The organism is Brevundimonas sp. UYEF29 (genome assembly GCF_040546195.1).
In the GTDB taxonomy this organism is placed as follows: Bacteria; Pseudomonadota; Alphaproteobacteria; order Caulobacterales; family Caulobacteraceae; genus Brevundimonas; species Brevundimonas huaxiensis.
On sequence record NZ_JBEPNH010000005.1, the window covers coordinates 57,672 to 170,094 of the forward strand.

105 protein-coding genes and 1 tRNA gene (1 of these 106 running past the window's edge) are annotated in these 112,423 nt (G+C 67.1%); 67 read left to right on the forward strand and 39 right to left on the reverse strand.

Translation table 11 applies throughout. The annotated features are described in order from the left end of the window. Positions 1-28: 28 nt before the first annotated feature. From ABIB58_RS09670 to ABIB58_RS09680, 3 genes are all read right to left on the reverse strand, one after another. On the reverse strand, positions 29-2,503 hold the full coding sequence (locus ABIB58_RS09670) for a TonB-dependent receptor (RefSeq protein WP_052689486.1): 2,475 nt from the start codon (positions 2,501-2,503) through the stop codon (positions 29-31). Continuing rightward, positions 2,490-3,446 (reverse strand): FecR family protein, encoded by a 957-nt coding sequence (locus ABIB58_RS09675; RefSeq protein WP_354040600.1) that lies wholly within the window; start codon positions 3,444-3,446, stop codon positions 2,490-2,492. Before ABIB58_RS09675 ends, ABIB58_RS09670 begins: the two co-directional genes overlap by 14 nt. 109 nt (positions 3,447-3,555) lie before the next feature. Then, positions 3,556-4,083: an RNA polymerase sigma factor gene (locus tag ABIB58_RS09680; RefSeq protein WP_231576575.1), complete on the reverse strand. Its 528-nt coding sequence runs from the start codon at positions 4,081-4,083 to the stop codon at positions 3,556-3,558. Positions 4,084-4,280: 197 nt separating this feature from the next. Here ABIB58_RS09680 and ABIB58_RS09685 point away from each other — a divergent pair, with 197 nt between their 5' ends. Together ABIB58_RS09685 and ABIB58_RS09690 are read left to right on the forward strand one after the other, a co-directional pair. Then, on the forward strand, positions 4,281-5,246 hold the full coding sequence (locus tag ABIB58_RS09685; protein WP_052689484.1) for a glucosamine inositolphosphorylceramide transferase family protein: 966 nt from the start codon (positions 4,281-4,283) through the stop codon (positions 5,244-5,246). 3 nt (positions 5,247-5,249) lie between these two features. After that, positions 5,250-6,401, forward strand: a complete 1,152-nt coding sequence (locus ABIB58_RS09690) for a glycosyltransferase family 4 protein (protein WP_354040603.1) — start codon at positions 5,250-5,252, stop codon at positions 6,399-6,401. A gap of 3 nt (positions 6,402-6,404) precedes the next feature. Here ABIB58_RS09690 and ABIB58_RS09695 read toward each other — a convergent pair whose 3' ends face one another. Beyond that, the gene (locus ABIB58_RS09695; protein WP_354040605.1) at positions 6,405-6,995 is read right to left on the reverse strand and encodes a class I SAM-dependent methyltransferase; all 591 of its coding nucleotides are present in this window, start codon (positions 6,993-6,995) and stop codon (positions 6,405-6,407) included. A gap of 124 nt (positions 6,996-7,119) precedes the next feature. Between ABIB58_RS09695 and ABIB58_RS09700 the strand changes: the two genes are divergently transcribed. From ABIB58_RS09700 to pyk, 5 genes are all read left to right on the forward strand, one after another. Next, entirely contained in the window at positions 7,120-9,153 is a 2,034-nt protein-coding gene (locus tag ABIB58_RS09700; RefSeq protein WP_354040607.1) for a TonB-dependent receptor, read from the forward strand. A 163-nt stretch (positions 9,154-9,316) separates the two neighbouring features. Continuing rightward, a complete protein-coding gene (locus ABIB58_RS09705; RefSeq protein ID WP_306003354.1) occupies positions 9,317-10,525 on the forward strand; it encodes an LL-diaminopimelate aminotransferase in 1,209 nt (402 codons plus the stop codon). Between the two features lie 2 nt (positions 10,526-10,527). Then, entirely contained in the window at positions 10,528-11,472 is a 945-nt protein-coding gene (locus ABIB58_RS09710; RefSeq protein ID WP_354040610.1) for a DUF808 domain-containing protein, read from the forward strand. A 72-nt stretch (positions 11,473-11,544) separates the two neighbouring features. After that, positions 11,545-13,248, forward strand: coding sequence for an alkaline phosphatase family protein (locus ABIB58_RS09715; RefSeq protein WP_354040612.1), 1,704 nt, complete (start codon positions 11,545-11,547; stop codon positions 13,246-13,248). 136 nt (positions 13,249-13,384) lie between these two features. Next, a complete protein-coding gene (gene pyk / locus ABIB58_RS09720) occupies positions 13,385-14,830 on the forward strand; it encodes a pyruvate kinase (RefSeq protein ID WP_354040614.1) in 1,446 nt (481 codons plus the stop codon). On the opposite strand, the gene ABIB58_RS09725 is transcribed toward pyk, so the two are convergent. Genes ABIB58_RS09725 through ABIB58_RS09735 form a run of 3 tightly spaced genes read right to left on the reverse strand, consistent with a single transcriptional unit; the run spans position 14,827 to position 17,426 of the window. Then, a complete protein-coding gene (locus tag ABIB58_RS09725) occupies positions 14,827-15,864 on the reverse strand; it encodes an oxidoreductase (RefSeq protein ID WP_354040616.1) in 1,038 nt (345 codons plus the stop codon). The genes pyk and ABIB58_RS09725 overlap by 4 nt on opposite strands. A gap of 7 nt (positions 15,865-15,871) precedes the next feature. Beyond that, on the reverse strand, positions 15,872-17,296 hold the full coding sequence (locus tag ABIB58_RS09730; protein WP_354040618.1) for a helix-turn-helix domain-containing protein: 1,425 nt from the start codon (positions 17,294-17,296) through the stop codon (positions 15,872-15,874). Then, a complete protein-coding gene (locus tag ABIB58_RS09735; protein ID WP_153923009.1) occupies positions 17,289-17,426 on the reverse strand; it encodes a hypothetical protein in 138 nt (45 codons plus the stop codon). Before ABIB58_RS09735 ends, ABIB58_RS09730 begins: the two co-directional genes overlap by 8 nt. Here ABIB58_RS09735 and ABIB58_RS09740 point away from each other — a divergent pair. The 8 genes from ABIB58_RS09740 (at position 17,425) to tdh (ending at position 28,263) form a co-directional block, all read left to right on the forward strand. Next, positions 17,425-18,960, forward strand: coding sequence for an acyl-CoA carboxylase subunit beta (locus ABIB58_RS09740; RefSeq protein ID WP_354040621.1), 1,536 nt, complete (start codon positions 17,425-17,427; stop codon positions 18,958-18,960). The genes ABIB58_RS09735 and ABIB58_RS09740 overlap by 2 nt on opposite strands. A gap of 8 nt (positions 18,961-18,968) precedes the next feature. Next, positions 18,969-20,948 (forward strand): acetyl-CoA carboxylase biotin carboxylase subunit, encoded by a 1,980-nt coding sequence (locus tag ABIB58_RS09745; protein ID WP_354040623.1) that lies wholly within the window; start codon positions 18,969-18,971, stop codon positions 20,946-20,948. Continuing rightward, on the forward strand, positions 20,948-22,330 hold the full coding sequence (locus ABIB58_RS09750) for a methylmalonyl-CoA mutase family protein (RefSeq protein WP_354040624.1): 1,383 nt from the start codon (positions 20,948-20,950) through the stop codon (positions 22,328-22,330). The genes ABIB58_RS09745 and ABIB58_RS09750 overlap by 1 nt, the downstream gene beginning before the upstream one ends. After that, positions 22,327-24,486: a methylmalonyl-CoA mutase gene (scpA, locus tag ABIB58_RS09755; protein ID WP_045810127.1), complete on the forward strand. Its 2,160-nt coding sequence runs from the start codon at positions 22,327-22,329 to the stop codon at positions 24,484-24,486. The genes ABIB58_RS09750 and scpA overlap by 4 nt, the downstream gene beginning before the upstream one ends. Further along, complete coding sequence (gene mce, locus ABIB58_RS09760; protein ID WP_045810126.1) at positions 24,483-24,905, forward strand: methylmalonyl-CoA epimerase; 423 nt, start codon at positions 24,483-24,485, stop codon at positions 24,903-24,905. Before scpA ends, mce begins: the two co-directional genes overlap by 4 nt. A 52-nt stretch (positions 24,906-24,957) precedes the next feature. Continuing rightward, on the forward strand, positions 24,958-25,872 hold the full coding sequence (locus tag ABIB58_RS09765) for a DUF4232 domain-containing protein (protein WP_045810125.1): 915 nt from the start codon (positions 24,958-24,960) through the stop codon (positions 25,870-25,872). A 42-nt stretch (positions 25,873-25,914) separates the two neighbouring features. Beyond that, a complete protein-coding gene (locus tag ABIB58_RS09770; RefSeq protein ID WP_045810124.1) occupies positions 25,915-27,105 on the forward strand; it encodes a glycine C-acetyltransferase in 1,191 nt (396 codons plus the stop codon). Between the two features lie 105 nt (positions 27,106-27,210). Then, complete coding sequence (gene tdh, locus ABIB58_RS09775; protein WP_045810123.1) at positions 27,211-28,263, forward strand: L-threonine 3-dehydrogenase; 1,053 nt, start codon at positions 27,211-27,213, stop codon at positions 28,261-28,263. Between the two features lie 17 nt (positions 28,264-28,280). Here tdh and ABIB58_RS09780 read toward each other — a convergent pair whose 3' ends face one another. Both ABIB58_RS09780 and ABIB58_RS09785 read right to left on the reverse strand, forming a co-directional pair. Next, a complete protein-coding gene (locus ABIB58_RS09780; protein ID WP_354040627.1) occupies positions 28,281-29,303 on the reverse strand; it encodes a DNA topoisomerase IB in 1,023 nt (340 codons plus the stop codon). Then, a complete protein-coding gene (locus ABIB58_RS09785; protein WP_354040629.1) occupies positions 29,303-29,647 on the reverse strand; it encodes a hypothetical protein in 345 nt (114 codons plus the stop codon). Before ABIB58_RS09785 ends, ABIB58_RS09780 begins: the two co-directional genes overlap by 1 nt. Before the next feature lie 91 nt (positions 29,648-29,738). On the opposite strand from ABIB58_RS09785, the gene rlmJ reads away from it, so the two are divergent. After that, the gene (gene rlmJ / locus ABIB58_RS09790) at positions 29,739-30,554 is read left to right on the forward strand and encodes a 23S rRNA (adenine(2030)-N(6))-methyltransferase RlmJ (RefSeq protein ID WP_354040631.1); all 816 of its coding nucleotides are present in this window, start codon (positions 29,739-29,741) and stop codon (positions 30,552-30,554) included. Between the two features lie 22 nt (positions 30,555-30,576). Then, complete coding sequence (locus tag ABIB58_RS09795; protein ID WP_354040634.1) at positions 30,577-31,308, forward strand: glutamine amidotransferase-related protein; 732 nt, start codon at positions 30,577-30,579, stop codon at positions 31,306-31,308. Here ABIB58_RS09795 and ABIB58_RS09800 read toward each other — a convergent pair. Then, positions 31,305-32,363, reverse strand: coding sequence for a YeiH family protein (locus ABIB58_RS09800; protein ID WP_354040793.1), 1,059 nt, complete (start codon positions 32,361-32,363; stop codon positions 31,305-31,307). The two genes, ABIB58_RS09795 and ABIB58_RS09800, sit on opposite strands and share 4 nt — an antisense overlap. 79 nt (positions 32,364-32,442) lie before the next feature. Here ABIB58_RS09800 and ABIB58_RS09805 point away from each other — a divergent pair, with 79 nt between their 5' ends. Beyond that, positions 32,443-33,318 carry a LysR family transcriptional regulator gene (locus ABIB58_RS09805; RefSeq protein ID WP_354040636.1) on the forward strand — a complete coding sequence of 292 codons (876 nt, stop codon included), beginning with the start codon at positions 32,443-32,445 and terminating at the stop codon, positions 33,316-33,318. Here the strand turns inward: ABIB58_RS09805 and hemF are convergent. Continuing rightward, complete coding sequence (gene hemF / locus ABIB58_RS09810; RefSeq protein WP_354040795.1) at positions 33,315-34,196, reverse strand: oxygen-dependent coproporphyrinogen oxidase; 882 nt, start codon at positions 34,194-34,196, stop codon at positions 33,315-33,317. The genes ABIB58_RS09805 and hemF overlap by 4 nt on opposite strands. A gap of 103 nt (positions 34,197-34,299) precedes the next feature. Here hemF and ABIB58_RS09815 point away from each other — a divergent pair, with 103 nt between their 5' ends. Further along, positions 34,300-35,559: a dipeptidase gene (locus ABIB58_RS09815; RefSeq protein ID WP_354040638.1), complete on the forward strand. Its 1,260-nt coding sequence runs from the start codon at positions 34,300-34,302 to the stop codon at positions 35,557-35,559. Here ABIB58_RS09815 and ABIB58_RS09820 read toward each other — a convergent pair. Next, positions 35,550-36,005: a tRNA (cytidine(34)-2'-O)-methyltransferase gene (locus tag ABIB58_RS09820; protein ID WP_185224604.1), complete on the reverse strand. Its 456-nt coding sequence runs from the start codon at positions 36,003-36,005 to the stop codon at positions 35,550-35,552. The two genes, ABIB58_RS09815 and ABIB58_RS09820, sit on opposite strands and share 10 nt — an antisense overlap. Before the next feature lie 193 nt (positions 36,006-36,198). On the opposite strand from ABIB58_RS09820, the gene petA reads away from it, so the two are divergent. From petA to ABIB58_RS09845, 5 genes are all read left to right on the forward strand, one after another. Further along, positions 36,199-36,756: a ubiquinol-cytochrome c reductase iron-sulfur subunit gene (petA, locus tag ABIB58_RS09825; RefSeq protein WP_045810115.1), complete on the forward strand. Its 558-nt coding sequence runs from the start codon at positions 36,199-36,201 to the stop codon at positions 36,754-36,756. Between the two features lie 16 nt (positions 36,757-36,772). Continuing rightward, complete coding sequence (locus ABIB58_RS09830; protein ID WP_045810114.1) at positions 36,773-38,077, forward strand: cytochrome b; 1,305 nt, start codon at positions 36,773-36,775, stop codon at positions 38,075-38,077. 17 nt (positions 38,078-38,094) lie between these two features. Further along, entirely contained in the window at positions 38,095-38,958 is an 864-nt protein-coding gene (locus ABIB58_RS09835; protein WP_045810113.1) for a cytochrome c1, read from the forward strand. A 152-nt stretch (positions 38,959-39,110) separates the two neighbouring features. Then, positions 39,111-40,778 (forward strand): M28 family metallopeptidase, encoded by a 1,668-nt coding sequence (locus ABIB58_RS09840; protein ID WP_045810112.1) that lies wholly within the window; start codon positions 39,111-39,113, stop codon positions 40,776-40,778. Positions 40,779-40,851: 73 nt separating this feature from the next. Further along, on the forward strand, positions 40,852-42,492 hold the full coding sequence (locus tag ABIB58_RS09845; RefSeq protein ID WP_052689483.1) for a M28 family peptidase: 1,641 nt from the start codon (positions 40,852-40,854) through the stop codon (positions 42,490-42,492). 3 nt (positions 42,493-42,495) lie between these two features. Here the strand turns inward: ABIB58_RS09845 and ABIB58_RS09850 are convergent, their stop codons facing one another. Beyond that, positions 42,496-43,926, reverse strand: coding sequence for a helix-turn-helix domain-containing protein (locus ABIB58_RS09850; RefSeq protein WP_354040642.1), 1,431 nt, complete (start codon positions 43,924-43,926; stop codon positions 42,496-42,498). Between the two features lie 156 nt (positions 43,927-44,082). Here ABIB58_RS09850 and aceA point away from each other — a divergent pair, with 156 nt between their 5' ends. Beyond that, a complete protein-coding gene (gene aceA, locus ABIB58_RS09855; protein WP_045810110.1) occupies positions 44,083-45,363 on the forward strand; it encodes an isocitrate lyase in 1,281 nt (426 codons plus the stop codon). Between the two features lie 19 nt (positions 45,364-45,382). After that, on the forward strand, positions 45,383-45,592 hold the full coding sequence (locus ABIB58_RS09860; protein ID WP_045810109.1) for a hypothetical protein: 210 nt from the start codon (positions 45,383-45,385) through the stop codon (positions 45,590-45,592). Between the two features lie 71 nt (positions 45,593-45,663). On the opposite strand, the gene ABIB58_RS09865 is transcribed toward ABIB58_RS09860, so the two are convergent. Both ABIB58_RS09865 and ABIB58_RS09870 read right to left on the reverse strand, forming a co-directional pair. After that, complete coding sequence (locus tag ABIB58_RS09865) at positions 45,664-46,797, reverse strand: hypothetical protein (RefSeq protein WP_045810108.1); 1,134 nt, start codon at positions 46,795-46,797, stop codon at positions 45,664-45,666. Positions 46,798-46,880: 83 nt separating this feature from the next. Further along, positions 46,881-47,816, reverse strand: a complete 936-nt coding sequence (locus tag ABIB58_RS09870) for a ribose-phosphate pyrophosphokinase (RefSeq protein ID WP_017504159.1) — start codon at positions 47,814-47,816, stop codon at positions 46,881-46,883. 190 nt (positions 47,817-48,006) lie between these two features. Between ABIB58_RS09870 and ABIB58_RS09875 the strand changes: the two genes are divergently transcribed. Beyond that, positions 48,007-48,861, forward strand: coding sequence for an outer membrane protein assembly factor BamD (locus tag ABIB58_RS09875; RefSeq protein ID WP_039245588.1), 855 nt, complete (start codon positions 48,007-48,009; stop codon positions 48,859-48,861). A 76-nt stretch (positions 48,862-48,937) separates the two neighbouring features. Further along, entirely contained in the window at positions 48,938-50,635 is a 1,698-nt protein-coding gene (recN, locus tag ABIB58_RS09880) for a DNA repair protein RecN (protein ID WP_045810107.1), read from the forward strand. A gap of 9 nt (positions 50,636-50,644) precedes the next feature. On the opposite strand, the gene ABIB58_RS09885 is transcribed toward recN, so the two are convergent. The 4 genes from ABIB58_RS09885 to ABIB58_RS09900 form a co-directional block, all read right to left on the reverse strand. After that, on the reverse strand, positions 50,645-51,550 hold the full coding sequence (locus ABIB58_RS09885; RefSeq protein WP_045810106.1) for a hypothetical protein: 906 nt from the start codon (positions 51,548-51,550) through the stop codon (positions 50,645-50,647). Positions 51,551-51,638: 88 nt separating this feature from the next. Next, positions 51,639-52,154: a hypothetical protein gene (locus ABIB58_RS09890; RefSeq protein WP_055753176.1), complete on the reverse strand. Its 516-nt coding sequence runs from the start codon at positions 52,152-52,154 to the stop codon at positions 51,639-51,641. 5 nt (positions 52,155-52,159) lie between these two features. Continuing rightward, positions 52,160-52,945: an exodeoxyribonuclease III gene (gene xth, locus ABIB58_RS09895; RefSeq protein WP_354040647.1), complete on the reverse strand. Its 786-nt coding sequence runs from the start codon at positions 52,943-52,945 to the stop codon at positions 52,160-52,162. Positions 52,946-53,049: 104 nt separating this feature from the next. Then, the gene (locus ABIB58_RS09900) at positions 53,050-54,054 is read right to left on the reverse strand and encodes a hypothetical protein (protein WP_354040649.1); all 1,005 of its coding nucleotides are present in this window, start codon (positions 54,052-54,054) and stop codon (positions 53,050-53,052) included. A gap of 151 nt (positions 54,055-54,205) precedes the next feature. Here ABIB58_RS09900 and ABIB58_RS09905 point away from each other — a divergent pair, with 151 nt between their 5' ends. Genes ABIB58_RS09905 through ABIB58_RS09930 form a run of 6 tightly spaced genes read left to right on the forward strand, consistent with a single transcriptional unit; the run spans position 54,206 to position 59,040 of the window. Further along, complete coding sequence (locus tag ABIB58_RS09905) at positions 54,206-55,261, forward strand: MBL fold metallo-hydrolase (RefSeq protein WP_354040651.1); 1,056 nt, start codon at positions 54,206-54,208, stop codon at positions 55,259-55,261. After that, a complete protein-coding gene (locus ABIB58_RS09910) occupies positions 55,258-56,031 on the forward strand; it encodes an enoyl-CoA hydratase (RefSeq protein WP_055753180.1) in 774 nt (257 codons plus the stop codon). The genes ABIB58_RS09905 and ABIB58_RS09910 overlap by 4 nt, the downstream gene beginning before the upstream one ends. 60 nt (positions 56,032-56,091) lie before the next feature. Further along, entirely contained in the window at positions 56,092-56,586 is a 495-nt protein-coding gene (locus ABIB58_RS09915; protein WP_354040653.1) for a GNAT family N-acetyltransferase, read from the forward strand. Positions 56,587-56,624: 38 nt separating this feature from the next. Continuing rightward, positions 56,625-57,170: a DUF1285 domain-containing protein gene (locus ABIB58_RS09920; RefSeq protein ID WP_055753181.1), complete on the forward strand. Its 546-nt coding sequence runs from the start codon at positions 56,625-56,627 to the stop codon at positions 57,168-57,170. Then, entirely contained in the window at positions 57,167-57,829 is a 663-nt protein-coding gene (locus ABIB58_RS09925; protein ID WP_354040656.1) for a CoA pyrophosphatase, read from the forward strand. The genes ABIB58_RS09920 and ABIB58_RS09925 overlap by 4 nt, the downstream gene beginning before the upstream one ends. Continuing rightward, the gene (locus ABIB58_RS09930; RefSeq protein ID WP_045810100.1) at positions 57,826-59,040 is read left to right on the forward strand and encodes a CCA tRNA nucleotidyltransferase; all 1,215 of its coding nucleotides are present in this window, start codon (positions 57,826-57,828) and stop codon (positions 59,038-59,040) included. The genes ABIB58_RS09925 and ABIB58_RS09930 overlap by 4 nt, the downstream gene beginning before the upstream one ends. On the opposite strand, the gene ABIB58_RS09935 is transcribed toward ABIB58_RS09930, so the two are convergent. Continuing rightward, complete coding sequence (locus ABIB58_RS09935) at positions 59,015-59,971, reverse strand: endonuclease/exonuclease/phosphatase family protein (protein ID WP_185224622.1); 957 nt, start codon at positions 59,969-59,971, stop codon at positions 59,015-59,017. The two genes, ABIB58_RS09930 and ABIB58_RS09935, sit on opposite strands and share 26 nt — an antisense overlap. Before the next feature lie 68 nt (positions 59,972-60,039). Here ABIB58_RS09935 and ABIB58_RS09940 point away from each other — a divergent pair, with 68 nt between their 5' ends. From ABIB58_RS09940 to ABIB58_RS10015, 16 genes are all read left to right on the forward strand, one after another. Next, complete coding sequence (locus tag ABIB58_RS09940; protein WP_045810151.1) at positions 60,040-60,501, forward strand: DUF4112 domain-containing protein; 462 nt, start codon at positions 60,040-60,042, stop codon at positions 60,499-60,501. Positions 60,502-60,644: 143 nt separating this feature from the next. Next, positions 60,645-62,081: a DUF2793 domain-containing protein gene (locus ABIB58_RS09945; RefSeq protein WP_354040659.1), complete on the forward strand. Its 1,437-nt coding sequence runs from the start codon at positions 60,645-60,647 to the stop codon at positions 62,079-62,081. Next, the gene (locus ABIB58_RS09950; RefSeq protein WP_017504138.1) at positions 62,078-62,233 is read left to right on the forward strand and encodes a hypothetical protein; all 156 of its coding nucleotides are present in this window, start codon (positions 62,078-62,080) and stop codon (positions 62,231-62,233) included. Before ABIB58_RS09945 ends, ABIB58_RS09950 begins: the two co-directional genes overlap by 4 nt. Next, on the forward strand, positions 62,230-62,499 hold the full coding sequence (locus ABIB58_RS09955) for a hypothetical protein (RefSeq protein ID WP_045810215.1): 270 nt from the start codon (positions 62,230-62,232) through the stop codon (positions 62,497-62,499). Before ABIB58_RS09950 ends, ABIB58_RS09955 begins: the two co-directional genes overlap by 4 nt. Continuing rightward, a complete protein-coding gene (locus ABIB58_RS09960) occupies positions 62,496-62,879 on the forward strand; it encodes a M15 family metallopeptidase (protein WP_045810214.1) in 384 nt (127 codons plus the stop codon). The genes ABIB58_RS09955 and ABIB58_RS09960 overlap by 4 nt, the downstream gene beginning before the upstream one ends. Next, the gene (locus ABIB58_RS09965; protein WP_045810213.1) at positions 62,876-63,355 is read left to right on the forward strand and encodes a hypothetical protein; all 480 of its coding nucleotides are present in this window, start codon (positions 62,876-62,878) and stop codon (positions 63,353-63,355) included. Before ABIB58_RS09960 ends, ABIB58_RS09965 begins: the two co-directional genes overlap by 4 nt. Before the next feature lie 360 nt (positions 63,356-63,715). Further along, positions 63,716-64,537, forward strand: coding sequence for a flagellin (locus ABIB58_RS09970; RefSeq protein WP_045810211.1), 822 nt, complete (start codon positions 63,716-63,718; stop codon positions 64,535-64,537). 286 nt (positions 64,538-64,823) lie between these two features. Further along, positions 64,824-65,642, forward strand: coding sequence for a flagellin (locus tag ABIB58_RS09975; RefSeq protein WP_045810210.1), 819 nt, complete (start codon positions 64,824-64,826; stop codon positions 65,640-65,642). A gap of 111 nt (positions 65,643-65,753) precedes the next feature. Then, complete coding sequence (locus tag ABIB58_RS09980) at positions 65,754-66,485, forward strand: flagellin (RefSeq protein WP_045810209.1); 732 nt, start codon at positions 65,754-65,756, stop codon at positions 66,483-66,485. A gap of 84 nt (positions 66,486-66,569) precedes the next feature. Further along, positions 66,570-66,851, forward strand: a complete 282-nt coding sequence (locus ABIB58_RS09985) for a FlaG family protein (protein ID WP_045810208.1) — start codon at positions 66,570-66,572, stop codon at positions 66,849-66,851. A gap of 135 nt (positions 66,852-66,986) precedes the next feature. Further along, positions 66,987-67,865, forward strand: a complete 879-nt coding sequence (locus tag ABIB58_RS09990) for a flagellin (protein WP_354040664.1) — start codon at positions 66,987-66,989, stop codon at positions 67,863-67,865. 60 nt (positions 67,866-67,925) lie between these two features. After that, positions 67,926-70,634, forward strand: a complete 2,709-nt coding sequence (locus ABIB58_RS09995; protein WP_045810206.1) for a glycoside hydrolase family protein — start codon at positions 67,926-67,928, stop codon at positions 70,632-70,634. Positions 70,635-70,715: 81 nt separating this feature from the next. Further along, positions 70,716-71,387, forward strand: coding sequence for a hypothetical protein (locus tag ABIB58_RS10000; RefSeq protein ID WP_045810205.1), 672 nt, complete (start codon positions 70,716-70,718; stop codon positions 71,385-71,387). Then, positions 71,387-71,809 carry a PDC sensor domain-containing protein gene (locus ABIB58_RS10005; protein WP_045810204.1) on the forward strand — a complete coding sequence of 141 codons (423 nt, stop codon included), beginning with the start codon at positions 71,387-71,389 and terminating at the stop codon, positions 71,807-71,809. Before ABIB58_RS10000 ends, ABIB58_RS10005 begins: the two co-directional genes overlap by 1 nt. A gap of 168 nt (positions 71,810-71,977) precedes the next feature. Next, a complete protein-coding gene (ssb, locus tag ABIB58_RS10010) occupies positions 71,978-72,490 on the forward strand; it encodes a single-stranded DNA-binding protein (RefSeq protein ID WP_045810203.1) in 513 nt (170 codons plus the stop codon). Positions 72,491-72,604: 114 nt separating this feature from the next. Continuing rightward, entirely contained in the window at positions 72,605-73,543 is a 939-nt protein-coding gene (locus ABIB58_RS10015) for a DMT family transporter (protein ID WP_045810202.1), read from the forward strand. An 85-nt stretch (positions 73,544-73,628) separates the two neighbouring features. Here the strand turns inward: ABIB58_RS10015 and ABIB58_RS10020 are convergent, their stop codons facing one another. After that, on the reverse strand, positions 73,629-74,204 hold the full coding sequence (locus ABIB58_RS10020) for a superoxide dismutase family protein (protein WP_354040668.1): 576 nt from the start codon (positions 74,202-74,204) through the stop codon (positions 73,629-73,631). 122 nt (positions 74,205-74,326) lie between these two features. Between ABIB58_RS10020 and gyrA the strand changes: the two genes are divergently transcribed. From gyrA to ABIB58_RS10045, 5 genes are read left to right on the forward strand one after another with little or no spacing between them, the layout of a single operon-like run. Then, positions 74,327-77,104 carry a DNA gyrase subunit A gene (gene gyrA, locus ABIB58_RS10025; RefSeq protein ID WP_354040670.1) on the forward strand — a complete coding sequence of 926 codons (2,778 nt, stop codon included), beginning with the start codon at positions 74,327-74,329 and terminating at the stop codon, positions 77,102-77,104. Positions 77,105-77,138: 34 nt separating this feature from the next. Next, positions 77,139-77,978: an aminotransferase class IV gene (locus tag ABIB58_RS10030; protein WP_354040672.1), complete on the forward strand. Its 840-nt coding sequence runs from the start codon at positions 77,139-77,141 to the stop codon at positions 77,976-77,978. Positions 77,979-78,031: 53 nt separating this feature from the next. Then, the gene (gene coaD / locus ABIB58_RS10035) at positions 78,032-78,517 is read left to right on the forward strand and encodes a pantetheine-phosphate adenylyltransferase (protein ID WP_017504115.1); all 486 of its coding nucleotides are present in this window, start codon (positions 78,032-78,034) and stop codon (positions 78,515-78,517) included. Positions 78,518-78,530: 13 nt separating this feature from the next. Then, positions 78,531-79,394 (forward strand): peptidylprolyl isomerase, encoded by an 864-nt coding sequence (locus ABIB58_RS10040; RefSeq protein ID WP_045810199.1) that lies wholly within the window; start codon positions 78,531-78,533, stop codon positions 79,392-79,394. Positions 79,395-79,418: 24 nt separating this feature from the next. Continuing rightward, positions 79,419-80,294, forward strand: coding sequence for a peptidylprolyl isomerase (locus tag ABIB58_RS10045; protein WP_045810198.1), 876 nt, complete (start codon positions 79,419-79,421; stop codon positions 80,292-80,294). On the opposite strand, the gene ABIB58_RS10050 is transcribed toward ABIB58_RS10045, so the two are convergent. Continuing rightward, on the reverse strand, positions 80,295-81,395 hold the full coding sequence (locus ABIB58_RS10050) for a Ppx/GppA phosphatase family protein (RefSeq protein WP_045810197.1): 1,101 nt from the start codon (positions 81,393-81,395) through the stop codon (positions 80,295-80,297). It abuts the gene before it with no gap. 145 nt (positions 81,396-81,540) lie between these two features. Here ABIB58_RS10050 and hspQ point away from each other — a divergent pair, with 145 nt between their 5' ends. Together hspQ and phhA are read left to right on the forward strand one after the other, a co-directional pair. Further along, on the forward strand, positions 81,541-81,849 hold the full coding sequence (hspQ, locus tag ABIB58_RS10055) for a heat shock protein HspQ (RefSeq protein ID WP_017504111.1): 309 nt from the start codon (positions 81,541-81,543) through the stop codon (positions 81,847-81,849). 55 nt (positions 81,850-81,904) lie between these two features. Then, a complete protein-coding gene (phhA, locus tag ABIB58_RS10060; RefSeq protein ID WP_045810488.1) occupies positions 81,905-82,780 on the forward strand; it encodes a phenylalanine 4-monooxygenase in 876 nt (291 codons plus the stop codon). Positions 82,781-82,786: 6 nt separating this feature from the next. Here the strand turns inward: phhA and ABIB58_RS10065 are convergent, their stop codons facing one another. From ABIB58_RS10065 to ABIB58_RS10085, 5 genes are read right to left on the reverse strand one after another with little or no spacing between them, the layout of a single operon-like run. Beyond that, on the reverse strand, positions 82,787-84,073 hold the full coding sequence (locus tag ABIB58_RS10065; protein ID WP_185224643.1) for an MFS transporter: 1,287 nt from the start codon (positions 84,071-84,073) through the stop codon (positions 82,787-82,789). 7 nt (positions 84,074-84,080) lie between these two features. Further along, positions 84,081-85,418 (reverse strand): N-succinylarginine dihydrolase, encoded by a 1,338-nt coding sequence (gene astB, locus ABIB58_RS10070; RefSeq protein WP_045810195.1) that lies wholly within the window; start codon positions 85,416-85,418, stop codon positions 84,081-84,083. Continuing rightward, the gene (astD, locus tag ABIB58_RS10075; RefSeq protein WP_045810194.1) at positions 85,415-86,830 is read right to left on the reverse strand and encodes a succinylglutamate-semialdehyde dehydrogenase; all 1,416 of its coding nucleotides are present in this window, start codon (positions 86,828-86,830) and stop codon (positions 85,415-85,417) included. Before astD ends, astB begins: the two co-directional genes overlap by 4 nt. Further along, the gene (locus tag ABIB58_RS10080) at positions 86,827-87,834 is read right to left on the reverse strand and encodes an arginine N-succinyltransferase (protein WP_045810193.1); all 1,008 of its coding nucleotides are present in this window, start codon (positions 87,832-87,834) and stop codon (positions 86,827-86,829) included. The genes astD and ABIB58_RS10080 overlap by 4 nt, the downstream gene beginning before the upstream one ends. A 1-nt stretch (position 87,835) precedes the next feature. Further along, a complete protein-coding gene (locus ABIB58_RS10085; RefSeq protein WP_045810487.1) occupies positions 87,836-89,086 on the reverse strand; it encodes a hydrolase in 1,251 nt (416 codons plus the stop codon). Between the two features lie 97 nt (positions 89,087-89,183). Here ABIB58_RS10085 and ABIB58_RS10090 point away from each other — a divergent pair, with 97 nt between their 5' ends. Beyond that, positions 89,184-89,624 carry a hypothetical protein gene (locus ABIB58_RS10090; protein WP_354040679.1) on the forward strand — a complete coding sequence of 147 codons (441 nt, stop codon included), beginning with the start codon at positions 89,184-89,186 and terminating at the stop codon, positions 89,622-89,624. Positions 89,625-89,724: 100 nt separating this feature from the next. Continuing rightward, positions 89,725-90,066: an arsenate reductase (glutaredoxin) gene (gene arsC, locus ABIB58_RS10095; RefSeq protein ID WP_045810191.1), complete on the forward strand. Its 342-nt coding sequence runs from the start codon at positions 89,725-89,727 to the stop codon at positions 90,064-90,066. 346 nt (positions 90,067-90,412) lie between these two features. Here arsC and ABIB58_RS10100 read toward each other — a convergent pair whose 3' ends face one another. The 4 genes from ABIB58_RS10100 to ABIB58_RS10115 all read right to left on the reverse strand — a co-directional run bounded on the left by ABIB58_RS10100 (position 90,413) and on the right by ABIB58_RS10115 (position 97,908). Further along, positions 90,413-94,651, reverse strand: a complete 4,239-nt coding sequence (locus ABIB58_RS10100) for a translocation/assembly module TamB domain-containing protein (protein ID WP_354040681.1) — start codon at positions 94,649-94,651, stop codon at positions 90,413-90,415. Continuing rightward, the gene (locus ABIB58_RS10105) at positions 94,648-96,438 is read right to left on the reverse strand and encodes an autotransporter assembly complex protein TamA (RefSeq protein ID WP_354040683.1); all 1,791 of its coding nucleotides are present in this window, start codon (positions 96,436-96,438) and stop codon (positions 94,648-94,650) included. The genes ABIB58_RS10100 and ABIB58_RS10105 overlap by 4 nt, the downstream gene beginning before the upstream one ends. A 44-nt stretch (positions 96,439-96,482) precedes the next feature. Next, positions 96,483-96,746 (reverse strand): hypothetical protein, encoded by a 264-nt coding sequence (locus ABIB58_RS10110; RefSeq protein ID WP_039245520.1) that lies wholly within the window; start codon positions 96,744-96,746, stop codon positions 96,483-96,485. Positions 96,747-96,819: 73 nt separating this feature from the next. Then, positions 96,820-97,908 carry a CaiB/BaiF CoA transferase family protein gene (locus ABIB58_RS10115; protein WP_502909746.1) on the reverse strand — a complete coding sequence of 363 codons (1,089 nt, stop codon included), beginning with the start codon at positions 97,906-97,908 and terminating at the stop codon, positions 96,820-96,822. Positions 97,909-97,996: 88 nt separating this feature from the next. Between ABIB58_RS10115 and ABIB58_RS10120 the strand changes: the two genes are divergently transcribed. Further along, positions 97,997-98,073 (forward strand) — tRNA-Lys (locus tag ABIB58_RS10120). A 45-nt stretch (positions 98,074-98,118) separates the two neighbouring features. Here the strand turns inward: ABIB58_RS10120 and ABIB58_RS10125 are convergent. After that, the gene (locus ABIB58_RS10125) at positions 98,119-100,545 is read right to left on the reverse strand and encodes a PAS domain-containing protein (protein WP_354040688.1); all 2,427 of its coding nucleotides are present in this window, start codon (positions 100,543-100,545) and stop codon (positions 98,119-98,121) included. 112 nt (positions 100,546-100,657) lie between these two features. On the opposite strand from ABIB58_RS10125, the gene ABIB58_RS10130 reads away from it, so the two are divergent. Next, positions 100,658-101,197, forward strand: a complete 540-nt coding sequence (locus ABIB58_RS10130) for a hypothetical protein (protein WP_354040690.1) — start codon at positions 100,658-100,660, stop codon at positions 101,195-101,197. 3 nt (positions 101,198-101,200) lie between these two features. Here ABIB58_RS10130 and tgt read toward each other — a convergent pair whose 3' ends face one another. The 3 genes from tgt to ABIB58_RS10145 all read right to left on the reverse strand — a co-directional run bounded on the left by tgt (position 101,201) and on the right by ABIB58_RS10145 (position 103,591). After that, on the reverse strand, positions 101,201-102,313 hold the full coding sequence (tgt, locus tag ABIB58_RS10135) for a tRNA guanosine(34) transglycosylase Tgt (RefSeq protein ID WP_354040692.1): 1,113 nt from the start codon (positions 102,311-102,313) through the stop codon (positions 101,201-101,203). Further along, a complete protein-coding gene (locus ABIB58_RS10140; RefSeq protein WP_055808117.1) occupies positions 102,314-102,787 on the reverse strand; it encodes a hypothetical protein in 474 nt (157 codons plus the stop codon). A 63-nt stretch (positions 102,788-102,850) separates the two neighbouring features. Beyond that, positions 102,851-103,591, reverse strand: a complete 741-nt coding sequence (locus tag ABIB58_RS10145) for a tRNA1(Val) (adenine(37)-N6)-methyltransferase (protein ID WP_354040695.1) — start codon at positions 103,589-103,591, stop codon at positions 102,851-102,853. Positions 103,592-103,807: 216 nt separating this feature from the next. On the opposite strand from ABIB58_RS10145, the gene ABIB58_RS10150 reads away from it, so the two are divergent. Further along, positions 103,808-104,749: a polyprenyl synthetase family protein gene (locus tag ABIB58_RS10150; RefSeq protein WP_295169006.1), complete on the forward strand. Its 942-nt coding sequence runs from the start codon at positions 103,808-103,810 to the stop codon at positions 104,747-104,749. Beyond that, positions 104,746-105,381, forward strand: a complete 636-nt coding sequence (locus ABIB58_RS10155) for a squalene/phytoene synthase family protein (protein WP_354040697.1) — start codon at positions 104,746-104,748, stop codon at positions 105,379-105,381. Before ABIB58_RS10150 ends, ABIB58_RS10155 begins: the two co-directional genes overlap by 4 nt. 1 nt (position 105,382) lies before the next feature. Here the strand turns inward: ABIB58_RS10155 and ABIB58_RS10160 are convergent, their stop codons facing one another. Next, the gene (locus ABIB58_RS10160; protein WP_039245510.1) at positions 105,383-105,874 is read right to left on the reverse strand and encodes a MarR family winged helix-turn-helix transcriptional regulator; all 492 of its coding nucleotides are present in this window, start codon (positions 105,872-105,874) and stop codon (positions 105,383-105,385) included. A 66-nt stretch (positions 105,875-105,940) separates the two neighbouring features. On the opposite strand from ABIB58_RS10160, the gene ABIB58_RS10165 reads away from it, so the two are divergent. Then, complete coding sequence (locus ABIB58_RS10165; protein ID WP_354040699.1) at positions 105,941-107,146, forward strand: MFS transporter; 1,206 nt, start codon at positions 105,941-105,943, stop codon at positions 107,144-107,146. Between the two features lie 18 nt (positions 107,147-107,164). Here ABIB58_RS10165 and trmFO read toward each other — a convergent pair whose 3' ends face one another. Next, positions 107,165-108,559, reverse strand: a complete 1,395-nt coding sequence (gene trmFO, locus ABIB58_RS10170; RefSeq protein ID WP_354040701.1) for a methylenetetrahydrofolate--tRNA-(uracil(54)-C(5))-methyltransferase (FADH(2)-oxidizing) TrmFO — start codon at positions 108,557-108,559, stop codon at positions 107,165-107,167. A 76-nt stretch (positions 108,560-108,635) separates the two neighbouring features. Here trmFO and ABIB58_RS10175 point away from each other — a divergent pair, with 76 nt between their 5' ends. Then, positions 108,636-109,415: a hypothetical protein gene (locus tag ABIB58_RS10175; protein ID WP_354040703.1), complete on the forward strand. Its 780-nt coding sequence runs from the start codon at positions 108,636-108,638 to the stop codon at positions 109,413-109,415. Between the two features lie 20 nt (positions 109,416-109,435). Here ABIB58_RS10175 and ABIB58_RS10180 read toward each other — a convergent pair whose 3' ends face one another. Further along, positions 109,436-110,092 (reverse strand): 3-oxoacid CoA-transferase subunit B, encoded by a 657-nt coding sequence (locus tag ABIB58_RS10180; protein WP_045810180.1) that lies wholly within the window; start codon positions 110,090-110,092, stop codon positions 109,436-109,438. Positions 110,093-110,094: 2 nt separating this feature from the next. After that, positions 110,095-110,820 carry a CoA transferase subunit A gene (locus ABIB58_RS10185; RefSeq protein WP_354040705.1) on the reverse strand — a complete coding sequence of 242 codons (726 nt, stop codon included), beginning with the start codon at positions 110,818-110,820 and terminating at the stop codon, positions 110,095-110,097. A gap of 334 nt (positions 110,821-111,154) precedes the next feature. Between ABIB58_RS10185 and ABIB58_RS10190 the strand changes: the two genes are divergently transcribed. Both ABIB58_RS10190 and ABIB58_RS10195 read left to right on the forward strand, forming a co-directional pair. Further along, positions 111,155-112,180: an SAM-dependent methyltransferase gene (locus ABIB58_RS10190; RefSeq protein ID WP_045810178.1), complete on the forward strand. Its 1,026-nt coding sequence runs from the start codon at positions 111,155-111,157 to the stop codon at positions 112,178-112,180. Positions 112,181-112,191: 11 nt separating this feature from the next. Further along, on the forward strand, positions 112,192-112,423 hold the 5' portion of the coding sequence (locus ABIB58_RS10195; protein ID WP_039245498.1) for a DUF2177 family protein. 182 nt of this gene lie beyond the right edge of the window; only the first 232 of its 414 coding nucleotides appear in the window; the start codon lies at positions 112,192-112,194; the stop codon falls past the right edge of the window.

A 112,423-nucleotide genomic window follows, 5' to 3' on the forward strand; every position in this document is an offset into this window, starting at 1 on the left:
ACCAATTGAAGCGCAGGGGTGGGTTTGGCTATCGCGCCGCCCACCTCAGTGTCACGCCGATCGTGCGAGGACGCAAAGGCGTGATGGCCTGGGCGTCGGGGAGGCGGAAAGGGTCGCTGTAGGCGAAGGTGTTTGCTTCGGTGTCGAACAGATTGTCTACGAAGAGCGTCGCGGTCCACGCCGACGCCTCGACGCCCAAGGCCACTCTTCCCGTGCCATAGTCGCCCATTCGATATTGCTGGCGTCCGTCGAACGTCAGGCGCGACGCACCGACGTAGGACAGGCCGCCGTCGGCCAGCAGTTGAAGACGCTCGCCCAGCGGACGCCGCCAGCTGAAGCCGACATTCGCAGAAGCCCGAGGCACCCCGGGCAAGCTCGCGTCGCGCCGGGAATCAAACCGCGCGCTGGGCGAGGTGATACGCGGGTCGGCGACAAGGCCGTTGGCGAACAGCTCAAGCGTCTCGGTGGGACGCCAGTTGGCCTCGACCTCGAAGCCCTTGTCCGCGCCGTCGCCGACGTTGACGACATAGGCCAGGCCGCTGGGCAGAAACTGGTCGCTCTGCACATTGCGCCAGCGCGCGGCGTAGATGGCGGCGCGAAGACGCGCGCGACCATCCGCCGACCGGTACTTGGCCCCCAACTCGGCGTTCCACAGGCTGTCCGGCTTATACTGGCGCGCGGGTGAATCGGACAGGCCGCTGAAGTCCTGACCGATGACGCCGGCGGTGTTGAAGCCGCCGGCCCGGTGGCCACGACTGACGAGGGCGGACAGGTTCAGGCGATCGCTGGGCTGCCAGGCGAGGGCGATCTTGGGCGTGAAGCCGGCGGATTCACCGCGCCCGTCAAAGGATCGCGATCGGGTGAACTGTCGAACCAGGGAGGTGGTGTCATATTCCAGGGCGTAGTAGCGGGCCCCGGCGGTCAAGGTCAGGTCGTAGGGCAGGTCCAGCGACGCCTCGCCATACACGGCGGCCTCGTTCAGCCGGTCGCGCCGCGCCTCGGAATAGATGGCGCGAGGCTCGGGCGTCAGGGCGGACAGGACGGGATTGGTGCGTGTGGTGTTGGACGACACCAGACCGCCGGCCAACCAGCGCCAGCGATCGATATCGGGAGAGGCGAAGTTGGCCTCGCCGACGATCAGATGGATGTCCTTGCCTTCGTCCAGCGCGCCGATGCGCCAGCCCGATCCAAAGCGACGAAGGGCGCTGGAGGCATCGTAGCGGCTCTTGAAGCCGTGCTCCACGACTGAAATCGACGCGTTCAGCCGGCCCCAGGTTCCGCGTCCCTCAATCGAGGCCGAGCCCTGGTCGAAGCGGTTCTGGTGCGGTTCTCGCACCAGATTGGCGCGCCTCAGTGGGCCGAGGCCGCGATAAACGTAGTGGGTGTCCTCTGTGACGATGGATTGGTGGACGACGCCGGCGCGCGCGGTCCAGCCGGGTGAAATCTCCAGCGCGGCGGACAGCCGGCCGCCGCGTCGCGTGCCGTCGTTGACTCGCCGCAGGTTCAGTTCGACGTCGTTGATATAGCCGCTGTAGGTCTCGCCATAGAGGGCCGCGCGGATCGCGGCGCGGTCGCCGGCGATCGGCAGGTTGGCGACCAGGCCATAGTCGGAGTTCCAGCCGCCGCCGTCGGTTCGCGACCGGGTCGCCGAGAGCGACAGGGATTCTTCGCCCATCGCCGGGGCTCGCGTGACGATGCGTACGACCCCGCCGATCGGGCCGGTGCCGTACAACGTGCCTTGCGGTCCGCGCAGCACCTCGACCCGGTCGATGTCGATCAGCTTCAGATCCGGGTCCGGGGCGGCGTATGTCACCGGCGTCAGGTCGAGGTACAGGCCGACAGTCGATTGGGTCAGGCCGGTGAAGACGCCGTCCGATATGCCGCGTAGCAGGATCTTGTTCCGGCCGGGGCCGAGATTGGTCACCGTCATGCCGGAGACGAGGCTGTCCAGCCCCTGCATGCCTGTGACCCCAGCGCGGGCGATGCGTTCGGCGCCGACCGCCGTCATTGCCGATGACGAGGACTGGATCAGTTCGGGTCGGCGGGGGGCGGTCACGACGACTTCGCTGACCTGCGCCACGTCTTGCGGCGGCGCCACAGGAGCGGCCGGGCGTGGGGCGATCGGACGAGCGGAAACGGGCGCCGTGCTCGATTGCCTGCTGATGATCACAGCGCCGTCCTGACGAATGGCGTGGCGACATCCGCTGCCCGCCAGCAATCGCGTAAGGGCCGCGTCCAGCGACATCCGGCCGCTGATCGCGGGGCTGACGCCGGCGCACGACGTCAAACTGCCGCCCAGCGAAACGCGGGCCTGAAGCGCCAGGTCGAGCAGGGCGTCGTCCACGGATTGGCGCGGGATGTAGATGTCGATCAGGCGCGCATCCGCCTGCGCCGGCGTGCTTAGGGCCGTCGTGGCGAGCAGAAAGAGACTGGGAAGAAGGGCGGCGGCGTGTGGCTTGGACAGGGCGAGGCGTTGGGGCCGCCCGGTCTTAACCGGCCTCACGGGCGTTGACGCGGACTTCGCGCGTCGAGGCGTCCACGCGGACGGGGGCGAAATCCTGCAACTGCTTCAACATCACGGCCTCGTCGCCAATGCGAAGGGCGCCGGTGAACCGCAGCGCCCGAGCCGATGTCGATAGCACGACCGGCTTGTCGAGATAACGTGAAAGATCGTCCGCGACATCAGTCATCGGGCGGTTGCGATAAACGAGAACGCCTTGTCGCCAGGGCGAAGTCTGGTCCGGTGACACTTGCGACAGGGCCGGGGTCTGCTCGCCGCTCTGCGCCAGCGCCTGACCAGCGACCAGTCGGACCTTGGGGGCATTGACGGGGGTTACGGCGACGACGCCCCGTTCGACGGCGACGGCGAAACGGTCGCCGTGGTTCAGGACGTTGAAGGCGGTGCCCAGCACCTCGACCTGATGATCTCCGGCGGCGACGACGAACGGGTGGGCCGGGTCGTGGGCGATGTCGAAGGCGGCCTCGCCCTCGGTCAACGAGACCGAGCGTTTGTCGCCGTCGAACCGGACGTCCAAGGTGGAATGGCGGTTCAGATAGACGTGTGATCCATCCTCGAGCGCGACTGTCAGCGGGGTATCGGTGGTGGCGTAGATCTGCGAGCCCGGCGTCAGCCACAGGAACAGACCGACCGCCAGCGTCACGCTGGCGGCGATGCCGATCACCGCGCCTAACCAGGGCGAACGTGTCTTGGCGCGACGTGCACTCGCGGCGGCGAGGTGGATGACTGGGGTCTCTATTGATGCGGGCGAGGCAGGGGTGTCCAGATCGACCCACAGACGCTCGACGGCGTCATAGGCGGCGGCGTGTGCCGGCGACGCCTCCAGCCAGTCCTGGAATTCCAGCCAGGCGGATTCGGGCGCATCGTCGTCACGCAGGACGACGAACCAGTGCAGCGCCTTTTCCTCGATGTCGGTTTGTGCGGTCATCCAATCCCAGCCTGGAGGAACGCCGTGCAACGCGCCTCCTGATAGCAAGACGGCGCCGCCAAGCTTTCACCTTCAGACAAATTCCCCCAGGGCGTGAAAAGAACCGGCATCACGGTTGAACCTTGCGGGAAAGAACGCGCAGCGCGTCCATCATGTGCTTCTCGACGGAACTGCGCGAAATACCCATTTGAACGGCGACTTCGCCATAGCTGACCCCATCGAACTTGTGCAGGCGAAAGACCGTCTGGGTCTTGGGCGGCAGGGTCTCGAGAGCGGCGAGAAGGCGCGCCAGTTTCTCGCGCCCGGCCACGACCGCCTCTGCCGAAGGGGCCGCGTCCAGGTCTTCGGCGGCGCCGGTTTCATGGTTCAGTTGTCGCCATTGGGCGTCGCGGTTCGCCGACCGTTGCCCGGACCGCCAGCGATCCATCAGAAGGTTGGAGGTCAGGCGAAATAGAAAGGCACGAGGATTGTCCGGCGGCGGGTCGGGATCGAGCGTCGAAACCTTCAGATAGATGTCCTGCAGCACATCATCGACATCGCCCGACCCGCCGCCCAGCCGCGCGCGGCAGAACCGGGCCAGATCCTCGCGCTGCTCAAGATAGGCGGCGATCAGGGGATGCGCGGCAGGCGCGGTCAAACGGGCGAAGTCCTCTCGTGCAGCCAAACGGGCCAAGACCTTCAATGCCGTGACGATTTTCATGAGGCAAGGGTCGGTCGGCGGCGTCCTTGTCATGAAGGCGCCGTGTCGCGGCGACGAGCAGGACCCAGATGCGCGCGTTTGCAGGACATGACGGCACGACGACCCCGGTTCTTTCGGTCGGCTAGGGCGTCATCATGTTCGATATCTGGCGCTCGGGCTTCATTCGCCGTCCCTTAAGCAGCTTCATTGACCATGAGCCGCGCGCGGACGAGATCGTCTGGCTGCCGGAATGCGGCCCGCATGCCTATGTCGCGGACCCGTTCGGCATCACGCGCGACGGCGTGCTGACCGTCTTCGTCGAGGCGTTCGACTATCATGTGCGCCGCGGCGAGATTCACTATCGCCAGTATGACGCCGACGACCGGCTGGTGGGGCAGGGCGTGGCCCTCTCCGAGCCCTGGCACCTCTCCTATCCCAGCCTGATCGAGGACGGCGGCGAACTCTACATGCTGCCGGAAGGCTACAAGAGCGGCGGGCTGATCCTGTATCGCTGTGTCCGTTTCCCGGATCAGTGGGAGGCGGTGGCCCGCATCGGCGAGGCGGCTGCGATCGACGCGACGGTGGTCAAGCACGACGGCCGGTGGTGGATGTTTCATGCGCTTCCCGGACCGGACGACCGGGCGATGCGCGAACTGCATGTCGCCTGGGCCGACAGCCTGACGGGGGCTTGGACGGCGCATTCGGCCAATCCGGTGCTGAGCGGTTTTCAGACCTCGCGGCCGGGCGGGTCGGCGTTCGTTTACGACGGCGCGCTTCATCTGCCGGTTCAGGACTGCGCCGCGACCTATGGGGCGGCCATCAATCTATTGCGGATCGATGCGCTTTCGCCGGAGACGTTTTCTGCCGTGGTCGTCAAGCGGTTCGAGCCGGGCCGTCTGCTGGACGGATACGGCGACGGCTTGCACACCCTGGCCGGTCACGGCGACGTCACCTTCATCGACGTGAAGAGCATCCGCCAGTCATCGGCGGAGCCTTGGCTGAAGGCCGGGTTCAAGGCGCGTCGGCTGCTGGGCCTGAACGGGCCGCGCGGTCGCCGCGCCACCGGCGCCGCCGTCCACCCCAAGATTTTCGAGACCGCTTCCGTTCGGAAGGAAGGCTAGACCATGCGTATCGCCGTCGTTCTGCCGCGAGGCTGCACCTTCTGTCCGGACAAGACCAACTCGATGGAGACGGTGGTGCGCACCCTGTCGGCGCACAGCCGTTTGAACCGACTGGTGACGCTGATCGCCGACGCCGGCGGCCCGACGCCGGCGGGCGTTCAGATGGTGACGGTGCCGGCCGGACTAGGCCGCAAGGCGCGAAATGCGGCGGTGGTTGACGTTCTGAAGAAACTGTCGCCGGACATTGTGGAATACCATCAACAGCTGAAGGCGGCGTCGGAGTTGGCACGGCAGTTGCCGGACGCGATCCACGTTCTTTATCGCCACACGCGGATCAAGCCGTCGCGCAACCTGATCGAGCGCTTCCGCTATGGCCGTCGCCTCTCGCGGTTCGACCGGCTGGTGTTCGTCAGCCGGGCGGCGGGTGAAGAGTTCGCGATGGACTATCCGCGTTTGGCGGGACGCATCTCGTCGGTTTGCAATCCGATCGAAAGCGACGCCTGGCGCGCATCGCCCGAGCAGCGCGAGAACCTGATCCTGTTTTCAGGACGGGCGATGAAGGACAAGGGGCTGGACCTGTTCTGCACCGCTCTGGCCGACACGCTCGATCGCCATCCCGACTGGCGCGGCGCGTTGATGCTGGGCGACTGGGAAAAGCATCAGGACTGGGCCGCGCCGCAGGTGCAGATGCTCGAGCGGTTCGGCGACCGGGTCGAAATTCACAAATCAGCATCGCTGGACGCGGTGCGGGCGATGACGCAGCGCGCCGCCATCGCGGTCACGCCGTCGCGGGTGCGCGAGGCCCTGGGACTGGCCGCGCTGGAGGCCCATGCGGCGGGCGCGGCGCTGATCTCGTCGGGACGCGGCGGCTTGCGCGAAGCCAGCGGCGAATATGCGCTGTATGTCGACGTCGAGGAGGCCGGGTCGCTGACAAGCGCCATGATGCGTCTTGTCGAAAACCCGGGTGAACGTCTAGCCCTGGCGCATGGCGGGCAGGCCTATGTCGAGCGGGTGCATTCGCCGGCCGCACGCGCGGCCGAGCTGGACGCCTTGCGCGAGGCCCTGGTCGACAAGGCGTTCGTCACACCAAAGCCGACGCTGCGCCGGCGTCCTCTGTTCGGGCCGGCGGCGTCGCTGACCCGGCTTCAGGGCTAGGCTTCAGCCTCTCCGGATGAGGCTGTCGTAGACGTGGGTGACCGCGTCGAACCGCACGCGCGTCGGCTGGTCGCCCAGGGGTGTGGCCTGGAAGTCGGCGTCGGTCAGGCCGGCGGCGACGGGATCGGCGATCTTGTCGGTGTTCCAGCCCAGCAGCAGGCGCCCGCCCGGGCGTAGGATGGCCGCCAGAGCCTTCAAGGCGCGCTGCTGCTGGTCGGGACTGTCGACGCCATAACCCAGCACCCCGTTGCAGACGACGGCGGCGAAGGTCAGGTCCGGGAACAGCCGATCCGCCTCGCAAACGTCGCCTGTGCGGTGGCGACCCTCGCGGCCCCAGCGTGCGGCGGCCGGATCGATGTCGGTGGTCCAGACCTCGCCGCCCTGGGCCTCCAGCAGGGCGTAGTCGTCCAGCGTGTATTCGCGGCATCCGACCCACAGGATGCGCCCGCCCTCGGCCGCCAGCGCGGGAACATAGCTGTCGGCCATCACCCGTCGGTCGGGCAGGGCGCGGATTCGCGCCGCCTTGGCGGAGCGTCGCCTGCGCTCGGCGTCCTTGCCGAAGATCAGACCCCTGACGAGCGTTCCCAGACCCACGTGCTTCCCCCTCGGACCGTTCGATACGGTTGTTATCGAGGGGGCGGCGATCTGTCTCGCGCTTTTCAGTGCGTTTCCGGCCGCCGGGCTTTGATGTGGTCGAACGACCGCCTACTGACGGCGCATGATCCAGGACGTTCCTCCCCCCGTCACGCCCACCGCCTTGCCCGAGATCGTCGTCACAGCCGCGCGTCTGCCGCCAGCGGCGGCCGATGCTGCGTTTTCGGTGGTGCGGATCGATGAGTCGGTGCTGTCGCGGTCGTCGCGTCTGGACGAGGCGTTGCGATCCGTGCCCGCGGTGTCGCTGTTTCGGCGCACCAGCAGCGCGGCGGCCAATCCGACGACGCAAGGGATTTCGCTGAGGGCCATCGCGCCGTCCGGGGCAGGACGGACGCTGGTGCTGCTGGACGGCGTGCCGCTGAACGATCCGTTCGGGGGCTGGGTCATCTGGTCCCAGGCGACGCCGGAATCCCTGGAAAGCCTGGACGTGATCCGGGGGGCGGGCTCGGGCCCCTATGGCGCGGGCGCGCTGACGGGCACGATCACCTTGCGTGAGCGCGCGAAAGGCGGTGCGCTGGATGTGTCCGCGTCCGAGCGTGGCGGGTTGCGGACGGCGGCGGCCGCCTCCACGCGACTGGGACCTTTGGCGGTGACGTTGAGCGGTCTTCGCGAAGTCAGCGACGGCTGTGTGCCGGTGCGTGGGCCGTCGGCAGGCGCGGCGGACACGCCGCTGGATCTCGACAGCCGAAGCGCGGCGCTGCGGGTCGATACGGCCTTGGGACAGGCGAACCTGTCGGTCCGGGCGGCGACCTGGGAAGAGGATCGCGGATCGGGTCTGGCCGGAACGCGCGCGAACGCCAGCGGGCAAAGCCTGAGCGCCACGGCGGCGCAGGCGCTGACGGCCGACGGCTATGGCTGGCGGCTGCAGGCGTGGCGGATCGACAGCAATCTGGCTAACAGTTCGGCCTCGGTGTCGGCCGACCGATCGACCACGACGCCGGCCAACGATCAGTTCAAGACGCCCGCGACGGGATGGGGGCTGAATGCGGCGCTGCGCCGTCGCATGGCGGAGTTTGCGGGCGGACGATTGGAATGGGAGTTGGGCGCCGATGCGCGCTTCAACGACGGCGAAACCGACGAACTGTTCAGCAATCCAACGGGCGCGGGTTTCGCCCGTATTCGGCGTGCGGGCGGGGAGACGGCTGTGGCTGGCGCCTATGTCGATGCGTCCTGGAGCGCGGCCGACTGGCTGGTGGCCGGCGGACTGCGGGTGGATCGGTGGGAGAATACGGGAGGATTCCGTCAGGAGAACACCCTGGCGACCGGCGCCGTCCTGCTGAACGAAAGCGATCCGGATCGGTCGGGCGAGGTGGTCAGCGCGCGTCTGGCCGTGCGACGTGATCTGGGCGGCGGCTATGCGGCGCGGGCGGCGGCCTATTCCGGGTTCAGGCCCGCGACGTTGAACGAACTGCATCGGCCGTTCCGTGTCGGCAACGACATCACCGAGGCCAACGCCGCCCTGACGCCGGAAACGCTGAAGGGCGTGGAGACGGGTGTGGCCTTCGACCGCGAGGGCGTGCGTTGGGGCGCATCGGTGTTCTGGATTCAGATCGAGGACGCCATCGTCAATGTGACCCTCGGGTCCGGGCCGGCGACCTTCCCCCGCGCCGGGTTCGTGCCGGCGGGCGGGGTGCTGCGCCAGCGCCAGAACGCCGGGACCATCGACGCCTGGGGCGTGGAGCTGACGGGGGTGCTGAACCTGTCGTCAGCCGTGTCGCTGAACGCCGCTGCGTCCTGGACCGACGCCGAGATCGACGGCGGATCGTCCGCCGCGCAGCTGACCGGTTTGCGTCCTGCCCAGGCGCCGGAGTGGAGCGCCACGGCCGGGCTGGATTGGCGCGCGACCGATCGACTGACCCTGGCGCTGGCGGCGCGTTATGAATCGAGCCGGTTCGACGACGACCTGAACAGCCGGGTGCTGGACGCCGCCGTGACCTTGGACGGGCGAGCGGAGTGGGCCTTCACGCCGAACGCGACCCTCTGGATGGCGGCGGACAATCTGTTCGACGAGGATGTCGAGGTGTCGGAAACGGGCACGGGCGTCGCCGGATACGGCCCGCCGAGAACGCTCAGCGTCGGTTTGCGCCTGAGCTATTGAGGGGGATGACCGGCGGTCTTATCGACCAGGTTTTTGCGCGACGCACAGATTTCGTCCGCCTGACGGGTGAAAATAACCTTCAATGCTGTTGCGCGAGGCCGCTGGCGCGCTAAGCGCTAGGGGCGGTCGATCCACGGCCGCTGATCCCAACGACGAGCCTGTCATGTCCGAAGAATTCTACCGCATGAAGCGGTTGCCGCCCTATGTCATCGCCGAAACCAATGCGATGCGCGCGGCGGCCCGTGCGGCAGGCGAGGACGTGATCGACCTGGGGATGGGCAACCCCGACCTGCCGCCGCCGCAGCATGTCATCGACAAGCTGATCGAGGTGGCCAGGAAGCCCGACGCCCACGGATATTCGCAGTCCAAGGGCATCCCAGGGCTGCGCCGCGCGCAGGCCAACTACTACGGCCGCCGTTTCGGCGTCGATGTGGATCCCGAGACCGAGGTGATCGTCACCATGGGTTCCAAGGAGGGCCTGGCCAGCCTGGCCACCGCCATCACCGAGCCGGGCGACGTGATCCTGGCGCCCAATCCGTCCTATCCGATCCACACCTTCGGCTTCATCATCGCCGGGGCTGCGATCCGCAGCGTGCCGACCACGCCGGACGAGAAGTATTTCGAGGCGCTGGAGCGGGCCATGGCCTTCACCGTGCCGCGGCCCAAGGTGCTGGTGATGAACTATCCGTCGAACCCGACGGCGGAGACGGTCGATCTGGCCTTCTACGAACGGGTCGTGGACTTCGCCAAGGCGAACGATCTGTGGATCATCAGCGATCTGGCCTATTCGGAGCTCTATTACGACGGCAAGCCGACAGTCTCGATCCTGCAGGTTCCGGGCGCCAAGGACGTGGCGATCGAGTTCACCTCCCTGTCCAAGACCTACAGCATGGCCGGTTGGCGCATGGGGTTTGCGGTCGGCAATAAGAAGCTGATCGCGGCGATGACGCGGGTGAAATCCTACCTCGACTACGGCGCCTTCACGCCGATCCAGGCGGCGGCGTGCGCCGCGCTGAACGGGCCGCAGGACATCGTCGAGCAGAACCGCAAACTCTATCACCGCCGGCGCGATGTGCTGGTCGAGAGTTTCGGCCGTGCGGGGTGGGAAATTCCTAAACCGGCCGCTTCCATGTTCGCCTGGGCGCCCCTGCCGCCGGCGCTGAAGCATCTGGGCAGCCTGGAGTTTTCAAAGCAGTTGCTGACCCACGCCAAAGTCGCGGTGGCGGCGGGCGTCGGCTATGGCGAGAACGGCGAGGGCTTCGTCCGCATCGCCATGGTCGAGAACGAGCAGCGCATTCGTCAGGCCGCGCGCAACATCAAATCCTATCTGAAATCGCAGGGTGTCAACGTGCCGCCCAGCCGGGAAGACTGACTATGCCGTCTGGACTGATCGCGCTGCTGGACGACGTCGCCGGCATCGCAAAGCTGGCGGCCGCGTCGCTGGATGACGTGGGCGCGGCGGCCGGCAAGGCCTCGACCAAGGCCGCCGGCGTGGTGGTGGACGATGCGGCGGTGACGCCGCGCTATGTCATGGGCCTGTCGCCCAGCCGCGAACTGCCGATCATCAGCAAGATCGCGCTCGGATCGTTTCGCAACAAGCTGATCTTCATCCTGCCGGTGGCCCTGGTGCTCAGCGCCTTTGCGCCCTGGGCCATCACCCCAATCCTGATGTGCGGCGGGACCTATCTGTGTTTCGAGGGAGCCGAAAAGCTGCTGGAGGCGGTGGGGCATGGCGGGCATGAGGATGCCGCGCCGGTCGCGCGCGATGCGGCGGCGCTGGAGAAGACGACGGTGTCGGGCGCGGTGCGCACCGACCTGATCCTGTCGGCCGAGATCATGGCCATCGCTCTGGCCGATGTCGCGGCGCAGCCGATCCTGACCCAGGCCGCGGTGCTGGCCGTGGTCGGCATCGCCATGACCGTCGTCGTCTATGGCGCGGTCGGCTTGATCGTGAAGATGGACGACATCGGTCTGAGCCTGGCCAAGCGTGACAACGGCGGCGTGCGCGCCCTGGGACGGGGTCTGGTCAAGGGCATGCCGATGGTGATGAGCGCCCTGTCGACGATCGGCACGGCGGCCATGTTGTGGGTCGGCGGCGGCATTCTGCTGCACGGTTCCCATACGCTGGGGCTGCACTGGCCGGCTGTGCCGGTCGAGCATCTGTCGCATGCCGTCGGCGAACTGTTCGGGCCGTTGGCCGGCGTGATGAGCTGGCTGACGACGGCGGTGGCCTCGGCCGTGATCGGCCTGATCGTCGGCGGCGCGGTAGTGCTGGTCCTGCATCAGGTCGCGCGCCTGCGCTCCAGGGAATCGCACTAGGAGCGAGCCGGGCTGTCACGCGGGCGCCATCCGCAACAGCTAGAGGCCGCACGGCTGTTGTTGGAGTTCTCCATGTCCCTGTCGCGTCACGTCGCCGCCGCGTGTCTGGCCGTCTTGTCGATCGCGGGCGCCGCCTGTGCGGGCGCGCCGGTCGCCCAGCCGACGGTTCAGGCCGCCGCGTCGCAGTCGTCGATCGCGGCCCTGACGCCGCCCAAACTGATCGTGACCATCGTGGTGGATCAGTTCAGCGCCAATCTCTTCAACCAGTATCGCAACCGCTACAGCGGCGGCCTGCGCCGGCTGGCCGACCAGGGGCTGGTGTCGATCAACGGCTATCAGACCCACGGTCTGACCGAGACCTGCCCGGGTCACTCCACCGTTCTGACTGGGATGCATCCGGCCGAGACCGGCATCCCGGCCAACGACTGGATCGACGGTAAGACCGGCAAGGAAGTCTATTGCCTGGCCGCGCCGCAGAACCACCTGGCGCACGGTCGCGACGATACCGACAACGGGCCGGTGGGCCCGGATCAGCTGCGCGCCACGACGCTGGGCGACTGGCTGAAGGCCGTCAGCCCGGACAGCAAGGTGATGGCGGTGTCGGGCAAGGATCGCGGGGCGATCAATCTGGCCGGTCATCAGGGGCAGGCCTTCTGGTTCACCGACGGGTTTGGACTGACGACCTATGTCGAGCCGGGTCAGACGGCCGAGGCGAAGCTGGCGCCGGTTGCGGCGTTCAACCGTGACTTTAACGCCTGGACGGCGGCGACGCCTACAGCCTGGGACTATCAGAACGCGAACTGCCGGGCGCTGGCGGGGGACTGGACCATCCGCGGCCAGACCGTCCATTCGGTGCTGCCGCCGGCGGGGCTGAAGTTCGACACCTCGCCGCTGCTGGACGAGCAGACGCTGAAAGCGGCGGAATATCTGCTGGACAGCCAGAAGCTGGGGCAGGGGACGGCGACCGACATGCTGGGCGTCAGCCTGTCGGCCACCGACCGGATCGGCCATATGTACGGCACCCAGGGGCCGGAGATGTGCGAGCAGATGCACCGGCTGGATGCGGCGCTGGGCGCATTCTTGGACAAGCTGGCCCAGGTTCCGGGCGGGGCGCTGGTGGTTCTGACGGCTGATCACGGCGGGTCGGACTTCGTCGAGCGGCTGCACGAGCATGGCTATCCGCAGGCGCACCGCGCCGACACCAATGCGATCAAGGGCGTCAACGCCGCGCTGAAGGCGCGCTTCAACCTGGACGCCGATCCGCTGCAGTCCGGCGGTTCGGGCTGGATGGTCGCCGATGCGGATCACAAGTCGCTGCCCGATCCGTTGCGGACACAGGTGGCGGAAGCGGCGGTCGAGATGCTGCGCGCCCTGCCGGACGTCGCCTTTGCCGAGACGCGCGACCGGCTGCTGGCCGAGCCTCTGCCCGACAGCCGTCAGCCCGAGATGATGACGGTGCGCGAGCGGATGCGGCTGTCGACCGTCGCCGAGCGATCACCCGACATCCAGTTCGCCTGGACCCAGAACACCACCTCGGGCGGCCGCGTCGGCTCGACCTTGGCCGGGCACGGCACGCCGTGGGAATATGACCGGCGCGTGCCGATCATCTTCTGGTGGCCGGGCGCCAAGGCGGAGGAACGGTTCCTGCCGATCCGGACCGTCGATATCGCCCCGACCCTCGCCCATGTGATCGGCGTCGCCGCGCCGCAGGTCGAGGGCCGATGCATCGATTTGAACGGGTTCGCCGTGGCGGCTTGCAGGGCGGCGGCCAGATAAACTCCTGTTTCCGGCCGTCAACTCATGTTTCCTGAGGGGAAGGCGGCCTTACGCAGCGCGGGTTTCGTTGGCAGAAGAGGGCGAAATCGCCCAGGCGGCCCCGTTTTGCCGTCCGAGAGAGCCAACAGGAAACGTCATGAACCGAGCCCGTCGCGCGCGTATCGTCGCCACCCTGGGACCCGCCAGCCGTGCGCCCAGCACCGTCAAGGCGCTGGCCCAAGCGGGGGTGGACGTGTTCCGCTTGAACTTCAGCCACGGGTCGCATGAGGATCACGCCGCCGCGTTGAAGGCGGTGCGCGGCGCCGAGATGGCCCTGCAGCGTCCGCTGGGCGTGTTGGCCGACCTTCAAGGGCCGAAGCTGCGTCTGGGCCGGTTCAAGGACGTCGAGATCGCGGTCAAGCCGGGCCACACCATGCGCTTCGACCTGGACCCGACGCCCGGCGACGAGACGCGGGTGCAGATGCCGCATCCCGAAATCTTCAAGGCGCTGCGCAAGGGGATGCTGCTGCTGCTGGACGACGGGCGGGTGCGTCTGCGTGTGGGCGAGCGGACCGACGAGTGGGCGGATGTGACGGTCGAAAGCGGCTCGAAGCTGTCGGACCGAAAGGGCGTGGCGGTGCCGGAGGCGGTGATCCCGGTCTCGGCCCTGACTACTAAGGACCGGGAGGATCTGGCCTTCGCCCTGCGGATGGGCGTGGACTGGGTGGCGCTCAGCTTCGTGCAGAAGCCCGAGGACATGGCCGAGCTGAAGCGGATCGTGAACGGGCAGGCGGCCTGCCTCGCCAAGATCGAAAAGCCGGCGGCCCTGGCCGATCTGGAAGCCATCCTGGACTATTGCGACGGGGTTATGGTGGCGCGCGGCGATCTGGGCGTCGAACTGGATCCCGAGGATGTGCCGGTGGCGCAAAAGCAGATCGTGCGCGCGGCCCGCAATCGCGGGGTGCCTGTGATCGTGGCCACCCAGATGCTGGAATCCATGACCAGCGCCCCGGCCCCGACCCGCGCCGAGGCGACCGATGTGGCCAATGCGGTCTATGAGGGCGCGGACGCCCTGATGCTGTCGGCCGAGACGGCGTCGGGCGACTATCCGCTGGAGTCCGTCGGCATCATGAGCCGGATCATCGAGCGCGTCGAACGCGATCCGATGTGGCCCAGCCTGATGGGCGCCGAACACGCCGGCATGGACGAGCATGACGTGGACGCCCTGGTCGGGGCGGCGCGGATGGCGGCGAATGCGCCTTCGACCGGCTGTCTGGTGGTGTTCACGACCTTGGGCGGCACCGCGCGGCGGATGGCGCGCGAGCGGCCGTTGAAGCCGATCCTGGTGCTGACGCCCAATCCCAACACCGCGCGCCGGCTGGCCCTGGTCTGGGGGCTGGAGCCGCGTCTGGGCGAGCAGCCGGACTCTCTGGAGGCCGTCACCGATGATGCGGTGAACAGCGCCGTTCGATATGGCCTGGCCGAGCCGGGACAACGCATCCTGATCCTGGCGGGCACGCCGTTCGGGGCGCCGGGCGCGGCCAATCTGCTGCGACTGGCCCACGCGCCGGCGGCGACGTCGAAGGGCCGCAAGAAGAGCTAGAAAGCGATCTCGCGACGCTCCGCCGCGCTGCACAGACCGGCATCCAGGATGCGCATGACGGTCAGGGCTTGGTCGGCGGAGACGGGCGGCGGTCCCTCGCCGAGGATCGCATCGCGCATGGCGGCGTAGAAGGCGGGATAGTCGCCGCGTTCGGCCGTCGGTGTGGTGCGGATGGTTTCGCCGTCGATCTGTTTCGTCAGCTCGCCGGGCGAAGCATCGACGCCCCAGTCCGCGTCGCCGGGACGCAGGCCGGCCTTGGACTGGCTCTCCTGGGCGTCGAGGCCGTGTTTGATGAAGCTGCCGCCCGTGCCGTGGACGGCGTAGCGGAGGCTGGCCTCGGCGGCGAGGTGGCTCATGTTCAGGATGACCCGCAGCCGGCTATAGCGTAGCAGGACGTGGGCGTAGTCGATGGCCGTGGCGCCGACGCGCTGGGCCTGGAGGTCTGCGTAGACGGCCAGGGGCGGGCCGAACAACTGGACCGCCTGGTCGATCAGATGCGGGCCCAGGTCGGCCCAGACGCCGCCGTCGCGTTTGTCCTTCCAGCGATCGGTGACGGTCGGGCGGAAGCGGTCATAGTGGCTTTCGAACACGGCGATCTCGCCGAGTTCGCCCTGGTCGATCAGGCGGCGCAGGGTCAGGAAGTCGGCGTCCCAACGGCGGTTTTGGAAGACGCTGAAAACGCCGGGCGATGACGCTGCGACGGCGGCGACGGCTTCGGCGTCAGCCAAGGTGGCGGCGAAGGGCTTGTCCACCACCACCGACTTGCCGGCCTTCAGCGCCGCGATCGACTGTTCGGCGTGCAGGGCGTCGGGCGTGGCGACGACGATCAGGCTGATGTCGTCACGGGCCAATGCGGCGTCCAGGTTCGGCAGCACCTCCACGTCGGGCAGGTCGGCGTGGACCGCTTCGGGTCGGGACGAGACGACGGCGGCCAGGCGCAGGCCGGGCGTGGCGGCGATCAGGGGGGCGTGGAAGGTCTGGCCCGCCAGGCCGTAGCCGACGACGGCGACGCCGATGGGTGCATGTGAGGTCATGCCCCGATCAATAGCGGTCGGGGCGCGGGCCATCCAGCACATAGGGCACCACGCCGCGCTCGTTCTCGGGCACGTGCAAGGTCCGGTCCAGGGGCGGGAAGGCGCGCTGGGTGCAGTCGGTGCGCTCGCAGATGCGGCAGCTGACGCCGATCCGGGCGGCGGGGCCGTTCAGGTCCAGACCGGCGGCATAGACCAGGGCGCCCGCATGTTCGACCTCGCATCCCAACGACAGGGCGTAGCGGCGGTCGTTGGCCAGGTAGGAGCCGCTGGGCTTTGACACGCTGCGTGCGATGGAGATGTAGCGCGATCCGTCGGGCATCTCGGCCAGTTGCACTCCGATCCTGTCGGGCGCCGCGAAGGCTTCGTGGACGTTCCACAGCGGGCAGGCGCCGCCGAAGCGGGCGAACTGGAAGCGGGTGGCGCTGTGCCGCTTGGTGATGTTGCCGGCCATGTCCACGCGGGCGAAATAGAAGGGCACGCCGCGCCAGCCGGGCCGTTGCAGGGTCGAGAGCCGGTGGCAGACCTGTTCGAAACTGACCTGGAAGCGGGTCCGCAGCCGGTCGATGTCGTGCTTTTCCTCGCGCGCGGCCTCGAGGAAGGCGCGATAGGGCAGCAGCAGGGCGCCGGCCGCATAGTTGGCCAGCCCGACGCGGGCAACGTCCCGTGCGGCGTCGGTGCGGATGGCGGCCTGATCCAGCTCGGCCTCGATCAGGTCGCGGAAGGACAGCAGGGCCAGCTGGTGCGCGAGCTGGAACGACCGCGTCGCGCCGGGCTGCCAGGCGTCCAGCGTCAGGACGCGGCTGGCGGGATCGTAGCGCCGCAGCGCCTCCTGACCGGCGACATAGGCGACGCGGACGCCGTGCGCCTGGGCCAGCGCCGTCTCCAGCGCCCGCTCGATCTGGCCGTCCTGCACCAGGGTCGCCGCCAGCGTCTCGGCCGCAGTGTCCAGCGTGTCGATATAGTTGTCGCGATAGTGGAAGAAGTCGCGCACCTCTTCGTAGGGCAACAGGGCGACACTGGCGCCGTGTTCGTCCCGGCCCAGGGTGTCGTCCAGCGCCTTCACCCGTTCGTCGAGACGACGGAAGGTCTGGTGCAGGGCCAGAAACTGGCGGGCCAGACGCGGGGTGTTGGCGACGGCCTGTTTCAGCTCGGCGGCCGTCGGCGGCTCCGCCTGACCCGCGATATCGGTGGTCGCCTCGCGCAGGTCGGCGATCAGGCGGGCGTCGCCTTCCAGATCGAACAGGCTGGCGTCCACGTGAAAGGCGCGCGTCAGCGCGATCAGGACGCGCGCGGTGGCCGGGCGCTGGTTGGTCTCGATCTGCGACAGATAGGACGGGGACAGGCCCAGCCGTTCGGCGCACGCCTCCAGCGTCCAGCCGCGCGCCTCGCGCAGCTTGCGCAGTTTGGCGCCCAGAAAAAGCTTCTCAGCCATTCGCAACTTTGCAGATCATATCGCCATCCTTTGCAAGCCCGCGCAGTTCCACACTTTTTGCAAAGTTGCGTTTGCCATTTTGCGATGAAGGCGCCACGCGTTCTTTGAACGAGAGGCGAAGATCCATCATGACTCAAGCCATCCTTGAAGAACTGGAGCGCCGTCGCGCCGCCGCCAAACTGGGCGGCGGCGAAAAGCGTATCGCCGCCCAGCACGCCAAGGGCAAGCTGACGGCGCGCGAACGCATCGACGTGCTGCTGGACGAGGGCTCCTTCGAGGAGACCGACATGTTCGTCGAGCACCGCAGCCACGACTTCGGCATGCAGGACCAGCGCATCCCCGGCGACGGGGTGGTGACGGGGCGTGGCACCATCGGCGGACGGCTGGTCTATGTCTTCTCCAAGGACTTCACCGTCTTCGGCGGCAGCCTGTCGGGCGCCCATGCGGCCAAGATCGTCAAGCTGCAGAAGATGGCCCTGACCACCGGCGCGCCGATCATCGGCCTGTTCGACGCCGGCGGCGCGCGGATCCAGGAGGGCGTGGAGAGCCTGGCGGGTTACGCCGACATCTTCCTGCAGAACACACTCGCCAGCTGCGTCATTCCCCAGATCAGCGTGATCATGGGGCCGTGCGCGGGCGGCGATGTCTATTCGCCCGCCATCACCGACTTCATCTTCATGGTGAAGGACACGAGCTACATGTACGTGACCGGCCCCGACGTGGTGAAGACGGTCACCAACGAGGTCGTCAGCCACGAGGACCTGGGCGGCGCGCGGGTCCACGCCGGCAAGTCGGGCGTGGCGGACGGGGCGTTCGAGAACGATCTGGAGGCCCTGTCGGAAGTGCGCCGCCTGATCGGCTTCCTGCCGCTGTCGAACCGCGAAAAGCCGCCGGTGCGCGAAAGCTATGACGAGCCGGAGCGTGACGAGCCGTCGCTGGACACCCTGATCCCGGCCAATCCGAACCAGCCCTATGACATGAAGGAGCTGATCCTGAAGGTGGTCGACGAGGCCGACTTCTTCGAGATCGGGGCCGACTTCGCCAAAAACATCATCTGCGGCTTCGGCCGGCTGGACGGACAGACGGTCGGGATCGTCGCCAACCAGCCCCAGGTGCTGGCGGGCGTGCTGGACATCGATTCAAGCCGAAAGGCCGCGCGGTTCGTGCGCTTCTGCGACGCCTTCGACATTCCTCTGGTGACGCTGGTCGACGTGCCGGGCTTCATGCCGGGGACCAAGCAGGAATACGGCGCCCTGATCAAACACGGGGCCAAGCTGCTGTTCGCCTATGCCGAGGCGACGGTGCCCAAACTGACCCTGATCACACGCAAGGCCTATGGCGGCGCCTATGACGTGATGAGCTCGAAACACCTGCGCGGCGACGTCAACTACGCCTGGCCCACCGCCGAGATCGCGGTCATGGGGGCCAAGGGGGCGGTCGAGATCATCTTCCGCAAGGAGGCCGGCGATCCGGCGGCCCTGGCCGTGCGCGAGGCCGAGTACAAGGACCGGTTCGCCAATCCGTTCGTGGCGGCTGGCCTGGGCTACATCGACGACGTCATCATGCCCCACGGCACGCGGCGGCGGCTGGTGAAGGCGCTGCGGACGCTGAAGAACAAGGTCCAGGAGAACCCCTGGAAGAAGCACGACAATATTCCGCTGTAGGCTCAGACATGTTCTCCAAAATCCTCATCGCCAACCGGGGCGAGATCGCGGTTCGGATCATTAAAACCTGCCGCAAGATGGGCATCCAGACGGTGCAGGTGTATTCGGAGGCCGACGCCGGGTCGCTGGCGGTCGAGATGGCCGACGAGGCGGTGCTGATCGGGCCGGCGCCGGCGGCGCAGTCCTATCTGCTGGCCGACAAGATCGTCGAGGCGGTGCGCCAAACGGGGGCGCAGGCCGTGCATCCGGGCTTCGGCTTCCTGAGCGAGAACGCCGGGTTCGCGCGGCGGCTGAGAGACGAAGGGATCGCCTTCATCGGGCCGAACCCCGAGGCCATCGAGGCCATGGGCGACAAGATCAGCTCCAAGAAGCTGGCGGCCGAGGCAGGCGTTTCGACCGTGCCGGGGCATATGGGGTTGATCGAGACGCCGGACGAGGCGGTCAGGATCGCGCGTGAGATCGGCTATCCGGTCATGATCAAGGCCTCGGCCGGCGGCGGCGGCAAGGGCATCCGCGTGGCCCATTCGGACGCCGACATGGCCGAGGGGTTTGCGGCGGTGAAGGCCGAGGCGCTGAACGCCTTCGGCGACGACCGGGTCTTTCTGGAAAAGTTCATCGTCGATCCGCGCCACATCGAGATCCAGGTGCTGGGCGACAAGCACGGCCATGTGGTCCACCTGTTCGAGCGCGAATGCTCGATCCAGCGCCGCAATCAGAAGGTCATCGAGGAGGCGCCGAGCCCCTTGCTGGACGAGGCCACCCGCGCCGCCATGGGGGCGCAGGCGGTCGCCCTGGCTCAGGCGGTGAACTATGACTCGGCCGGCACGGTCGAGTTCGTCGCCGGTCAGGACAAGAGCTTCTACTTCCTGGAAATGAACACCCGGCTGCAGGTCGAGCATCCGGTGACGGAGCTGATCACCGGCGTCGATCTGGTCGAACAGATGATCCGCTCGGCCTGGGGCGAGACACTGGCTTTCGAACAGAATGACCTGAAGATCGACGGCTGGGCCATCGAAAGCCGCATCTACGCCGAGGATCCCTATCGCGGCTTCCTGCCCTCGATCGGGCGTCTGGTTCGCTACGAGCAGCCGGAGGAGGGCGAGCAGGACGGCTATGTGGTCCGAAATGATTCCGGCGTCCGCGAGGGCGACGAGATCAGCATGTTCTACGATCCCATGATCGCCAAACTGTGCGCCTGGGGCGAGACGCGTGAGGCGGCGGTCGAGGGCATGGCCCGCGCGCTGGAGGACACCCATCTGTCGGGCCTGGGCCATAATGTGCCCTTCCTGGCCGCGGTGATGGATCAGGACCGCTTCAAGTCGGGCAATCTGTCGACCAGCTATATCAAGGACGAGTTCCCTGACGGCTTCCACGGCCTGAAGCCGACTCAGGATCAGGAGCGGATCCTGATCGCCTCGGCCCTGGCCATGCACGAGGTCATCGCCGAACAGGACGGCGATCCGTCGGACCGCACCGACTGGATCGTGATGATCGACAAGACGCCGCACGGCGTCGGCCTGTCCTATGACGAGGACGAGGAGATGATCCTGACCCTGACGAGCGGGGGCGACATCCGACTGTCGGACATCGACTGGCGGCCGGGTCTGGCCCAGTTCAAGGCCGATCTGGACGGCGAGCCCTTCACCGCCGAGGTCAAGCGCGTCGCCGACGGCTTCGACATCCGCCACCGTGCGGCCAAGGCGCGGGTGCGGGTGCTGCGGCCCCACGTCGCCGAACTGTATGCGCGCCTGCCGGAAAAGGTCGCGGCGGACACCTCCAAAATGGTGTTGTCGCCGATGCCCGGTCTGGTGGTCTCGATTCCGGTGGTCGTCGGCCAGGAGGTCAAGACCGGCGAGACGGTGGCCATCATCGAGGCCATGAAGATGCAGAACATTTTGAAGGCCGAACGCGACGGGGTGGTGAAGGCCGTCGGCGCCAAGGACGGCGATCCGGTGGCGGCGGACGACGTGTTGGTGGAGTTCGGGTGATGACGGGCTTTCCCGCGCCCACGCCGCTGGAATGGCGCGAGGCGGCCCAGAAGGCGCTGAAGGATCGACCCATCGAGTCGCTGATGCATCTCGACGCCGATCAGCTGGTGACGCGGCCGCTGTATGCGGGCGCGACGGGCGTGCAGCCGATCTTCGCCCCTCGTCCGTCCGACTCTGAAGGCCGGGCCTGGGATCTGCGGACGCTGGTGGAGGGCGACGATGCCGAGGCGGTCAACGCGGCCGTCCTGACCGATCTGGAGAATGGCGCGGCGTCGGTGGTGCTGAAGGGGCGGGTGCTGGCGGATTCCGCGCCCTTGGGTCGGGCGTTGGAAGGCGTGGCGCTTGAGTTGGCGCCGGTCGCGCTGGACGCTGGGATCGACGGGCCGGATGCGGCCAACGCCCTGGCGGTCGTCGCCAAGGGGTCTCCGCGCGCCAAGCTGAGATTCCATATGGACCCGGTCTCGGCCTTCGCAGAGGCGGGCGGGGCCCCGCGTTCGGTTGAAGAGCATCTGAGCCTGGCGGCCAATACGGCGGCGCGTCATGCGGGGGCCTATCCGGACGCGACCTTCTTTCTGGCCAGCGGGCGTGTAGCGCACGAGGCGGGCGGTTCGGCGGCGCAGGAGCTGGCCTTTGCGGCGTCCAGCGTCGTGGCGCATGCGAAGGCGGCGGTGGAGGCCGGGATGTCGGTCGAGGCGGCTTTGCGCGGCACCGTCGTCGGCCTGTCGGTCGATGCGGAATATTTTGACAGCCTGGCCAAGGTTCGGGCCATGCGGCTGATCTGGGCCAGCCTGACGAAGGCGTTCGACGTGGATGTTCCGGCGGTTATCGAAGCGCGCTCGTCGCGACGGATGCTGTCGGCGCGCGATCCCTGGCCCAATCTGCTGCGGCTGACGGCGGCGGGGTTCGCCGGCGCGGTCGGCGGGGCGGACGTGGTGGTGCTGGACGGCTTCACCCGCGCCTCCGGGACGTCGGACGCCTTCGCCCGGCGTCAGGCGCGGAACACTCAGCTAGTCCTGATGGAGGAGGCCAATCTGGGTCGGGTCGATGATCCGGCCGCCGGCTCCTGGTATCTGGACGCCCGGACGCGCGATCTGGCCGAGGCCGGCTGGGCCGAGTTCCAGATGATCGAGGCCGAGGGCGGTCTGGTCGAGGCCCTGAAGGGCTCGATCATCCAACCCCGCATCGCGCGCGCTCGCGCCGTGCGCGAGGCCGCGCTGACGAACGGTGCGGCCCAGATCATCGGCGTGACCAAATATGTGGACGCGGACGTGCGGCCGGCGCCGGTCGAGGCGGCCGATGAGGCGGCCGTGCCTGTCGAGCGGGTCTGCGAGCCCCTGTCTCCGATCCGGTTCGCCGCGGCTTTCGAGGAGACGGCTCAATGAGTTTCCCCGATTTCAGCAAGATCGCCCTAAACCTCGATGCGACCGGGCAGGGGCCGACGCGGGATCCTTGGCTGACGCCCGAGGGGCTGACGGTCGAGACCGCCTATGCTCCCGACAGCACGGACGCGCTGGATCACCCGCACGGCCTGCCGGGGTTCGCGCCGTTCGTGCGTGGTCCCTATCCGACCATGTATGCGGGCAATCCCTGGACGATCCGCCAATACGCCGGTTTCTCGACCGCCGAGGAGTCCAACGCCTTCTATCGACGCAACCTGGCGGCCGGGCAGAAGGGACTGAGCATCGCCTTCGATCTGGCGACGCACCGGGGCTATGACAGCGACCACCCGCGGGTGAAGGGCGACGTCGGCATGGCGGGCGTCGCCATCGACAGCATCTATGACATGCGCACCCTGTTCGACGGGATCCCGCTGGATCAGATGTCGGTCTCGATGACGATGAACGGGGCGGTGCTGCCGATCCTGGCCCTCTATGTCGTCGCGGCCGAGGAACAGGGCGTGCCGCACGCCAAGCTGACCGGGACCATTCAGAACGACATTCTGAAGGAGTTCATGGTCCGCAACACCTACATCTATCCGCCCGAACCCTCGATGCGGATCATCGCCGACATCTTCGCCTGGACGGCGCAGGAGACGCCGAAGTTCAACTCGATCTCGATCAGCGGCTATCACATGCAGGAGGCGGGGGCCTCGGCGGATATCGAGCTGGCCTACACCCTGGCGGACGGGATCGAGTATCTGCGCGCTGGCGTCGCGGCGGGCATGCCGATCGACCGGTTCGCGCCGCGCCTGAGCTTCTTCTGGGCCATCGGCATGAACTATTTCATGGAAGTGGCCAAGATGCGCGCCGGCCGCCTCCTGTGGGCCGAGGCGGTCAGGAAAGAGAGCGGGGCCGATCCCAAGTCGCTGTCGCTGCGCGCCCACTGCCAGACGTCGGGCTGGTCGCTGGCCGCGCAGGACGTGTTCAACAATGTGCCGCGCACCATGGTCGAGGCCATGGCGGCGGCGGGCGGCCAGACGCAAAGCCTGCACACCAATGCGCTGGACGAGGCCTTGGCCCTGCCTACCGACTTCTCGGCCCGGATCGCGCGCAACACCCAGATCCTGTTGCAGCAGGAGACGGGTCTGACGCGGGTCATCGATCCCTGGGGCGGCAGCTTCTATGTCGAACGGCTGACGCACGAACTGGCCGAACGGGCGAGGGCCCACATGGCCGAGGTCGAGGCCCTGGGCGGCATGGCCAAGGCGATCGAAGCCGGCATCCCCAAGCTGCGGATCGAGGAGTCCGCCGCCAAGACCCAGGCCCGGATCGACACCGGCCAGCAGACGGTAGTGGGGGTGAACAAATATCTGAACCCTGTCGTCGACGACATTCCGATGCTGAAGGTCGACAATGCGGCGGTGCTGGCGGCCCAGATCGACAAGCTGAAGCGCCTGCGCGCTGAGCGAGATCAGGCGGCGACCGATGCGGCGCTGAACGCCCTGACCGAGGGCGCGCGCAGGAACGCCAACCTGCTGGAACTGGCGGTTCAGGCGGCCCGCGCCAAGGCGACGGTGGGCGAAATCTCCGACGCGCTGGAGGCCGCCTTCGGCCGCCACGTCGCGACGGTCCAGACCGTGTCGGGCGTATACGCCAAGGAGGCGGGGACCGACGCCCGCTTCGCCCGCGCCCGCGAGATGGTCGCGACCTTCGTCGAGAACGACGGCGGACCGCCGCGCATCCTGATCGCCAAGCTGGGCCAGGACGGGCACGACCGAGGCCAGAAGGTGGTCGCGACCGGATACGGCGATCTGGGCTTCGACGTCACGGCCGGCAGCCTGTTCCAGACGCCGTCCGAGGCGGCCCAGGAAGCGGTCGAGAAGGGCGTTCACGCGGTCGGCGCATCGTCGCTGGCGGCCGGGCACCTGACGCTGGTGCCGGAGCTGAAGGCCGAGCTGGAGAAACTGGGCCGGCCCGACATCATGATCGTGGTCGGCGGGGTGATCCCGCCGTCCGACGTTCAGCCTCTGCTCGATATGGGCGCGGCCGCCGTCTATCCGCCCGGTTCGGCCATCGCCGATACGGCGGTCGACCTGATCGAGAAGCTGAACCAGCGTCTGGGTTACGCCCAGCCCGCCCCCGACAAGGACAAGTCATGATCGGCGCCCTGAACCACGTCGGCGTCGCCACGCCCTCCATCGCCGAGTCGATCAAACTGTATCGCGATATCCTGGGCGCTACGAAGATCGGCGAGCCGTTCGACCTGCCGGCGCAAGGCGTGAAGGTCTGTTTCGTCGATACGCCGACGGCCCAGATCGAGCTGATCGAACCCTATGACGACACCAGCCCCATCGTCGGCTTCCTGGCCAAGAACCCGAAGGGCGGCCAGCACCACGTCTGTTTCGAGGTCGCGGACATCCACGCCGCCGTCGCCGAGATGCGCGCCAAGGGCGTGACGATCCTGGGCACGGGCGAACCGCGCATCGGGGCGCACGGGACGCCGGTCGTCTTCCTGCATCCACGCGACATGGGCGGCGTGTTGATCGAGCTGATGGAGACGCCAAAAGCAGGGCATTAAGCGGAGCCTTTGTTCAGGTTGGGCCGTTGAAGGCGAAACCAGAGGACATGACATGATGTCGCACCGCCTGACCGCCTTCGTCGCAATCGCCGCCCTGACCGGCGCCGCAGCCTGCTCGCGCACCGAACCCGAACAGCCCGCCGCGCCGGTCGAGCCAGCGGCCGCGCCTGCATCCGACGCGCCCTCGGTCGGCTATGCCTGCGAAAGCGGCGCGACGCTTCAGGTCCAGTATGTCGACAGCGACAACGCCAGGCTAACCCATCAGAACCAGACCTATGCCTTGCGTTCGGTGCAGGCCGCCAGCGGGGCGCGCTATGTCGGCGGCGGGGTGGAATGGTGGACGGCGACGCGCGACGGGCAGGAGAGCGGCACGCTGAGCCGCCTGGGTCCGGACGGCACCACCGGTGTCGCGGTGCTGGAGCGCTGCTCGCGGCCGATCCCCGGGGCTGATACGACGCCCGGACCGCTGCCGACGCCGAGTCAGACGCCGACCGAGGCGACCGGCGGGGTCTTGCCCGCTGCACTGCCCTGCAAGGGGCCGCAACTGACGCTGGCGGCGGGCGAAGGGGATGCGGGCGCCGGAAATCGGGTCAGCAACTTCAGTCTTCAAAATATCGGAACCCAGGCGTGCAGCCTGACCGGCTATCCGACGGTGACCTTGCAGGACGCGCGGGGGCGCACCCTTTCGTCCATTCGCGCCGAACAGAGTCCCGGAAGCTATTTCCGCCAAGGCCAGGTCCCGACGCCTGTCCAACTGGCGCCCCGGGCCAAGGCCTATTTCGAAATGGCCTGGAGCGTCGTGCCTAACGAAGCCATGCAAAAGACCTGTCCCGACGCGGCCACGATAAAGGTCACGGCGCCCAGCGATACCGCCGCCGTCAGCCTGCCGTTCTCGTTCAGCCCCTGCGGCGGCCGCATTCGCGTCAGTCCGATCCGGGCCGAGGCCAACCCGGCGCCAGCGACCTGAGGCGGGTGGAAACCGATCGAAAATCGGCGTAGGTCGCGGCCCATGACCCAAAGCTTCTACGACCGCGTCGCCGGCGAACTGTCCGAGATCGACGCCCAGGGCCTGACCAAGCCCGAACGCATCATCGCCTCGCGCCAGGGGCCTGTGATCCAGGTCGCCGGACGCGACGTGCTGAACTTCTGCGCCAACAACTATCTGGGCCTTGCCGGCGACGAGCGCGTGACCCAGGCCGGGATGGCGGCGCAAGCGAAGTGGGGCGCGGGCACCGCGTCCGTACGCTTCATCTGCGGCACGCTGGAGATCCACAAAGAGCTGGAAGCGGCCATCGCCGCCTATCTCGGTTTCGAGGACGCCATCCTGTTCGCCGCCGCCTTCGACGCCAACGGCGGTCTGTTCGAGCCGCTGCTGGGCGAGAACGACGCCATCGTCTCCGACAGCCTGAATCACGCCTCTATCATCGACGGGGTTCGGCTGTGCAAGGCCAAACGCTATCGCTTCGCCAACTCCGACATGGACGAGCTGGAGAGCCGTCTGAAGGAGGCTCGCGCGGCCGGCGCCCGCGACATCATCATCGCCACCGACGGCGCCTTCTCGATGGACGGCTATATCGCCAAGCTGGACGAGATCCGGGCGCTGGCCGACAAATACGACGCCCTGATCATGGTGGACGACTGCCACGCGACGGGCTTTTTGGGCCCGCAAGGCAAGGGCTCGTTCGCACATCACGGTGTCGAGGTGGATTTCGTCACCGGCACCTTCGGCAAGGCCCTGGGCGGCGCCATGGGCGGTTTCATCTGCGCGAAGAAGTCGGTGGTCGAACTGCTGAAACAGCGGGCGCGGCCCTATCTGTTCTCCAACGCCCTGGCGCCGGCTGTGTGCGGGTCCAGCCTGGAGGCGATCCGCATCGCCCAAGGGTCGGAAGGCGATGCATTGCGCACCCGCCTGTCGGCCAACGCCCATCGCTATCGCGGGGCCATGTCGGACGCAGGCTTTACCCTGCTGGACGGCGAACATCCGATCATCCCGGTCATGCTGGGCGACGCCAAACTGGCGCAGGATTTCGCGGCCCGTGCGCTGGAGCTGGGCGTCTATGTGATCGGGTTCTCGTTCCCCGTGGTGCCGCGCGGCCAGGCGCGAATCCGCACACAGATGTCGGCGGCGCATACTTTCGATCAGATCGACCGGACGGTCGAAGTGTTCACTCAGGCGGGACGAGAACTGGGCGTCATTTAGCCCCTTTCGCCCGCCATCGACGAAGACCAAGCGGCGAGGAGGCGTGGGGCCTCAGCCGCGGGTTTCGGGATGAACCCGGAGCCGTGATTTCAGGGAGTTGAGACTATGACCGACACGATGAAGGCCCTGGCCAAGACCGCGCCTGGCGTCGGCCTGGACCTGATCGACGCGCCGATCCCCAAGGCGGGACCGGAGGACGTGCTGATCCGCGTGCATCGCACCGCCGTCTGCGGCACCGACATCCACATCTGGAACTGGGACGAGTGGTCCCAGAAGAACGTTCCGACCCCGATGATCACCGGCCACGAGTTCGCCGGCGAGATCGTCGCCATCGGCAAGGATGTGGATCGTCCGCTGAGGATCGGCCAGCGCGTCTCGGCCGAGGGTCACGTCATCGACCTGAACTCGGAAGCCGCCCGCGCCGGACATTTTCACCTGGACCCCAAGACGCGCGGCATTGGCGTCAACCGTCAGGGCGCCTTCGCCGAGTTCGTCGTGGCGCCGGCCTTCAACGTCATCGAACTGCCGGACGACGTGCCCTATGAGATCGGCTCGATCCTGGATCCGTTCGGCAATGCGGTGCACACGGCGCAACAGTTCGACCTGCTGGGCGAGGACGTGCTGGTCACTGGCGCCGGCCCGATCGGCATGATGGCCGCCGCTGTCGCCCGTCACGCGGGCGCGCGCACCGTTGTCCTGACCGACATCAACGACTTCCGGCTGGAGCTGGCGCAGAAGGTCGCGCCGGGCGTTCGCACCGTGAATACGACCAAGGAAGACATTCACGATGTCATGAAGGAACTGGGCCTGAAAGTCGGCTTCGACGTGGCGCTGGAGATGTCGGGTTCGCCCATCGCCTTCAAACAGTGCATCGACACCCTGATCATGGGCGGCGGCATGGCGCTGCTGGGCATTCCCGGCAAGCCGATGGAAACCGACTGGGGCGCGATCATCCTGAAGGCCCTGACCATCAAGGGCGTCTATGGGCGCGAGATGTTCACCACCTGGCGCAAGATGCTGGGCCTGCTGAAGGCCGGGCTTGATCTGAGCCCGCTGATCACCCACCGCCTGGGCTACGCCGACTATCGCGAAGGCTTCGAAGCCATGAAGTCGGGCCAGTCGGGCAAGGTCGTGCTGGACTGGGACAAGGCCGCCTGAGAGACGCGTAACGCTGATCAGACAGCGAGCAGCTGTTTGATCAGCGCTTTTTCGAACCCCTTGGTCTCCGAGCCCGGCAAGGCCTTGCCGATTTCACCGCTTTCGAAAAGGGCGAAGACCTTGGGGTGAACGTACGAGGCGCGGCAGACGGTGGGGGTGTTGCCCAAGAGGCCGGCGACGGCCTTGACGCAGACGGTGATTTTGCGTTTGGCGTCGGTGGGGGAGGTCGGAGCCTCGGTGTCGCGCAGCGCCCGCGCCGCCGAGACGGTGCCGGCCCAGGTGCGGAAGTCCTTGGCCGAGAATTGCTCGCCCATCGCCTCGCGGATGTAGGCGTTCACGTCGTCGGAATCGACCGGGCACAGCGTCCCGTCGGCCGCGCGGTATTTGAACAGCTGCTGGCCGGGCAGGCCTTCCAGCTGTCGCACCACCTTGGCGAGGCGCCGGTCCTTGACGCTGACGCTGTGATCCTTGCCGCTCTTGCCGCGAAATTCGAACGTCAGGGCCGCGCCATCCACATCGATGTGACGTTTGTGCAGGGTCGTCAGGCCGTAGCTGCGGTTCTGTTTGGCGTAGATGGAGTTGCCGACCCGGATCAGGGTAATCTCCAGCAGGCGCACGGCGGTGGCCAGCACCTTGTCACGACAGACGCCGCGAAGGGCCAGGTCATGTTCGATCTTCTCGCGCAGTTTCGGCAGGTTGCGCGAGAAGGCCGGCAGCTTGTCGAACTTGTTTTCGGAGCGGGCCGTGCTCCAGTCGTTGTGATAGCGGTATTGTTTGCGGCCCTTCACGTCCCGGCCGGTCGCCTGGATATGGCCGTTGGCCTTGGGACAGATCCAGACATCGGTCCAGGCGGGCGGAATGGCCAGGGCGCGGATGCGGGCCAGGGTCTTGGCGTCCGTCACGGTCTTTCCCTTGGCGTCGCGATAGGACCAGCCCTTGCCGGCGCGGCGGCGGGTCAGTCCCGCGAACTCGTCGCTGCAATAGCTGAGGCCCTGGGGAACTTCGGCGGCGATGTCGAAGGCGTGCGATCCGTCGGCCATCACCCGTTCGCCTTTTCGAGGCGGTCATGCAGCCGTTTGATCCAGCGCTCGGCCGGGTCGCCGCCCCACAGCAGCCAGGCGATATAGCCGGCCGAAGGATCGGTTCGACTGCCCCAGCCCTTGCCATCCTTATCCACGGTGTGGCGGGCGAAGTAGCTGTAGATGTCCTTGATGTCCTTGTCCGAGACGGGCTTCTGATCCGCCAACTGATGGGCGCGGCGCACGCCGACCTCGGTGCCGCCCCGGTCGTGCTTATCGCGCAGGTCAAGACCGCGCTTGGCCTGGGTCGCGACGCCCTTTGGCGGCGTGCGCTGCGCGTCGGTGAGGGTGGTTTTGGCGGCCATCGCATCTTTCCGTACAAGGACTTGGGCCGAACGCCGTGTCTGGCGCGCGAGTTCCGCTTGACCGCGCGGGCCGGGCGCGAGACGAGGCGGCATGAATTATCGCCACAGCTTTCACGCCGGAAATTTCGCCGACCTGGTCAAGCACGCCCTGGTGCTGTGGCTGATGAAGACGCGGCAGGCGGCGGGGCCGCTGACGGTGTTCGACACCCATGCGGGGGCGGGGCTGTACGATCTGTCCGGCGATGGCGTGCGGTCGAAGGAAGCCGAGGCCGGCGTGGCGCGGTTGATATCCGCCGAGGGGCGGACGCCGCTGATGGACACGCTGGCGGCCGAGGTCGCGGCGCTGAATCCCGATGGCGGGGCGCGGTTCTATCCGGGGTCGCCGTTGCTGATCGCGGACGCGCTGACGCCTGGCGGTCGCTATGTCGGGTTTGAGCTGAACCCGCCGGTTCGAGCCCTGCTGGCCGAGGCGCTGACGGGGCGCGCGGATGCCGAAGCGCGCGAGGGCGACGGCTATGCAGCGGTAGTGGCGGAGGCGGCGACAGTGCGCGGGCCGCTGGTGCTGATCGACCCGCCGTTCGAAAAGCCCGACGACTATATTCGCTCGGCCGAGACTGCGATTTCGGTGGTGAGGCGCGATCCGGAGGCGACGGTGGCGATCTGGACGCCGCTGAAGGATCTGGAGACCTTCGACGGCTTCATCCGGCGGCTGCAGGGCAAGGCGGGGCCGACACTGGTCGCCGAAGCGCGGCTGAGGCCGCTGACCAATCCGATGAAGATGAACGGCTGCGCCATGGTGGTGGTCAATCCGCCGGCGGGCGCGGAAGCGGCCGCGAACGAGATCTGCGGCTGGGTCGCGGGGGCGCTGGGGGAAGCGGGCGGACGGGCGGAGGTCTGGACCTTCTGACCGCAGTCACTAGGTTAGTCGCATGACGCGCATCGCCATTCTGGAAACCGGACACCCGCCGGAGCATCTGAAGGACGATTTCGACGACTATCCGGCGCGGTTCCGGGCCCTGCTGGGCGAGGGCGTGCCGACGACGCGGTTCGACGTGCAGTCGGGGCATCTGCCCGAGGATCCGTCGGTCTTCCAAGGGGCCATCGTCACAGGGTCGGCGGCGGGGGTCTATGACGATCTGCCGTGGATCCCGCAGCTTATCGATTGGCTGAGGGCGGCGCGGGGGCGGACGCGGCTGGTTGGCATCTGTTTCGGGCATCAGGCGCTGGCCCATGCGTTCGGCGGGGTGGTGGAGAAGTCGCACAAGGGCTGGGGCGTCGGGCTGCACCGCTATGACGTGCGCGAGGATGCGCCGTGGATGCATCCGCGCGCGCGGACGATCGCCATTCCCGTGTCGCACCAGGATCAGGTCGTCGCGATTTCGGACGATGCGCGGGTGATCGCGTCCAGCGGCTTCACGCCCTACGCCGGCCTGGCCTGGGGCGACGATGCGATCTCGTTTCAGTGTCACCCGGAGTTCCAGCCGGACTATGCGGCGGCGCTGATAGAGGGGCGGCGTGGGGCGCGCATCCCGCATGATGTGGCGGATCAGGCGATCGACAGTCTGAAGCGGCCCAACGACCGGGCGGTGCTGACGGCCTGGATCCGCGCCTTCCTGCTGCTGACGCCGCCGCCGGTCGAGGACTACGGCAGCGGGATTTAAAGGCCCAGCAGCCTGATTAGCGCCAGCGCCAGCACGACCAGGGCGCCCAGCGACAGGATGACGGCGGCGACGACGCGGCCGCCGGCGCGGGCGACGGCGCGGATGTCGGTCTGGAGACCCAGGGCGGCCATGGCGACGACGGTCAGCAGGCCCGAGGCGGCGGCCATGGGCGCCAGTGCGGCCTGCGGAATCAGGTCAAACGAGCGCAGGCCGATCATGACCAGGAAGCCTATGATGAACCACGGGAGCAGGCGCGATAGCCCGGGCTTTGCGGCGCCGGGCGCGCGGTCACGGAAGATCAGCGACAGGGCGAGGATGATGGGACCGAGCATCAGCACCCGCACCAGCTTGACCACCGTGCCGGTTTGCGTGGCAAGGGCGCCGAAGGGCGCGGCGGCGGCCAGAACCTGCGGCACCGCATAGACGGTCAGACCGGCCAGGGCGCCGTACTGCAGGCCGTTCAGATGGATCAGGCCACCCAGCAGGGGCAGGGCCAGGACCACGATCACGCCGAGCACGGCGGTGAAGGCGATGGAGGCGGCGACCTCTTTCCCGTCGGCGTCGATGACGGGGGCGACGGCGGCGATGGCGGAGTTGCCGCAGATGGCATTGCCGCAGGCGACCAGCAGGGCCATGCGCGGGTTCAGACCCAGGGCGCGACCGACGCCGAAACCGACGACGATGGCGAGCGCGACCAGGGCGAAGATGCCCAGGACGAAGCCGACGCCCAGCGACGACAGGGTGGCGGCGCTGACCGAGGCGCCGAGCAGCACCACCGCGACCTCCAGCAGGGTCTTGGCCGAGAAGTCGATCCCGGCCTTGAACCGCGTATCGGGCGTCCAGGCGGTGCGGACGGCGGCGCCCAGCAGGATGGCCAGCACCAGCGGCTCCAGCCAGACATGGCCGATCACGTCGCGCTCGATGCTGGTCAGACCGATGCCCGCCAGCGTGACCAGCAGGCACAGCAGGACGCCGGGCCGGATTTTGCGCGCAAACGCCGTCGTCGACGCCAAAGTAGGCGTTTGAAAGGGAGCGGGCAGGGCGGCGGACTTCATCGTCAAGCGTGATGCGCCGGCCCTCGACGGCGGTCCAACGGATAGTTATGGTCGTTTCAATCCGATTTGGAGATCAATCGTGACTTTGGAGCGCCTACGCATCTTCGTCGCGGTGGCCGAGCGCGAGCATGTGACGGCGGCGGCGCGGGCGCTGAACCTGACCCAGTCGGCCGTGTCGAACGCCGTCGCCGCTCTGGAAGCCGCGCATGACGTGCGACTGTTCGATCGGATCGGGAGGGGCGTCGTGCTGAACGAGACAGGGCGCGCCTTTCTGCCCGAGGCCAAGGCGGTGCTGGCGCGAGCGGCGGCGGCCGAGGCGGCTCTGGCGGACATGAGCGCCCTGCGGCGCGGGCGTCTGGCGGTGTTCGCCAGCCAGACCATCGCCAGCTATTGGCTGCCGCGCCGGCTGGTGGATTTCCACACGGCCTATCCCGGCGTCGAACTGGCCGTCGAGATCGGCAACACGCGCGAGGCGGCGCAGGCGGTGCTGAGCGGCGCCGCCGAGATCGGCCTGGTCGAGGGAGCGGTGGACGAACCGGCCTTGTCCCAGGTTCAGGTGGGGTCGGACCGGCTGGCCGTGCTGGTGACGCCGGACCATCCGTGGGCGACGCGACGTCGGCTGGAGGCGAAGGATCTGGCGGGCCAGCCGTGGGTGTTGCGCGAAGTCGGATCCGGCACACGATCGACGCTGGAGGCGGCGGTGCAGGACATGGGGGTCGATCCCGCGACCCTGTCGGTGTCGATGACCCTGCCGTCGAACGAAGCCGTGCTGGCGGCGGCTGAGGCGGGGGCGGGGGCCACGGCCCTGTCGGAAAGCGTGGCCTATGCGTCGGTGGCCGCCGGGCGGCTGGTGACGGCGCCCTTCACCCTGCCGGAGCGCCCGTTCCGCCTTTTACGACACCGCGAACGGTATCGCAGCCGGGCCGGCGACGTGTTCGTCGAAGCGATGGGCTAGGGCCACTTCACCACCGGCGGCATGGACGACAGGATCGAGTCGACGTTCCCCCCCGTCTTCAAGCCGAACATGGTGCCGCGGTCGTAGAGCAGGTTGAACTCGACATAGCGGCCCCGGCGGATCAGCTGTTCCTCGCGCTCTTCGGCCGTCCAGGGTTCGGCCATGCGGCCGGCGACGATGCGGGGATAGACGTCCAAAAAGGCCAGGCCGATGTCGCGGGTGAAGGCGAAGTCGCGGTCGTAGTCGCCGCTGTCGTGATGGTCGTAGAAGACGCCGCCGGTACCGCGCGGCTCCTTGCGATGGGGCAGGTAGAAATACTCGTCGCACCAGGCCTTGTATTTGGCGTGCCAAGTCGGGTCGTGGGCGTCGCAGGCGGCCTGCATGGCGGCGTGGAAGGCGACGGTGTCGGGGTGATCCTGACGACGATCCGCCATCAGCACGGGCGTCAGGTCGCCGCCGCCGCCGAACCAGCTTTTTGTCGTGGCGATGAAGCGGGTGTTCGTGTGAACGGCCGGAATGCGCGGGCTGACGGGATGGCAGATCAGGCTGATTCCCGTCGCGAAGAAGCGCGGATCGACGTCGGCGCCGGGCACGGTCTTGGCGTAGTCCGCGGGAAAGGCGCCATGCACGGTCGAGACGTGGACGCCGACCTTTTCGAACAGGCGGCCGTGCATCATGCCCATGACGCCGCCGCCGCCCTCGGGCCGTTCCCATGCGGTGCGGACGAAGCGGCCGGGCTCGCCGGGGAACAGGTCGGCGGGGGCGGCATCCTCCAGCGCCTCGAAGGCGGCGTGGATGCGGTCGCGCAGATGTTCGAACCAGGCGCGGGTCTCGACCTTCTTCAGGTCGAGCGGATCGGAGAAGACGGCGTCGCTCATGGCGCGCTTGAACCACGTCGCGGCGGCGGCGTCATCCGGACAGGTTGTCATAAGCAGAATCGCGGGCGCTAATGGCCGTCTGCCGTTTTCAGGAAGCCCGCCCATGATCCGCCGTCTCGTCTCTGTCGCCGTCGCCTCGCTCGCGCTGGGAGGGGCGGTCCAGGCCCAGGACGCCGATGAGGCGCGAGTGATGCAGATCTTGAAGACCACGCCGCTGATCGATGGGCACAACGACCTGCCGTGGGCGCTGCGACAGCAGTACGGGAATAACGTTTACGCCGTTGATCTGACGAAGAATCTGGCGGCTTCGACCAAGTTGCATACGGACATCGCGCGCCTGCGGGCAGGGGGTGTCGGAGGGCAGTTCTGGTCCGTCTATGTGCCCGCCAGCCTGACGCCGCTGGAGGCGGTCGAGGAAACCTTTGAGCAGATCGATACGGCCAAGCGCATCATCGCCGCCCACCCCGACACCTTCGGCCTGGCGACCACGGCGGACGAGGTGGATGCGGTGTTCAAGTCGGGTCGGATCGCCAGCCTGATCGGGATGGAGGGCGGCTATTCGATCGACGATTCCCTGGCCCTGCTGCGTGAATTCTACCGCGCCGGCGCGCGCTACATGACGCTGACCCACTCCAAGACCACGACCTGGGCCGACAGCGCGACGGACGCGCCGAAGTGGGGCGGGCTCAACCCGTTCGGCGAGGCGGTGGTCAAGGAGATGAATCGGCTGGGCATGATGGTCGACTTGAGCCACGTCTCCGAGGAGACGATGTTGGACGCCATGCGCGTGTCCGATGCGCCGGTGATCTTCTCCCATTCGTCGGCGCGGGCGGTGACGGATCATCCGCGCAACGTGCCGGATCGGGTGCTGCGGATGATGCCCCAGGACGGCGGCATCGTGATGATCAACCTGGCCCCCGGTTTCGTGTCCGAGGCGGTGCGGGTCTGGAACGGGGCCAAGGCGGGCGAGGAGGCGCGTCTGAAGACCCTGAACCCCGGCGATCCCGGCGCGGTCGAGGCCGGACTGACGGCCTGGGCCGCCGCCAATCCGACGCCCCAGGCGACCCTGGCCGACGTGGTGGCCCATATTCAGCACGTGCGCGAAGTGGCGGGCATCGATCATGTCGGCCTGGGCGCCGACTTCGACGGCATCGGCAGCCTGCCGGAAGGCATGGGGGGAGTGGACGCCTATCCGCGCATCCTGGCGGCCCTGATGAAAGCCGGCTGGACCGAGGCTGACATCCGCAAGATCGTTGGCGAGAACCTGCTGCGGGTCATGCGGGCGGTCGAGGCCGTCGCGGCGTCAAAGGCCGGCGAGCGGCCGTCGATGGCGCGGCTGGAGCCCGCTTCGGCTCAGAACTGACCGACCCCGCCCGTCTGCCGCAGGCCTTCCCAAAGGGCGATTCCGGCAGTGACCGACAGGTTCAGCGAGCGGGCGTCGGGTCGCAGCGGCACGACGACACGCGCGTCGGCGGCAGCGTGGACATAGTCCGGGGCGCCGGCGCTTTCCTTGCCGAACAGCAGGGTGTCGTCAGGCTGGAAGACGAAATCGGGCAGGGGCGTCGCGCCCTTGGTCGTCAACAGCACCAGCCGCCCGGCCGGACGATCCGCCTGGAAGGCCTCCCAGTCGGCGTGGCGGGTCATGTGGGACAGCGGGCCGTAGTCGAGGGCGGCGCGCTTCATGGCGCGATCGTCGAAACGGAAGCCCGTCGGCTCGATCACATGCAGATCGACGCCAAAACAGGCCGACAATCGGATGCAGGCTCCGACGTTCTGAGGAATGTCCGGTTGAAAAAGGGCGAGACGCATTCTAAGGCCTGACATACGCGCGGCGAGGGGGTTTGTCGCGGTCTGTTTGCGAGCGTTTCGCAAGAAACGTCAGCAGCTTGCGTCCAAACCGGCGCAAGTCTGGGACCGTCGGGGATTCCCGGCGTCTTTTGTTGGTTCGTGCCGTGGCTGGGGACGCCCTTGGGGTCTTCTGCGGCGTTCGAGAGGTGGAAACGTGGCCGAATCGGTCGTGCATACGGAAGACGGTCACAGCCCTGAGGGCGGTGATCCCAATCGTCGGGACTTTATCTACATCGCGGCGGGCGCCGCAGCGGTCGGCGCGGGCGCCATGATCGCCTGGCCGCTGATCAACCAGATGAATCCGGCGGCCGATACGCTGGCGCTGGCGTCGATCGAGTTCGACCTGACGAAGGTTCAGGAAGGCCAGCAGGTCGTCATCAAATGGCAGGGCAAGCCGGTGTTCGTGCGTTACCGCACCCCGGCCGAGCTGCAGAAGGTCATCGCGGACGATCACGCGCCCGACCTGAAACAGCCCCAGACCGACGCCGAGCGCACCAAGCCGGGTCACGAGAAATATCTGGTCGTCATCGGCTCGTGCACGCACCTGGGCTGCGTGCCGACCTTCGGCGCGGGCGATTACGGCGGCTGGTTCTGCCCCTGCCACGGCTCGCACTACGACGCCTCCGGCCGCATTCGTAAGGGGCCGGCGCCTCTGAACCTGGTGGTGCCGGAATACGATTATCTGTCCGACACCCGCGTCAAGATCGGCTGAGGACCAAGGGGGAATCATGAGCGATCACGAGAGCACCTACGTCCCGAAGACGGGCGTCGAGAAGTGGCTGGACACCCGGCTGCCGATCATCCGTTTCGGCGCGGACTACATGTCCCTGCCGACGCCGCGAAACCTGAACTACTGGTGGACCTTCGGCGGCATCCTGGCCCTGTGCCTGATGACGCAGATCGTCACCGGCATCGTTCTGGCCATGCACTATACGCCGAACGTCGACCTGGCCTTCGCCTCGGTCGAGCGCATCATGCGCGACGTGAACGGCGGCTGGCTGATCCGCTACGTCCACGCCAACGGCGCATCGATGTTCTTCATCGCCGTCTATCTGCACATGCTGCGCGGCCTCTACTACGGCTCATACAAAGCGCCGCGCGAGATGATCTGGATCATCGGCTGCGTGATCTTCTTCCTGATGATCGCCACCGCCTTCTTGGGTTACGTCTTGCCTTGGGGCCAGATGTCGTTCTGGGGCGCAGAGGTCATCACCAACCTGATCGGCGCCATCCCGGTGCTGGGCGAGCCGATCCTGATCTGGCTGCGCGGCGGCCCGGCGATCGACAATGCGACGCTGAACCGCTTCTTCTCGCTGCACTATCTGCTGCCGTTTGCGATCCTGGGCTGCGTCGTGCTGCACCTTTGGGCGCTGCACTCGGCCGGTCAGAACAACCCGGTCGGCATCCTGATCCCCAAGGATCGCGAGAAGAAGGACACGCTGCCGTTCCACCCGTATTTCACGGTCAAGGACGGCTTTGCGATCATCCTGTTCCTGATCCTGTTCGCCATCTTCGTCTTCTATCAGCCGAACGCGCTGGGCCACGCCGACAACTACATCCCGGCCAACCCGCTGCAGACGCCGGCGCACATCGTGCCCGAGTGGTATATGCTGCCCTTCTACGCGATCCTGCGCGCCGTCCCGGACAAGTTCGGCGGCGTGGTGGCGATGTTCAGCGCCATCGGCGTGCTGTTCGTCTTGCCCTGGCTGGATACGTCCAAGGTGCGCTCGATGCGCTATCGCCCGACGATGCGGACCTTCTTCATCATCTTCCTGGTGGTGGGCGTGGGCCTGGGCTGGTGCGGTGGTCAGCTGCCCGACGCGCCGGTGATCGGGTCGTTCAAGACCTTCACCCTGATCGACGGCGACCTGAACTCCTACCTGTGGCTGACCCGGGTCTTCACCCTCTACTACTTCGTCTTCTTCCTGATCATCATGCCGTTGGTCGGGTTGAAGGAGCAGCCGTTGCCGATCCCGGCGACGATCTCCGAGCCGGTCCTGACCGGCGCCGGCGCCGTCGAGCACAAGGTCTGAAAGTCATGACGATTGGAATGAAGACCGTGTCGTTCAAGACGATCATCACCTCGGCCGCGATTGCGCTGGGTCTGCTGAGCGCCGCCGCTCCCGCCATGGCGTCGGGCGCCGCCGCTCATCCGCGCTCGGGCGGGTTCAGCTTCGAGGGGCCGTTCGGCACCTATGACCAAGGCCAGCTGCAACGCGGCTACAAGGTCTATCACGAGGTCTGCTCGGCCTGTCACAGCATGAACCTGATGCACTATCGGAACCTGGGCGACCGTCATGGGCCGTTCTGGAATCCGAAGTATCCGAACCCGAACGACAACCCGGTCGTGAAGGCTCTGGCCAAGGAAGTGCAGGTCGGTGATATCGACAGCGAGACCGGCGAGCCGATCCAGCGCGACGCCACGCCGGCCGACAAGTTCCGCGCCCCCTATCCGAACGCCACGGCGGCTGCGGCGGGCAACGGCGGCGCAGCCCCGCCCGACCTTTCGGTCATGGCCAAGGCCCGCCACGACGGCGCAAACTACATCTACTCGCTGCTGTCGGGCTACAAGGCGGCTCCGGCCGGCCTGCAGATCCGCGACGGGCAGCACTACAATCCCTATATGGCCGGGGACCTGACGCCGTTCTGGACCGGCGATCACAAGCACGTTCCGCCGGGCGGCTTCATCGCCATGCCGCCGCCCCTCAAGGACGGCCTGGTCACCTATGACGACGGTTCGCCGCAAACGGTGGATCAGTACGCCAAGGACGTCGCGGCCTTCATCGCTTGGACGTCCGAGCCGAAGATGGTCGAGCGCAAACAGGCCGGGTTCGGTGTGATGATCTATCTGCTGCTGTTCGCCGGCATCACCTATGTCGCCTACCGCCGCATCTGGAAGGGCGTCGCCCACTAAGGCCATCGCCGCCGGATCGAAATCGCAAGCCCGCCGAGGTTCGCCACGGCGGGCTTTTTCGTTTGCGACGAAAGGTCCGGGACGCAGCATCGACAGGGCGAAGTTCGCCCCCTAGGGTCGCGCATCGTTTCTGGCTGTGGGGCCTTCAGTTCATGCGTCTCGTCTCTTCTTTCGCCGCCGTTCTTTTAGCGAGCGTCGCCTTGTCTGCCTGCGCCACGGCGTCTGATCCCGCTGCGGTTCACACGATCCCGACTTTCGATGCGGCGCGCATCTCACAGGACATCAAGACGCTGTCGGACGACAGCTTCGAGGGCAGGGGCATCGCCACCCCAGCCGAGGAAAAGGTCATCCGCTATCTGAGCGAAGGCTACGCCGCCGCCGGGTTCGAGCCGGGCGGGCCGAACGGCCAGTGGACGCAGGCCGTGATCCTGAACCGCTTCACCCAGTCCAATGTGCGCGCTTCGCTGAAGCTGGGCGACTGGACCCTGCCGATGACGCAAGGGCGCGAGGTCGCCATCTCGACCCGCCGCCCGACCGAACACGTCAGCCTGAAGGACGCGCCGCTGGTCTTCGTCGGCTACGGCATCAACGCGCCCGAGCGGCAGTGGAACGACTTCAAGGGCCAGGACCTGCGCGGCAAGATCCTGGTCGTGCTGGTCAATGACGCCGACTTCGAGGAGCCGGCGCTGAACACCTTCGGCGGCAAGGCCATGACCTATTACGGCCGCTGGACCTACAAATACGAGGAGGCGGCCAAACAGGGGGCGGCGGGCGTGCTGATCGTGCACGAGACGGCGCCGGCGTCTTACGGCTGGCAGACGGTCGCCAACTCCTGGGGCGTGTCGCAGTTCGACATCCTGCGCCAGAATGCAGCGGCCGAACGCGTGCCGATGGAGGGCTGGATCCAGCGTGACGTGGCGGTCGACCTGTTCCGCCGTGCGGGTCTGGATTTCGAGGCGCTGAAGGTCCAGGCGCGCAGCCGCGACTTCCAGCCCGTCGCCTTGCCCGGCGCATCCTTCTCGACCGAGTTCGACGTGGCCACCAATCAGGTCACCAGCCACAATGTCATCGCCCGCCTGCCGGGCACGACCCATCCGGACGAGACGATCCTCTATACGGCCCACTGGGATCACATCGGCATGGGCGAGCCGGATGCGACCGGCGACCGCATCTTCAACGGGGCGGTGGACAACGCCTCGGGCACAGCGGGTCTGCTGGAGCTGGCGCGCATGTTCGGTCGCGCGCCGCGCACCGAACGCTCGATTGTGATGATCAGCTTCACCGGCGAGGAAAGCGGCCTGCTGGGCTCGGAATACTATGCGGTGAACCCGGTCTATCCGCTGGCCAAGACGGTGGGCGGGTTCAACATGGACTCCATGAACGTCTATGGCCGCGTTACGGGGCTGGGCGTCACCGGATATGGCCAGTCGGACTTCGACGAACGTCTGGCGGCGGCGGTCCAGCCGCAAGGGCGATCGCTGGTCCCGGATTACGAGAATGCGGCCGGCACCTATTACCGTTCGGACCACTTCCCGCTGGCCAAGCGTGGCGTGCCGATGGCCTATGCCGGCAGCCGGGGCGATTTCCGCGACGAACCGATCGCCGCGCGCGAGGCGGCGCGGTCGGAATACGGCGCCAAACGCTATCACCAGGCGGCGGATGAGTGGTCGCCCGACTGGGACTACAGCGGCATGATCGAGGATCTGACCGTCTTCTACGATGTCGGTCGCGCCTTGGCGAACGGTCGCGACTGGCCGCAGTGGAAGTCGGGTTCGGAGTTCGCGCCGGTGCGCGCGACGACGGCGTCCGAACGTCGCTAGTCTTTTTACATATCGAGATGGGGCGGGGAGGAATCTCCGCCCCTTTTGCCATTCCGCCTGTCGAGTAAATGCAATGATCCATCGCCGTTCACCCCTCGTCGCCCTCGCGGCGCTCGCACTCGCCGCCTGCGCGACGACGCCGGTCGCATCTCCGGCGCCCAAGCTGGACGCCTTCGCCGTCGCCTCAGCCGCGACGCCTCAGTTCAGCGCCCAGCGCCTGTCGGACCACATCAAATATCTGGCGTCGGACGAGTTGGAGGGCCGGTTCCCCGGCCTGATCGGCGAACGGCTGACCCTGGCCTATCTGCAGGCGCAGTATGAGGCGATGGGACTGGAGCCGGGCGGGCGCGACGGATCATGGCTGCAGCCTGTCGATCTGGTCCGGTTCACGCCAGAGCGGGCGCCGACGGCGGCCTGGACCGGGGCGGACGGCGTGTCGCATCCGCTGGTGTCGGGAACAGACATCACCCTGCGGGCCGGGTCGGCGGAACCGGTCGTGACGGCCTCTGCGCCGCTGGTCTTCGCCGGTTACGGCATTTCGGGGCCGACCTGGGACGATTATGGCAATGCGGACCTGACCGGTAAGGTCGTGGTCATTCTGCGCGGCCAGCCGACGGTGATGGGCGAGGATCCCAACTTCTACGGCTCGACCACGCACAAGACCCAGGAGGCGCTGAAGCGGGGAGCCGTGGGCGTCATCACGCTTCAGGACCAGGACAACCGCTGGCGTCGCGCCGTGGGCGGCGCGACCCGGCCGCAGATGACGATCAAGGGCGCGCAGGACCCGCGATTCAGCGGATCGATCAACATGGCCACGGCGACAGCGATCGGCGGCGCGTCCCTGGAAGCCGCCGTGGAGCGGGCGAAGACAACCGGCTTGGGCGGAGCGATCGATCTGGGCGTGCGGCTCAGCGTCGATATCGCCGAGACCACCGAAGTCATCCACTCCAACAATCTGCTGGCCAAGATCCCGGGCACGGAGCGGCCTGACGAGTACGTCTTCTATTCCGCCCACTGGGACCACGTCGGCAAGGCCCGGACGCCGAACGCCGAGGGCGACGACATCTTCAACGGCGCTTGGGACAATGCGTCGGGGACGGCCGGTTTGATCGAGATGGCGCGGGCGTTCAAGGCCGGGCCGGCGCCGAAGCGCACCGTGGTCTTCCTGCACGTCACGGCCGAAGAGCAGGGGCTGTTGGGGTCGGAGGCCTATGCGGCCGAGCCGGTTTATCCGCTGGCTAAGACGGCGGCGGACATCAATATCGACATGCTGCCCTTCACGCCGGCGACGCGCGACGTGGCGGTGTTCGGCGTCGGCAAGTCCGAGCTGGAGGACATCCTGGGCCGGTTCGCGGCCGTGCAGGGACGGGTGGTGACGGGCGACGGCTATCCGGAGGAAGGCTTCTACTACCGCTCCGACCATTTCAACTTCGCGGCCGGAGGGGTGCCGGCGCTGATGCCGTGGACGGGCCGTGACTTCGTCGAGGGCGGGATCGAGGCGGGCAAACCCTATTACGAGGGGGCGATGGCCAAATACTATCACAAGCTGACCGACGAATGGCGGGCCGACTATGATTTCACGGCCGCCTTGCAGAACCTGGACCTGCTGTATCGGCTGGGGCTGACGGTGGCCGACAGCGAGAGCTGGCCTGCGTGGAAGCCGACCGCCGAGTTCCACGCCATCCGCGACCGCACGGCCGATCAGAGGCGCTAGACCTCAGGCCGCGCCGAACGGATAGGGGCTGACGGACTTGGACCAGTCGTCGACCGCAAGCGGGCGGTCGATGGGGGCGGCGGCGCGTTCGGCGCAGGGGTGACGGTGACACAGGCGGCAGGCCGGGCCGATGGGCGTGACCTCGGGGTTCTGCAGGTCGATGCCGTGGGCATACGCCAGACGATGCGCATGACGCAGTTCGCACCCCAGGCCGACGGCGAGGTCGTGGCGCTCGTCATAGCCGTCGTGGCCTTGCCGCTCGACGGTCCGGGCGAAGGTGAACCAGCGGCCGCCGTCTGGAGTCTCGATGATCTGGGTGACGATGCGGCCGGGCGTGCGGAAGGCCGAATGGAGCCGCCAGCGCGGACAGGCGCCGCCGAAGCGCGAGAAGGGAAAGGCGCCCGCCGCATAGCGTTTGGAGATGTTGCCCGCCTGATCGACCCGCATCAGGAAGAAGGGCACGCCGCGCGCCGTGGGGCGTGACAGGGTGGTCAGGCGGTGGGCGGCCTGTTCATAGCTGACGCCGAAACGGGCCTGCAGCCGGGCCAGGTCGTAGCCGGTGTCTTCCGCCGCCCGCTGGAAGTTGGCGTAGGGCATCAGGGTCGCGGCGGCGAGCGTGTTGGTCAGGGCGACCTTCAGCAGCGATCGAGTGGGCGCGTCCGGGGCGTTCGCGGCCTCCGCCAGCGCGTTGAGCGCCGGCCCTTGCTCGGCCAGGGCCAGTTGATAAGCGATGGCGAAGGCGCGCGAGGACGGCCCCAGGGTTTCCGACAGCAGCAGACGGCGGCGGTGCAGGTCGTAACGGCGGGTCCATTCCACCATGACCTCGGCCGGCAGGGTGCGGACGCCCAGATCGTGTTTGGCCGCCAACCGATGACGGGCGGCGGGTTCGAAGCCGTCAGTGTGGGCGGGCGCCTCGGCGGACAGGGCGTCGGACAGGGCCTCGCCCATCTGGTCGAGTTCGGGGAAATGGTTGCCGCGGGACTGGATGTATTCGCGCACCCATTCTGCGGGGCTGGTCTCGATCGGGCTTTCGCCCATCTCGGCCGCGGCGCGGGCGCGCGTGCGACCGTCATCGAAAGCCTGATAGAGGCGCAGCAGGGCGTCGGCCACGCCGGGCGCCTCTTCCAGCAGTTGCACCAGTTCATGCCGGGGCGCGGACAGGCCCTTGAACAGAGGGTCGGTCAGGATTTCCGTGAGCCGAGCCTCGTCCGCCGCCCCGCCCTGGTTCAGGGCGCGCAGATCGACGTCATAGGTGTCGGCCAATCGCAGCAGCAGCTGGGCTGAGACCGGGCGCTGGTTACGCTCTATGTGATTGAGATAACTTGGAGAAACGTCCAGATCGGCGGCCATGGCGGTCTGGGTCAGGCCCAGATCGCGCCGCAGCCGCTTGAGCCGGGCGCCCAGGAACAGCTTGCGATCAGCGGCGGCGTTCATCGATGCATGTTGTCACAACGTGACTGACTAAGCAAAGTCATAATGTGACAAGACGACTTCGTTTGTGGGCTTCGGTCTGTATCAGTTTTGACCGTCGCGTGTTCTTGTCTTCGAGACGGCGGCTGCGGCCGCGCCCTTCAGAGACCGAGTTCGACCATGACCACCTTCGCCGATCTGGTGCCTTCGCCCGTTGGCCGTTTCGACGGCATCGAGCGCCCCTACACCCCTGAAGACGTCCTGCGCCTGCGCGGCTCGGTGCCGATCACCCATACGCTGGCCGAGCGCGGAGCCAACCGCCTGTGGCAGTTGCTGCACGACGAGCCCTTCATCAATGCGTTGGGCGCCGTCACCGGCAACCAGGCCATGCAGATGGTCCGCGCGGGCCTGAAGGCCATCTATCTGTCGGGCTGGCAGGTCGCGGCCGACGCCAACACGGCCGGCGCCATGTATCCCGACCAGTCGCTGTATCCGGCCAACGCCGCGCCGGAGCTGTGCCGCCGCATCAACCGCACCCTGCAACGCGCCGATCAGATCGAACATGCCGAGGGCGGGGCCAAGCGCGACTGGTTCGTTCCCATCGTCGCCGACGCGGAAGCCGGTTTCGGCGGGCCGCTGAACAGCTTTGAGATCATGAAGGCCTTCATCGAGGCGGGTGCGGCCGGCGTCCACTTCGAGGACCAACTGGCGTCCGAGAAGAAGTGCGGCCACTTGGGCGGCAAGGTCCTGATCCCGACCCAGGCGCATGAGCGCAACCTGGTCGCTGCGCGTCTGGCCGCTGACGTCTTGGGCACGCCGACCATAACGGTCGCCCGCACCGACGCCGAAAGCGCGCAGCTGATCACCTCGGACATCGACGAGCGCGACCAGCCCTTCATCGATCGCGACAACCGCACGCCCGAGGGCTTCTTCCGCCTGAAGGAGGGCACGGGTCTGGATCACTGCATCGCGCGAGGTCTGTCCTACGCCAATATCGCCGACCTGCTGTGGTGGGAGACGTCGCATCCGGATCTGGACGACGCCAAGAAGTTCGCGGAAGCCGTTCAGAAGGCCCATCCGGGCAAGCTGATGGCCTACAACTGTTCGCCGTCGTTCAACTGGAAGGCCAAGCTGGACGACGCCACCATCGCCAAGTTCCAGCGCGAGCTGGGGGCCATGGGCTACAAGTTCCAGTTCGTGACCCTGGCCGGCTTCCACAGCCTGAACAATTCCATGTTCGAGCTGGCGGACGGTTATCGCGATCGCGGCATGGCGGCCTATTCGGAGCTGCAACAGCGCGAGTTCGCCAACGAGGCCATCGGTTACACCGCCACGCGTCACCAACGCGAAGTCGGCACCGGCTATTTCGACCAGGTCGCCACGGTCATCTCCAACGGCACGTCCTCGACGACGGCGCTGAAGGACTCGACCGAGACCGCCCAGTTCACCCACGCGGCTTAAACCGGAAAGGAACCCGCAAATGGAACCGCTGACCCGAACCGAAGCCATCATCGACTTCTGCCTGGCGCCCCTGGCGCTCGACACCGGCACGGAGGCCGAACGTGAGGTGCGTCGTCGTCTGACGCACGTGCTTCGGACCTATCAGTCCAAGACCGCAACGCCGGTCGCCGTGGACTTTTCGTCCATGCCGTCACAGGTCATCAACGAGGCGGCGCACGGCTACGAATAGGCTGTCCGCCCAAGAAAAAGGCCCGCCCCGATCGCTCGGAGCGGGCCTTTCGTCGATCTGGGCAGGAAGACCTAGCGCGTCGTCGGGCCGGTGTTCAGCGATTGGGTTGTCGCAACCGCCGGGGTCGGAACGGGCGTCGCTTGCGGGACGGTGACAGAGATGGGCGTGCGCGCCGGCGCGGCGCCGGTTTCCTGAGGATCGCCGACGACGATGGTGGTGATCTGCGTCGCCTCGGTGGTGCAGGTCGCGAGGTCGCGGGTGATGTGGCGGCCCAGGCAGAAGATGTCCTCATAGCTGGGGCGCGAGGCGGCCAGGCACTGGAACAGCATCAGCTTGGACATATCCATGCAGAACTCGCTGTTCGGCTCGTGCGTCAGGGCCTCGGTGTTGACCCGGGCCTCGTCGCCGCCGGCCCCCAGCGCGCCCAGAGCCGCGATGGCCAGAGAGCGGACGACGGCAGGGGTGTAGGGCGGGCCTTTGCGCGACGGCTCCAGTCCCAGACCCGTGCCGCTGTTGGCGGCGGCGAACAGGCGGCTTGATTCCTCCGGCGAGGGCAGCATCTTCACGGCCGACAGGGTCTTTGCGCTTTCCAGCCGCACTTCACGGTTCGGGATGGGGGTGATGGCCCACTGGCGGCGCGGATCGCTGCGGCCCTGGATGGTGTAGGCGTCCTGCTCGATCGCCTCGGCGATGGCGCGCATGGCGATGGCGTCCTTGCCCACCGTCGCCGAGATCAGGCCGGCGGCCGCGTCGGCGCCCGGCAGGGTGGCGGCATAGGCCGGATCGGCGACGATCTGGGCGACCATGCGCTGACGTTGCGCCGGGTCGATCGCATACTGCTGAACGCCGGCGACAAACTCTGGCGACTGCAGGGCGATGATGGCGCCGTATGCGATCAGCCCGCGCGACAGCTGGTCGGCGTCATAAGCCGAACCCTTGCGCAGGGCGGCCTGGATCGATTCCGCATCGGGGAAGCCGCCCGGCTGGATCGTCTGGGCTTCGCGCAAGTAAGCGACGTAGATCGCAGCGGCGTCCGCAACGCCCTGGTTGAGGGACACGGGGGGCGGCTTGCGGGCAGCCAGTTCAGCCGCCAGACGCTGGGCCTCCAGCTCGGCCTTCGAAGGTCCGCTCTCACAGCTGGCGAGCAGGACAGCGGCGGCGAGGGCGGCAGCGGATAGGCCGCGGCTCAGTAGGGCCGTTTTCATGGAGACTTCCTCAGGCGATCACGCGCGCAAAAAGCGCCAACACTGTTGGCGCTTATAAGGCGGGCCTTATGGTTATCCGAAAGTTAATCGAACAGTTTCGAGACCGATTCTTCGTTGGCGATCCGTCGGATAGCCTCTCCGACCAGCGGAGCCACGGAAACCGCTCGGATTTTCGGGCAGTTCAAAACTTCGTGGGGTTGCTCGATGGAGTTGGTGATCACCAGCTCCTTCAGCGGGCCGTCGGTGATGCGCTGGACGGCGGGGCCGGACAGGACGCCGTGGCTGATATAGGCCGAAACCTCGGTCGCGCCCTGGTCGATCAGGGCCTTGGCAGCGTTGACCAGGGTGCCGCCCGAATCGACGATGTCGTCGAACAGGATGCAACGGCGGCCCTGCACGTCGCCGATGATGTTCATGACCTCGCTCTCGCCCGCCTTGGGCCGGCGCTTGTCGACGATGGCGAGATCGGCGTCCAGGCGGCTGGCCAGGGCGCGGGCGCGCACCACGCCGCCGACGTCGGGCGAGACGATCATCAAGTCATCGCCACGGGCGTAGTTTTCCTTGATGTCCTGCGCCAACACGGGGGTCGCGACCAGATTGTCGGTCGGAATATCGAAGAAGCCCTGGATCTGGCCGGCGTGCAAATCCATCGTCAGGACGCGGTCGGCGCCGGCGCGGGTGATCAGATTGGCCACCAGCTTGGCCGAGATCGGCGTGCGGCCTCCTGTCTTACGGTCCTGACGCGCATAGCCGAAATAGGGGATGACGGCCGTGATCCGCTTCGCCGAGGCCCGCACCAGGGCGTCGGTGATGATCAGCAGCTCCATCAGGTTGTCGTTGGCCGGATAGGAGGTCGACTGCAGGATGAAGACGTCCTCGCCGCGGACGTTTTCCTCGATGATGGCGAAGACCTCGTTGTCGGCGAACCGCTTGACCTGGGCCTTGGTCAGGGGCGCATCCAGGTGGTCGGCGATCGCCTGGGACAGTGCGCGGTTGGAGTTGCCTGAGAGCAGCTTCATCGGCCGGTCATCCTTTCGCCGTCATCCGCCCCCCATGAACGGCGGTCGGTTGGCGCGCTCTTTACCAGTGGAGCCGGGCAGGGCAAGTCGTATGCTGAGTTTTCCTCGGCATGGCGCGGCTCGGTCGCGGGTGCTAGAGGTCGCCGCGTTGGTTTTAGGGGAACGGCTTCATGGCCGTCCTTCACACGTCATGGGGTCGTCCTTGTCCGCTTCTAAGTTCCGTTCCGGCATGGTGCTGATGGCCGCGGCGCTCGCCGCAGTGACGATTTCAGGGTGCTCGGGCACCAAGCGTCCCAAGCTGGCCTACGAGGAACGTCCGGTCGAGGCGCTCTACAACACCGGCTATGATCGGCTGCAGCAGCGCCGCTGGTCCGACGCCGTGGACTACTTCCAGGAAGTCGAACGCCAGCACCCCTATTCGGACTGGGCGCGTCGTTCGATCCTGATGCAAATCTACGCCTACTATCAGAACAACGCCTATGCCGACGCCATCGCGGCGGCCGACCGGTTCATCCAGCTGTTTCCCGGCAATCCGTCGGCGTCCTACGCCTTCTACATGAAGGCGGTCTGCAATTTCGAGCAGATCACCGACGTCGGTCGTGACCAGGGTTACGCAACCGCCGCCTTGGCGGGTCTGAAGGATGTCTCGCGCCGCTATCCGGGCACGCCCTATGCCTCGGACGCCGCCGTCAAGATCGACATGGTCAACGACCAGCTGGCCGGCAAGGAAATGAACATCGGCCGCTACTATCAGCGCGCCAACCAGCCGCTGGCGGCGCTGAACCGCTACAAGGCCGTGATCGCCAACCCGGACTTCCAGCGCACTTCGCACACGCCCGAAGCCCTGTATCGTCTGGTCGAGGTCAACCTTCAGCTGGGTCTGAAGGAAGAGGCGACGCGGAACGGCGCCGTGCTGGGCTACAACTATCCGGGCAGCCCGTGGTACGCTGAGGCCTATGCGCTGCTGACCGAAAACGGCCAGACGCCGGACAAGGCGCCCGAGGGCAAGCGCGAGAGCTGGCTGCAGCGGATCATTCCGGGCTGATCACGCTACGGCTTGTGCAATCCGGCGGGGATCGGGATTCTGTCGGTCATGATTCGTTCCGCCGGCGCCTGACGCGATGCTGACCGCCCTTTCCATTCGTGACGTCGTCCTTGTGGACGTGCTCGATCTCGAGGTCGAGAACGGCCTGACCGTGCTGACCGGCGAAACCGGGGCGGGCAAGTCGATCATTCTGGACGCGCTTGGCCTGGCGCTCGGCGGACGCGGCGACGCAGGCCTGGTGCGCAATGGCGCGAAACAGGCCGTGGCCACCGCCGTGTTTTCGGCTCCCGACGATCCCGATTTGCTGGCCCTGATCGCCGGAAAGGGGTTCGAGGTTCAGCCGGGGGAGGATTTGATCCTTCGCCGCGTCCTAGGCGCCGACGGCCGCAGCCGGGCCTATGTCAACGATCAGCCGGCCGGGGTGACGGCTGTGCGCGAGATCGGCGCGGCCTTGGTCGAGGTGCACGGACAGCATGAGACGGTGGGCCTGCTGGATTGGCGCACCCACCGGGCGTCGCTGGACGCCTATGGCGGACTGCAGCCGCAGTTGTCGGCGGTCGCCTCGGCCTCCGCCAAGCTCAAGGCCGCCGAGGCCAGGCTGGCCGAGCTGAAGGCGCAGGCGGCGGACGCCGATGCGCGGCGCGAGGAGATCAGCCTCAATCTCTCCGAGCTGGATGCGCTGGATCCGCGCGCCGACGAAGAGACGGAATTGGCAGGCGAACGCGCCCTGCTGGGCGCCGCCGAAAAGGCCATTGCGGATCTGGGCGACGCCCGCACGCAGCTTGGCGGCGACAAGCTGAGCCAGAAGCTGGGCGCGGCGCTGAGGGCCGTCGAACATGCGCGCCAGAGGGCAGGGCAAGCGGGCGCCGAGGGCGATCATCCTGTCATCGTCAAACTGTCGGCCGCCGTGGAGGCGATCGACCGCACCATGGTCGAGGCGGCGGAAGCCCTCGCCGCCGTGGACGCCGCCGCTGACGCCTTCGACTATGAGCCCGGCCGTCTGGACAAGGCCGAGGAGCGTCTGTTCGCCCTGCGCGCCGCCGCTCGCAAGCTGCACACCACCGTCGACGCCCTGCCGACCCTGCGCATTCGCCTGCGCGAGCAGTTGCGGCTGATCGAGGATGGCGAGGAGGCGCTGGCCAACGCCGGGCGCGAGGCGGCCGAGGCGGCGCAAGCCTATGACCTGGCGGCCACCTTCCTGACCTCGGCGCGGGAAGCCGCCGCCGAACGCCTGACCGCCGCCGTCATGGCAGAGCTGGGTCCGCTGAAGCTGGAGCGCGCCCGGTTCCGCGTGGCGCTGGAACCGATCGAGGGCCGGCGCGGGCCGGACGGCGTCGAGACGGTGCGCTTCCAGATCGCCACGAACGCCGGAACCGACTTCGGCCCGCTGGACGCCATTGCTTCAGGCGGCGAACTGGCGCGTTTCGCCTTGGCGATGAAGGCGGCCCTGGCGAGCCGTGAGGACATGCGCCAGCCCGTGATGATCTTCGACGAGGTGGATCAGGGAGTCGGCGGCGCGGTGGCCGAGGCGGTGGGTTCGCGCCTGAAACGCCTGTCGAGCGGGGCTCAGGTCCTGGTCGTGACCCATAGCCCCCAGGTCGCAGCGCGTGGTCACGCCCACTGGAAGGTGATGAAGGCCGATCGCGACGGCCTGACGACCACCACCGTCGTCGCCCTGGACGACCAGCGCCGTCAGGAAGAGATTGCACGCATGCTATCCGGGGCGGAGATCACCGACGAAGCCCGCGCAGCGGCGCGAGCTTTAATCGGCTGACTGAACGTTTTAGACGCCCAGGATCCAGCCTTCTTCCTGTTCGACCTGGGCGATCAGTTCCGGCGTGGCGTCCTTGGGCGGGGCGAACGCCGCGGCCAGATCGCCGGCCTCGTCCATCCGGGCGAGCGCTTCAGCCGTTGAGCGGACTTGGGCCTGGTCCTTGAACTCACCGGGTTGAGGCTTGGTCTCGTGCATCGACGGCCAGACCTCGACGACCAGGGCCGACAAGGGTTCCACGTCATCGGGCGTCAGCGCGCGCCAGCCGGTGCCGAAGGGCCAGACGGCGCCTGATGGGCCGAGGCTTTCCAGCAGCCGCCGCACAGCCGGGATGCCGACCAGGGTCTGGCCGCCCACCGCGCCCGCGCCGTGCATCTGCCACACGCTCTTGGGCTGAAGCCGGCCCTTGCGGGCGGCGTTTTCTGTGGCGCGGAACTCGGGGATGTCGGCGCCGGAGCCGACGGGCGGTTTGGTCGTGGTCAACCAGCGCTGGGCCTGTTTGGCCGGCGCGCCCCACAGAGGCCAGGCCTCGTCGGTCATCAGCCGGTTCATCTTGGCCGCGACCTGATAGCGGTTGTTGGTGTTGTCGGCCTTGTCCACGATGTTGGAGGCGATGAACTTCCACATGGCTTGCCACGGGGTTCCGTCCAACTTCAGCCGCGCGGCCGTGCCGACGGGATAACCGAAGTTGAAATCCAGCCCGACCAGCACCCGGTCGCCGCGCTTTCTGTGATCCGCCAGGATCGAGGCCAGCAGGGCTTCGCCCTCGGCCCGGGTCGCGACGTTGTGCGTCTCGGTATAGAGGCGGAAACGCACGTCGCGCTTGGCCACGCCGATCCACAGCGAGGTGTCGCCGAGCTTCTTGGTTTCGGCGGCGGTCCAGTCAGCGACGATATAGGCGTCGAAAAGGCGGGCCAAGGCGGCCTCCCTGATAAAGGCGTGTCGGTTAGGAGTGAGCCGGGCTTCTAACGCCGCATCGCGGCGACTGAAAGGCCCATGCGGCGCCTCAGCCCTTCAGCAGGGCCTCCAGATGCGACAACCAGCGGCGACCGAGACGCAGCGCCTCGCCCGGCGAGCCGGTCTGGACGGGCAGGGCGGCGTCCCACAGGGCCAGTTCGAACTCCGGATGGCGGGCGTCGGCGAACATCAGCCGCAACACGACCTGTTCGGCATCGGGGGCCAGCACGTCCAGCGACTTGCGCGCCTCGCCCCGGCGAATGCGGGCGACCACGTGGCCGTCCACGATGATCTCGCCCCCCTCGACCTCATCGAAGGCGTAGACCAGGCCATGGGCGCCGTTGGCCCACAGCACGACAACCTGTTCGACGTCGAAGTTCAGGGCGCAGGCGCGACCTTCGCCCGGCGACAAGGCCTCGACCTCCGGCGCGGCGCCCAAGGTCTTGAGCATGGCGCGGTGCAGGCGGCGTGGCGGCTCCATCCACCACGACAGCGCCAGGGCCAGGGTCGTCAGCAGGGCCGCCGCGAGGGCGATCAGCAACACCACCCGCAACACGTCGGCCATGGTCGTCAGGCCTCCAGATCGAGATCGACCACCACGGGGACGTGGTCGCTGGGTTTTTCCATGTCCCGGGCGTCACGGTGGGTTTCGATTCCTCGGAACCGGTCGGCGGCCTGTGGCGACAGCAGGGCGAAGTCGATGCGGATGCCATGGTCCCGCTGCCAGGCGCCGGCCTGATAGTCCCAAAAGGTGTAGGTGCCGGCCGGTTCGCCGCCGATCTCGTGCGCGTCGGCCAGACCCAGGTTCTTCAGAGCGCGGAAAGCCTGGCGGCTCTGAGGCTGGAACAGGGCGTCGTCGGTCCAGGCGGTAGGGTTCTTGGCGTCCTCGGCCTCGGGGATGACGTTGTAGTCGCCGCACAGGGCCAGCGGCTCCTCGAACGCCAGCAGATCCTGGGCATGGCGGTTCAACCGATCGAACCAGGCCAGCTTGTAGGCGAACTTCTCGGTCCCGATCGGATTGCCGTTCGGCAAATAGATGGCGCCGACGCGAATGGGCCGGGGCGCCTCGACCAGAGCCTCGATATAGCGCGCCTGTTCGTCAGTCTCGTCGCCAGGCAGGCCGCGCCGGATGTCGGACAGCGGATACTTCGACAACAGGGCGACGCCGTTGTAGCTCTTCTGCCCGTGGGTCTCGACATTGTAGCCCAGGCCCTCGAAAGCCTCCTGCGGGAACTTCTCGTCCACGCATTTGATCTCCTGGAAACAGGCGACGTCGGGGGCAGCCTGCTCCAGCCACGCCAGCACAGTGGGCAGGCGGGCGTTGACGGAGTTCACGTTCCAGGTGGCGATGCGCATGACGGCGACGCTAGGCTGCGTCACCGTTCTGGAAAAGAGGGCGCGCAAAACAAAAGGGCCGCCGGATCGCTCCGACGACCCTTTCGTCTGGTCTCTGTCGTCGTTTACGGGCGACCGCCGGCAGGGGCTGGCGCAGCGGCCGGAGCCGCCATTGTCAATTTGCAGCCGCCGCCGATGCGTTGTGCCGTGGCGCAAGGATAGACTTGCTGAACCGCGTTTTCAGTGTTCACGCGGGCGATGACGCCATCAGCGCCGTCGCACTTGGCTTCATAGAAAACGCCGTTGGCGTTCTGGCCCATCAGCCGAGCTTCGGTCACGTTACAAGACGCGGCATCCGACCCTGCAAGAAGGCCTTTCACGAATGCGGCATTTTCAGCGACTGTAGTGAATTCACAAACTCCGCTTTCGGCCAAAACTCGGATGCAGGGTGTCTTTGTCCAAGCTTCGCCCTCCTTCTGAATCCAGTAACCAGCAGCGTCCGCGCAACCGATTTCATAAACAACAGCCCCGTCGCCCGACTGGCCCAAAACCTTTGTCTGATCAACCGAGCAAGGTACGCTGGCTTGCTGAGCGTAGGCACGGATAAACAGATCTACATCCGTATTCGCTGCTATCGTGCATTGCATACCGACATCCGCCGTTGGATCTCTCTCGCGTACGATCCGCGCCGAATAGGCTAGATTGATGCAGCTTGTCGCGACAGGTGGCGTCTTCGCTTCAATGATGAAGCCAGCCTCTGCTCCGCATGCAACCTCGAAAACAGAGGTTTTGTCCGCCGTTTGGCCCAACAGCTTGGCCTCAGTGACCTGACATTTCGTATTCGCTACAGTTGCCTGTTCTTGCGCGGATGCAAGAACTTGCTCTGCGGTGGGAGCGGTTGCACTAGGCGCTTGTTGTCTACGATTCTGGCGGTTCTCTCGCAGGCGCGAAGCAGAGGTTTCGCGGGTTGATTGTGCCCGGGAAGGGTCAGACGGATTTCCTGGCGCCGCCCTGCCGCCGTATTCAGGGTTGGACGTAGGGCCAGCCGATTGAGCAACGGCTGAACCAGCCAAAGCCAGGCCGATTAATGCGCTGCTAGCAAGAGCCGCAAGGACGCGATGATGGGACAAGCAGGACCTCCGAAGACCAGTTTTGTTCAGCCTTGAGCTGTCATAAGATAATCGTCAAGAGAACCACGCACAGCAAGTGTGACCTGGGTTTGGAAAGCTAGTGCGAAATGGCAAGACAAGCGTGACATCACAAAGCGATGAGCGCGAGCGGATGTCACGCCGACCCATTCTTCATTATCCCTTGGGCGCGAATGTCCCCGAACAGAGCGCAGTTGAAGTGACGCGAGGCGTGCTGTGGCTGCGGTTCGCCCTGCCGTTTCAACTGGATCACGTGAATGTCTATGCGATCCGGGACGGCGACGGCTGGGTCATCGTCGATACGGGTTTGAAGACATCCACGACCGTTGCTGCATGGGAGACGGCGCTGAATGGCGCGCTGGGCGGCAGGCCCGTGACGCGGCTGGTCTGCACGCATATGCATCCCGATCACATCGGCTTGGCGGGCTGGCTATGTGAGCGGTCGGGCGCGCCGTTGCTGATGTCGCGACTGGAGTATGTGACCGCGAGGATGCTGATGGCCGAGGAGGCAGGCGATGCGCCGGCGGACGGCGAGCGCTACTATCGTGCGGCGGGTTGGGGCGATGAGCAGATCGCGCGCTGGCGGGCAGACTACGGCGGGTTCGGCAAAGGCGTGGCGACGATGCCCCGCAGCTATCTGCGACTGTCCGACGGCGATGTCGTTCAGATCGACGGCGACGATTGGACAGTGGTCGTCGGTTCAGGCCATAGCCCGGAGCACGTCTGCCTGTGGCGGCGGTCGGACGACGTCTTCATCGCCGGGGATCAGATCCTGCCGCGCATTTCCTCCAATGTCTCGGTCTGGTCGACGGAGCCGGAAGCCGACCCTCTGGGTGACTGGATGGACTCGCTGGACAAGCTGAGGGCGCTGTTGCCGGAGGGCGCGTTCGTCCTGCCGGCGCATGGCGAGCCCTTCTATGGCGTGCATGCGCGGCTCGATGCCCTGAAGCGAGGGCATGAGGTCGCGCTGAAACGGCTTGAGCGGACGTTGCGTCAACCGTCTAGGGTGGTCGACGGCTTCTCCGCCGTCTTCGGTCGAGTGGTCGGGGATGGGGTGCTGGGTATGGCCACAGGCGAGGCTCAGGCGCATCTGAACTATCTGGAACGACGCGGCCGCGCTCGACGGACGCGGGACGAGAGCGGCGTCGACTGGTGGAGCGCCGTCGCACAGGACGAGGAAACGACGTGAGCGAACATATCCGCAGCGAACTGATCGACGGCGTCCTGACCGTCACCCTGGACCGGGCCGACAAGAAGAACGCCATCACCCAGGCCATGTATTCGGCCCTGGCCGAGGCGACGGAGCGGGCCCGCACGGACGATGCAGTGCGCGTACTGCTGCTGCGGGCCGAGGGCGACAGCTTCTCGGCCGGCAACGACATTCAGGACTTCATCGCCTTGGGATCGCAGGGCGCAGGACCGGGCGACATGCCCGTGTTTCGTTTCCTGAAGGCGCTGGCGGACCTGGACAAGCCGGCTGTCGCGGCGGTGAAGGGGCGGGCGGTCGGCATCGGCCTGACCATGCTGCTGCACTGCGATCTGGTGGTGGTGGCCGAGGACGCGTTGCTGTCCGTGCCCTTCGTCAATCTGGCCCTGGCGCCGGAGGCGGCGTCCAGCCTGCTGCTGCCGGCCGTGATCGGTCATCAGCGGGCCTTCGAACTGTTCGCGCTGGGCGAGCCGCTGGATGGCCGGACGGCCCTGGCCTGGGGCATCGCCAATCGCGCGGTTCCGGCCGATCAGGTCGAGGCGACGGCGGCGGAGCTGGCGGCCAAGGTGGCGGCCCGCGCGCCCAACTCGATCCGCAAGACCAAGCGGCTGATGCGCGACGCAGAAGGTCTGTGGGCGCTGATGCAGCGCGAGGGCGAAGCCTTTGGCTCTCAAATGAAGAGCCCCGAAGCGATGGAGGCCTTCATGGCTTTTACGCAGAAGCGGGCGCCGGACTTTTCGAAGGCCGGTTGAGCAGTCGTCGCAAGGCCTTGCCTTGATTTGGCGCAGCTTTGCTTCTAGGTGCGCGCGCCGATGTCGCACGCCCTTTCCATACCTCCGGCCTTAAGCCGTATCGAAGCCGAGACCCCGGCCGATACCGCAGGCGTGGAGGCTCTGGTCATAGCCGCGTTCGGACCTGGGCGGTTCGCCAAGACGGCCGAGCGTCTGCGTGAAGGCTCGCAGCCAAGCGCGGCCTTTGTCGTCAAGCGCGACGGGGACGTGGTGGGCTCGGTGCGGCTATGGCCGGTCGTGGTTGGAGACACCTCGGCTCTGTTTTTGGGACCGATCGCGGTGGACGCCGGCCGCCGGAGCGACGGACTAGGCGCCGAACTTGTTCAGGCGTGCGTGGATCACGCACGGACGCTGGACGTCGGCGGCGTGCTGCTGGTTGGAGATGCGGCCTATTTCGAGCGGTTCGGATTCGCCCATGCGCCCGAGGCGATCCTGCCCGGACCCGTGGATCGTCGCCGCGTCCTGTGGCTGGCGACCGGCGTGGATCAGGTTTCGGGTTCGGTTCGCATCGGCTGACCCTTTCCCGTACGGTTCGCGGGGCCTAAGTCAGGGGGATGGATAATCCCAAGTCAGGACTGAACGCCGTCGCCGAAGCGGCCAAACAGGCGCCCGGCAAGGGGCTGCCGCCGGTCCACCTGTGGCATCCCGCGCATTGCGGCGACATCGATATCGTCATCCGGGCGGACGGCGTCTGGATGCACGAAGGCTCGCCCATTGGCCGCAAGGAATTGGTGCGGCTGTTCTCGACGGTGCTGAGGAAGGACCCGGACGGCTATCACCTGGTCACGCCGGTCGAAAAGCTGAAGATCACCGTCGAGGATTTGCCGTTCCGGGCTGTCGCGATGCGTCGGGAAGGCGACGCGCTGATTTTCACCACCGATGTCGGGGACGAGGTGAGGGCGAGCGAGGCCGATCCCATCGTCGTTGAAACCGATCCCACGACGGGCGAGCCGGCGCCGCGCATCCATGTGCGACGCGATTTGTGGGCGCGCATCGCGCGGTCGGTCTTCTATGAAATGGTCGAAATGGCCCAAGAGGTCGATGGACGCTTGGTCGTTCGGTCGGGCGGCCAGGTCTTCTCGCTGGGCGCGGTGACGTGAGCCTGGAGACCTTGAAGGCGCGGCTGGTCGATCGGCTGGCGCCGGTCGAGACGTGGCGGCCTGAACTGGTCGCGGCGCGGTCGGACTTCGACCTGAACCCGCAAGCGACACGGACGGCCAAGGAACTTCGGCCGGCGGCGGTGCTGATCCCTATCCTGGCGCGGCCCGAGGGCGCGACGGTGCTGCTGACGCGGCGCGCCGACACCCTGGCGCGGCATACGGGGCAGATCGCCTTCCCGGGCGGTCGGCTCGACCCCGGCGAGACCGCAGTTCAGGCGGCGCTGCGCGAAGCGGACGAAGAGGTGGCGCTGGACCCGTCGGCGGTCGAGGTGCTGGGCCTGTCGGACGCCTATGAGACGGGGACCGGATTTCTTGTCACGCCGGTGATCGGTTGGTTGCGCGAGGCGCCGGTCACCACGCCGTCGCCGGACGAGGTCGCCGAGGTGTTCGAGACGCCGTGGGATTTTCTGATGGACGCCGCCAACCATCGTCGCGACTTTTACGATCTGGATGAAGGCTTGCGGCGCTGGTTCTGGGCCATGCCTTGGGGTGAGCGCTACATCTGGGGCGTGACGGCGGGGATTTTAAAGGCGTTGCACGTGCGGCTTTATGGCGACGAGGCTGCGCCAGACGCGGCGGCCGACGAGGATGCGGCATGAGCGTCTCTGTGAAGGGACAGCCCTGGCTGGAAAGCCAGGCGACGCGGGCGGTGATGCGGGCGCTGGAAACGGCGGGCGGTGCGGGCTGCGCGCGGTTCGTGGGCGGCTGCGTGAGGAACAGTCTGTTGGGTCAGCAGGTCGACGACATCGACATCGCCACGCGCTTGCGGCCCGAACAGACCATGGCGGCGCTGAAGGCGGCGGGGTTGAAAGCCGTGCCGACGGGCGTCGAGCACGGCACGGTGACGGGCGTGTCGGAGCGGCGTCCCTATGAGATCACGACCCTGCGTCGCGATGTGGAGACGGATGGACGCCGCGCAGTGGTCGCCTTCACCGAGGACTGGGCCGAGGATGCGGCGCGGCGGGATTTTCGTCTGAACGCCCTTTACGCCGATGCGGCAGGGACGGTGTTCGATCCGACCGGCGGCGGGCTGGAGGATGCGGCGGCGGGGCGCATCGTTTTCGTCGGCGAGGCGGAGACGCGCATCCGCGAGGACTATTTACGTATCCTGCGCTTCTTCCGGTTCTACGCCTGGTACGGGCGGGGTGAGCCAGACGCGGCCGGGCTGGCGGCGTGCGCGGCGCTGAAGGGCGGCATGGCGCAGTTGTCGGCCGAGCGGGTGTCCAAAGAGGTGTTGAAACTGCTGGCGGCGCCCGACCCGCGTGCGGCGGTGCGGGCGATGGCCGAGACCGGCGTGCTGGCCCAGGTGCTGCCGCAGGCCCAGCCGCTGGCGCTGTTCGAGGCGATGTGTGACCTGACTGACGATCCGGTAATGCGGTTGTCGGCCTTGCTGCCCGCAGATGCGGCGGGGGTGACAGAGCTCGCAGGTGGTTTGAGATTGTCGAACGCGGTGCGAGATCGGTTGGCGGCGGCGGTCGCGGATAGGCCTGCCGTTTGGCCGACCATGAGCGACGCCGAGGCGCGCGCGGCGATCTATAGGCTGGGGCGCAGGACGTTCGAGGATCGGCTTATGCGCGCCGAGGCTGCTGGAGGGGGCGATGGCGCGCGGCTGCGGGCGCTGGCTGCCGACTGGACGCCGCCCAAGATGCCGGTCGGGGGGCGCGATCTGGCGCGTCTGGGCCTGAAGCCAGGGCCGGAGACAGGGCGGGTGTTGAAGGCGTTCGAGGACGGTTGGGTCGCTGACGACTTCCCTGGCGAGGGGCATGAGGGGCGGCTGAAGACCCTTATCGCGGCGGCTGAGCGCGGGTGAACTCGGTGACGACGGGGCGGTGATCGGATCCCGTCGGCTCGCCCAGGCGGCGCGTGATCAGGGCCAGATCCGGCGAACGATAGACCTGGTCGATGGTGATGCCGGCGAGGGCGGGGATCTGACTGGGCCAGGTGCCGGGCCAGCCGGGCGCAGGGATCAGGCCCAGGTCGGACTGGATTTGTTTGCCGATGCGGGCGCTGAAGACGCTGTTGAAATCCCCGGCGGCGATGACGGGATGCTCTGGCGCGGCCTTCATCCGCTCGGCCAAGGCCATGACCTGGCTGATCTGACCCCACTGATATTGATAGGGCCAGGGCCGCGTCAGGTGGACGCCGAAGACGTTGATCGGGCCGATGGGCGTCTGGACCGTCGCGCCCACGGCGCTAAGGCCGTCGGGACGCTCGGGCAGGCCTTGCAGGATCGGATAGCGCGAAGCGATGATCGAGCGCGCGTGGTCGCCGGCGCGCGCCTGGCCGATCAGGACGCGGTGAGGATAGTCCGGCAGCAACTGGTCCAGCCGCGACGCCGGCGCCTGCCCCAACTCGACCAGCACCAGGATGTCGGCGTCGGCCGCCGCGATGGACCGGCGCATGGCTGCGACATCGGTGTTGAACACATAGAGATTGGCCGAATAGACCCGCACGATCGGCTGGTCTGGAACGGGCACGCCCTTCATCGGCGTCCATTGCGGCCAGACCGACAGGGTCAGCACCACGCACGCCAATCCACCGACGATTGAGGCCGGCCATAGGCGAAAGAGCAGACAGCCCACGGTCACGCCCACGGCCGCCAGCAACACCGGCGATGTGAACTGCGCCAGGATATCCACCCAGCGATGGCCGATGCCGCTGAGCGCCGCCATGCCGAATGCCGCCAAGCCCAGCAGCAGGGCGCTCGCCGTCACATTCGCCGCCAGCTTTATCAGGGTCATCGAAGACGTATCTCTCGGATTGAACAGGACGCCTCGCCCAGCGTTAAGGCGACGCTTTGGAGGGCGACATGGCCAGACGGTCGATCCGGGATATCGAGAACATCTGGTCCAATGTCGAGGGCGTCAAGAAACTCTCGGACCGGGTCATCGGCATCGGCCCGTTCGGCATGGGACTGGACGCCATGCTGACCTGGGTGCCGATCGTCGGCACGGCCTATACGGTCGGGACGGGCGGCTGGCTGATGCTTCAGGCCGTGCGGGCCAAGGCGACGCCGGCGACCCTGGCGCGCATGGGGGCCTATATGGCCATCGACACCGCCACCGGGACGGTGCCGATCGCAGGCGACATCGTCGACACCTTCTTTCCCGGACAGTTGATGGCGGCGCGGGCGCTGCAAAAGCACATCGAAAGCACCCACTGGGTCGAGGACACCGAGGCCAATGCGCGCGCCACTGGCGACCACGAGATGCACGAGGCCCGCGTGCAGAACGACAAGACGCTGAAGCGGATCATCTATCTGCACGATTGAGATGCGCTGGCTGAGGCGGCTTAGCCAGCGTTTTCTCCGCAACAAATCTGCCTGAAATCAAGGACCTGATCCAAATGACCGACCGTCTCCCGGCCTGAGGAAGCGCTGCGCCCAGACTGATCTCCACGACAACGGAGAGAAGAATGAGCGACGATTTCAGCGCGCGTCTGAACCTGCCTTATCTAGCGGCGGGACAGATGCAGAAGCATGTGACCCTGAATACGGCCCTGACCCGGCTGGACGCCCTGTTGCAGACGGCGGTGGTCAGTCGCACGACGGCGATCCAGCCGGCCGATGCGTCGGACGGCGATCTTTATATCCTACTGGAAGAGGCCGAAGGCGCGGCCTGGGCCGGGCGGCCGGCCGGCGCCCTAGTGCGGTTCGAGGGCGGCGGCTGGACCACCGTGACGACGCCGGACGGCATGATCGCCTGTGTTCTGGACGAAGGCGTCGTGGTGGTGCGGGCCGATGATGGCTGGGTCGCGCTGGGGCAGCGACTGGGCGAGGTGCAGGGCCTGACGCGGCTGGGTCTCGGGACGTCCGCCGACGAAGCCAATCCCTTGGCGGCCAAGATCAACGCCGCCCTGTTCACGGCGCGCGGCGAGGAGGAAGGCGGCGACGGCGATCTTCGCCTGACCCTGAACAAGGCGAAGGCGGGCGATGTCCTGTCGCTGCTGTTTCAGAGCGGATACGCCGCTCGCGCAGAGTTGGGTCTGATCGGCGACGATGATCTGAGCCTCAAGGCCTGCGATGACGCCGGGACATGGCGGTCGGTGTGGCGTGTGGATCGCGCAACGGGGCGCATCGCCTTCGATCAGGGGGCGGTCCGGCGCGAGACGACGCTGTTCACCAGCGATGACGACTATGCCCTGCCGATCTGGGCGCGCTGGGTCGAGGCGACCTGCGTGGGCGGCGGCGGCGGCGGGGCCGCAGGATTGGCGGGTCCGGCTGGTGCGTCGCGTCTCGGCGGCGGCGGAGGCGGCGCCGGCGGGCTGAGCCTCGCGCGATGGTCGGCGGACGACCTGGAGGGCGTCCTGACGATCACGGTCGGCACCGGCGGGATCAGTGGCGTTTCGGGCGGCGATAGCGAGGTCGCGACAGGCGACATGGTCCTGTTACGCGCGACGGGCGGGGCCGCAGGCGGCTCTGGCGTCGGTGGAGCAGGCGGTATCGGCCAACGGCTCGCCAACTCCGGCGGCAGCTCTTCGACAACCGCAACGGCGGCGACGGGCGCAGAAACCCTTTGCTCGGACGGGCCGGGCGGCGGCGGGGCAGGGGGCGGTCTGAGTGCAGCGGATGTCGCCTATGCCGGAGGCGCGGGCGGTGTGGGCGGCTGGTCGGGCCTTCGCGCGGCCGGCGGCGTCGCGGGCGCTGCGGGACAGGCCTCGCCCAAGCCGCTGTTGTCGATCGTCGGCGGCGGCGGCGGGGGCGGCGATGCATCAGCGAGCGGAGCCGGCAGTCCCGGCGGCTCAGGCGCGCTGTTCGGGGCCGGGGGCGGGGGAGGCGGCGCGGGCCTGACCTTCGGCGGTCAGGGCGGTTCGGGCGCTTCGGGCGCGGTTCTGATCACGGTCGTCGGATGAGCCGGCGCGGACATCCGGCCGAGCCGGTCGAGGTGCTGGAGGCCGAGGCGTGGGAAGCGCCCGACAGCCTCAGCGACGGGGAATGGCGCGCCCAGTCCGGCTGGGACGGTCGCTGCGCCGTCGAAACCTATGACGAGGAGGACGAACGATGACCCGACACAAGCAGGGGGCGATCCCCTTGGCGGAGGGGCGGTGGCTGTTTCGTCGCCTCTACGTCTTCGCTGTCAGCGCGGGGCTGTGGGTGCTGTTGATGCGCACGGTCGGGCGGATGCCGCCTGAGATGCTGCCCCGGATCACGGACGGGCTGATGGGCCTGCTGGCCTTGATCCTGGTGCTCTATCTGGTGGCGCCGACCGCTCAGCAGTTGATCACCCTGATCGCCACAGCGCGGCTGCGGATCAGCGGAGGCCGACCATGAGCTTTCGTCTGTCCAGCCGGTCGCGTGCGCGGCTGATCGGCGTGCATCCGGCCCTGATCGCGGTGGTTGAGGCGGCCATCACCCGCACGCCGGTGGACTTCATGATCACCGAGGGCCTGCGCACGGCCGAACGTCAGGCGGCTCTGGTCAAGGTCGGGGCCAGCCGCACGACGCGCTCGCGCCATCTGACGGGCCACGCCGTCGATGTCGCCGCCCTGGTCGAAGGCCAGGTGCGATGGGACTGGCCGCTGTATGGCCGGATCGCCGAGGCGTTCAAGGCGGCGGCGCTGGATCTGAAGACGCCGCTGATCTGGGGCGGCGACTGGAAGACGCTGCGGGACGGTCCGCATTTCGAGCTGGATCGAAAGGCCTTTCCATGAGCGCTGGATCCATACTGCGGGCGCTGACGCCGCTCGGCTGGTTGGCGGCCGCTGCGGCGGTGGTGGCGCTGGGGGTCGTCCTGCTGGGCGGGCTCGGCTTTCGCTGGGATCCGCTGAACTTGCAGCACAAGCGTCTAGAGGCCGCCCGCACCCAGGCGCGGGATGTGACCGCCGTGGCGGCGGCGCAGGCCGACGCCCGGCGGATTGAAGCCGAAGGCGCCGCGGCTCAGGCCCGGCGCGTCGATCACTATCACCACATGACGGGGACGGCGGACCGGGCGACCACGGCCGCCGTCGCCCAGGCCAGGAGCGCCGTCGATGCCGATCAACCCTTGGAGACCCGCCGCGCTGATCGCCTGCGCGACCATGACGGCGAACTGTGCCGCATCGCCCCCGCTCTCGACGGTTGCGCCGGCGCGGCTGGTCTTGCCGGAGGCGGCGACACGACCGTGCGCGCTGGCGACCCTGCCGGCTGAACCCACGGCCGGCGATCTGGACGCGGCCTATCTGCTGCGCGGCGACCAGATCGTGGCCTGCGATGGGGCTCGGCGGCTCGCGGTCGAGACCTTGTTGGCCGAACGCGCGATGCAGGACGCGCAGGTGCGACGCCGCGACTGACGCCCTGCAAAAACGACTCGGCAACTTCTGCCGCCTGGTGTGCAGGCTTGCCGGGTCGTTTCGCAAACCGTCGAGATAAGTTCAATGAAATCAGTGTCGACGTCTGGCTGACATCGCCTTTCGGACTGGCCTCGCCCTTGCTCTCCTGAAGACCGAGCAAAACGCTCCTGATGCCAAAATGGCGTCGGACATCACACGAAGTGAACAGGAAAGCCAAAATGGCTACGAGCATCAATACGAACTACGGCGCAGCTGTCGCCCTGCAAAACCTCAATGCGACCAACGCTATGTTGGAGCGCACGCAAAACCGTGTCTCGACGGGCCTGAAGGTGGGCTCGGCCAAGGACAACGGCGCGATCTACGCTATCGCGACGACCCAGCGCGCCAACATGGGCGCCATGGATGCGGTTCGGAATTCGCTTCAGCGCGGACAGTCGATCGTCGATGTGGCCCTGGCCGCCGGCGACACCGTCACCGCCGCCCTCGAAGAAATGAAGTCGCTGGCCGTCAGCATTCAGTCCTCCGTCGCCAGCTCGGCCGCCGAAACCTCTTATCTGGCCGATTTCAAAGCCTTGGGTAAAGAAATCGACGAGGCGCTAAAGGGCGCAAGTTTCGACAGCGTCAACCTTTGGACTGAGGCGACGCCGACGGCGCTTGTCTCGGACATCGCTGGCGGAACGACGTCGGTCGGCTTCACCGCCACTGGTGGAATGGCCGCAGACACGGACATCGCTGCGGTCACAGATCAAACGATCGTAGCGGCTGATGTCACAGTTGACTTGGTGGATGACGCTATCGCGAAGGTTACATCCTCGCTTTCCACTCTAGGCACCCAGTCCAAGTCGGTCGGGCGTCAACTGACCTTCGTCAACAAGCTGCAGGACGCGACCGAAGCCGGCATCGGCAACCTGGTCGACGCCGATCTGGCCAAGGAAAGCGCCAAGCTGACCGCCCTGCAAACCAAGCAACAGCTGGGCGTCCAGGCGCTGTCCATCGCCAACCAGGGCAGCTCGATCCTGCTGAGCCTGTTCCGCAACTAAGCCCGATACAGGGCTGAACGTTTCGCCTTTCGCCGTGTGGGGACCCGCGGAGGCGCAGACCAACTCGACGTGGACCCGGCAAATCTTGCCCTGTGCGCGGATCAGCCCGGCAAGAGCTGCCGGGTAGGAAGGAGGGTAAATCAAAGGTAAACCAGTAAAATCAGTTAGTTGTGGGCTTTTGTGCGGGTCAGAAATGGCCCGGCAATTGCTTCTTACTCACCGAGCAAAAAGCTCCCGGCGGCAAAACGACGCCGGAAATCACTGAAGTGAACAAGGAGGGCCAGAAATGCCCAGCATCAATACGAACTACGGCGCCGCAGTCGCCCTGCAGAGCCTGAACAAGACCAACGCCCAGCTGGAAACCACCCAGAGCCGGATTAACACCGGCATGAAGGTGTCTTCGGCCAAGGACAATGGCGCGATCTTCGCGATCGCCACAACGCAGCGCGCCAACGTTGGGGCGCAAGACGCCGTGCGCAACTCGTTGCAACGCGGTCAGTCCATCATTGATGTGGCCCTGGCTGCTGGCGACACGATCACCTCCGCTTTGGAGGAGATGAAGTCGCTCGCCGTCAATATCGCGTCATCGGCTACTGGCAGCACCGCCTTGGCTTCGTATCAAGCGGACTTTTCAGCGCTCGGAGCGGAAATTAAGGCGGCGATCGACGGAGCTTCTTTCGATAATGTCAATTTGCTGACGACAGATTCTACAGGCGGCACCGCAGTGAACGTGCAAACGGGAACGGGTGCCACTGAAACGAAGACGATTGGCACGGCTAATGCGCTCAAAGATGAAACTGCTCTTGCGAAATATTTAGGAACCACAATTACAGACTTCACGAGCACCAACGTCGATGACGCGATCAAAGAGGTCACCACCGCGCTAGCGACGCTCGGTACGCAATCAAAATCGGTTGGACGTTCGATCACCTTCGTCAACAAGCTTCAGGATGCGATGGAAGCTGGCGTGGGCAATCTGGTGGACGCCGATCTGGCCAAGGAAAGCGCCAAATTGACCGCCCTGCAAACCAAGCAACAGCTGGGCGTGCAGGCGCTGTCGATCGCCAACCAGGGCAGCTCGATCCTGCTGAGCCTCTTCCGCTAAGGCCCGGAGACCTCGCCGTCCCGGCGGCGGGGTCGTGGCCTTGAACCCCGAGCAAAACGCTCACCCCGGCAAAACGCCGGGGCTCTCACGAAGTGAAAAGGAGGGCTAGAAATGCCCAGCATCAATACGAACTACGGCGCCGCAGTCGCTCTGCAGAGCCTGAACAAGACCAACGCTCAACTGGAAATGACCCAAAACCGGATCAACACCGGGATGAAGGTCTCGTCGGCGAAGGACAACGGTGCGATCTTCGCGATCGCCACGTCGCAACGCGCCAACGCCGCCTCGCAGGACGCCGTTCGCGCGGGTCTGCAACGCACCCAGTCGATCATCGACGTGGCTCTGGCCGCCGGCGACACCATCACCTCCGCCCTGGAAGAGATGAAGTCGCTGTCCGTCAGCATCGCCTCGTCGACCGGTTCGGCGCAGACGGCTTACTTGGCTGACTTCAACGCCTTGGGCACGGAAATCGCCTCGGCGATCACCGGCGCCTCGTTCGACAGCGTCAACAGCCTGACGGCGCCGTTGGCCAGCTTGTCCACTCTGACGGCCGGCAACCTGGATGCCACCGCCGCCTCCACAACTGCGGTGGACACGGCGATCGGTACGGTGACCGGCGCCCTGGCCACCTTGGGCACCCAGTCCAAGTCGCTGGGCCGTCAGATCACCTTCGTCAACAAGCTTCAGGACGCTCTTGAAGCCGGCGTGGGCAATCTGGTGGACGCCGATCTGGCCAAGGAAAGCGCCAAGCTGACCGCCCTGCAAACCAAGCAACAGCTGGGCGTGCAGGCGTTGTCGATCGCCAACCAGGGCAGCTCGATCCTGCTGGGCCTGTTCCGCTAAGACGCGCAGCCGGAGCGGTTTCGCGACCGCTCCGGCTGATCGTTTGTTTCTCTAGAGGGCGTGGGCTGACCTGCGCATGGAGCCATGACAGACAATGTCGCGAGATCAGTAAGCTTACCCCAGATTCCTCCCGTCGCTCCGATCGCCGTGCAGCCGGCGACGCCGGCGCCGGTTGCGAAAAACGACAACAACGACGCCAGCCGCTTTCGCTTGACCATCGAGGCCGTCGGCGACAACCGCTTCGTCTATAAGGTCCTGGACCGGGTGACGGGGGAGGTGATCCGTCAGTTGCCGCGCGAGGATGTCGAAAAGCTGAACAGCGACCCGACCTATCGCGGCGGTCGTCTGGTCGATACCGCCGTCTAAGCACAGGCGAGGGCTCAAACTCCTTAACGCCGCCGGCTCGCAGGACGGCGCAATCATGGTTTCCGGCGCGTTAACCATGTGATTACGACTCATGGTTAATGCTGTAGCCCACAGAACGTCCGGGGGCTTGAAGCCATGACCACCAGCATCCACACCAACACCTCGGCGATGATCGCCTTGCAGAATCTGAACCGCACCAACGACCAGTTGGCGGCGACGCAGAGCCGGGTGAACACGGGGCTGAAGGTTCAGGGCGCGCGCGACAACGCCGCGGTCTGGGCGGTGGCTCAGGGCCAGCGCGCCGATCGGGGGTCGCTTGAAGCCGTCACCACCAGCCTGAACCGCGCGACATCCATCGCCGACGTATCGTTGGCGGCCGGCGAGCAGATCTCGGACATCTTGCTCGAGTTGAAGCAGAAGGCGACCGCAGCGGCGGACCCGAGCGCCAGCGATGCGACGCGCAAATCGTATGATCAGGAGTTTCAATCGCTTCTGGTGTCGATCCAATCTTTTGCAGACAACGCCATTTTCGATGGTGAAAACATTCTCGCGGGACGCACTGACGGTGCGACACCTCCTGCGCCGCTTGGGGACTTGAACTTTATCGCTAGTGCGGACGGCCAGGAAAACATCCAGCTGAAGCGTCAAAACCTGACACTTTCAGGCTTGGGGCTTGCGGCCGACGCTTCGGCCACGCCTGCTGTTACCGCGCCAAGCTTATTGGTTGAAGCCGATGCCAAAGCCGCGCTGAACCGGATCAACGACGCGATCGCGACCTCAAGCTCCCGTCTTTCCGAACTGGGCGCCCAGTCAAAGCAGATCGAACGCCACACCACCTATGTCGGCAAGCTGTCGGACGCGCTGGAAGCGGGGATCGGCAATCTGGTGGACGCGGACCTGGCCAAGGAAAGCGCCCGCCTTCAGGCCCTGCAGGTCCAGCAGCAACTCGGCGTTCAGGCCCTGTCGATCGCCAACCAGGCGCCGCAAGTCATCCTGTCGCTGTTCAAGGGCTGATCCGACAGCTTAACGGTTCTTTATCGACGCCCGCCGCACGATAGGGTCGGAGCCGTCTGAATGATCAACAACAGCTATCTGCTGGGTCTTTTCGGAACGACGACGGGGACGTCGTCGTCAGGCGCGACCACGACCGCCAGCCCGGCTGTCAAAACCAAGAAAACGCAACCGACGGCCCCCTGGTCGTCCAACGCGACGCCGACGAAGGCCAGCGATCTGGTCCGTGCAGCTCTGGGCGGCCGTCGACTGATCGATGAAGCCAATGTCAGCCTGGATCTGGCCGGCGCCTCCACCGACTACCGCAAGATGTTCGCCCTGTATCAGGGCCTGAACACGTTGGGCGCCCTGGCCGACCGTGCTGGCGTTAAGGGGCTGAGCGCGTCGGAAGCCGCTCTGGTGTCCAAGCGGTTCGGCGAAGGCCTGGCCGAACTGTCGACCTATCTCAGCACCGCCAGTTTCGAAGACATGCGACTGGTGCAGGGTGTGGCCCAGACCTCGGTCAAGAGCACCTATGCGCTGGAACGGGCGCCGACCAGTTTCGTCACCGCCCCCATCCACGACGGCGACCCCACCGCCTCGGTCAAGGCGTTCGAGGGTGACGTGAAGTTCTCCGTGACCGTCAAGACGGCGGCCGGGGAGCAGGCGATCGCCATGGACCTGTCCGAAATGGGCGCAACCGATCGGTCGTTGGCCAATGTCACCGCCTATATGAACGGCAAGCTGGAGGACGCGGGCGTCGCGACGCGCATCAGCGCTCAGTTGATCCCCGCCGAGCCGAAGACGGTCAAAAGCGGCACCAAGACCATCACCCTGCCGGCCGGACCGGATCAGTGGGCGTTGAAGGTCAATGGCGGGACCGGCGAAGCCATCAGCTTCCAGGCCGTCGACACCTCCGACGCCGTCTATGTGACGCAAGGGGTCGGCAAGACCGGCACGGCGGGCCAACTGCTGAAGTTCCAGGCCGACGGCGGCGCGGCGCCGGCCGCCCAGCAGGGCGTCGACGATCCGTTCTGGGTCGAGGGCAGGGTGGGGCACGCCGACCTTCCCGAGGGGGTTGCAGCGGTGAAGGCCAGCGCCGTGGCGCCGGATGGCTCAGTCTGGGTCGTCGCCGAACTGACGGCGGGCGACGCCAGTCAGCCGATCAAGGGCGCGCGCGACGTCGCCCTGATGAAATACGATTCCGCCGGCAATCTGATGCAGACCAAGCTGCTCGGCGCCGCCTCCAGCGCCAACGGCTTCTCCATCGCTATCGACGACGACGGCCGGGTCGCCCTGGCCGGATCGGTGACCGGGGCGCTTGAACCTGGCAAGAGCGGCGAAAACGCGTCCGTGGCCGACAGTTTCGTCTCTGTGTTCGACAGGTCGGGGCAGGAGTTGTGGACCCAGCGGCGCGGCGCCAAGGCGGCCGACGAGGCGACCGAGGTTCGTTTCGGCGCCGACGGCATGGTCTATGTCGCCGGACGGTCGAAATCAGCCATGCCGGGCAATGCGGCCCTGGGCGGCTGGGATTCCTATCTTCAGGCCTTCCAGGAAAAGCCGATCAAGATCAACGGTCCGGACGTGGGCGTGAACGTCGCGACCGTGCAGTTCGGCACCAGCGGCGACGACTCCGTTCAGGCCATGACGGTGTCGGGAAACGACCTCTACACGGCGGGCGTCGAAAACGGGAAAGCGGTCGTGCGCCGCTTCACCCTGGATGCCGAGGGCGTACCGAGCCTGGCTTCGACGCGTGACCTTGGCTACGCCAGCGGCGCGATCGCCGGCATATCGGTCGAGAACGGCAAGGTCGTCGTGACCGGCCATACCGAGAACACCGCCCTCGATATCGCCACGGTGACCAACGCCCATGCCGGCGGCAGCGACGTCTTCATCGCCACCTTGTCGACGAACCTTCAGGCGTCGGGAAGCGACCAACTGACCTATTTCGGCGGGGCGGGCGCGGACACCGCCGCCGACGTCGCCATCAAGGACGGAAAGGTCTGGATTACCGGCACGAACCGGGCGGAAGGCGCCGGCAAGGACGACCCCACATCCGGCTATCTGGCCCAGATCGATCTCGCCACCGGCCAGGTTCAATCGAACCGAACCTGGCGCGCGGACGGCGATCAGGCCAGGCCGACCAGCCTGAGCTTCGCAGCGGGCGGCGCCAGCGTTCTCGACCGCCTCGGCCTGCCTCAGGGGCAGATCATGCAGGCGGACTCCAAGCTGCTGACCGTCGCCACCTCGGCCCGCGTCGGGGATCAGTTTTCGATCAGCCCCGCAGCCGGCGGCCGCGCCGTAACAGTGACCATCGACGCCAAGGACACGCTGGAAAGCCTGGCCAAGAAGATCACCGCCGCCTCTGGCCGCCAGCTTGAAGCGAAGGTCATCACCGACCTGAAGGCCAAACCCATCGTCCAGCGGCTGGAAATCAAGACGGCGGCCAACAAGGACGGCGCCGTCATCTCCGCCGGAGCGATCGGCAAGGACGCCCTGAGCGCGCTGGGCCTGACGCCCGGCTTCGTCGGTCCGGTGAAGCCGGACAAGGACGCGATCAAGACCTATGGGCTGAACCTGTCGAACAAGCTGAACCTGAACGATCCGGCCTCGATCAAGGCGGCCATCGATTCGCTGGCCCAGGCGATGACAGCGGTCCGGTCCTCCTACCGCGCCCTGGCGCCGTCGACCGGCGGCATAACCAACACCCAGACCGGCAACGGCTCCTCGACCGCTTACCAGCAAACGCAGCTGGCGAACTATCAGGCTGCGCTGAGCCGCCTGACGGCCTGATCGGGGTCGTGACCGGTCAAGGCGGTTGACGCCCGAGGCCGGGTCGGAGTTATTGACCTTCTCATCCGCGAAAGCCCGTTCATGGCCCTTCCGAAAGACAACCGCGTCATCCTGTTGGTCGGCGCCGGCGTGGCGATCGTCATCGCCGTCGTGCTCGCCCTGATCTTTACGGGCGGCGGCGACAAGACGACGGAAGCGCCGCCGGCGTCCAAGGGCGGCCTTGTCGTCAATCTGGCCGAGGCGCCCACGCTGGAACCGACGCGGGAACTGCGCTGCTTCGTCGATGGTCAGTTCGTCGGCATGGCGACCCTGGCGGTCTGCGCCCAGCGCAATGGCCTGGCGACGGACGCTCTGGATGTGGGGCTGGACGCGACGGGCGCCTTGGCCGCCGCCCCGACGGCCGCCTTCGCCCCGCCGCCCGAATTGCCGAAGGTCGAGATGGCCGAAACCCCGCCGCCGACCTCCGTCGAACAGACGCCTGCGCCGCGCCCCACGCCCGTGACCAGCGGCAGCCCGTGCCTGCGCCACACCGGCTCCGACTGGCGCACCCTGTCGCCGAACATGAGCCTGAACGCCTGTGTTCAGGCGCTTTACGCCGGGACCTGCGTCGGCCCGGGCGACGCCCAATACGGCCGCTGGGGCGACACGACCCTGCGTCTGGTGCCGCGCCGGGTGGAACAGTCCAATGACAACAACCGTTTCAGGACCCTGGCCGAGCAGGATCGCAACTGCCAATTCACGGGAATGAACTGATGCGTTTCGTCGCCCTCGCCGCCATCGCCGGGACCGTTCTGCTGGGCGCCTGCTCCAACGAACCCAAATATGAGTTCGCCGAGGGCGCCTGCTACTTCGTGGCGACGCCAGACAATGCGCCGCCACGCCTGCAGAAAATCGCCGACAACCAGCCCCAGCTGGAACAATGCGCCGCGCGGCTGGAGGAAATGCGCCTTCGCTTCTTGCGCATGGGCGGATCGAACCAGGAAATCGCCGGCGCCTATCAGGGCCGCTTCATCTTCGTGGACCGCGAGGGGGTCAAGATCGGCAAGAGCCTGAACGGCAGCCACTTCTTCGCCATGGCCCGCACCGGCGACGGCCGTCTGGCTATCCCCGGGGCCATCCAGCGCGACGAGACGGGCCGTCCCGTCGCTATCGCGGCCGACCCTGGCGCCAAGTAAGGCTTGCGTAGCTGGAACGGAAGTGGAACATTTGGTTAACGCTTATCCACTGATTTAGCGGGTTCGCTGTCGAAAGGGCTGGCGATGAGCCGTCGCCCCGGTCAGACATCGGACTGAATTGACGAGGCGGGCGAAGTCGTCGCCGCCTCACACGAGAAGGAAGTTTCCATGGCGGGCAGCGTCAACAAGGTCATTCTGGTCGGTAATCTGGGTCGCGATCCCGAAATCCGCTCCATGCCCAACGGCGACCGGATCGCCAACCTGTCCATCGCCACTTCGGAAACCTGGCGCGACAAGTCCTCGGGCGAGCGCAAGGAAAAGACCGAGTGGCACCGGGTCGTCATCTTCAACGACAACATCGTCAAGGTGGTCGAGAACTATGTAAAGAAGGGCTCGACCGTCTACATCGAGGGCGCGCTCCAGACCCGCAAATGGACCGACCAGCAGGGCGTCGAGAAATATTCGACCGAGATCGTGGTCAGCCGCTTCAAGGGCGAATTGACCATGCTGGGCGGCCGTTCGGAAGGCGGCTCGTCGGGCGGCGGTTACGGCGGCGGCGGTGGCGGCTACGGCGGTGGTCGCGGCGATGACGACTATTCCTCGGGCTTCTCCACCGGCGGCGCCAACAAGCCGAGCGGCCCCAAGGAAAGCTACGACCTGAACGACGACATCCCGTTCTGAGGCAGTCCGGCTTGGCGATCGCTGCAGGCGGTCGCCAAGCCGGATTTCTGAGCGGAAACCTGAGGTCATCCAAATTGAGCCGACGCGGCGGTCGGGTCGTGCCATAGGGCGGTTATGACCGACGTGCATTCCGAAGTTGCGCATGCGCCCGCACCCCTGCCCAAGAGGCCCCACGCCCTGACGGGGCTGGAGATCGCCGCCATCGTGGCGATCATCGTGGTGTGGGGCGTCAACAACGCCGGGGCCAAGCTGGCGACGCAGGAGCTGTCGCCGCTGCTGGTCGGCGCCATCCGGTTCGGCATCGCCACCGCCTGTCTGATCGCTTTCGTGCGGCCGCCGTTCCCGGACTGGAAGAGCCTGATGCTGATCGTCATCATCGGCGGGCCGATCCAGTACGGCCTGGCCTACACGGCCTATTGGCTGGCGACGGACGTCAGCCCGGTGACCGTGGCCAACCAGTTGTGGATCCCCTTCACCACCCTGTTCGCCTTCCTGATCCTGGGCGAGCGGCTGTCCAAGGCGGCCTTGGTCGGCATGGGCGTGGCCTTCGTCGGCGTGGCCTGGATGACGCTGGACGCTCATGCGTTGCAGGACTGGAAGGCCATTCTGGTCGCCATCGCGGCCGGCGCCGCTTGGGGCGTGACGACGGTGGTCGCGCGTCGCACCACCTCCATCCCGCCGTTGAAGATGCAGGGTCTGCTGGCGCTGGGGGCCTTTCCCGTCATGGCCTTCGGCTCGGCGGTGTTCGAGCATGGCCAGTGGGAGGCGGTGAAGAACGCCACGCCCATGGTCTGGGCGTCCTTGTTATGGGCGGGCGTGGTGTCGTCCGTGCTGGCGACCACCCTGCTGTTCTGGCTGGTCCAGCGGCGCGAGGCGGGGCGGGTGACGCCCTATCTGCTGGTCACGCCCGTTGTGTCGATGTTCATAGGCTGGAGCTTCATGGGCGACATCCTGACGCCGCAGATTCTGACGGGATCGGCCATCACCATGGGCGGGGTCGCCCTTGTGGCCCTGGCGGAACGGGGCTTGCGCGCCGGCGCCGCCAAGGCTTGATCTGTTCCTGATCGTTGGCTGATGTCACATGAAAAAGGCCCGCTGAACGCTGTCCAGCGGGCCATCCTTCGTACCGCAGAAAGACTTAGCTAGCGCTGAGCGCCGCGCAGGCCACCCGATCGCCGGCGCCGCCGATGGGCTGGGTCGAATGGTCGTCGGGGTTGGCGTGGATGATGATGGCCGAGCCGTCGGCGTCCCACAGCCATTGGCCGGGGCCTTCGGACGAGATCCGGGCGCGGGTCGTGAACAGTTCGGCGTTCACCTTGCCGTCCGCACCGGCCCAGACGTTGGGCAGGTCGCCGTCGTCCGGCCCGGCGGCGTTCAACAGGCCGTGCGGGGCCTTAGGCTCGCCGTGGTTGATGTGGGCGCCGGACGAGGTGAAGGGCGCGGCGCATTCGCCGGTGGCATGGATGTGGATGCCGTGCCAACCGGGCGTCAAACCCGAAGCCTCGATCTTCATCAGCAGGCCCGTCGGCCCCTGACGCAGGTCGACGCGGCCGATGTTGGCGCCGGAGGCGTTGATCAGAACGGCCTGTCCCGTCGCGCCGACGGGCGCGCGTTCGACGGCCGCCTGGGGCGCGTTTCCGGTCGCGGCGCAGGCGGTTGTCAGGGCCAAGGGGGAGGTGACTAGAAGGGCGGCGGCGAGGCGGGTGGCGCGCATGTCGAAAGTCCTTTCAGAGACGGGCTTTCACGGCGACGTCGCTTTGCCACCGAGGCCCTGGAATGCTAGAAATCGCCACAGCGGATCACGTTCCGATTCCGGCCGCATAAAGCCACGCTTCATTGACCGACGACAGCTACGAAAACGCCGCATCTCCGATCGTTCCAGGAGGCGGCGGCTCCGACATTTCCACGATCACGATCGAGGACGAACTGAAGCGTTCGTACCTCGACTACGCCATGAGCGTGATCGTCTCGCGCGCGCTTCCCGACGCCCGGGACGGGCTGAAACCGGTTCACCGTCGCATCCTGTATTCGATGCACGACCTGAACATGACACCCGAGCGCAGCTATTCGAAATGCGCCCGCGTCGTCGGTGACGTGCTGGGCCGGTTCCACCCCCACGGCGACGCCTCGGTCTATATGGCTCTGGTGCGGATGGCGCAGCCGTTCTCGATGGGGCTGATGCTGGTCGACGGCCAGGGCAACTTCGGTTCGGTCGACGGCGACATGCCCGCCTCGATGCGTTACACCGAGGCCCGGATGGCCCCGGCCGCCGTCGCCCTGATGGCCGATATCGACAAGGACACGGTCGATTTCCAGCCGAACTACGATGAGAAGGAGCTGGAGCCGGTCGTCCTGCCGAGCCGCATTCCGAACCTGCTGGTCAACGGCGCGGGCGGCATCGCCGTCGGCATGGCGACCAACATCCCGCCGCACAATCTGGGTGAGGTCGTGGATGCGGCCCTGGCCCTGCTGGATGATCCGAACGTCTCCGACGACGCCCTGCTGGACATCGTGCCCGGTCCGGACTTCCCGACCGGCGGCGAGATCATGGGCCGTACCGCCCCGCGCAACGCCCTGCGCGACGGTCGCGGCTCGGTCGTCGTGCGCGGCCGCGCCTCGGTGGAGGAGATCCGCAAGGATCGCGAGGCCATCGTCGTCACCGAACTGCCCTATCAGGTCAACAAGCAGACCCTGATCGAGCGCATCGCCGAAATGGTGCGCGAGAAGCGGCTGGAAGGCATTTCCGACGTTCGCGACGAATCCGACCGCCAGGGCATGCGGATCGTGATCGAGCTGAAGCGCGACGCATCCGGCGACGTCATCTTGAACCAGCTGTGGCGCTATACCGCCATGCAGAGCTCGTTCGGCGTCAACATGCTGGCGCTGAACCACGGCCGGCCCGAGCAGATGGGGCTGCGCCAGCTGCTGCAGATCTTCCTCGACTTCCGCGAGGAAGTCGTGGTTCGCCGCGTCAAGTTCGAGCTGAACAAGGCCCGCGACCGTGGCCACGTCCTGGTCGGTCTGGCGGTCGCCGTCGCCAATATCGACGAGGTCATCCACATCATCCGCTCCTCGGCCGATCCGACCGAGGCGCGCGAGCGGCTGCAGGCCAAGGCCTGGCCTGTCGGGGACATGATGGCCCTGGTCGAACTGATCGCCGATCCGCGCACCGTCATCGTCGAGGGCGACAAGATCCGCCTGACCGACGAACAGGCCCGCGCCATCCTGGCCCTGACCCTGTCGCGTCTGACCGGCCTGGGCCGCGACGACATCTTCGGCGAGGCGCACGGCCTGGCCGACACCATCCAGGGCCACCTGACCATCCTGTCGGACCGCAAGAACGTCCTGGCCATCATCCGCGACGAGCTGGTAGAGGTGAAGGACAGGTTCGCCGTCCCGCGCCGCACCCTGATCGGAGAAGGCGACGGCGAGATGGAGGACGAGGACCTGATCCCGCGCGAGGACATGGTCGTCACCGTCACCCACGGCGGCTACGTCAAGCGCGTGGCCCTGAACGCCTATCGGACCCAGCATCGCGGCGGCAAGGGCCGTTCCGGCATGGCCATGAAGGACGAGGACGCCATCACCGGCGTGTTCAGCGCCTCGACCCATACCCCGGTCCTGTTCTTCGCCACCAACGGCAAGGCCTACAAGCTGAAGACCTGGCGTCTGCCGCTGGGCAACCCGCAATCGCGGGGCAAGGCCTTCGTCAATCTGCTGCCCATCGAGCCGGGCGACAGCATCATGAACGTCCTGCCTCTGCCCGAGGACGAGACGACCTGGGGCGACTACGACATCATGTTCGCCACCTCCAGCGGCGACGTGCGGCGCAACAAGCTGTCAGACTTCGCCACCGTGAACCGCGCCGGCAAGATCGCCATGAAGCTGGAAGGCTCTGACCGCATGGTCGGCGTCGGCCTGTGCACGGCCGACGACGATGTGCTGCTGACCACGGCGCTGGGCCGCGCGATCCGGTTCAAGGCCGACGACGTGCGCGTGTTCAAGGGCCGGGATTCGACGGGCGTCCGGGGCGTGCGCCTGCAGGACGGCGACGAGGTCATCTCCATGGCCATCCTGGGCCGCGTGGACGCGACGCCGGAAGAACGCGCCGCCTACGTCAAACACGCCAACGCCATGCGCAAGGCCCTGGCCGGCGCGGATGCGGAAGAAGAAGCGCCTGTTGTCGAAGCCGATGACGAGACCGCTGGCGACGCCGTTCTGTCGGTCGAGCGGATCGCCGAACTGGGCGCCGCCGAACAGTTCATTCTTACGGTCACCGAGACGGGCTTCGGCAAGCGATCCTCGGCCTACGAATACCGCCGCACCGGTCGTGGCGGCCAGGGTCTGACGGCCCACGGTCTGGGCGGTCGCGCCGGCACGCGTCTGGCGGCGGCTTTCCCGGTCGAGGAGACGGACGACCTGCTGCTGGTCACCTCGGGCGGTCAGATGATCCGCACGCGCATCGATCAGGTCCGCATCGTCGGCCGCTCCAGCCAGGGCGTCACCATCTTCCGCACCGGCAAGGACGAGAAGGTCGTCTCGGTCGAACGTCTGCCGGAAAGCGGCGGCGCGGATGACGCCGATGTCGGCGGAGAAGACGGCGGCGAGGCCTGATCCGCCTTCGCCCAACGGGCAAGGGGAGGGTCGTTTGAGCGCGACGTTTCTGATCGACGGCCTTCCCGCCACGCCTGACGACCTGGCCCATCAGGCCTTGGTCAACTACGGCGCCTACACCTCCTTCCGCGTTGAGAACGGCGCCGCGCGCGGCCTCGATCTCCACCTCGCCCGTCTGGAGCAGGCCGCCGTCGAACTGTTCGGCGAAAGCCCCGGCGAAGCGGATTTCCGGCGTCTGATGGCGCTGGCCGTCGCCGGCCGTGAGGCCTGCTGGCTGCGCGTCAGCCTGTTCTCGCCCGAGATCGCCCACCGCAACCCGACATACGTCGGCCGACCGAAGGTGATGACCAGCGTCTCCCCTGCGCCGCCGCCGCTGGCGAACCGGGTGCGGATCACCGCCATGCCCTATGAACGCGAGGCGCCGCATCTGAAGCATCTCGCCACCTTCGGCCTGATTCGGGCGCGCCGCGCCGCGCGCGCCGCCGGGTTTGACGACGCCCTGTTTGTCGATGGGGCAGGGCGGGTGTCAGAGGGCACGCTGTGGAACATCGGCTTTGTACAGGGCGACCGGATCGTCTGGCCCCAGGCCCCCATGCTGGCGGGCGTGACCCAGGCCTTGATCACGCGCGGGCTGCCCCAGATCGGGCTGACCTGTGAAACGCGGCCGATCCGTCTCGACGAGATCAGCGCCTTAGACGCCGCCTTCCTGTGCAACAGCGCCACGCCCATCTGTCCGATTATCGCTATCGACGATGTCTCGTTCGCCAATGACCCGGCCCTGCTCGCCAAGGTCGAAGCGGCCTGGAGCGCGCAGGCGCCCCAACGCATCGCGGATCATGACGATGACGAAGGCGTCAGCCGGCTAGGCCGCTGATTTCGCAACTGCTAAACGACGCTGACGCCACGCGACAGGCCGGGGAGACACGCATGCGCATCGGACTTTATCCGGGCACCTTCGACCCGGTGACGAACGGGCATACCGACATCATCAAGCGCGCGCTGAAGCTGGTGGACCGGCTGGTCATCGGCGTGGCCCAGAACGACGACAAGGGGCCGCTGTTCTCCACCGCCGAACGGGTCGAGATGCTGAAGGCCGAGATGGCGCCCCTCGGCGGCGACATCGTGGTCCAGCCGTTTTCGACCCTGCTGATGCATTTCGCCGAAGAGCTGGACGCCAGCGTCATCATCCGGGGTCTGCGCGCCGTCGCCGACTTTGAATACGAGTTCCAGATGACGGCCATGAACCAGCGCCTCAATCAGGACATCGAGACCGTATTTCTGATGGCCGATCCGCGCCATCAGGCCATCGCCTCGCGCCTCGTCAAGGAGATCGCCCGACTGGATGGCGCGATCGACAGTTTCGTCAGCCCCGCCATCGCCGAGCGCGTGCGGGCCAAGGTCAAGAACGGTTAGGGTAGACAAGACCATGCGTAAGGCCATCATCGCAGCGACCGTCGCCGCTCTTCTCGCGGCTGGCGCGGCCCAGGCGCCGGCTGTAGCGCAAACGGCGCCGGCGGCGTCCGACTGGCGCACCATCGCGCCGGAAAACCTGCTGGTTATCGATACGTCGAAGGGGCGGGTGCTGGTCGAACTGATCCCCGTCGCCGCGCCCAACCATGCGGAACGCATCCGCACCCTGGCCAACCAGGGCTTCTACGACGGTCTGAAGTTCCACCGCGTCATTCCTGATTTCATGGCGCAAACCGGCGATCCGAAGGGGACGGGCGAGGGCGGCAGCGAACTGCCGGACCTGAAGGCCGAGTTCAGCTTCCGTCGTGGACGCGACGCCGGCTTCGTCGCGGTGCCCAGCGTCGGCGCGGGCGTGCGCGGTCTGGTCGGCGATCTGCCGGTCCAGACCCAGCCCGACGCCCAGATGATGGTCACCGCCGACTTCAAGGTCGACGCCCACGGCCTGTTCTGTCCCGGCGTGCTGGGCATGGCCCGCTCGGGTTCGCCGGACAGCGCCAACAGCCAGTTCTTCCTGATGATGGGCGCGCGCGAACAGCTGGACGGCATCTACACCGCCTTCGGACGCGTGGTGTCCGGCCTGGACGTGGTCGGCAAGCTGAAGAAGGGTTCGGACGCCGAGGACGGCAAGGTGACCGATCCCGACATCATGACCCGCGTCCGCATGGCCTCGGCCCTGCCCGAAGCCGAGCGTCCGACGGTGCGCGTGCTGAACGCCGGCAGCGCCGCCTTCGCCGAACGGATCGCCACGGCGCGCGCCGCGCGCGGCGCGGCCTTCAGCGTCTGTGACATTCAGCCGGTCGCCGAAGTGACAGGCGGCTGAGGCTTTCGCAAACGGGGAGGGACGATGACGATACGAACCATGGCGATGGCGGCGGCCGTGCTGGCTGCGACGGCGGGCGCCGCCCTGGCGCAAGACGCGACCGCCGTTCCCGCGCCTCCGCCGCCGCCCGGTGAATGGAGGACCATCGCGCCCGAGAACCTGCTGGTCATAGACACCAACAAGGGGCGGGTTCTGGTCGAACTGGCGCCCGAGATCGCTCCCGCCCATGTCGAGCGCATCAAGCTGCTGGCGTCGCGCGGCTTCTTCGACAACCTGGTCTGGCACCGGGTGATTGACTGGTTCATGGCCCAGACCGGCGATCCGCTGGGCACGGGCGAGGGGCAGAGCTGGTATCCCGACCTGAAGGCTGAGTTCACCTTCCGCCGTGGCGCGGACATGGCCTTCACCCCGGTGGCGGCTCCGGTCGGCGCCCTGGTCGGCTTTGTCGATTCCATCCCGGTCCAGACCCAGCCCGACGCCCTGATGTCCGGCACCAGCGACAAGAAGGTCCACGGTTGGGCTCTCTATTGCCCGGGCGTCGCGGGCATGGCGCGTGACGAGGGCAACGACACCGCCAACAGCCAGTTCTTCCTGATGCGTCAGGCCTATCCGGCGCTAGACAAACGCTACACCGTGTGGGGCCGGGTCGTTTCAGGGCTGGATGTCGTGCGATCGCTGAAGGCCAGCGACACGCCGGATGGTCTGGTCCAGGGACCGGATCAGATGACCCGCGTCCGCGTGGCGTCGGATTTGCCCGCAGCCGAACGTCCGACGGTCGCCGTGCTCAACACCAACTCCGCCACCTTCCAGACCCTGGCGCAGCAGGCGCGTCAGGCGCGCGGCGCGGATTTCTCGGTGTGCGACATCGAACTGCCGGTGCGCGTGACGCCCGCCGCCTGATCAGGCGACGGGGGCTGGCCGCCCCCGTCCGCGCCGACGACGCCGTCCCCTCGGCGGCTTCTTGTCTTCGCGCATCCGTTGCAGCAGCAGGCCTTCGCGCAGGCCCCGATCCGCGACCCGAACGCGTTCCGACGGCCAGGCGCGCTGCACCGCCTCCAGGATCGCGGCCCCCGCCAGCACCAAGTCCGCCCGATCGGGACCGATGCAGGCCTCGCGCGCCCGGCCGTCCGGGCCCAGCGCCTTCAGGCGATCCGCCGCGGCCTCGCAATCGGCGCGCGTCATCCACAATCCATCGACCCGATCGCGATTGTAGCGCGGCAGATTCAGGTGGATGCCCGCCAGGCTGGTGATCGCGCCCGAGGTGCCGACCAGATGCGCCCGATTCTGCCGGAACAACTCCAGCAACGGTTCGTCGACGATCCCGCCCGCTGCAATGGCCGCGCCCATGTCGGCGACCATGGCCTCGTACCAGGCCTCGCCGGAGTTCGGCGGCTCGGGATGCCGCTCGGCCAGGGTCACGACCCCCACCGGCGCTGACATCCAGGCGGTGGTCGTCCAGTCGGCCCCGCTGCGCTTCAGCCACGACATCTCGGTCGACCCGCCGCCGACATCGATGACCAGCACCGCCTCGGCCTTTGGGTCGATCAGGTTCAGGCATCCCTCGACCGCCAGTCGCGCCTCTTCGGCGGGATCGATGATGCGCAGGCGCAGGCCCGTGCCCTTGCGTACCCGGTCGATGAAGTCGGCGCCGTTCTCGGCCGCCCGGCAGGCCTGGGTGGCGACGGCGCTCAGCCGCGCCGAGTCGACGCCCTTCCTGACGATCCGCTCGGCGCACAGGGCCAGGGCGTCATAGGCCCGGTCCATGGCGCGCGGGTCCAAAAGGCCCGTGCGCGACAGCCCTTCGCCCAGCCGCACGATGCGGCTGAAGCTGTCGACCACGCGAAAGCCTTCGCGTGACGGCCGCGCGATCAGCAGCCGGCAATTGTTGGTCCCCAGATCGAGCGCGCCATACAGCGGCGCATCTCGACCCGACGCATCCCGCGAACGGGAAGGCTGGGACCGCTCGTCGCGCCGTCGGGGCGCGCCGTGGGTCTCCGGCATGGGCCGTCATCCGTTGTGGGCGGTCCAAAGCGGCGCCCGTCCTGGTCAGCCTAACCCGCCAAGATCGTCCGCGCCAAGCCATTCTGTCAGGAAGATGAACAGACCGGCAGGCATTGGGGTCATGCGCTGAATCGTATGAAGTGTGATGACCCGCATTCAGACCGCACGCTTCGCCATCGGCCAGATCGTCCGCCACCGCGACGACGCCTTTCGTGGCGTCGTGATGGATGTCGATCACGCCTATGAGGGACCGGCAGGTGAAAGCGGCCTGGTCAGACCGGACCAGCCCTTCTACCGCGTCTTCGCCTTGGGCGAGGATGGCGGCTTTGTCGCCTACGCCGCCGAGGGCGCTCTTGAAGACGGCGATTCCGTCCTGCTGCCCGATGACGCCGAGCGGTGGTTCACCACCGACGGCATGGGCCACCACGCTCCGCTGGACGAACGTCTTCACTGACGGTTGGAAGCCGTGGCGGCTCCGGGCTAGGATGACGGCAAAAGAGGAATACGCCATGTCCGACTTCGAATACGTCTTCGAACAGCCGCCCGAGGGCGCGGCCGCCGACTGGACCATTCCCCAGAACTGGGCCGCCTACATCGAGGTCGAGCATCAGACCTGGGACACGCTTTACGCCCGGCAGATGAAGATCCTGCCCGGTCGCGCCTGCGACGCCTTCATGCGGGGACTGGACGCACTGGACCTGAACGCCGGCGGCATCCCCGACTTCGACGTGATCAATCCCAAGCTTCAGGCCCTGACCGGTTGGACCGTCGTCTGTGTGCCTGGCCTGGTCCCGGATGAGGTCTTCTTCGACCATCTGGCCAATCGCCGCTTCGTCTCGGGCCAGTTTATCCGCAAGCCGGACCAACTGGATTACCTGCAGGAACCCGACATCTTCCACGACGTCTTCGGTCACGTGCCGATGCTCACCGACCCCGATTTCGCCGCCTATATGGAGGCCTATGGCAAGGGCGGGCAGCGGGCGGCCAGCCTGGGCATGCTGCCGAACCTGGCGCGCCTGTACTGGTATACGGTGGAGTTCGGCCTGATGACGGAGGTGGACGGCCTTCGCATCTACGGCGCCGGCATCGTCTCCTCGGCGACCGAGAGCGTCTTTGCTCTGGACGATCCGTCGCCCAACCGCCTGGGGTTCGACCTGGAGCGGGTGATGCGCACCCTGTACCGGATCGACGATTTCCAGCAGGTCTATTTCGTCATCGACAGCCTGGAAGCCCTGAAGGACGAGACGCTCAAGGACTTCGGGCCGGTCTATGCGGCGCTGAAAGGCAAGGACGACCTCGCCATCGAAACCGTCCTGCCGACCGACCAGGTGTTCACCCGCGGCACCCAGGCCTACGCCCAGCGCGGCGGGCGGTTCGCGGCCTGATCGGCGTCAGGTGTGCGTGATCAGGCTGTTGTGCTTGGTGTCGCGCATACGGATGAAGGTCAGCAGCGACAGTCCGATCATGCCGGTCACGTACCAGAAGAAGACGCTCTCGACGCCCGCGCCCTTAAGCCAGAGCGCCACGTATTCCGCCGTGCCTCCGAACACCGCATTGGCGATGGCGTAAGGCAGAGCGACGCCGAGGGCGCGGATGTGGGCGGGGAACAGCTCCGCCTTCACCACCGCATTGATCGCGGTGTAGCCCGACACGATCACCAGACCGGCCAGCGCCAAAAGGAAGGCGACGAAAGGGCTCTCGACCGTCGATAGGGTCGTCATGATCGGCACGGTGCACAACACCCCCAGCACGCCGAAAGCGATCATCACGGGACGCCGTCCCACCCTGTCCGAAAGCGCGCCGACCGCCGGCTGAAGCAGCATGAAGACGAACAGGGCCGCCGCGCTGATTTCGGTCGCCGTGTTCTTGGAAAACCCGCTCGTATTGACCAGGAACTTCTGCAGATAGGTCGTGTAGGTGTAGAAGGCCAAGGTGCCGCCGGCCGTCAGGCCCAGCACCATGAACGCCTCTTTCGGGTGTTTCAGGATCAGCTGCACGGCGCTGGATTTCGGGGCGTCCTTGGCCTCGGTCGCCTTATGGGTCTCGTCCAGACGGCGACGCAGCCAGAAGACGACGACCGCCAGGCCCGCGCCGACGAAGAAGGGAATGCGCCAGCCCCACGAGGCCAGCGCCGTCTCACTCAACGTATTTTGCAACACGATCAACAGCAGCAGGGCGATCAACTGACCCGAGATCAGGGTGACGTACTGGAAGCTGGACCAGAAGCCTCGGCGATGCGGCTCGGCCATTTCGGACAGATAGGTGGCGCTGGATCCGTATTCTCCGCCGACGCTGAGGCCCTGCAACAGCCGCGCGAACAGCAGCAGCGCCGGCGCCGCCAGTCCGATGGTGGCATAGCCGGGTGTCACGCCGATGATCAGCGAACCCGTGCACATCAGGGTCACCGAGAGGGTCAACCCCGCCTTACGACCTTTGCGGTCGGCATAGACGCCCATGACCCATGCCCCGATGGGCCGCATCAAGAAGCCCACCGCAAACACGGCGGCGGCGCTCAGCAGTTGCGCCGTCGGGTCTTCGCTGGGAAAGAAGACGGGCGCGAAATACAGGGTGAAAGCCGCATAGGCGTACCAGTCGAACCACTCCACCAGATTGCCGGCCGATCCGCCGACGATATTTCTCAATCGGCGGGCGGGGCTCATGGGTGCTGCGGTCGTCATGGCCGGATCAGCCTCTCTGGAAGGGGTAGAAGTCGGTTCCGAGGTTCAGGATCGTCGTCAGTTCGTCCAGCGCGCTGCGGCTTTCCGTGAGCAGGTCAGGGTCGGCCAGATCGCCGGGGCGCAGTTCGTCCCGGTACCAGCGCCCGGCCCAATCCGACAGACGCGCATGCAGGTCGTCCGTCAGGCGCATGGCCGGGTTGGTCGCCGCCAACTCGGCCTCGGTCAGCACGACACGCAGCCGCAGGCAGGCCGGTCCGCCGCCGTTGCGCATCGATTGGCGCACATCGACATACTGCACCCGGCCGATCGGACCGTTGGAGGCGGCCAGCGCTTGCGCCACTGCATGGCTGCGCGGGTTGTCGCGGGTCTCGGTCGGACAGATCAGGGTCAGGCGATCCTCGCCCGGCGCCTGGATCAGCATGGAGTTGAACAGATAGCTCGAAATCGCATCGGCCAGCGGCAGGTCGGCGGACGAGACCTCGACGAAGATCGGCTCGAACAGACCATCGGCCGCGCGGCGAATGGCGGCCTGGGTTGCGGCCGTGTCCTCGAACGCCAGATCGTGGAAGAACAGGGTGTCCAGCGCCCCGACGCAGACCACGTCGTTATGGAAGGTGCCGCCGGCGATGGCGGCGCGGGATTGCTGGGCCAGCACCGGCCGTCCGGCTTCGTGGCGGCGCACGATGGCTTCCGACGCTTCGCGTGTCTGGCGGGCGGGGAAGGGGCCGTCCCAAGGCTCGAACGCCTCGCGACCCCAGACCAGCAGATTGACGCCGCGGCCGCCATGTTCGGCGCACAGGCGAACGTGGTTTGCGGCGCCTTCGTCGGCCAGATGCGCGACCGCGGGCAGGGCATCATGGACGGCGAACCGGCTGGCGTCAGGAAACAGGGCGTCCAGCGCGCGCTTCGTTTGCCGGTGCTCCAGGCTGCGGTGCAGATTGGTGTGCAGATTGGCCGGCGTGAAATGCACCCGGCCGTCGGCGGCGTCGGCGCTGGGCGTCACGGTCGCGGCGTTGGCGGCCCACATGGGCGAGGCCGAACAGGCGGCGGCGGCGAACGAGGGCGCGCTCCGCCAGGCCCGCTCCAGCACCTGGGCGTCCGATCCAGCAAAGCCCAGGGTCCGCAGGAAGGGAATGTTCGGCCGCTCATGCGGCGGCAGGACGAACTGGGGCAGGCCTAGGTCCGCCAGGGTCTTCATCTTGTCGAGGCCCTGAAGCACGGCCGCGCGCGGGTTGGACGCCTCGCCCTTGTTCAGGCTGGACGCCAGATTGCCCGGCGATAGGCCCGCGTAGGAATGGGTCGGTCCGATCAGACCGTCGGCGTTGGCCTCGACAGCGCTGATCATCGCAATCCCTTGATCTCGCCTTCGATGTTGGCGACCGCATCCGCCTCGAAACTGGCGACCGGATAGGCGCAATAGTCGGCGGCGTAATAGGCGCTGGGCCGGTGGTTGCCGCTGGCCCCCAGGCCGCCGAACGGCATGTCGCCGGCGGCGCCCGTCGTCGGCCGGTTGAAGTTGACCACGCCGGCGCGGATGCGGCGGATGAAGTGGTCCCAGTTTTTCGGATCATCGCTGACCAGACCGGCGGACAGGCCGTAGCGGGTCGCATTCGCCGCCTGGATCGCCGCGTCGAACGACCCGACGCGGGTCACCGACAGGAAGGGGGCGAACATCTCTTCGTCCGGCACGTCGATCCCGGTCACGTCGATGATGGCCGGCTTGACGAAGGCGCCCGGAAGGTTGGCGACCGGCCCCGAGGCGCGGATGACCTTGGCCCCCATGTCGATCCGTTCCTGCAACGCCTTCAGCGCCGCTTCGGCCGCATGCGCCGAGATCAGCGGGCCGGCATAGGGTTCGGGATCGCTGTCCCACGGGGCGAAGATCAGCCTGTCGGACAGGGCGGCGATGGCTTCGATGATCGCATCCCCCTGCGGGCCTTCCGGCACGATCAGGCGACGCGCGCACGAGCAGCGCTGGCCGGTGGTGATGAAGGCGGATTGAACCGCGATGCCCGCGACGGCTTCGGCGTCGGCCGCGTCCCACACGACCAGCGGGTTATTGCCGCCCAGCTCCAGCGCCAGGATGACATGCGGATCGTCGGCGAATTTCCTGCGGAAATGCGCGCCCGCCGCGCCCGAGCCGGTGAACATCAGGGCGTCGATGCCGGCGTCCAGCAGGGCCGCGCCCGTCTCGCGCCCGCCTTGGACCACATTGACCACGCCGGTCGGCAGGTCGGCGGCGGCGAAGGCTTCGGTCATCACCTGACCGACCAGGGGCGTTTCTTCCGACGGCTTGAAGACGACGGTATCGCCGGCCAGCAGGGCCGGGACGATATGGCCGTTCGGCAGATGGCCGGGGAAGTTGAACGGGCCAAGCACCGCCGCGACGCCGTGCGGACGGTGCCGCAGGGTCGCGCGGCCAAACGCCGTGTCGCTGGTCCGTTCGCCGGTGCGCTCGTCATAGGCGCGGATCGAGATGTCCACCTTGCCGATCATGGCGGCGGCCTCGGTCTTGGTCTCCCACAGCGGCTTGCCGGTTTCGCGCGCGATGGCCTCGGCGATCTGGGGCGCGCGGTCTTTCAGGACGGCCTGATAGCGTTTGACGCCCTCAATCCGTTCGGCGCGCGGCGCATCGGCCCAGGCGGGGAAGGCGGTGCGGGCGGCGTCGACGGCGGCCTGAACCTGGGCCGGGCTGGCGGCATCGCCCTCCCAGTTGGTCGCTTCGGTGGCGGGATCGGTGGAGGTGAAACGGGTCATGATTTTACTCGCACAGAGTCTCCGCTGCGCACCTTGAGCGCGGCGGCGGTTTCGGCGGTCAGGCGAACGACGTCGCCATCGATGTCGGCCTTGGCGCGAACGGCGCGGAAGGCGGCGACGCTGTCGGTCGAGATAAGGGCCGGTAGTTCGGCCTCGACGCCCTCGACGATCTGAACCGTCAGGCGCCGGGCGTCGCGCACGGTCCGGATATTGTCGCGGCCGCAGGCGACGGTCGGACCGGCGTCGAAGATGTCGACCAGACCATTGGGCCTAAAGCCTTCGCTTTCCAGCAGGGCCATGGCCGGCACGCCTTGCGGATGGACCTTGCCGATCACCGCGCGCGCCGGTTCAGGCAGCAGTTCGACATAGATCGGGTGCCGCGGCGCCAGGTCCAGGATGAACTGCTTGTCCGTCGAGCCGGTCATCCGGTCGGCGTGGTCGAACTCCATCGGAAAGAATTTGTGCGCCACATGGTCCCAGAACGGGCAGGCGCCGTCGGGCGTGAAGACGCCACGCAACTCGGCCAGCACATTGTCGGCGAACAGCTCGGGCTGGGCGCCGATCAGCATGTATCGCGACTGGCTGAGCAGACGGCCCGCGCCGCCCTTTCGCCGATCCGCCTTCAGGAACAGCGAACCGACCTCGGTCCAGCCCGTGCATTCGTTGACCAGAACCAACGTCTGGTGGTCCAGCTTCACCCCCAGCGAGGGCGACTGGACGGTGTTGTTGACGACGCGGAACGAGAAGAAGGGTCGTTTGAGTCCCACCGTCGCCTTGACCGAGCCGACGCCGTCGATGTCGCCCGTGTCGCCGTCTTCCAGCATCAGGGTGTACCAGGCCTCTTGCCACGGCACGCGACCTTCGAAGCTCGCCTGGCTTAGCTCCAGACGATCGGCCAGCGCATCAGGGTCTTCAGGCAGGCTGGTGAAGCCGGGGCCGGACAGGATGGCCAGTTCCAGGAGATGATCGAGATCGGCTGGGCCGGCGGGACGGACGACGAGCATTCTACAGAGTTTCCATCCGCAGGGATTTCAGTTTGGCCGCATCGATTTCGCCCGATGCGATCTTGCACAGGATCAGGGCGCTCAGCTGGGCGCGCTCGACGAAGCTGTCGGGCCAGGCGAACTCCTGATCCGAATGGATGTCGCCGCCCCGCACCCCAAGCGTGTCGATGTTCGGCAGGCCGGCGGCGTGCAGATTGTTGCCCTCGCACACTCCGCCCGACGGTTTCCAGGCGATGGGCTGGCCCAGCAGGGCGCCCGCCTCCGCAACTGCCTCGAACAGGGCGGTCTGGGCGGCGTCCATCGGCTTGGGCGCACGGGTGAAGCCGCCGTGCAGATCCAGCGTCAGACCCTCGAACGGCGGCGTCGCGGCGATGGCCCGCACCGACGCGTCGATCCAGTCGGCCGCCGCCTTGTCCGGCACCCGGACGTTGAAGCGCACCACGGCGTTGTCGGCGACGACGTTCAGCGCGCCCCCGCCCGAAATCTTGGCGACATTGACGGTGACGCCCTCGTGCTGACCGTTCAGTCCGTGAAGGGCGGCGGCGATGATGGCGGCGCCGGCTACCGCATTGCGGCCTTCGTCGAAGGCGCGGCCGGCGTGAGCGGCGCGACCCGTCACGATCAGATGATAGTTGCCGCTGCCCTTGCGGGCGCCGGCCAGCGTGCCGTCCGCCAGCGCCGGCTCGTAGGTCAGGCCGACATGGCCGCGCGCGCCCAGTTCGGCCAGCAGCGGTGCGGACGCCGGCGAGCCGATTTCCTCATCGGGGCTCAGCAGCACCGTCCAGCCGACGCCGTGTCTGTCTGGATGGGTTTCGAACGCCTCCAGTGCGGCCAGCAGCACGCTGATCCCGCCCTTCATGTCGGCGACGCCCGGCCCGTTCAGGGCGCCGTCGGCCCGCGTGGTCACGGTCTGGAACCGGCTGTCGGCGGGGAAGACGGTGTCATAGTGGCCGGTCAGAACGACCTGGATCGGCGCATCCGGCCGGGCGGTGATCTTCAGCGCGTCGGCATGGGCCTCTGTCCGCACCGACCCGTCGTCGGCGACGGTGGTCGAGCCCTGCGTCGGGAGGCGTTCGACACGGGCGGGCAGGGCGCTCGCCGCTGCTTGCAGAACATCCAGCACAGCCTTCAGCCCGGCGGCGTTGCGGCTGCCGGAGTTGATGTTCGCCCAATCGATGGTGCGGCCGATGATCGTCTCGCGTCGCGCGGCGACGTGGTCGAGGACGGCCTGGTCCGAGGTCAGAATCCGCATCGGCCGGACCCTAGACGCCTCGACCTCAAAGGTGAAGGTCGGGGCCTGTAAGTCATCGCCGATCACCGCTAGGTTCCGGCGCGAACAGGGCCGCAAAATGACACGCAAGACGATCGACCTCTGGCTCCGCGCCATGAACCCGCTGAAGCTGCCGCGCGGCATGGCCGAGGCTCAGCGTTCGGCGCGCGCCATGGTGATCGGGCTGGTCATCGCCCTGATCGTCGGCCTGATCCCGACCTGGTGGATGCTCACCTCGGGCTGGTTCGAGACGGCGATGAGCGCGGAATACGCCAAGATGGGTCTGTCGGCGGATCAGGCTGCGATTCAACGCGAGTTCATGAAGGTCATGTGGCCATACTTGATCGCCTCGAGCGCCATCTTCTCCGTCCTGCTCTACAGCGTCTTGGCGGTGGTGCAGTGGCGCACGACGACGCGCGCCATACCGATCATCATGCTGGCGGTGATCGCTTACAGCGTAGTGGCCAATCTGGGGATGCGGCTGCTGGGGACCCTGCCGTCGCCGGATCTTCCGCTGTGATCAACCTGACGACCTGGCCGGCCATGATCGTGTCGGGCGTGATCTATGTCGCGTCGCTGCAGGGCGCCATGCTGCTGCATCGTCTGAAGCAGGAGGCGTGATGTCGGTCGTCCTCTACCACAATCCGAAATGCAGCACGTCGCGCAACGCCCTCGCCCTGTTGCGCGAACAGGGCGTCGAGCCGACGGTGGTCCAATATCTGAAGACCGGATGGGACCGCGAGACGCTGCAGCGATTGGCGTCCAGAACCGGCTTCGGTTTGTCCGGCCTGCTGCGTAAAAAGGAGGCCGACGCCAAGGCGCTGCTGGACGCCGGCGCAGACGACGAAGCCATCCTGGCCGCAGCGATCGACCAGCCGATCCTGATCGAACGTCCGATCGTCGAAACCGACAAGGGCGCCGTGATCGGTCGCCCGGTCGAGCGGGTGCTGAAGATTCTTTAGCCGCCCGCTGACGGGTTGCGCCTCGCAGCCAGCGCATATGCAGAAGCAAACCTACGCCTTTTCCGTGGCTTGAAGGCTAGTATCGGCTTTCATCTAAGCGCGATGTCGAACGGGCTTATATTCGGCGCCCGGTCTTTGATGTCGCCAATGCTTGACCAGATGCCGTGTGTTTTGGGCCTTCAAAATTGCACTTCGTCGCACAGTGCAATTCGGTCCCGTCTTTTTCGTTATGAAAAACAACGGCGCGCTGGGAGAATTGCACGCCGTTGCACCATTTTCGCCGCGTGCAATTGGGCCGCCTAATCCGTTGCGCCTGAGGAAAGCCTGATAGCGGCAGCCGCCGCGCCTAGCGGTTGCGGCCGCCCCGGTTCGGACGACGGTCGCCCGCCTCGCGGCTTTCGTGACGCCAGCGGATCGACAGGCTGGTCTGGCCCTGGCCGCCGAACTGCGAGGCGATGGCGACGTTGCGTCGAGGCTGCCACTCGACCTTGACCGCCGCACCGTTCTGCCCGCCGCCGATGACCTCCAGATAAACATCGTCGGTGATGTAGCGACCGCCCGCGACCGTCACCGCAGACGCATCGCCGCCGAACGACAGCCGGTCCAGCCCCGCCAATTCGCGCAGGTTGCCGATCACGTCGAACCCGCCGCCGCCCGCCAGGGCCGCGACCCCGGCCGCCAGCTGAGCCGCCTCAAAGGCCGACAACTGCGACGCCGAGCGTCCGAACAGCACCTGCGACAGGATTTCGTCCTGGGGAAGGGACGGGGTGGAGGTCAGGGCGATCTTGGGTTCGGCGGCCGTTCCGGTGACGTTGATCGAAGCGGTCAGGGCCGCGTCCTCACGTGTCGCCGCCAGGTTCAGACGGATCTGCTTGGGATCGGTCGACAGGGTGACGCGACCCGTGTCGTCGAATACGAACCGCTTGCCCGCGAACTCATAATCCCCCCGCACCACATTGGCCGTGCCGGTCAGTTGCGGCTGGGCGATGGTGCCGCGCACCCGGGCGTTCACGTCCAGGATCACGTTCAGGCCGCGCCCGTTGACCCGCACCTTGCCGCCGCTGGAACGCAGGACGATGTCCATGCCGATCTGCGGACCGCGCGCCTTCTGCTCGGTCTCCTCCGGATCGCCGCCGGGACGATTGATCTCGACCACATCCATCGAGACGATGCCGGTCGCGCCGGGCAGCTCCGGTTCGATCTTGGCCTCGTCGATGTCGATGCGGCCGCCCAACTGGATATTGCCGTCGGCGCCGCGCACGATGGTGATCGGGCCCGAGGCGCGTGCCTCGGCGATATCGTTGTCGATGACCCGGAAGCGGTTCAGCATCAGTTGCGCGTTCGACCCGGAGCCTTGGCGCAGGCCGATGCGGCCCTGGCCGGACACCGTGCCGCCCTTGCCGTCGTTGGCCGTGAAGGTCTCGATCTGGGCGGCTGTGTCGTCGAACCGGGTCCGCAGCGTCAGGTCGCTGAGCACCAGACCGACCGCGTTCTCGCGATAGGAGCCTTGGCTCAGATCGAACCGGCCGTTCAGGCGCGGTGCGTTCAGCGTCCCGCCGATCGTCGCCTGACCCGCCACCTGACCGGCCAGGCTGCGGTCGCCGCCCAGGAACAGGTCCCAGATCGGCTGGATCTGACCGTTGATCGACACCCGGCCCGACATCTCGCGCGTCCGGGCTATGGCCAGCCGGAGCGGCGCGGCCGAGGCCTCGACCGGCAGCACGACATCGGCGGACGCCTGAACCGCGCCCTCGTCGACCGCCGTCGCCTTGATGCTCAGCCGGTCGCCCGCCAGGGTGGCATCCACGCGTCCGTCGACGGCTAGGCCGCGCGGCGCATCGATGCTGCGCACGTTCTGAAGGGCGATATTGGCCGTGCCCGACAGGTCGCTGCCGGCGCCGCGCAGGGCGACCTGGCCCGTCACGCTGCCGCGCAGTTCAGGCGAGATGGAGCCCAGATCGACCCGCGTCAGGTCGGCCTGGATCGCGGCGCCGCGCGCATCCTGACGCAGGTCGGCCAGCAGCACGCCCCCGCCCACGCCCAGATCCAGATGCGCCGTGCGCGTGGCGCCGTTCAGGGTGATCGAGGCCGGACTGCGGGTCGTGAACGCCACCTCGCGCACCCGACCGCCGCCGCGCAGCGTCAGACCGTGTGTCGCGTTCTGACGCGAATAGACGCCGGTGCCGTTGAACTGGGCCGGGTTGGGGCCGCCCACGTCCAGCGCCAGGGTGAAGGGCAGGTTGTTCAGCGTGCCGCGCCCGTCCAGATCCAGCTTGCGAATGATCCAGCTCTGGCCCGCCAGCCGGACATTGCGGCCGCTGACATCCAGAATGGCGCTGTCCGATCCGCCGCCGTCGGTCAGCCGCACCCGTCCGTTGGCTTCGCCCGAGGCCAGGAAGGCCCCGGCGCGCGCCGAGAAGGTCAGGTCGGCGCTGGAAGGAATGCTGTCGGACAGGGCGATGGCGCCCCTGGCCGTCACGCCGCCAGCGTCCACGTCCAGATCGCTGAGCCGAATGCGCTTGCCGCCCAGGAAGAAGTTGCCCGAGGCGCGCGCCGGACCGTAGTTGGAGCCGCTGACCACCGAAATCCGGCCGTCCGACGCATCCGCGCCCTTGCGGAAGCTCAGCGTCAGGTCGGCGTTGTTCAGCGTCAGCGCGCCGGCCGTCACCTGCTGGAAGCCGGCGGTCAGATCGACGCGCGGTTGAGCCAGGGTGCCGGTCAGGGCGCCGCGTCCGTTCATGTCGCCGCCGATCTCGACCGGCCCGGCCGCGAACGGCCCGCGCGCGTTCCAGTCCAGCGCCAGCCTTAGCTTGCCGGCGGTTTCGATGATGCCCTTGGCCCCCGCCCGCCCGGCCGCGCCGGTCAGTTCGCCGCGCTCGACCTCGATGCGTCCGCCGTTCAGCTTGCCGGCCAGTTGCAGTCGCGGCGTCTTGCCGAGCAGGCGATCCAGCTCGTCCAGACCCACAGTCAGGTTGCGGCCCCGACCGTCGAAGTTCAGCACCCACGGCGCGCCGGCCCGCGCCGACGAGGCCCGGATCGGACCGCCAAAGGCGCCGCGCGCGTCAGGCAGCACGCGCCTGGCGTCGGTCAGTTGCGCCTCGCCGCGGAAGTTCATCCCGCCCAGCAGATTGCGCGAGCCCGAGCCGTTCAGCGTCAGGCCCTGGCCCTGCAGATCGACCTTGGTCAGCAGGATGGCGCCGTCCTTCATCCGCGCCGCCTTCATCTGTACGCGCGGGGCGGGACCCAAAAGGCCGCCGATGATGCCTTCGCCTGATCCGCCGTTGGCGCGAATGTCGCCGTCCAGATCGATGCGGCCGTTCTTGACCGCGACATTCAGCGGTCCGGCGATGCGCGTGGCGCGATAGCTGGCGACATTGGCGTTCAGCAGGCTGACCTGGCCGTCCAGCGTCCAGGTTTGGGCGTCACCCTTGAACAGGCCGGAATAGGCCGCTGGTCCCGCCACATCGGAGCCGACCAGCCGGCTCAGCGAGGCCGTCTGAATATTGAGGCTGATTCCGTCGGGCGAGCTGCGGTCGGAGTTACGGATCAGGCCGCGCGCTTCTGACTGGACGTTGTCGGAAATCAGCTTCCACGCCACGCCCTGGCTGGCCTTGTCCGGCGTTGGCACCATGGCGAAGCCGAACCGCGCAGTACGACCGATCTTCGTGACGAAGGGCGCCAGCAGGTCCGAGTTGCTGAAGTCGGCGAAGCCCGCCACGCGCGAGCCCTTGTCGCCGAAATGGCCCTGGACGATCAGGGGGACGAACTGTCCCGTCTGGACCCGCGCATTGACCACATCGGTGTTCAGAACCGCGACCGCCGAGAACGGCTGATCCGGCGAATAGCCGAGAGCGCCCGCCAGCGGTCCGCCCTGGGCCTCATTGGCGCGCAGGTTCAGGCGCGTGTCTTCCAGCTTGCCGCCGAAGGTCGCCGCCAGACGCAGGAAATCGCCCGGTCGGTTCAGGCTGTCGGCGTTGACCGTCGCGCTCTTGGCGCCCGTGCGCGGCAGACTGGCGTTCCCCGACAGGCTCCAACGGCCGTATTCCTTAGAGAAACCTTCCATCAGTTCGATGTTGGCCGCGAACTTGTCGATCCGGACCGAGATCGGCTGGGGGCTGGGCGGCTCGCCGGTGGGCGGCTCGACCACGGGCCGACGCAGGACGCGAATGGTCTCGGCCTTGATGTCGTTGGCATGGAAGCTGCGGCGCAGCAGGGCCAGATAAGACCAGTCCATGCTGAGGTTGTTCGCCTCCAGCCAGATGCCCTGACTGTCGGCCAATGTGATGCGGTCGATGGTGAAATCGCTGAGCAGGTCGCCTTTCAGCCCATAGACCTTCAGCCGGCCGTAGCGGCTGATCTTCAGGTCCTGGAGCCGTTGCAGCACCATTTCGCGACCGCCGTCCGAGGCGATATAGGCGCGCCCTCCGACCAGGGCGGCGGCGATCAGCACCAGCAGTCCGGCCAGCACCACGCCCACGCCCAGGGTGATGCGTCTGACCAGCCCGCGACGCGGCTTTGCGGGCCGCGCGGTCTTGGCCGACGTCGTCGCGTCTTCAGGCCTGGCTTCGGGCGGTGTATCGGTCAAAACGCCTGCCCGATGCTGATGTAGATCTGGAAGGCCGAGTCGCCCTCACGCTTGTTCAGCGGCATGGCGACATCCGCCCGGATCGGCCCGAACGGCAGCATGTAGCGCACGCCCACGCCCGCGCCGTAGCGCATGTTGGTCAGGTTCGGCGTCTCCTGGAAACCCACGGACCCGGCATCGACGAAGGCGACGGCCTGGAAGCTCTGACCGATCGACTGGCGCACCTCGAACGAGGTTTCGAACAGCGACAGACCGCCCCGTGGCGTGCCGTCCGGCAGCTGCGGATTGACGTTCTGGTACGAATAGCCCCGCACCGAACCGCCCCCGCCGGAATAGAACAGACGGTCGGCCGGCACGTTCAGCTCGCTGCCGCCGACGATGGAGCCGATCTTCATCCGCCCGGCCAGAATGGTGCGATCACCCGCGACGGGGAAGTAGGCGGTGCCTTGCGTTTCGGTCCGCAGGAACAGGATGTTGCTCTCGCCGGTCACCGCCGTCGGCTGCACCGCCAGATTGACCCGCCAGCCCTTGGTCGGGTTCAGCGGATCGTTGGAATGCTCGATGTAGGCGCTGGTCCGCGCGGTGATGATCGCCAGATCACGGTCAAAGGTCACGCGCTGCGGGGGCAGGGTGGTGAAGTCGTAGCGGGTCTCGCTGTAGCGCCCGGCGTCCAGCCCGATTCCGTAGTTGAAATAGGAGGTCTTGCCGATCCGCTGTTGCAGGTCGGCGTACAGAACCACGGCCGTCCGCAGATAGGCGTCGGTGTCCTCGTTGACGACCGCCGCGCCCAGCTTCAGCGTCCGGCCGGGGCGTCGCCAGTGGGGCAGGGACAGGTCGGCGCCGATCCGGCTGTCGATGTCGGCCAGTCGTGCTTCCAGCCTCAGGGTATCCGCGCGGCCGAAGCGATTGTAGCGGGTCTGGATCACGTCCACGCCCGCGCCCTCGGCCGTCGACCAGGTGGCGCCGGCCTCCAGTACGCGACGGGGGCGGTCCTGCAGGCTGACCACGACGGGGCGATGACCATCGGCGGTGATCTGATCCAGCGGCGACAGCGCGACGCTGACGCCGTCATAGACGCCGGTGTCCAGCAACCGGCGTTCCAGTTCCGCGACCATCTCGGGATCGTAGCGATCGCCCTCGTTCCACGGCGCCAGACCCGCGACCCAGGCGGCATTGGTGCGGCCTTGGCTGGTCAGGCGCACGCCGTCCAGACGCACCAGCGCGCCGGAGGCGATGCGATACTCGGGCGCGACGGTGAAGGCCGCGTGATCCACCACGACACGGCGCGGATTGGCATTGGCGTCGGCATAGCCGTCACGCACCAGCGCCGCCACGGCCCGACCCTCGCCGGATATGACGTCCGCCGCCCGCCCCGGATCGCCGGCCTTCAGGGCAACGGCGTCTTTGGCCTTGTCCGCCGCCTCGGCCTCCGGCGCGGGATCGGCCCACTGGATCGTCGGATCGGTCAGCACGAAACGGCGCCCTGGTTCGACCGAAACCACCGCGATCGGCGTCTCCTCGCCCTCGACGATGTCTTCGACGACCGGTTGATAGTAGCCTTCGGATCGCAGCAGGGCGGTCGCCGAGGTCACGGCGCTTTCGGCGCGACGACGCGCCTCGAAGCGGCTGGCCGGCGCGCCGTCCACCTCGCCGACGGCCCGCTCCAGTGCCCGCCGCAGATCGCCGTCCATGTCGCCCCGAATCTGCGCGCGGGGTTCCGCCGCCGCTGCATGGGCGCAGGCCGAAAACGCCGCGAGGGCGACCAGCAGGGTAGGCCTGAACGTCAAACTCGATCTTTCGTCAAAAGGACGCCCCCCGGCATACCTGTTCGTCAGTAGAACAGAGTCTCGCTCTCGGGCTGGACCGACTGTTCCGACGTGCGTTCCTCAGGCGGAAGCGTTGTCGACGGCGGAGGCGTGGGCGTCGGGTCCTGCACCTCTGGCGCGGGCGGGGGGGCTTCTTCCTTAACCGGCGGGGGCGCCGGCTGGACCGACATCTCGCGATAGTCGTCGTCCGAACGCGAGGGACGGTCGTCGCAGGCCGACAGCGCGAGCACGCTTGCGGCGGCGGCCAAGACAAAAATCGAGCGTGTCATGAAAGTCCCCGGTCTCCGCCGACCAAACGCCTGTCGCGCTGAGCTGTTCCCTTAGCGCCGAAATCTGCGTCGGTCATCCTGCGGGATCGGACCATTTTGTGACCATTTGATCCAAGCTCAGTTCGAACTTTGGGGCGGGCGCAAAAGTTACGCCGTCGAAGCGGGGCGCGGCTTGCGGCAGGCCGCTTTGGAATGTTCCTCGCGCCTGGTTGTGCAGGTGATCCGGCGCCTCGGCCAGGCTCAGCACTGGCGTGACACAGGCTTCAGTCCCGGCAAAATGGGCGCTCCAGTCGTCGCGGTCTCTGCTCGCGAACAAGGCCGCAAGCCGCGCCTGCAGGGCCGGCCAGGCGGCGATGTCGTATTGAACCGCTTCAGCCGGATCGATCTCCAGGCCGGCCAGCAGCGCGGCGTAAAATCGGGGCTCCAGCGCCGCCACCGCCACGAACCCGCCGTCGCGACAGGCGTAGCACCGATAGAAGGGCGCGCCCCCGTCCAACAGGTTGGATCCGCGCTGGTCGCTCCACAGTCCTCGCCCCCGCAAGGCCTGGAACAGACCGCCTAGCAGGGCCGCCCCATCCGTCATGGCGGCGTCCACCACGCGTCCCCGGCCCGTCGTCCTGGCCTCCACCAGCGCGGCCAGCACCCCGACCACCAGCAGCATGGCCCCGCCGCCGTAATCTCCGACCAGGTTCAACGGCGGGCAGGGCGGACGATCCGCCTCGCCCATGGCGTGCAACATGCCCGACAGGCCGATGTAGTTCAGATCATGCCCGACCGCATTCGCCAGCGGCCCCGTCTGGCCCCATCCCGTCACACGTCCGAACACCAGCGCGGGCTTTCGCGCCTGGAGGACGTCGGGACCATAGCCCAACCTCTCCATGACGCCGGGCCGAAAGCCTTCGATCACCGCGTCGGCCCCATCGATCAGTTGCAGGATGCGCTCGCGATCCGCCGGTGATTTCAGATCGACCGGAACGGCCGCTCGTCCCCGATGCAGGACCTCGCCTCCGACCTCGTCGAAGACCGCCGGTTCGGCCGAGGCTTTGCGCGTCAGCCGCACCACCTCCGCCCCCAGGTCCGCCAGCATCATTCCGGCGAAGGTCACCGGCCCCAAGCCGTCGAATTCGATGATGCGGACGCCATTTAACGGTTTCATGCCCAATGAGTAGCAGACCGGGTCTTGACCGGAAGGCCGGATTACAACAGAAGGCGCCCTTCGACGGTTCGGGCCAGCCCGGACGTCGCGCGGTGCGTCCTTAGCTCAGTTGGTTAGAGCATCTGACTTTTAATCAGAGGGTCCTCGGTTCGAGCCCGAGAGGACGTACCATTTAAAGCCCGCTTCGGCGGGCTTTTTGCTGTCCGGGCCTTGCCTTCAGTGGGTCGCGAAGCGGCCCGGTGCAGTCGCATCCGCGATCGGGGCGTTCGATTTGTCGAGATATTTCGATAGGGTGGCGACCAGGGCGGGCAGTTGCAGCGGCTTGGCCAGATGGTCGTCCATGCCGGCGTCGCGACACAGCTGGATCTGGTCCGGCTGAACATTGGCGGACAGGGCGATGATCGGCAGTCGGCGTGCGCCGCCCTGCTCGAGGCGGCGAATTTCGCGCGTGGCCGTCAGGCCGTCCATGACCGGCATCTGCATGTCCATCAGGACGAGGTCGTAGACTTCGGACTGCACCGCATGCACCGCCTCGGCCCCATCGCTGGCCGTGGCGACCTCCAGTCCCATGCCGACCAGGATGACGCTGATCAGTTCGCGGTTGGCCGGTGCGTCGTCGGCGATCAGTACGCGGCCCTCGGGCATGACGCTGAGGCGCGGCCCTTCGTCTTCCGATCCGCCCTCGGCGATGTGCAGGGGGACGGTCACCTTGAACGTCGATCCCAGGCCGGGCTGGCTCGTGACGACGATATCGCCGTCCATCGCCCGCGCCAGCCGCCGCGAGATCGCCAGACCCAGGCCGGTGCCGCCGTAAAGCCGGGTGGTGGACCGATCCGCCTGCGAGAAACGTTCGAACAGATGGGCCTGGGTCTGAGGGCTCATGCCGATGCCGGTATCGGTCACCTCAGCCGTCAGCCGCCATGCGCCGTCTGCCTCCAAGGCTCCGCCGACTGACAGGCTGACCGAGCCCTGGCTGGTGAACTTCACCGCATTGCCCAGCAGGTTCAGCAGAATCTGCCGAAGACGGGCCTGGTCGCCCATCAGGCAGTCCGGCATGTCCGGCGCCAGATCGACGTGCAGCGCCAGACCCTTGGCCAGACACTGGGCCTCCATCATCTGGACCGTCTCGTGCGCCAGGTCGGCCGGGTCGAAACGCTGGGGCTCCAGCTCGATCATGCCGGCTTCGAGCTTGGAATAGTCCAGCACGTCGTTGATGACCGACAGCAAGGCCTCGCTGGCCGTGGCGATTCGCGCGACATAGCCCTTCTCGGCCTCGGGCAAGGCCTCGCTGGCCTTCAGCAAGTTGGAAAAGCCGATGACGCTGGTCAAAGGCGTGCGCAGTTCGTGGCTCATGTTCGCCAGGAACTCGCTCTTGGCCGCCGCCGCCGCCTCGGCCCGGTCACGCGCGGTGACCAGTTCGTCGGCCAGGATCTTGCGATCCGTCATGTCGCGAATGACGACGACGACCTCAGACGGCTTGCCCTCCTGGGCGGCCAGGGCGCGGAAAGTGCATTCGACCCAGACGATCGAACCGTCGCGATGAAGGGCGCGGTGCTCCAGCCGGCAGGGCTCCTTGGTGTGGATGGTGCCCAGCACGGCCTGGGTCACCATTTCCCGATCGTCAGGATGGACATAGTCCATGGGCCGGCCGTTCATTTCCTCGGTGGTCCAGCCGAGCAGGCTTTCGATCGCCGGCGAGATATATTTGCTGCTGCCGTCCGGGCGAACGCGCGTGATGACGTCGCCCATATTTTCGGCCAGCAGGCGATATCGGGCCTCGTCGCGCCGGGCGCGGGCGATCTGGGCCTGCTGGTCGGTGATGTCCTGGAACACGCCGTAAAGGGCTTTGACGACGCCTGTGTCGTCACGTTCGGCGCGCGCCTGGGTCAGAACCGCGCGCTCCTCGCCATCGGCGCGGATCAGCCGAAGACGCATTTTGTAGCCTTCGCCGGTCTCGGCCGAATGCGCGATCGCCGCCAATAATCCGGGCCTGTCGTCGGGATGATATCTGTCGATGGCCGAATCGACCTGCGGATCGAAGCTCTTGCGATCCAGGCCGTGGATGCGGAACACCTCGTCGGACCAGTGGACCTTGCCGCTGGCCAGCTCCAGCCGCCAATGACCGACGCCGGCCATGTTTTCGATGAGCTCCAGCGTGCAGCGGCGTTCCTCGCTGACTCGACTGACTTCCAGCGACGCGATGATGTCTTCGGCCATGGCGCCAAGCGTCCGCAGCGTCGCGATCTGAGCGTCGGAGGGATGAGGGCGAGGCTGGCGATCCATGACGCCGAACATGCCCAGCGGCCGCCCGTCTGGGCCGCAGATCGCCACGCCGGCGTAGAAACGCAGATTACAGGGCGCCGCCGCCCGGAAATGATTGCGCGCCACAGGGTCCGCCAGGCCATCTTCGATCACGAGGACGGCGCCCTTGCCCTCGCGCAGCAGACGGTCGCCGAGAGTGCGCTCGCGCGGCAGGGTTTCGACCAGTTCACGATCGCTACACCACAGGACGGCGTTGTCGCCGCTGACCAAGGTGACGACCGCGGCGGGCGCATCGAAAACCGTGCAGGCCAGTTCGGTAAGACGCTGGAACGGTCCGGCAGGGGCGTCCAGGGCTTCAAGGCTCTTGGCGATGTAAGGCACGACCGAACTCCAGCTCCGAGACCAGCATGGCAGGCATCGGAGAATTCTTCGTTACCGGCCCCGCTTGCGGCCACGCTTTAATCCCGCAACGCCACATGGTCTAAGCCACCCCATGAAACGCCTTCTTCTCGCCGTCAGTCTCGTTGCCCTTTCCGGTTGCAATGCCGGTCGGTCGGCGATGGGCAGCGCCGAACAGGTCGGGGCGGGCTTCGCGGCGGCGGCGACGGCGCCGCTGGAGGACTTCAACCTGCGTCGTCAGATGATTCCGACGGTGCTGCTTCAGGCCGAAGCCAATCCCTACGATCTGCGCAATCTGAATCAGTGCACGACCATCGGCGCAGAGGTCGCACGGTTGGACGAAGCGCTGGGACCCGACACGGACGAACCGCCGCGTCAGGACGGCTCCTATCTCAGCGAGCGGGCGGCGGACGCGGCGGCCAAGGCGGCGTTGAACGCCATACGCGACACGACGACCGACTTTATTCCTGGCCGAAACTGGATTCGTCGACTGAGCGGCGCCGAACAGCACTCAAAGCACGTTCAACCGGCCATCCAGTCCGGCCGGATGCGCCGCGCCTTCCTGAAGGGGATGGGCATGCAGCGGAACTGCGCGCCGCCGGCGGCGCCCAGCTGGTTCAGACCGCACCCTTAGGCGTCAGCCGTTCGCAGTGTGGCGGGCGTGGAAGTCGCGCCTGAACTGCTCGAAACGACCCTCGGAAATCGCCGCGCGCATGGCCGCCGTCAGCGCCTGATAGAAGGCGATGTTGTGCCAACTCAGCAGCACCTTGCCGAGGATTTCATCGGCGCGGATCAGGTGGTGTAGATAAGCCTTCGAATACGACGATGATGGGCCGTCGATTGTCGGGTCCAGCGGGTCCTGATCCTCGGCGAAGCGGGCGTTCTTCAGATTTAGCGGGCCGTCCCAGGTCCAGGCCTGGCCGTGGCGCCCGGCGCGGGTGGGCAAGACGCAATCGAACATGTCCACACCGCGATACACCGCCTCGACCAGATCCACCGGCTTGCCCACGCCCATCAGATAGCGGGGGCGGTCGGCGGGCAGCATTTCGGGCGCGTAGTCCAGCACCTCGCACATGGCCTGATGGCCTTCGCCGACCGCCAGACCGCCGATGGCGTAGCCGTCGAAGCCGATCTCTTGAAGCTGTTCCGACGACTGGCGGCGCAGGTCCTCGAAGGTAGACCCTTGCTGGATGCCGAACAGGGCCTGGTTTTCACGCTCGCCGAAACGCGCCTTGGATCGCGCGCCCCAGCGGATCGACAGCTCCATCGCCTTTCTGGCTGCATCCTTCTCGGCCGGATAGGCGACGCACTGGTCCAACTGCATCGAGATGTCGGCGCCGATCCGGTCGGCCTGGATTTCGATCGACCGCTCGGGCGTCAGGACGTGTTTGGAGCCGTCGATGTGGCTGGAGAAGGTCACGGCCTCCTCCTTGACCTTGGAGATGCCGGCCAGGGACATGACCTGGAACCCGCCGCTGTCCGTCAGGATCGGCTTGTCCCAGCCCATGAATTTGTGAAGCCCGCCCAGACGCTCCATCCGCTCGGGCCCAGGGCGCAGCATCAGGTGATAGGTGTTGCCCAGCAGGATGTCGGCGCCGGTCGCCTTGACCTGATCCACCGTCATGGCCTTGACCGTGGCGGCGGTGCCGACCGGCATGAAGGCGGGGGTGCGGATGTCGCCGCGCGCGGTCTTCAACACCCCGGTGCGGGCGCGGCCCTCGGTGGCGGAAATCTGGAAGGGGAAAGGCATTCAGGCGATCAGTCGTTCAAGCTGTTCGACGCGCGCCAGATCCTTGGGGCGGCCGAACAGGCGATACAGGGCGATGTGGTCCCGGATGTCCGGGACGAACAGGGGCGTGTCCTCGACGAAGACGCGGCGGCGCGAGCCGAAGGCGACCGGCGTCCAGTCGCCGCCGTCGCGGGTCTCCAGATCGGCCATGACCTCGACCAGGATCGGCTGATCCGGCGCGCGCCCGAAGACGGCGGAGCGGAACAGGCCTTCGCCGGGATCGGGTATCACCACGCCGCCCAGCGCGCCCAGCAGGTTGCGCGCATCGCGCGGCGCGCACAGCACGTCGATGTCGGGCACATGGATGTCGGTCAGGCCATAGAGCGCCATGGCCGCTCCGCCGAAGATCCACCACGGCTCGCGAAGGTCGCGCGCGGCCTCGCCGACGGCGATCAGGCCGTCTTGAAGATCATGCGGAAGGTCGTCGGGTGACACGGGGCGGGCTCGATTTTGTCAGGAGGCGGCATTTAGGCGTTCCGGTGGCGATTGACCACCCGATCACCATCCCAGCGACGCCTCGCCGCGCAGGATGGCCTCGGCTTGGGGGGTGTGCTTGCCGCCCTCGCGGTCATGCAGGATCAGCGGCGGCAGCAGACGCAGCGGCGCGCGTCCGGTCTTGATGGCGTGCACCAGAACCCGCTTGGCCGGCTCGTCCGCGAAGGGATGGATGGGCCGCACGGCGAACGACCCCGCCTTTTCGCCCAGCAGAGCCAGCAGATTCGCCAGTCGGTCGGCGCGGTGAACGACCACGATGCGCCCGCCTTCCTTCACCGCCTTCAGCAGGAAGTCGGTCCACGCTTTCAGCCCGTCGTCGGCCATCCAGGCGCCCCGCTTGCCTTCGGCCGGGGCGCGCAACGTCGTGGCGTCATCGAAGAAGGGGGGATTGGATATGGCCCAGTCGGCCGGCTCCACGCCCAGGACCCGAAACCCCGCCGCCACGTCGCCGTGACGAATCACGGCGGATCCAGCTGCGCCGTTCAGCGCCGCATTCTCGGTCGCCAGCGCCGCCATCGCCGGATCGCGCTCCAGTCCAGTCAGGGTCACGCCGGGCCGTCGCTTCGCGATCTGCATCAGGACCGCGCCCGCCCCGCAGCCCGCCTCGATCACGCTCTGGCCTGCCTCGGCCGGGACCGCCGCCGCCAGCAAAGCCGCATCCATCCCGGCGCGATAGCCGCGCGCGGGTTGACGCAAGCGCACCCGGCCGTTCAACAGGCCGTTCTCGACGATCGTCGTCGGCATCGTTTCGACCGGCTCCAAGCCTCAATCTCCTTGACCCTCAAGGGGTCGAACATCATTGTGCGCCGCAACTCGCGGGGGCAAGCCGGCCCGGCCGCAAAAAGCCATTCCCGCGGCCCGCCGCGCCAGTGAAAGAGTATTCGTTTGGACGTCGCCATCGCCGCCGCTCACCGCCCGAAGGAGGACGTCAACGCCCTTGTCCGGCTGGCTGAGGTCGATATGGCGGCCGTGGACGCCCTCATCCTGGATCGGATGCAGTCGGATGTGCCGATCATTCCGAAACTGGCCGAACATCTGGTGTCGGCGGGTGGAAAGCGTCTGCGCCCCCTGATGACCGTCGCCGCAGCGCGCGCCGTGGGTGCGACGGACGACATCGTCGCGCCGCGCAAGCTGGCCGCTGCGGTCGAGTTCATCCACACCGCCACCCTGCTGCATGACGACATCGTCGATGCGTCCGAACTGCGTCGGGGCAAGGTCGCGGCCCACCTGATTTGGGGCGCGCCCACCAGCGTCCTGGTCGGCGACTTCCTGTTCGCCCGCGCCTTCGAACTGATGGTCGAGACGGATTCGATGCGCGCCCTGGGCATTCTGGCCGAGGCTTCGCGCGTGATCTCCGAAGGCGAGGTGCTGCAGCTGACGCGCGCCCACGACCTGAATCTGGACCAGGCCACCTATCTGCAGATCATCTCGGCCAAGACCGCCGAACTGTTCGCCGCCGCCGCCGAAGCGGGCGCGGTGGGCGCCGGGGCCGATCCGGCCGCGATCAAGGCTTTGCGCGATTACGGCATGGCGTTGGGCATCGCCTTCCAGCTGGCCGATGACGCGCTGGACTACGGTGCGACGGCCGAGGCTCTGGGCAAGAACGCCGGCGACGATTTCAACGAGGGCAAGGCGACCCTGCCGCTGCTGCTGGCGGTCGCCCGCACGCGCGGCCGCGAGGAAGCCTTCTGGGAGCGCACCGTGACCAAGGGTGAGCGGACGCCCGAAGACTTCACCCGCGCGCGCGAACTGATCATCGGCTCGGGCGCCATCGGCGCGACCCTGGACCTGGCCGGCGACTATGCCGATCAGGCCAAGGCCGCCCTGTCGATCCTGCCGTCCAGCGACTGGCGCGCCGCGCTGGAAGACCTGGCCGATTTCGCGGTGTCGCGCGCCGCTTGACCGAGACTGCGGATACGCTCGACCAACAGGTCCGCACCGCCGACCTCGACCGCTGGCTGTCCAGCCGCCTGGTCGCGGATGACCGCGCCCGCGCTGACCTCATCACGCTCTACGCCTTCGAAGCCGAGCTGATGACCATCCCCACGCGCGTGACCCAGCCGCTGCTGGCCGAGATGCGCTACACTTGGTGGGGGGAACAGATGGACGGCGTCTTCGCCGGCGTGCCGCGCAAGGGCCATCCGGTGCTGGAGGCGCTGACCGATCTTGTCGCGCGTCACGGCCTGGACCGCGCGCCGTTCGACGCCCTGATCGACGCCCACATCGGCCGGGTGCGCGAACAGCCGCACGATCTCGACGCCTTCTACGTCGGCCCGATGCAGGTCGCGACGCGTGTGCTGGCAGGGGAGGGGCATGACGCCGCCGTGGCCGATGCGGCCCGCGTCTGGGGGCTGACGCAAACCGGCCGGCGCCAGGAGGCGGCGTCCCTGAAATCCGCCGCCGATGGGGCGCTGAAACGCCTTCCGCCCGAAGGATTCGCAGCCGTGGCTCACGCGACCCTTACCGATCCGGACCAGCCGGAGCCGCTGAAGCGGCTGCGCCTGCTCTGGGCCGTGCTGCGCGGCCGGATCTGACCTAGCCGTTCAGGCCGGCGATCAAGCGGGTCAGCAGGGCGTTCAGCGTTTTCTGATCCTCTCGCGACAGGCCGCTCAAGGCCTCTTTGGCCGTCTCCTGGTGGCTGGGCATGATCGTCTCGATCAGGTCGAAACCCTTGTCCGTCAGACGAACCAGAGTCGCTCGTCGGTCGCTGGGATGCGGGCGCCGTTCGACCCAGCCCGCCTTTTCCAGCCGGTCGATCCGCGCGGTCATGCCGCCGGACGACATCATCGCCGCCTCGAACAGCGCGGTCGGCGTCAGGCCCTCGCGTTCGCCGGATCGGCGCAGCGTCGCCAGCACGTCGAACTCGCCGTGCTGCAAACCATAGCGCGCGAACAGCGGCGTCTGGCGCTCGCGGATCACCAGTTGCGAGGCCTCGTTCAGGCGGCCCAGCACCTCCATCGGCAGCATGTCCAGGTCGGGGCGTTGCACGGCCCATTGGGCGGCGGCGCGCGAAGCTCTATCAGGCATGGTTATCTTGACATCGAGATACTTGAGGTCGAGAGACTAGCGCGATTTCCAGTCGGAGTCCCCACCATGACCGCACGGTCTGACGCCACGCCCATGCGCGGCGCGTCGCTGCTGTTGCTGGCGGCCATCGTCGCCCTGGCGCTGAATCTGCGGCCAGCGATGGCGGCGGTGGGGCCGCTGCTGGATCTGATCGAGGGCGCGACGGGCATGGGGTCGACCGCCGCCAGCCTGCTGACCACTCTGCCCGTGCTGATGATCGGTCTGGGCGCCCTGTCGATCCGGCCGTTGCGTCGGCGACTGGGCGAGCGGCGCGGCATCTTGTTGGGCGCGCTTCTGATCGGCGGGGCCTGCCTGGTGCGGGTGGTGCTGAACGGCGCGACCGGTCTGATCGCCAGCGCCGTGGTCGTCGGGGTCGGTGTCGCCTTGATCCAGGCCTTGGCGCCGGTCGTCATCAAACGGGCCTTTCCGGCGCAGTTCGGCACGGTCATGGCGCTCTACACCACCGGCATCATGGGCGGGGCCGCCGTCGCGGCGGCCACGGCGGCCGGTCTGGCCGAGACGATCGGCTGGGCGGGAACGTTGGCCCTGTGGAGCGCGCCGGCCTTTGTCGCTGCATCGGTCTGGCTGGCGGCGTCGCGCGACCCCGCAGCCGAAGAGCCGGATAGTGCCGCGGTCATCGAGGCGACGGACCCGGTGCTGCCCTTCTGGCGTCAGGGGCGGGCGTGGCGACTGATTCTGATCATGGGCCTGGGGACCTCGGCCTATACATTGATGCTGGCCTGGCTGCCGCCCTTCTACATCGACCTGGGCGAGCCGAGGGCCACGGCCGGCTATCTGCTCAGCGGCATGACGGCGGCGGAGGTGACGGCCGGCCTGCTGGTGTCCCTGATCATCGGCCGCTTCCCGGATCGGCGCGGACCGATCCTGACGGCGCTTGTGCTCGCCTTGGCGGGTCTGGCCGGTCTTGTGGTCGCGCCCCTCAGCATGGCCGTGCCGATCGTGATCCTCCTGGGCCTCGGCATCGGCGCGATCTTCCCGCTTAGCCTGATCCTGGCGATGGACCAGATCGACGATCCCGCCCGCTCCGGGGATCTGCTCGCCTTTGTTCAGGGCGGCGGCTACATCATCGCCAGCCTGTCACCGCTGGGCGCCGGCCTGCTGCGCGACCGCATGGCCGACCTGACCCAGGCCTGGGTGCTGATGGGCGTCGGGGTGATCCTGCTGGGCGCAATGACGCTGGAGTTCCGGCCGGGCCTGCCCAAGCTGCGCTGAGCGAACTGGCCTTGGAAATCAGCCCGCGTCGCGCCAGGCTTTCAGGCTCTCGATCGCCCGGAGGCTCATCAGGCGCTTCTTGGCCCGGCCGCGTTCCTTCAGCGGGATCTTGACGCCTGCCTCATCGACCTTGGGCGCCTCGAGCGGCGGCAGCAGGCCATAGTTGATGTTCATCGGCTGGAACTTCGATCCCGCCAGATGCCCGCCGGTGATGTGCTCGACCAGGGCGCCCATGGCTGTCTCGGGGGGCGGCGGGGCCAGGTCGCGACCCAGCGCTTGCGCAGCGGCGAGGCGGCCGGTCAGCAGACCCATGGCCGCGCTCTCGACATAGCCTTCGACGCCCGTCACCTGACCCGCGAAACGCAGGCGTGGCATGGCCTTCAGCCGCAGCTGTTTGTCCAGCAGATGCGGGCTGTTCAGGTAGGTGTTGCGGTGCAGGCCGCCCAGACGCGCGAACTGGGCGTTCTGCAGGCCGGGGATCATGCGGAAGACCTCGGCCTGGGCGCCGTGCTTCAGCTTGGTCTGGAAGCCAACCATGTTGAACAAGGTGCCGAGCGCATTGTCCTGACGCAGCTGGACGATGGCGTAGGCCTTGACCAGCGGGTCGCGCGGATTGGTCAGGCCGACCGGCTTCATCGGGCCGTGCCGCAGGGTTTCGCGACCGCGTTCGGCCATGACCTCGATGGGCAGGCAGCCGTCGAAATAGGGGACGTGTTCCCAGTCCTTGAACTCGGCCTTGGGACCGCTCAGCAGGGCGTCGATGAAGGCCTCATACTGCGCCTTGTCCATCGGGCAGTTGACGTAGGCGGCGGCGTCGCCGCCCGGACCTTCCTTGTCATAGCGCGACTGACGCCAGGCGATGTCGAAGTCGATCGAGTCGGCGTGAACGATGGGGGCGATGGCGTCGAAGAAGCTCAAGGACTCCTCGCCCGTCGCCTTCAGGATGGCGTCGGCCAGGGCAGGGGAGGTCAGGGGGCCGGTGGCGACGATGACATTGTCCCACGTCTGCGGCGGCAGGCCCGCGATCTCTTCGCGCACGATCGTGACCAAGGGGTGGGCGGTCAGTTTGGCGGTCACCGCCTGGGAGAAGGCGTCGCGGTCCACGGCCAGGGCGCCGCCGGCCGGCACCTGATTGATGTCTCCGCAGGCCATGATGACCGAATCCAGCGCCCGCATTTCGGCGTGCAGAAGGCCGACCGCATTGAACTGCCAGTCGTCCGAGCGGAAGGAGTTGGAGCAGACCAGCTCGGCCAGGCCATCGGTGTGGTGGGCGTCAGTCTTGACGCCGGGCACGCCGCGCATCTCGTGCAGGACGACGGGCACGCCGGCCTGGGCGATCTGCCAAGCGGCCTCAGAGCCGGCCAGGCCGCCGCCGATGACGTGGATGGGGGAAGGAGAGGTGGAAGCGCTCATCGCGGCCTTCTAGCGGGCGGGTGGCGCGGTGTCATGGCCCCCTGCTATATCCGCCGCCGGTCATCGGGGGCGTAGATTGAGCGAGCATCGGATTTTGCGACTGGGCGAGACGCTGTCGGCGGCGGCCCGCGCCCTGCCTCGCCTGTGGCGCGGCGCCTGGGGCGCGATCCTGCTGGCGGCCTTGGTCTGGAGCGTCAAGCCGCTGGCGGCGGGCGCAGCGGGCCTGATCTGGGCCGTGTTCGCTCTGGCGGCGACGCTGGTGCTGGCCGGCGCGCTGGCGCGGATTGCGATCGCGGACGATCGAGGCGAGGCGCGACGGCTGGGCCTCGGGCCGGTCGGCTTGCAGTTCGGCCGACCGGAGTCGCGGCTGCTCGGCGCGGGTCTGCTCTGCGCGGTCTTTCTGGCCATGATCCTGTCGGTCGTCGCCTTGGTCCTGCTGGCCGTGTTCGGCATGGCCGAGTTGAACGCCCAGGCCATCGCCATGCGTCAGTGGGGCGCGGTCGGGCCAGCGTGGAAGCTGATCCTGCTGGCGGTGGTTACGGCCTTCGCCCTGTTCGCCGTCACAGCCTTCGCCGTGCGCCTGTTCCTGTTCGCGCCGGCGACGATCGGGCGCGGCCAGATGGTGTCGCTGCAAGGCATGAGCATCACGCGCGGAGGATTCTGGCCCTTGCTGGTCGGCCTGACGGTGACGGCGGCGCCCAAGATCGGCCTGGTGTTGCTGTGGGGCGCAGGCGCGCTGTCGGGGACGGCGGGCTGGATCGTCTTCGCCGTCGTGCTGACGGGCTTACAGGCTCCGCTGACGATGGCCTTTGTCGGCGCCGCCTATCGCCGGCTGGAGCCCGCGCCGCCCCGGTAAGCCGAGGCGACGCAGGTTTATCAGGCGGCCTGCAAGCCCGGTGCGACGGTGTAGGCCGCCTCGGTCTTGGCGGCGACTTCGTCGAGGGTGACGCCGTCGGCCAGTTCGATCAGCTCGAGGCCCGCGCCGTCGGGCTTGACGTCGAAGGTGGCGAGGTCGGTGATGATGCGGCTGACGACGCCGGTGCCGGTCAGGGGCAGGGTGCAGGCTTTCAGCACCTTGGACTGGCCGTGCTTGTTGGCATGTTCCATGACAACGACGACGCGCTTGACGCCGGCGACCAGGTCCATGGCGCCGCCCATGCCCTTCACCAGCTTGCCGGGGATCATCCAGTTGGCGATATCGCCGTTCTGGGCCACTTCCATCGCACCCAGGATGGACAGGTTGATGTGGCCGCCGCGGATCATGGCGAAGCTGTCGGCGCTGGAGAAGTAGGACGACTCCGGGATCTCGGTGATCGTCTGCTTGCCCGCGTTGATCAGGTCGGGGTCCTCGTCGCCCTCATAGGGGAAGGGACCCATGCCCAGCATGCCGTTCTCGGATTGCAGGGTCACGGTCATGCCGGCGGGGATGTAGTTGGCGACCAGAGTCGGGATGCCGATGCCCAGGTTCACATAGAAGCCGTCCTGCAGTTCCTGGGCGGCGCGTTCAGCAAGTTGTTCGCGGGTGCGGGGCATGATCAGACCTCCGATCCGGCGGCGGCGCCGGCGGCACGTTGACGGACGGTGCGCTGTTCGATGCGCTTTTCGGACACGGTCTGGACCAGGCGATCGACATAGACGCCCGGCGTGTGGATGTGGTCGGGATCCAGCGAACCGACGGGGACGATCTCCTCGACCTCGACGACCGTGATCTTGCCGGCCGTGGCCATCATGGGGTTGAAGTTGCGGGCGGTCTTGCGGAACACCAGGTTGCCGCGCTCGTCGGCCTTCCACGCCTTGACGATGGACAGGTCGGCGACCAGGCCGGTCTCCATCACGTAGTCGCGGCCGTTGAAGTTGCGGACTTCCTTGCCCTCGGCCACCAGAGTGCCGACGCCGGTGGCGGTGAAGAAGGCGGGGATGCCCGCGCCGCCGGCGCGGATGCGCTCGGCGAGGGTCCCTTGTGGATTGAACTCAAGCTCCAGCTCGCCGGCCAGATACTGGCGCTCGAACTCCTTGTTCTCGCCGACGTAAGAACTGATCATCTTGGCGATCTGGCGGGTGCCCAGCAGTTGGCCCAGGCCGAAGCCGTCGACGCCGGCGTTGTTGGAGATGACCGTCAGGCCCTTGACGCCGCTGTCGCGCAGAGCGGCGATCAGGTTTTCGGGGATGCCGCACAGGCCGAAGCCGCCGGACATGACCGTCATGCCGTCGAAGGTCAGGCCCTCCAGCGCGGACGTGACGTCAGCGTAGATCTTTCCCATCGCTCTCCCTTTTTTCACTGCCTGATGAATATCGGCTTTTGACCACGCCTAACGCGGGGGCGGGCGGGGGGCAAGACGCGGCGTCGATCCGACGCGGCGATTTCAGACGGTGAAGGCGAAAAACAGAGTCTAATTCGTCTAATTGGTCTGAAACGACGCCGAGCCCGGTTCCAAAAAGAGGGTGCAATTGGTGCACTTTCTTCGGAATCGGCCGGCGCCGGAGGCGGATGTCGGCATCCTTGGGGTTGCGTTCAAGAGGGCGGAGGGATCCGTAGGGGCCGAGGCGTCGTATTGCCGTCAAGCCTGCAGCAAGATCCGACGATCGAGGACGCCGATGAACCTGACCAATGTCGCCATTCGCCAGCTTCAGGACGCGCCGTTCCCGGACTTCGTGACGCGTCCGGCGATCGACAGCCTGGTGACGGAGGCCAGAAAGCGTCTGGATCGCGACGGCCCGCATGACGAGGCGGCCTTTGCGCGCGAAATGGCCCAGCGCGCGATCGCCGAACATACGGATGCTGCGAACCAGCAGCATTACGAACTGCCGCCCGAGTTTTTCCAGCTGTGCCTGGGCAAGCGGCTGAAATACTCCTGCTGCCTCTATCCCACGGGCCGCGAGACGCTGGATCAGGCGGAAGAAGCGGCGCTGGCCGAGACCTGCGCCCATGCCGATCTGAAGGACGGTCAGACGATTCTGGAGATGGGCTGCGGCTGGGGCTCGCTGTCGCTGTGGATGGCCGAGACCTATCCGAAGTCGAAGATTACGGCGGTGTCGAACAGTCACGGCCAACGCGGCCATATCGAAGCGCAGGCGGCGGCGCGGGGGCTGACCAATCTGACGGTCATCACCCAGGACATGAACGCCTTCGACACCGAGCAGCGCTTCGACCGCATCGTCTCGGTGGAGATGTTCGAGCATATGGCCAACTGGCGCGCCCTGCTGACCAAGGCGAGACGCTGGCTGACGCCGGACGGGCGGATGTTCATCCACGTCTTCACGCACCGCAACGCGCCCTATCGGTTTGACCATACCGACAGCGGCGACTTCATCGCCCAGCATTTCTTCACGGGCGGCGTCATGCCCAGCCACGGGCTGATCCGGCAGTTTCCCGACCTGTTCGCGGTCGAGCAGGAATGGACCTGGAACGGTGGTCACTATGCGAAGACCGCCAACGACTGGCTGGCGAACATGGACCGGAACGCCCCGCGGATCGCGGTGTTGATGCGTGAGACCTATGGCGACGAAGCCAAACTTTGGACCCGTCGCTGGCGGCGGTTCTATCTGGCGACGGCGGGTCTGTTCGGAAATGACGAGGGCCGCACCTGGGCGGTCAGCCACTATCGACTGAAGCCGGCTTAAGGGAGACGAGGATGATCAAATATGTCGCGGCCTATCTCGGGGCCGGCCTGACCTTTGCAGCCATCGATTTCGTCTGGCTGACCACCATGACGAACCGGCTGTACAAGCCCGTCATCGGGCCGATCATGGCCGACAAGCCGGACATGAAGGCGGCGGTGGCCTTCTATCTGATCTCCATCGCCGGTACCGTGTTTCTGGCGATTGCACCGGCCCTGAAGGAAGGGAACTGGACGCGGGCCGCGA

Excerpts from the sequence above, each read along its gene's own strand:
- ABIB58_RS09795 (WP_354040634.1), top strand. The coding sequence starts at position 30,577 with ATGACGCGCATCGCCATTCTGGAAACCGGACACCCGCCGGAGCATCTG.
- ABIB58_RS09920 (WP_055753181.1), top strand. The coding sequence starts at position 56,625 with ATGGATAATCCCAAGTCAGGACTGAACGCCGTCGCCGAAGCGGCCAAA.
- ABIB58_RS09865 (WP_045810108.1), bottom strand. The coding sequence starts at position 46,797 with ATGAAAACGGCCCTACTGAGCCGCGGCCTATCCGCTGCCGCCCTCGCC.
- ABIB58_RS10020 (WP_354040668.1), bottom strand. The coding sequence starts at position 74,204 with ATGCGCGCCACCCGCCTCGCCGCCGCCCTTCTAGTCACCTCCCCCTTG.
- ABIB58_RS09735 (WP_153923009.1), bottom strand. The coding sequence starts at position 17,426 with ATGATGGATCTTCGCCTCTCGTTCAAAGAACGCGTGGCGCCTTCATCG.
- ABIB58_RS10160 (WP_039245510.1), bottom strand. The coding sequence starts at position 105,874 with ATGCCTGATAGAGCTTCGCGCGCCGCCGCCCAATGGGCCGTGCAACGC.
- ssb (WP_045810203.1), top strand. The coding sequence starts at position 71,978 with ATGGCGGGCAGCGTCAACAAGGTCATTCTGGTCGGTAATCTGGGTCGC.
- ABIB58_RS10005 (WP_045810204.1), top strand. The coding sequence starts at position 71,387 with ATGCGTTTCGTCGCCCTCGCCGCCATCGCCGGGACCGTTCTGCTGGGC.
- ABIB58_RS09935 (WP_185224622.1), bottom strand. The coding sequence starts at position 59,971 with ATGACCCTGATAAAGCTGGCGGCGAATGTGACGGCGAGCGCCCTGCTG.
- ABIB58_RS09960 (WP_045810214.1), top strand. The coding sequence starts at position 62,496 with ATGAGCTTTCGTCTGTCCAGCCGGTCGCGTGCGCGGCTGATCGGCGTG.
- ABIB58_RS09770 (WP_045810124.1), top strand. The coding sequence starts at position 25,915 with ATGACCCAAAGCTTCTACGACCGCGTCGCCGGCGAACTGTCCGAGATC.
- ABIB58_RS09905 (WP_354040651.1), top strand. The coding sequence starts at position 54,206 with ATGTCACGCCGACCCATTCTTCATTATCCCTTGGGCGCGAATGTCCCC.
- ABIB58_RS09750 (WP_354040624.1), top strand. The coding sequence starts at position 20,948 with ATGACGGGCTTTCCCGCGCCCACGCCGCTGGAATGGCGCGAGGCGGCC.
- hspQ (WP_017504111.1), top strand. The coding sequence starts at position 81,541 with ATGACCCGCATTCAGACCGCACGCTTCGCCATCGGCCAGATCGTCCGC.
- ABIB58_RS09740 (WP_354040621.1), top strand. The coding sequence starts at position 17,425 with ATGACTCAAGCCATCCTTGAAGAACTGGAGCGCCGTCGCGCCGCCGCC.
- xth (WP_354040647.1), bottom strand. The coding sequence starts at position 52,945 with ATGCGCATCGCCACCTGGAACGTGAACTCCGTCAACGCCCGCCTGCCC.
- ABIB58_RS10050 (WP_045810197.1), bottom strand. The coding sequence starts at position 81,395 with ATGCCGGAGACCCACGGCGCGCCCCGACGGCGCGACGAGCGGTCCCAG.
- rlmJ (WP_354040631.1), top strand. The coding sequence starts at position 29,739 with ATGAATTATCGCCACAGCTTTCACGCCGGAAATTTCGCCGACCTGGTC.
- ABIB58_RS10145 (WP_354040695.1), bottom strand. The coding sequence starts at position 103,591 with ATGCCGACGACGATCGTCGAGAACGGCCTGTTGAACGGCCGGGTGCGC.
- ABIB58_RS10090 (WP_354040679.1), top strand. The coding sequence starts at position 89,184 with ATGACACGCAAGACGATCGACCTCTGGCTCCGCGCCATGAACCCGCTG.
- ABIB58_RS09975 (WP_045810210.1), top strand. The coding sequence starts at position 64,824 with ATGCCCAGCATCAATACGAACTACGGCGCCGCAGTCGCCCTGCAGAGC.
- ABIB58_RS09860 (WP_045810109.1), top strand. The coding sequence starts at position 45,383 with ATGGAACCGCTGACCCGAACCGAAGCCATCATCGACTTCTGCCTGGCG.
- ABIB58_RS09875 (WP_039245588.1), top strand. The coding sequence starts at position 48,007 with ATGGGGTCGTCCTTGTCCGCTTCTAAGTTCCGTTCCGGCATGGTGCTG.
- ABIB58_RS09890 (WP_055753176.1), bottom strand. The coding sequence starts at position 52,154 with ATGGCCGACGTGTTGCGGGTGGTGTTGCTGATCGCCCTCGCGGCGGCC.
- ABIB58_RS10130 (WP_354040690.1), top strand. The coding sequence starts at position 100,658 with ATGAAACGCCTTCTTCTCGCCGTCAGTCTCGTTGCCCTTTCCGGTTGC.
- ABIB58_RS10085 (WP_045810487.1), bottom strand. The coding sequence starts at position 89,086 with ATGCGGATTCTGACCTCGGACCAGGCCGTCCTCGACCACGTCGCCGCG.
- ABIB58_RS09950 (WP_017504138.1), top strand. The coding sequence starts at position 62,078 with ATGAGCCGGCGCGGACATCCGGCCGAGCCGGTCGAGGTGCTGGAGGCC.
- ABIB58_RS09980 (WP_045810209.1), top strand. The coding sequence starts at position 65,754 with ATGCCCAGCATCAATACGAACTACGGCGCCGCAGTCGCTCTGCAGAGC.
- ABIB58_RS09780 (WP_354040627.1), bottom strand. The coding sequence starts at position 29,303 with ATGGCCGACGGATCGCACGCCTTCGACATCGCCGCCGAAGTTCCCCAG.
- ABIB58_RS10065 (WP_185224643.1), bottom strand. The coding sequence starts at position 84,073 with ATGACGACCGCAGCACCCATGAGCCCCGCCCGCCGATTGAGAAATATC.
- ABIB58_RS10045 (WP_045810198.1), top strand. The coding sequence starts at position 79,419 with ATGACGATACGAACCATGGCGATGGCGGCGGCCGTGCTGGCTGCGACG.
- ABIB58_RS09840 (WP_045810112.1), top strand. The coding sequence starts at position 39,111 with ATGCGTCTCGTCTCTTCTTTCGCCGCCGTTCTTTTAGCGAGCGTCGCC.
- ABIB58_RS09675 (WP_354040600.1), bottom strand. The coding sequence starts at position 3,446 with ATGACCGCACAAACCGACATCGAGGAAAAGGCGCTGCACTGGTTCGTC.
- ABIB58_RS09800 (WP_354040793.1), bottom strand. The coding sequence starts at position 32,363 with ATGAAGTCCGCCGCCCTGCCCGCTCCCTTTCAAACGCCTACTTTGGCG.
- ABIB58_RS09685 (WP_052689484.1), top strand. The coding sequence starts at position 4,281 with ATGTTCGATATCTGGCGCTCGGGCTTCATTCGCCGTCCCTTAAGCAGC.
- arsC (WP_045810191.1), top strand. The coding sequence starts at position 89,725 with ATGTCGGTCGTCCTCTACCACAATCCGAAATGCAGCACGTCGCGCAAC.
- tdh (WP_045810123.1), top strand. The coding sequence starts at position 27,211 with ATGACCGACACGATGAAGGCCCTGGCCAAGACCGCGCCTGGCGTCGGC.
- ABIB58_RS09765 (WP_045810125.1), top strand. The coding sequence starts at position 24,958 with ATGATGTCGCACCGCCTGACCGCCTTCGTCGCAATCGCCGCCCTGACC.
- tgt (WP_354040692.1), bottom strand. The coding sequence starts at position 102,313 with ATGCCTTTCCCCTTCCAGATTTCCGCCACCGAGGGCCGCGCCCGCACC.
- ABIB58_RS09710 (WP_354040610.1), top strand. The coding sequence starts at position 10,528 with ATGCCGTCTGGACTGATCGCGCTGCTGGACGACGTCGCCGGCATCGCA.
- ABIB58_RS10180 (WP_045810180.1), bottom strand. The coding sequence starts at position 110,092 with ATGCCCCGCACCCGCGAACAACTTGCTGAACGCGCCGCCCAGGAACTG.
- ABIB58_RS10080 (WP_045810193.1), bottom strand. The coding sequence starts at position 87,834 with ATGCTCGTCGTCCGTCCCGCCGGCCCAGCCGATCTCGATCATCTCCTG.
- ABIB58_RS10150 (WP_295169006.1), top strand. The coding sequence starts at position 103,808 with ATGGCGGCCGTGGACGCCCTCATCCTGGATCGGATGCAGTCGGATGTG.
- ABIB58_RS09870 (WP_017504159.1), bottom strand. The coding sequence starts at position 47,816 with ATGAAGCTGCTCTCAGGCAACTCCAACCGCGCACTGTCCCAGGCGATC.
- ABIB58_RS09835 (WP_045810113.1), top strand. The coding sequence starts at position 38,095 with ATGAAGACCGTGTCGTTCAAGACGATCATCACCTCGGCCGCGATTGCG.
- ABIB58_RS09700 (WP_354040607.1), top strand. The coding sequence starts at position 7,120 with ATGATCCAGGACGTTCCTCCCCCCGTCACGCCCACCGCCTTGCCCGAG.
- aceA (WP_045810110.1), top strand. The coding sequence starts at position 44,083 with ATGACCACCTTCGCCGATCTGGTGCCTTCGCCCGTTGGCCGTTTCGAC.
- hemF (WP_354040795.1), bottom strand. The coding sequence starts at position 34,196 with ATGAGCGACGCCGTCTTCTCCGATCCGCTCGACCTGAAGAAGGTCGAG.
- ABIB58_RS10000 (WP_045810205.1), top strand. The coding sequence starts at position 70,716 with ATGGCCCTTCCGAAAGACAACCGCGTCATCCTGTTGGTCGGCGCCGGC.
- phhA (WP_045810488.1), top strand. The coding sequence starts at position 81,905 with ATGTCCGACTTCGAATACGTCTTCGAACAGCCGCCCGAGGGCGCGGCC.
- ABIB58_RS09690 (WP_354040603.1), top strand. The coding sequence starts at position 5,250 with ATGCGTATCGCCGTCGTTCTGCCGCGAGGCTGCACCTTCTGTCCGGAC.
- ABIB58_RS10110 (WP_039245520.1), bottom strand. The coding sequence starts at position 96,746 with ATGACACGCTCGATTTTTGTCTTGGCCGCCGCCGCAAGCGTGCTCGCG.
- coaD (WP_017504115.1), top strand. The coding sequence starts at position 78,032 with ATGCGCATCGGACTTTATCCGGGCACCTTCGACCCGGTGACGAACGGG.
- ABIB58_RS09845 (WP_052689483.1), top strand. The coding sequence starts at position 40,852 with ATGATCCATCGCCGTTCACCCCTCGTCGCCCTCGCGGCGCTCGCACTC.
- ABIB58_RS09915 (WP_354040653.1), top strand. The coding sequence starts at position 56,092 with ATGTCGCACGCCCTTTCCATACCTCCGGCCTTAAGCCGTATCGAAGCC.
- astD (WP_045810194.1), bottom strand. The coding sequence starts at position 86,830 with ATGACCCGTTTCACCTCCACCGATCCCGCCACCGAAGCGACCAACTGG.
- ABIB58_RS10015 (WP_045810202.1), top strand. The coding sequence starts at position 72,605 with ATGACCGACGTGCATTCCGAAGTTGCGCATGCGCCCGCACCCCTGCCC.
- pyk (WP_354040614.1), top strand. The coding sequence starts at position 13,385 with ATGAACCGAGCCCGTCGCGCGCGTATCGTCGCCACCCTGGGACCCGCC.
- ABIB58_RS09705 (WP_306003354.1), top strand. The coding sequence starts at position 9,317 with ATGTCCGAAGAATTCTACCGCATGAAGCGGTTGCCGCCCTATGTCATC.
- ABIB58_RS10165 (WP_354040699.1), top strand. The coding sequence starts at position 105,941 with ATGACCGCACGGTCTGACGCCACGCCCATGCGCGGCGCGTCGCTGCTG.
- ABIB58_RS09995 (WP_045810206.1), top strand. The coding sequence starts at position 67,926 with ATGATCAACAACAGCTATCTGCTGGGTCTTTTCGGAACGACGACGGGG.
- ABIB58_RS09930 (WP_045810100.1), top strand. The coding sequence starts at position 57,826 with ATGAGCGTCTCTGTGAAGGGACAGCCCTGGCTGGAAAGCCAGGCGACG.
- astB (WP_045810195.1), bottom strand. The coding sequence starts at position 85,418 with ATGATCAGCGCTGTCGAGGCCAACGCCGACGGTCTGATCGGACCGACC.
- ABIB58_RS09725 (WP_354040616.1), bottom strand. The coding sequence starts at position 15,864 with ATGACCTCACATGCACCCATCGGCGTCGCCGTCGTCGGCTACGGCCTG.
- scpA (WP_045810127.1), top strand. The coding sequence starts at position 22,327 with ATGAGTTTCCCCGATTTCAGCAAGATCGCCCTAAACCTCGATGCGACC.
- ABIB58_RS09945 (WP_354040659.1), top strand. The coding sequence starts at position 60,645 with ATGAGCGACGATTTCAGCGCGCGTCTGAACCTGCCTTATCTAGCGGCG.
- ABIB58_RS09970 (WP_045810211.1), top strand. The coding sequence starts at position 63,716 with ATGGCTACGAGCATCAATACGAACTACGGCGCAGCTGTCGCCCTGCAA.
- ABIB58_RS09990 (WP_354040664.1), top strand. The coding sequence starts at position 66,987 with ATGACCACCAGCATCCACACCAACACCTCGGCGATGATCGCCTTGCAG.
- mce (WP_045810126.1), top strand. The coding sequence starts at position 24,483 with ATGATCGGCGCCCTGAACCACGTCGGCGTCGCCACGCCCTCCATCGCC.
- ABIB58_RS09940 (WP_045810151.1), top strand. The coding sequence starts at position 60,040 with ATGGCCAGACGGTCGATCCGGGATATCGAGAACATCTGGTCCAATGTC.
- ABIB58_RS09965 (WP_045810213.1), top strand. The coding sequence starts at position 62,876 with ATGAGCGCTGGATCCATACTGCGGGCGCTGACGCCGCTCGGCTGGTTG.
- recN (WP_045810107.1), top strand. The coding sequence starts at position 48,938 with ATGCTGACCGCCCTTTCCATTCGTGACGTCGTCCTTGTGGACGTGCTC.
- ABIB58_RS09785 (WP_354040629.1), bottom strand. The coding sequence starts at position 29,647 with ATGGCCGCCAAAACCACCCTCACCGACGCGCAGCGCACGCCGCCAAAG.
- ABIB58_RS09850 (WP_354040642.1), bottom strand. The coding sequence starts at position 43,926 with ATGAACGCCGCCGCTGATCGCAAGCTGTTCCTGGGCGCCCGGCTCAAG.
- ABIB58_RS09830 (WP_045810114.1), top strand. The coding sequence starts at position 36,773 with ATGAGCGATCACGAGAGCACCTACGTCCCGAAGACGGGCGTCGAGAAG.
- ABIB58_RS09745 (WP_354040623.1), top strand. The coding sequence starts at position 18,969 with ATGTTCTCCAAAATCCTCATCGCCAACCGGGGCGAGATCGCGGTTCGG.
- ABIB58_RS09985 (WP_045810208.1), top strand. The coding sequence starts at position 66,570 with ATGACAGACAATGTCGCGAGATCAGTAAGCTTACCCCAGATTCCTCCC.
- ABIB58_RS09815 (WP_354040638.1), top strand. The coding sequence starts at position 34,300 with ATGATCCGCCGTCTCGTCTCTGTCGCCGTCGCCTCGCTCGCGCTGGGA.
- ABIB58_RS10185 (WP_354040705.1), bottom strand. The coding sequence starts at position 110,820 with ATGGGAAAGATCTACGCTGACGTCACGTCCGCGCTGGAGGGCCTGACC.
- ABIB58_RS09730 (WP_354040618.1), bottom strand. The coding sequence starts at position 17,296 with ATGGCTGAGAAGCTTTTTCTGGGCGCCAAACTGCGCAAGCTGCGCGAG.
- ABIB58_RS10040 (WP_045810199.1), top strand. The coding sequence starts at position 78,531 with ATGCGTAAGGCCATCATCGCAGCGACCGTCGCCGCTCTTCTCGCGGCT.
- ABIB58_RS10190 (WP_045810178.1), top strand. The coding sequence starts at position 111,155 with ATGAACCTGACCAATGTCGCCATTCGCCAGCTTCAGGACGCGCCGTTC.
- ABIB58_RS09955 (WP_045810215.1), top strand. The coding sequence starts at position 62,230 with ATGACCCGACACAAGCAGGGGGCGATCCCCTTGGCGGAGGGGCGGTGG.
- trmFO (WP_354040701.1), bottom strand. The coding sequence starts at position 108,559 with ATGAGCGCTTCCACCTCTCCTTCCCCCATCCACGTCATCGGCGGCGGC.
- ABIB58_RS09715 (WP_354040612.1), top strand. The coding sequence starts at position 11,545 with ATGTCCCTGTCGCGTCACGTCGCCGCCGCGTGTCTGGCCGTCTTGTCG.
- ABIB58_RS09820 (WP_185224604.1), bottom strand. The coding sequence starts at position 36,005 with ATGCGTCTCGCCCTTTTTCAACCGGACATTCCTCAGAACGTCGGAGCC.